Here is a 115,343-nt window from a genome sequence, read left to right as displayed (position 1 = left end):
ATTTTTGACGAATAGGATTCGCTTCTTGATCAAGAGTATTTCTTAATGTGAATGTTTCATGAGTTAAACTTTGATTTCCTTCTGAACGAACATGATATCGAAGTTCATCGTGCGTAAGTTGATAATCTTTTAGATTCTTTTCCATACCTTTGTCAAGGCCTACTACGTTAAAGCCTGCTTTTGTAAGTTCAGCTGCAACAATTCCACCCATCCATCCAACGCCTACTGTGACAACATCTACTTTTGGTAATTTAGTTACCATATAAGCATTTCCCCCTAATGTTTAATATGAGCACTTAAACTTATTGGATCTATTTTGACAAATTCTTTTGATTCCACAACATGTGTGTAACTCATCTGTGCGCCAGGGAATTCTTTCATCTTCCAGCCTTCCATGTTTTTATTCCCACCATATACTGGATCAGAGAAACATCCTTCAAGTGTTAATTGTCTAAGTAATGCAAAGAACGATGAAGACGAAGTAAGTTCCATTTCAATGCTACCGCTTTCAAAATCTCGTAGAATTGCAATTTGTTGTTCTTCGTTTAAACCGTTAAATGCCGTACTATGTTTTTCTTGACTAACCTCATTTAATTTTCTAACGCCTTGAAGCACAATTTCACTTCTAGTAAGTGGTGACTCACCTGGTTTAAATGGTCTAACCATATAATCATCTGCATTTCTTCCCCAAGGAGACGCTAGTTGTTTATCGATGAAGAATGGTGCTCCGAGTTTAATTGCACCAGGTCCGTGTTCATCTTCAGGATAAATTACTTCTGTTGCCGCGCTTAAAGCTAGAAAATCCTCAACACGAGTAAAGTACTGTAGTGCATCTATATAATCTTGAGTTTCATGCGTTTCGTGTTGAGTTTCTTCACCGGCAACTGGCACTTCAACCTCCACAGGTACCTCAACTTCCACTTCTTTTGTTACCGTTTCCGTTTTACTTAAGAACGTACCCCCTAAAGCTCCCCCCAGAACGAGACCACCAACTGTTAAACCAGAATTTTTAAGGAATTCCCTTCTGCTCGTAGGTTTCTCCAAGATTGGATCCTTTTTTTGTTCTTCAGACATACATGTCCCCCCTCTGTTTAATAAAAAACACAACAATTCCTCCGACTAGTGAGTTGCAAGTGGGAAGATTGCTGCGAAATTGTAAGCGATTGAGTATACGAATGTGAAAAGTAGTGTAAAGGAAACAAATACTATGCTTTTTTTCCCTAACCAAAGATACACAATGATTGCAAGACCTAGACCAAAGCCTAAAACCGAATACCAAGGAAATACACTTTGCGTTAAATAGGTGACATGAGCAAAAATAGCCAATAGAAAAATACTCGACAAAGCTTGTAGGACGGCACTTAATTCTTCTTTTCCATGTTGAGTCACTTCATTTCTCCTTTCACGCTTTAGTTAAATGAAATCTCCAATTTAATTAATAGTTTAGTAACCAATGAACATATATATGACTTAAAAATTAAAAAATAAATTGTAAATTTGTATCCAATGTATGAATATAAAAGCGCTTTCATTCATTTAATGGAATATAATATATTCATTTTTCCTAAGTGTCGATAATACTATTTCCTTAAAGCGGGTGATAGAAAATGAAGCAAAGAAGAGAGCAAACCGTTATTGAACATCTTGAGGAGTTAAGAAAAAGGTTAATTATTATCTTTATTACTTTTGTCTTCACGATTGCAATAGGCTTTTGGTATGCGCCAAAACTATTAAATATATTGAAACAGCAACCATCAGCCCAGGGGGTAGATTGGAATTTATTTAGCTATACTGATGGCATTTTAATTTACTTGAAGTGTGCCTTTATACTAGCCCTTCTGTTTACGTTACCAATTGCATTACTTCAAATCTGGTTATTTGTTAAGCCAGGTTTAACTGAACATGAAGCAAAAGGTACAATCTTTTTTGTACCAGTTTCTTTCTTACTATTTTTAATAGGACTAGGGTTTAGTTATTTTATCTTATTTCCACTAATGCTAGATTTTTTATCTTCAATTAATACTTCCATTGGGGCAACGGAGACATATGGGATTAATCAATATTTCACTCTGTTGTTCAATTTAACGATCCCTATAGGGGTTGTCTTTGAATTGCCGGTAGTTATTTTGTTTTTAACAAACCTAGGAATTGTGACACCTACAAAGTTACGTAAGATGAGAAAAGTTGCTTATTTCATATTAATTGTCGTAGGTGTTTCTATATCACCACCTGATTTTATCTCAGACTTTTTAATTATCATTCCTTTATTGTTATTGTTTGAACTTAGTATTTTGGTTTCAAGTTGGTCTATAAAAAGACAACGTGCAAAAGAGATGAGTAAGGAAGTTGTAAATAACGGGTAATAAAGCATTTTAATATAAATTTAAGGGGGAATTATAATGCCAAATATCGGGATATCGGGGTTAATTATTATATTGGTTATTGCTCTAATTATTTTTGGACCAAAAAAGCTACCACAATTAGGAAGGGCAGTTGGGGAAACATTAAGGGAGTTCAAATCCTCAACAAAAAATATTGTAGATGATGTGGCTGATGATTTTAAGATTGAGGATTCAAAAGAATCCAAAAATGAGAAAACGACAAATATAAACTAAGTTTAATAGAAGAAAGCAAAATAGTGCCGAGTGTAATAGACACTCTAGGCACTATTTTGCATTTTGCTAGATTTATTTTATTTCGCTTGTACTAACAAGTCATCCTTCCCGGCAGTTCTTAAGAATGAAGTGGGAAGAGTACTCCGAAATTGTATGCGATTGAGTATACGAATGTAAAAAGTATTGTAAAGGAAATAAACGGAATAACCCTTTTCCTAAACAATAAATAAGCGACGATCGCAAGAATAATCCCAAAGACAAAAACAGAATACCATGGGAAAACACTTTGAGTTAAAAACATGACATGAGCAAAAATAGCCGTTAAAAGTATGCCCAGCAAAGCTTGGAAGACTAAGCTAAGCTCTTCTCTATAATGTTGATTCATACCATTTCACCCCTTATGCATTGTTCTATAGGTAACTCCAATCTAATTACTAGTTTAATAACTTGTAATAGGGAGCCCAACCCAAGTATACCAGATATTTTTAAAGTTGGAAGTTATACACCAAAACGGTGAGCAATCGTTCATAATTATGGAATCTTTAATATTAAAATTTTGTAAATCGTACCAGTTTGCTTGCTTATTCTGTTATTATCGTAACTAATATTCTTTTTAATATGGAGATGAGTATGAAAAAATTATCATTAAAAACACTATTTGAAATCTTATTTATTTCTACAAGACTTGGTTTAACATCCTTTGGAGGACCAACCGCTCACCTTGGGTATTTTCATGAGGAATATGTTCGTAGACGAAAATGGATTGATGAGAAAAGTTATGCAGAGTTAGTAGCTTTATGTCAGTTCTTACCTGGTCCTTCAAGTAGTCAAGTTGGGATTGGTATTGGCGTCGTTCGTGGAGGTATAATTGGTGGAATTATTTCCTTTTTAGGTTTTACAATGCCGTCTGTCATAGCATTAATCATTTTTGCGTTAGCGGTAGATGGTTTAAATCTAGGGGAAGCTGGCTGGATTCATGGTTTGAAATTAGTAGCTGTTGCGGTTGTGGCACACGCTATTTTAGGAATGGCTAAGAATTTAGCTCCTGATTTAACGAGAAAAGCCATTGTTTTATTTGGTCTTTCTGTAGCTTTGTTGTGGGGAACAGCCTATGCCCAAATAGGAATCATTTTATTTGCTGCTGTAATTGGATTTTTCATTTATCGTTCGAATCAAGAAAGCGGGGGGCCTTCGACGCATTTCCCAATTTCTAAAAGGTTCGGGGCAATTTGTCTTACATTGTTCTTTGGATTATTAATTGTCCTACCAGTTTTACGAGAAGTGACAAAGTTAGAATGGGTTGCGGTGTTTGATAGTGTATATCGCGCGGGTTCTTTAGTATTTGGTGGTGGACATGTCGTATTACCATTACTAGAAAGCGAATTTGTTCCATCGGGTTGGGTGAGTGAAGAAGCGTTTCTTGCAGGATATGGTGTAACACAAGCTGTACCTGGACCATTATTTACATTTGCCGCTTACTTAGGCGCTGTTATGAATGGATGGGTTGGAGGTTTACTTGCTACCTTAGCGATCTTCTTACCAGCATTTTTATTGGTGTTTGGTGCTCTACCATTCTGGAATCAACTACGTCAAAATAACAAAATTAAAGGGGCATTCATTGGCGTCAATGCAGCAGTAGTAGGGATCTTAATTGCCGCATTTTATAAGCCAATCTTTACGACTTCTGTCATAGCTCCAGTGGATTTTGCGTTTGCCGCGATTTTATTTAGCATGCTTCAGTTTTGGAAATGCCCACCTTGGATTGTTGTGGTCACTGGAGTTGTCGGTGGTGTGGTTTTACAAGGAGTTAATTTCTAAGATAAAGGACGATTGCGTTTTAGAGTTCATATAGGCGGATGAAGGACATTTGAAGGTGGAAATTAGTTTGAAATGTCGTTCATAAGGCGGATGAAGGACATTTGAGGGCAGAAATCGGTTTGAAATGTCGTTCATAAGGCGGATGAAGGACATTTTAATGTGATGTTCCGTCTGTGAGGTCTTTTACAGCCTCTTTAAAGGACAAAATTCGAAGGACATGCGAATGAATTGTCTTTTATAGACCATCTAAAGGACAAAACTTGAAGAAAATGAGGTGGAACTGTCCTTTATAGGCCCTCTAAAAGACAAAACTCAAGGGAAATCCAACCGCTGAATTATCTTTTGTAGCCATTAAAAAAATGACTCAAGCGTGTACTGCGCTTGAGTCATTTCTGCTTAAATCCCTCTTATCGTCCTTGCCAAATATGATAAAGATTATTATTTTGTCCTCTTGCGAAAACGTCTGTACGGTTAGGTCCCCACGATACAGCGGCAGGAGCGCTTGTTAAGTTTCCGCCAAGGTTTTCCCAATCACTCCAACGGGATCCGTTCCACGCTCTTCTATAAAGTCTATTGCCTGTGCCTCTTACAAATACTTCTAAACGGTTTGCTCGTTTTGATGAGACAGTAGGTGCACTTGTAAGTGTGCCACCAAGGTTTTCCCAATCGCTCCAATTGCGTCCGTCCCACCATTTATGAATGAGATTATTGTTTTGTCCTCTTGCGAACACATCTATACGGTTAGGTCCCCAGGATACAGCAGCAGGTTCTGAGTTTAAGTTTCCTCCAAGATCCACCCAATCCGTCCAACGAGATCCATCCCAAGTTTTTTGGTAAAGTCGATTATTATTGCCTCGAACAAACACATCTAACTGATTGGAACGGCGTGAAGATGCCGCTGGTCCACTAGTTAGTACACCGCCAAGGTTTTCCCAATCATTCCATCGACTACCGTCCCACCACTTGTGGTAAAGAGCATTGTCAGTTCCTCTTACAAATACATCAATTCGATTAGGTCCCCACGAAACTGCTCCAGGCGGGCTTGTTAAAACACCACCAAGACTTTCCCAATCGCTCCATGAACGTCCATCCCACCATTTATGGTAAAGAGCATTGTCGGTTCCTCTCGCAAATACATCTAAACGATTTTGTTGCCAAGATGAAACTGTAGGAGCACTTGTTAATACTCCACCGAGGTTTTCCCATTCTGACCAATCATTATCTGGGCGAGGCCCTGGTCCCGGTCCAGGACCAGGTTGCCCTCTTCTAATTTCATTCAATGTAATTTCTATCACTCTTGTTAATATACGATCAATTGTTTCTAATGGAAGATTTAATGATTCAATCAGTATATTGATCCAAGGAGTGTCTCTTTGGAATAATCGGTAAATTTGACTCGCAGATTGGTTTGTATTTGCCTGGTTAATTGTATAGTTTACAACAAAGAAGAATAGCGCATCTGTCAATTGTCTGCTTACGCCTGCACGTTCCATTTGAGAATATAAATTACTATGTTCGGAACGAAGTGTTTGCAACACTTGTTGAACAGTTGGTCGTCTTGTTTGTTGAACATACATTGGTTGATTCACTTGCTCATAATAATTCACTGGAACTTGATTGTATTGATCATAATAATTAACCGGAATTTGATTCATTTGTGCATAGTAATTCGTTGGAACTTGGTTCGCTGGATAGTAACCAGGAACAGTTCCACCATAGTAATATGGATAACCATTATTCATGTACATTCGCCCATATGCCTCCGTTTTTCTTTTTAATGTATGCAAATGTACTAGGTTGATAGGGGCAAACGCCCTTATTGATTTTTTGAATTACAGTAAAAAAATGGTTTTCTATTACTTTGAAAACATTCACAATAGTATTGTAGGGTAAAGGGAATGTAAAAAGGGGGATATCAAATTGAATTATGAAGACATTCAGAAGGATTTATCAGTAAGAACGAAAAAAGGCGTGTCAATGTATTATGTAGGAACCGTTTATTGGTTATTGTTAGGTATCATTGGATTTATTCAGATGCATCCAAAATTATTAGGTTTAATCTATTTAATTGGCGCAGGTATGATTTTCCCTTTAGGAATACTTGTTTCTAAGGTAATGAAAATTGATTTATTCGCAAATAACAATCCGTTGTCTACACTAAGTGGAGTGCTAGGTGGAATGCAAGTATTATTTGCACCGATTCTAATCATTATTTTTATGGAAAAAGTCGAGTGGCTACCATTTTTTGTTGCAGTATTAACCGGAGCACATTTTCTTCCATTTGCTATTCTATATAAAAGTAATGCCATTTTCTTCTTAACATTCGGTGTTGTAGGCTTCGCATCGATTGTTGGATTTTTCTTTATGGAATCCGTTTATCTAATTCTTCCATTTGGCTTAAGTGTCATCTATTTAATAACAACTTTATTAGTTAACGGGGAATTAAAGAAAATGAAATCGGTTTAATATTGACTACTATAAAAGTCATTCACAAACAGGAGGTCAAAGATGGAAAAAACAATTGTAGAAAAATTAAACTTACAGAAATACAAATCAGTGGCAGTACTTAATCTTCCTGATGGTGCTGATTATTTCAAGCAATTATCAAACTTTACTACGAAAATAGAAGACAATGAAAAATATGATTTAATATTTACATTTGCTTTAGATATTAAAGCAATGAAGGAAATCGTGTTTGAAGTGATTGAGAAAAGCCTCCTTTTACCAAAGGGGTATTTATTTATTGCTTATCCAAAGAAAGGGAATAAAGTCTATGATACTTTTATTCATCGAGATGAGATTTTCCCTTCTATTGGAGTGGACGAGGATGGGTACGTTGGGGATAGTACTATTAAGTTTGCACGTATGGTTGGACTAGACGAAGTATTTACGGTCGTTGGTTTAAAGGAAGATACAAAAGGAAAGGGTGTAACCTCAACGAAAGCGAGTCAATGTGTTGATGATTATATTGATATAATTCCACAAATAGAAAAGGACTTAGAAGACACACCAGATCTTTTAGCATTTTATAAAAGTTTAACACCTGGTTATCAAAAGGATTGGGCACGTTATGTATATAGCGCTAAACAAGAAGCAACAAAAGCCAAAAGACGTGAAGAAATGAAAAAGATCCTTAGTGAAGGATACAAAAGTAGAGATTTATATGTACGTAAGCAGTAGCAAGGTGCTCACCTTGCTTTTTTTAGTGTAGAAACAGTAAATTAAAAACTATTATTATTTCAAAAGCAGATTCTATAATTTATGAATAAATGCATATATTTTTCATATTTCTAAAAATACTGAAAAATCATACTTTACTAAAATTTGAATATGTTTTATTATTGTGGAAGTTACTACTTATAGCGAAGATATGAATCTGTAATATATTATCAGAATATTTTATATATTATAATAATTAATAAAATATTCTTTTGAGAAATATATTACTATTTTTATCTTCTGATAATGATAGGGGGAAATGTCATGAGAAAAAACAAACTGAAAAGATTTGCTTCGATTTTCTTAGCAACATCTTTAGTAGTTGGAGCTTTAGCAGGTTGTAGCTCTGGGGGGTCATCAGGAGGTTCATCAAGCTCTGATAATTCAGACGTAATTAAAATCGGAGCTAACTTGGAGCTAACTGGACAAGTAGCTTCATACGGATCTTCAATTTTAGCGGGGGCGGAATTAGCGGTAGAAGAAATTAATGCAAACGGTGGTATTGACGGTAAGAAAATCGAATTGATTAAAGCCGATAACAAATCAGATAACGCTGAGGCAGCATCTTCTGCTATTAAACTAATTACACAAGATAAAGTTGTAGCAATGGTGGGACCTGCAACTTCAGGTAACATGCTTGCAACAGTTCAAACTGCAAATAAATATAAAGTTCCTGTTGTTACTGGTTCAGGTACAGCAGAAAACTTAACTGTAAATGATGACGGATCTATTAACGACTATATATTCCGTACATGCTTTATTGACCCATTCCAAGGTGTTTCTGCAGCAAACTTTGCAATTAATGAATTAGGGGCTAAAAATATTGCAATTTATGCAGATAACTCTTCGGACTATGCAAAAGGTTTAGCAAAATCATTTAAAGAGCAAGTTGAGAAAAATGGAGGAACTATTGTTACGGAAGAAGCTTATGTAGCTAAGGATGTAGACTTCAAATCAACTTTAACAAATATTAAATCGGAAAACCCAGACTTTATCTATATCCCAGGATATTACGAAGAAGTTGGGTTAATCGTTAAGCAAGCTCGTGAATTAGGTATTGATGTACCACTTATGGGTGCAGATGGTTGGGGAGCTCCAACGTTATTAGAGTTAGCTGGTGCAGAACCATTAAACAACACGTATTATACTGATGCATTCTCATTACAAGATCCAGATGAAATGATTCAAAACTTCATTAAAGCATTTGAAGATAAAAACGGTGAAAAACCAAACGGATTTAACGCTCTAGGCTATGACACAGTTTACTTTATCGCAGATGCGATTGAGAGAGCTGGTTCTACGGATGGAGAAGCAATTAAAAACGCTTTAGAATCAACAAAAGATTTCAAAGTTGTTACTGGTACTTTCTCAGTTGATGAAAAACACAACCCAATTAAATCAGCGACAATTATCGAATATGTGGACGGCGAACAAGTATTCAACTCTAAAGTTAATCCTTAATTTTAACTTCATTCAGACTAGTCTCAATTTCTATTACTATTTTCGGTGAGATAAGTGTATAAGATAAACAGTTTAGTGGAGAATTGAATGAAGTTAAAAGCCTTTGGCGAATGCCACAGATTTTATAAAGATAATTTTTCGAGCAATGCTTGAAAAAATCTGGTGCACATACGCCAAGGCGAATTTGATTGTTCAAAAGGGGGCGTGCCGAGCCTCCTTTTTTTCCTTTCAAAGTTCAAAAGAAGTATTTCTATGAAACTATGAAAATAAAGGAGTGTGAAAATGATGGAATGGCTACAACAATTAGTGAATGGTGTTTCACTTGGGAGTATATATGCGTTAATCGCCTTAGGCTATACGATGGTATACGGAATTATAAAATTAATTAACTTTGCCCATGGTGACGTATTCATGTTAGGAGCATTTATCGGTTTCTATGCAGCAATTAGATGGGATATAGGGTTTATACCAGCGCTAATACTTGCTATGGTCATTTGTTCAATTATTGGGGTTATTATTGAGCGTGTAGCTTACAAACGATTACGTGGTGCAACACGTATTGCAGCACTCATTACGGCAATTGGTGTTTCATTATTCATTGAATATACGGTAATTTTCTTCCGTGGTGCAAAGCCGGAAGCGTATCCAGAATTATTAAAAGAAAGTTATATCGATTTATTTGGTGCAAGTATTAGCTCAAAATCTGTATTAATTATTGCGGTAACGATTGTCTTGATGCTTCTTCTACAATTTATCGTTCATAAAACGAAAATCGGAAAAGCGATGCGTGCTGTATCTCATGATGCAGATGCTGCAAGATTAATGGGAATAAACGTTGATAACACAATTTCTGCAACATTCGCTATCGGATCTGCATTAGCAGGGGCAGCAGGCGTTATCTTTGGTGTTTACTATACAAGAATTGACCCGTTAATGGGTGTGTTACCAGGACTAAAAGCATTCATTGCCGCTGTTCTAGGTGGTATTGGAAGTATTCCGGGAGCAGCTGTAGGTGGTTATGTTCTTGGAGTCGTTGAGACAATTGTAAGTGCAGTCGGTTTTTCGTTATGGCGAGATGCAGCAGCATTTGTCATCTTAATTTTAATTTTAATCTTAAGACCAGCGGGAATCTTCGGTAAAAATGCCCGTGAGAAAGTGTAGGTGAGAAGCAAATGAAAAAATCTAAAGCTTTCTTTGGTTATAGTATATTAGCTCTAGTAATTTATGTAGTGGTACAAGTATTGCTAACAACAGGAATGCTTGATGCGTACTATGAAAATATTCTTATTACGATGTGTATCCATATAATGCTTGCTGTAAGTTTACATCTTGTTATTGGTATAACGGGTCAATTCTCAATTGGACATGCTGGATTTATGGCCGTTGGTGCTTACGTGAGTGCTATTGCAACGATGAATTTCGGATTACCTTTTCCAATTGCAATCTTAATAGGTGCGATATTTGCAGGATTAGCTGGACTTCTCGTAGGGGTTCCGACGCTAAGACTTAAGGGAGATTACTTAGCAATTGCGACATTAGGATTTGCTGAAATTATTCGTATTGTCTTTATTAACCTAGATTATGTAGGCGGTGCGGCTGGAATAGTTATTAACCAGATGACGAATTGGACTTACGCCTTTTTCGGTGTAGTTATAACAATACTTGTCATTTCTAATTTTACAAATTCTCGTCACGGACGTGGATGTATATCTATTCGAGAAGACGAAGTTGCGGCAGATGCGATGGGTATTAATACAACTTATTATAAGGTAGTTGCGTTCGTTATAGGTTCGGCTTTTGCTGGGGTTGCTGGGGCAATTTACTCTCACCAATTCTTCTTTATCCAACCAACAGCGTTTAACTTCTTAAAATCCTTTGATATTTTGATTTTCGTTGTACTAGGTGGTTTAGGAAGTCTTTCTGGATCGGTGATTGCAGCCATTTTATTAACGGTAGTATCGTTCTACTTACAAAACTTCCCAGAGACTCGAATGATTATTTATTCGGCAGTATTAATTATTATCATGCTTTACCGTCCAACAGGATTATTAGGAACGAAAGAAGTGACTCAACTATTCAAGTTTGGTAAAAGAGGGGGTTCTAGCGCATGACAAACCTTCTAATTAAAGCAGACAATGTCGGTATCCAATTCGGTGGATTAAAAGCCGTACAAGGTTTCGATATGTATTTAAATCAAGGAGAGTTAGTTGGGCTAATTGGTCCTAATGGGGCGGGTAAAACAACGACTTTTAATATGTTAACAGGTGTATATCAACCTACTGAGGGGTCTATTACGTTCGATGGTAAAAATCTAAAAGGGCTTCAGCCATACCAAGTAACGAAGCTAGGGATTAGCCGTACCTTCCAAAACATCCGTCTATTTAAAGACATGACGGTGTTAGATAATGTAAAAGTAGCAAACCACAATGTTGCAAAGCATTCAATCATTTCTTCTATTTTCCGTTTACCTAGTCATTTTAAAGGGGAAGCGGATATGGATACTCAATCAATTGAATTTTTAAAGATTTTCGGACTGGATAAATATAAAGATGAGGTGGCAAAAAATCTTCCTTACGGGATGCAACGTCGTCTTGAAATTGCGCGGGCTCTAGCTGCAAAACCGAAACTTTTATTGTTGGACGAGCCTGCAGCAGGGATGAACCCACAAGAAACTCAAGATTTAATGGACCTTATTGCATTTATTCGAGAGGAATTTGACTTAACAATTTTGTTAATTGAACATGATATGCATTTAGTAATGGGAATTTGCGAAAGAATTTATGTTTTAGATCACGGACAACTTATTGCAGATGGCCTACCTGAAGAAATTCGAAGCAATCCAAAGGTTATTGAAGCTTACCTTGGTGAGGAGGTTGTTGAAGATGTTAAAAGTTAATAACATCGATGTATTTTATGGCAATATCCATGCCTTAAAAGGGGTCTCCTTAGAGGTAAATGAAGGTGAAATTGTTACGTTAATAGGTGCGAATGGAGCAGGAAAATCCACGTTACTAAAAACGTTATCTGGTTTATTAAAACCAAAAAATGGAGAGATCACTTATCAAACGAAACAAATTGGCGGAAAGCAAGCTCAAATGATTGTGAAAAGTGGGATTTCCCATGTTCCTGAAGGACGACGTGTATTTGCAAACATGTCAGTTGAGGAAAATCTAGAGTTAGGTGCTTATTTAAGAAAAGATCGTGAAGGAATAAAAAAAGATTTAGAAAATGTTTTTGAGCTTTTCCCAAGACTTTACGAGCGTCGTAAACAGCAATCGGGTACGCTTTCTGGTGGTGAACAGCAAATGCTAGCAATGGGCCGTGCCTTAATGGCCAAGCCTAAATTACTGTTGTTGGATGAGCCATCAATGGGGTTAGCACCTTTAATCGTAAAGCAAATCTTTGAGATTATTAAAATGGTGAATTCTCAAGGGACGACGGTTTTATTGGTCGAGCAAAATGCGAACATGGCATTGTCCATTGCCAATCGCGCTTATGTTATTGAGACAGGAAAAATAGTGCTGAGTGGTACTGCGAAAGAACTTCAAGAAAGTGAAAAGGTGAAAGAGGCTTATCTTGGAGGAGTGTAAAATTAGAAAGCGATGCTTAAGTCTGGGGGACTTGTGCATCGCTTTTATGCAGTGCAGTTTGCGTGACATTTTTCTATGGGATCAGTGAATTTTGTCATACATAATCAGTTTGCGTGACATTTTTTTTTGGAATCAGTGAATGTTGTCACGCATAATCAGTTTGCATGACACTTTTCTTTGGGATCAGTGAATGTTGTCACGCATAATCCGTTTGCATGACACTTTTCTTTGGAATCAGTGAATGTTGTCACGCATAATCAGTTTGCATGACACTTTTCTTTGGGATCAGTGAATGTTGTCACGCATAATCAGTTTGCATGACACTTTGTCCTGGAACCAGTAAATCTTGTCACGTATAATCAGTTTGCATGACACTTTTCTTTGGAATCAGTGAATCTTGTCACGCATAATCCGTTTGCATGACACTTTTCTTTGGAATCAGTGAATGTTGTCACGCATAATCCGTTTGCATGACACTTTTCTTTGGAATCGGTGAATCTTGTCACGCATAATTCGTTTGCGTGACACTTTTCCGGAGATTCCCGAAATTCTGTCCAATAAATCGATTCTACGAGACACTTTTCTAGGGTTTCCCGAAATTCTGTCCAGTAAATCGATTCTACGAGACACTTTTCCGGAGATTCCCGAAATTCTGTCCAATAAATCGATTCTACGAGACACTTTTCTAGGGTTTCCCGAAATTCTGTCCAGTAAATCGATTCTACGAGACACTTTTCCGGAGATTCCCGAAATTCTGTCCAATAAATCAATTCTACGAGACACTTTTCCTAGGTTTCCTGATAATTTGTCTCGTATAACCATTGTTTATTTTCTAAATCTAGTAAATACCTCTTAATTTACTTCTTCGGTTTATAATTCAACAACCCAAACAATTCCGTACGCTCTTTATCCGTTAAGTCTCGCCATTGCCCCACTTTTAAATTGCCAATATGGATATTCATAATTCGGATTCTTTGTAACCTTTTCACACTATATCCTAAAGCAGAACACATTCGGCGGATTTGACGATTCAGTCCTTGTTCTAAAATGATTTTGAACACATGTGAAGAAACTTTCTCTACTCTACAAGGCAAAGTTTTAGTATCTAAAATCTCTACACCCGAAGACATTCTCTTTAAAAATGAATCTGTAATGGGTTTATCCACTTGTACTACATACTCTTTTTCATGATGGTTTTCAGCACGCAAAATTTCATTGACGATATCTCCATCGTTCGTAAGCAATAACAACCCTTCTGAGTCTTTATCCAATCGACCGATATGGAAAATTCGTTTTTCATGGCCAACAAAATCTACAACGTTTCCTTTTATATGTTTTTCAGTAGTACTTGTAATGCCAACCGGTTTATTCAACACAATGTAAACAAGTTGTTCTTCTTTTTTAACGGGTTTACCGTCTACGCAAACGGTATCTCCGTCTTCAACTTGACTACCAACTGTCGCAAGCTGACCATTAATCGTTACTTTTCCTTCTTCAATTAATTTATCTGCGCCTCTTCTTGAGACAATTCCAGTTTCGCTTAAATATTTATTGATTCTCATAAAATCTCCTATAGGGGTATTTAAAATTAAGTATGGATCAGAATATCCTTTACTAACCATTGTTAACAGGTTCTACATTAATATAAACCATTTTACATTAATCCTATGAACTTTCTTCTCTTTTTGTCGAAAAGTTTTCTAAGAAAAATAGTAATTTTTAGATATATTCTAGCAACTTTCAAAATATATATATATAAATACCTTTTACATAGCTTGGGGAAGTTTGAGTACTGAATGCATGCTAAAAGGTGTTAGAAAGAATTTGTAAAGGGGAGATTATTTTAATGTCAGTACTAACAATGGCTTATGCTTTTCCTAACACAGAAGGCGCAGTAGTAAACTTCAAAGAAAAGTATGACAACTATATTGGAGGGCAGTGGACTCCGCCTGTTAATGGGGAGTACTTTGATAATGTGACACCTGTTACTGGGAAGGTGTACACAAAGGTTGCACGTTCGACTGCAGAAGATATTGAACTAGCAATCGACGCTGCTCATGCTGCAAAAGAATCTTGGGGGAAAACTTCACCAGCAGAAAGAGCTGTTATTTTAAATAAAATTGCGGACCGCATTGAAGAAAACTTAGAATTGTTAGCAGTTGCTGAAACTTGGGAAAATGGTAAAGCAGTTCGCGAAACATTGAACGCAGACCTTCCATTAGCAATTGACCATTTCCGTTACTTTGCAGGAGCAGTTCGTGCGCAAGAAGGTGGCGTTAGCCAAATCGATAACGATACAGTTGCATACCATTTCCATGAGCCGATTGGGGTGGTTGGACAAATTATCCCTTGGAACTTCCCACTATTAATGGCTGTTTGGAAATTAGCACCAGCATTAGCTGCAGGTAACTGTGTTGTTTTAAAACCAGCTGAGCAAACTCCTACATCTATTTTAGTATTAATGGAGTTAATCGAAGACTTATTACCACCAGGTGTTGTTAATATCGTGAATGGATTTGGTTTAGAAGCAGGTAAACCATTAGCTTCAAACCCACGTATCGGTAAAATTGCATTCACTGGTGAAACAACTACTGGTCGCTTAATTATGCAATACGCATCTCAAAACATTATCCCTGTAACATTAGAACTTGGTGGTAAATCACCAAATATTTTCTTTGAAGATGTAATGGATGCAGACGATGAGTTTTTAGATAAGGCAATTGAAGGGTTTGTATTATTTGCTCTTAACCAAGGGGAAGTATGTACATGTCCATCACGTGCATTAATCCAAGAATCTATCTATGAAAAGTTTATGGAGCGTGCTCTAAAGCGCGTTGAAGCAATTAAAACAGGTAACCCTCTTGATCCAACTGTAATGATGGGTGCTCAAGCATCTACCGAGCAAATGGAGAAAATCCTATCTTACTTAGATATCGGTAAACAAGAAGGAGCAGAATGTTTAATTGGTGGAGAGCGCAACCAATTAGAAGGCGATTTAAAAGATGGTTTCTACATTAAGCCAACAGTATTCAAAGGCGATAATAGTATGCGTATTTTCCAAGAAGAAATCTTTGGTCCAGTAGTGGCTGTTACTACTTTCAAAACGAAAGAAGAAGCACTTGAAATCGCAAACGATACGTTATACGGCTTAGGTGCTGGTGTATGGACTCGCGATATTAATACAGCGTATCGCTTCGGTCGTGGCATTGAAGCTGGTCGTGTATGGACGAACTGTTACCATGCTTACCCTGCACATGCTGCATTCGGTGGATATAAGATGTCAGGTGTAGGTCGTGAAAACCACAAAATGATGTTAGAACACTATCAACAAACGAAAAACTTACTAATTAGCTACAGCCCAAATAAACTAGGTTTCTTCTAATAAAAAAAGGGGGCTAATAAGTGGTAGAACGAGTACTTGCAACGGAAGAAGCAATTGCCCTTATTGAACAACTGAAAGCAAAACACGGGCCTGTCATGTTTCATCAGTCAGGAGGTTGCTGTGACGGTTCCAGTCCAATGTGCTATCCAGATGGGGATTTAATCTTAGGAGATCAAGACGTCCTCTTAGGTGAAATCGGTGGTGCGAAATTTTATATGCACAAAAATCAATTTGATTACTGGAAACATACACAACTCATTATTGATGTAGTTGACGGTCGTGGCGGGATGTTTTCATTAGAAGGTGTGCTTGGAAAACGGTTCTTAACAAGGTCTCGTGCGTTCACCAAGAGTGAGTTAGTGGAATTAAATTTAATATGATTTGTTGTGACTGTTAAATCAGTTCAGGAAAAGACAATCCAGATTAATAATGGATTGTCTTTTTTCTTTGTTTTTTGAAACTATTTTACATTTACTATAGTCTAACGGAAAATAGCTTTTTAAGGAGGTGTACTAGTAGTTGAGGGAGGAACAAGAAGAACAGCTTAAAGAAGCAATGGACCTTTATGGAGATTACATAGTGAGGCTTTGTTATACATATGTACGAAATTGGCTGACAGCCGAAGATTTAGCGCAAGAAACGTTTATAAAATTTTATCGAGCAATACCAAAATTCCGTCAACAATCAACGGTGAAAACATATTTATACCGAATTGCTGTGAATGTTTGTCATGACTATTTGGCCAGTTGGAAGCACAAACGAGTTGTCATTACGAATACCATTCAGAAGCTACTTAGTGCTGAGAAGACAACAGAACAAATAGTTCTACAACAAACGGAAGACGAAGCACTAATTGAGGCTATAGAAAACTTACCACCAAAATACAAGGATGTCATCGTCCTCTATCACTTTATAGAAATGTCTCAGGATGAAATTAGTGAAACTTTAAATTTACCATTAAATACAGTGAAAACACGGTTAAGACGTGCACGCCAAAAACTAGCATTTACGTTAAAGGAAGGAGAGGATTTTGATGGACCGCATTAAAAAAGTAATGGATGATGCGTATAGGGAAGGTAAATTTTCAGATGAGAAAAAGAGCGAAACATTAGTAGTTATTCAAAATAGGAAAAAAACATTTCAACCGGTTCCCGTTGTTGCTACCCTGTTTATCACTATTCTCATACTCTTGATCTCTACGATGATTCCCCCAACGGAACAAGTAGAGTATGTTAGTACTGAGAGAGCGGATGTTAATTTAGAAGAGGCGTATATGGAACGCATCCATTTAGGATTTAATATTACAACAGAAGAACAACTAGAAAATTATTTATCAGAAAGTGACTGGTTGTTACAACGTGCTTTGGAAAGTGGTAATAGTGTTTTTTATCACTCGCCCCAATTGAATCAGTGGGAACGAAAAGACTTAGCCACACTTCTGCATTATCTTTATATTTGGCGAGATACGTATGGTTCAAAAGCTCTTCCTTTTGATACGACGGTTACAACCTTTTATGACGTATTACGTGAAGCTCCTTTCTATGTGAAAGTGTTGAGTGACTTTTTTGACGATGAGCCATATATGACCTCTATGGAGGAAATAGGGGAAATTCCAGTCACTAATTTTGGTGCAATGTCACAAGGTAATCAAATAGGTTTAATTATTACAATTATTTTCTTTATCATTCTTTTTGTATGGAATACAAAAAGTAGGGTGAATTTACTTTTCAGGTTGATTCCTATTGTGATTATCTTAATGTGCCTTATTCCTTTTGTTTCACCAGTGAAAAATGACTATGCCTATGATGAAACTTCTATAATGCAGGTAGCTCAAAAACAATTAGATTTGGATGGCGGTTTATTAGAAAATGCGGCAACGTTTAATAATGCGCGCTATGGGTTAATTTCTGTAAATGCTAAACGCTATATGGTGACATTTATAGAAGATGAACACGGCTACAGTTATTCAAGGTCTGTAGGTGGTTCAGACTGGGTAATGGAAGACCTCAACATGGGAAATGGAACTATGGAATATATATTTGGTTTTTTTAAAGGACATCCTTATTCGAAGGTAAAACTCGTTGGTGATGGTGGTCAAGAAGTAGAGATTCATGTAACACCGGGAGAATCTGTAATAAAAAAAGTGGAATTGACAAATGACTCTTACCGTTATTATTACTACGACGATAAAGGAAACGAAATCCAATAAGCTAAGAGCCCAGTTTATAAATCAAAAAGGCCGTATTTGAATGGTTTCATTCAATACGGCTTCGTTTTTTATACTATAAATTATATTGCTTTATTATAATAAGAAGCTTTCTTGCCTTTATTTTTTTTAACAGCAAGTACTTCTTCAACTCTTTTAATATATTCATGATCATTTGATATTCTTGTTAAGCTTGTTAATAAATAGGGTCTCAAACCAGAATTTATTTTTTTGTATCTTACGAGATTGATTAAATACTTTGCCATTTTAAAGGATTTAAGATGAGTGTGTCCTTTTTTGAACTCCTTCTTCGTATTTACAACCATAAATTCTTGCTTTCGCCCTTTGTAGAAAGGGGTAATAATAAATTCATCTTTCTTGAAGATTTGATTCATATTATCTTCATCCCTTTTCTCGAATATTTAAGAAAATACATAAAGAATATCTTTTAAAAAAGAGAATATTAAATAAGCGTTTTCAAATTGCTGTGCATCAACTCCAAATTCAATCAAATTTCAGTGAATCCTTAATACAATTGTATCTCGAAACTAGGGAAATTAGTTCAAAAATGTGTGTAAATATTTTGTAAAATCAAGGTGTTTGTATGGGATATCTAAAGTTCATGATAAGACATTGTAAATTTAATAAATGCAACAAACCCTTGTGAAACTATTTTATGAAATTTTCGTAGAAAGGTTATAGGAGTGATATTACGTGGATCAACAACAATTTATAACCGCATTTCAAGGAAATTATGAAAGAGCAAGTCTTTACTTTAGTAATAGCTTTGATCGACAACTACTTATTTCTTTAGCTTGTAAATATACATTAGCGAACAAAACCTTTAGTGGTGTAGCTTTAGAAAATATATGTGCAGAAATCGATAATGCTAAAAGTCGTGAATTTTCTTTTCAACTAGGGTCTCCATCAAGCTACAAACTGGCCGCTTATCTACAAGATGAAAAAGATATACAGCAGGCAATCCAACACTTAATTGACAATGACAAAATACTAAAATCCAATAAGTTTAAATCTAACCATTATCGTGTTCTCGCTTCTTTATTTCTTCAAGACGACCGAAATCTTCATGCAAAAAGAGCAAAACAATTATTTGATGAGATGAATGGACATCAACCCTTTTTAACGTCTAATGAAGATATACCATATGTTGTTTTATTAACAAGAGAAGAAAATGATATTGTACAACAAGCAAAAACGATGGTTCAGTACTACAAAGAATTAAATAAACATCAATTCCAAATGGGAAACCATCTTCAAGCATTAGCGCAAATCCTTACAATTTATAGTATTGATTATTCTGATACGTTATCCCAGTACGTAGTAAAACTAAGAGATGAATTGGTGGATAACGGAGTAAAAGTGAAGAAGTATCATTATCCATTTTTAGGTTTATTAGCACTAGCTGCGACGGATGATTATAAAATAAATGAAATTGTTACATTACATACCGAGTTATGTACTTTAAAAGCTTTTAAACAGGCAAAGGATTATGCACTAATTGTTGCTATCCAAAAAGTAATCAGGGATTTATTAGAACTTCAATCGTTAGTAGACCTTTCCAATGCTTCGAAGTTGGATATGTTAGTTGAAGTTGCTGAAATTGGAATAGATATTTTCTCTATATTTCCAAGTGGCGTAGGCTCCATTATTGGTGATTTATTTAATTGATAGATGAAGGGGGTTCATTATGAATAATAACGAGTTTATTGAGTTGTTTGAAAAGAACTATGAAAAAGTCAAATCCCATTTAGGTTGGTCAGTCGATAAGCGAGTTGCTGTTATGATAGCAAGTAGTTATTCTTCAAAGGGTAAGAGTTTTAACGAACAAACCTTTAATGAAGTAATTCAAGCGATTAAACAACAAACGAAATGGTACCACACACTAAGAGTTAGTGGAAACCTCCAATATTGTATAGCCATGATGTTGGATGGGAAAGGCGATACCAATTCTTTAGTAAATGAGTTATTAGTAAATGAAGAACTACTAAAATCTGTGAAATTCACACGCACACAATATAGCTATATAGCTGCATTATTTTTACCAAATGATGAAGCAAATAAGAAAACTATTGCTGAAAATGCCCAAAAGTTATATAAAACGATTCGAAAGCACCATCCGTTTTTAACTTCATATGAAGATGTACCATTTGCTGTGTTATTAAGCAGTGAAGTTGATGATTCTGAAAAACGTGCAGCTATTATGAATAGATATTATAAAGAGTTACGTGAAAATAATTTCTATATGGGAAATGAGTTGCAATGGCTTTCACAAATTTTAACCTTCTATGGCACAGAGTATGTTGAACAGCTTGTGCCATATGTCATAGAAATTCGAAAACAATTAAATGATAACGGAATAAAAATTAAGCATATCCATTATCCAATTTTAGGATTCTTGGCAATAGCAGGTACCAATACAGCTCAAATTAATGAAATTAGTAACCTGTTTAAAGAGCTTTCGAAACTAAAATTATTACGATGGTACAAAGACATCATTCTTAGTATTGCGGTTCAGAAATATTTATGTGACTTAGTCAATGTCAATGAATCATTGGAAATGAGTATAGTGACGTCTTTTGAAATGTTACTCCAAGCAGAACAGGCAATGATGATAAGTGTAACAATGGCAGCGGTAGTAGCTTCGTCATCAAGTTCCTCCTCTTAGAAATGTATATTATTTGTTTTAGAACAAATAGTGATAAAATGGTATCAACAAGTACTGTTTGAGGGGTGTGGAATTTGAAAGAAACGAAACTATGGATCAATGGTAAATGGGTTGAAACGAAAGATACCTACACACTTACATCACCATATGATGGGCAACCAATTGCAAGCGTTGCCAAAGCCTCTACATCGGATGTAGAAAGAGCCATAGAAGGTGCACATAAAGCTTTTCAATCATTTAAAAAGACAACAGCCTATGAGCGTGCTGAAATATTATATAAAGTTGTAGATATAATGCGTGGAAGAAAGCAAGAGTTTGCTGAAATTTTAGCGAAGGAAGCAGGAAAGCCACTATCAGCTGGTCTCACAGAAATTGACCGGACGATTGCTACGTACCAGTTTTCTGCTGAAGCAGCAAAACAATCTACAGGGGAAACTGTTCCTATGGATGCAGCACCAGGCACAAAAGATCGCATCGGGTTTACAAAACGAGTACCACTAGGTGTAGTATCTGCCATTACACCGTTTAACTTCCCGTTTAATCTAGTTGCACATAAATTAGGACCTGCTATTGCAGTTGGAAACACTGTCGTATTAAAACCTGCAAATCAAACACCTTTAAGTGCTATTGTCATGGCAGAAATTTTTAAAGAAGCAGGATTACCTGATGGTGTTTTACAAATCGTAACAGGATCTGGAAGTGAATTAAGCGATTCATTAATTACACATCCATTAGTGAAGAAAGTAACCTTTACTGGTAGTGGAGCAGTTGGACTTAAAATAAAAGAAAAAGTCGGTTTACGTAAAGTAACTTTAGAATTAGGGTCAAACGCTGCACTAATAATTGAACCTAGTACACCCATTGACAAAATCATTTCACGCTGTGTAGGTGGGGCCTTCGGATTTGCCGGTCAAGTTTGTATATCATTACAACGTATCTATATACACGAATCGATTTATGATCAGTTTACCAATGCATTTGTAGAAGAAACGAAGAAGTTAACAGTAGGAAATCCATTAGATCCGGCAACAGATGTTAGCGCCATGATTCATCCAAAAGAAGTAGAGCGTATGAAAATTTGGATTGAGGAAGCGAAGGAACAGGGAGCAAAAGTGGCAACAGGGGCGGAATTTACAGAAAGATGGATGACTCCAACTGTGATGACAAATGTAAAGCCTGATATGAAAATTGTCTGTTTAGAAACATTCGCTCCAATTGTTTCGCTTGTTCCTTATAAAACGTTAGATGAAGCCATTGAATATGTAAATGAATCTGATTTAGGGTTAAATGCAGGCATTTATACAAACGTACTTACAGATGCTTTAAAAGCTGCAGATGAGATGGAAGCCGGAACGATCGTTATTAACGATATACCTACATTCCGCGTAGATAACATGCCTTATGGTGGTGTGAAAAACAGTGGTTATGGTCGTGAAGGAATAAAATACGCTATACAGGAAATGACTGATTTAAAATTCATTACAATTAAAACAACATACTAACGGTATTAATCATCAAAGAGTAAAGGAAGTAAAACAGTGGAAAATACAGTCCCGATGGAGAGATCTCGTACAATTCAATCACACTTAGTATTACCGCCAGATGCAAATCACCACCTTTCTATATTTGGAGGAAAAGTGTTAGCATATATCGATGAGGTCGCTGCTATTGCCAGTATGAAGCATGCTAAAAGTGAGATTGTTACAGCAGCATTTGATTCTGTTGAATTTAAGTCGCCGGCATATGTTGGTGATATCCTTGAATTAGAAGCAGTTGTAACATCAACTGGTACGACATCTATGGAAGTTTATGTAAAAGTAAAAACGATTAATTTCCGTACAAGGGAAGAAAAAATTACGACGGAATCGTTTGTTACTAATGTTGCCATAGACAGTAAAGGTAAACCTATTCCAGTACCGAGTGTCTACCCAGAAACAGAGGAAGAAAAGGTGTTATTTGAAAGAGGTTTACTAAGAAGACAAGAACGTATGAAAAAGCGTAATAAATGATTTACGGGAGATCGTTAACAATCGATCTCCCTATAACGTAAACTAAAATACTACATAGTATTTGATTAAAAGAAATTGAAAAGGAAGTCATAAAAATGTGGAAACATCGTACAAAATTTGTTCTTCCAACAATGATTATTGTTGCGATTGCGTGTACATACATATTGTTCAACTATTATAGTGAAGTGGAATCTTATCATAAATTCATATTAATTGTTGCAGCAACACTATTCTCAGGTCTTATCTCAGCATTTCTTTTCCCTGCAGAAGAATTTAAACATAAAGAGGGTAAAGAAGGACAAAAAAAATAACACAACAAAGCAAATCCGACTAAAGGTAGAATGTTTAGTCGGATTTTTTACCTAATTTTTCAAAATTTTGATTTTTATAGACTGATTCTCTATAAAGTTGTCAATCCTACATATGTAAAACGACAGAGTACTTTCTATTTGCATTTTTTTAGAACCGTTACTATAATAAAGTCAAAGATAGTCAAAGTCAGGACATCTAGTGAGGTGAGGTATAAAAAAATGAGGAATATATCTGACATCATAGAAGGGTATTTAAAACAAGTTATCGAAATAGGTGGCAAAGGACATGTTGAAATTAAAAGAAGCGAATTAGCGGATAAATTCCAATGTGTACCTTCGCAAATCAATTACGTTATTAATACACGCTTTACCGTAGAAAGAGGTTACTTAGTAGAGAGTAAAAGAGGTGGCGGAGGATATATCCGTATTGTTCGTGTAAGGCCAAATTCTAAGCTCGATTTATTAGATTCGATGATTGACCAAATTGAAAACGGTGCAACACAAGCAATGGCAGAAGATATTATCTATCGACTTATAGATGAGTCTGTCATAACGAAAAGGGAGGCGAAGCTCATGATGGCCGCCCTTGATCGATCGACTCTAAGATTGGACTTACCTATTAGAGATTCATTAAGGTCTTACATTATGAGAGCAATGTTAGCTACCTTAAAATATGATAACCAGTGAGGTGACGGTTATGATTTGTGAACATTGTAAAGTTAGAGAAGCGAGCGTAACGGTTACACAAATTATTAATGGTCAAAAGAGTGAACGACATTATTGTGAAGTATGTGCCGGTCAATTCCATCCATTTCATATCGACTTTAATAAGGATGATAATCTACAACTTGCACAACTCGTTTCAAATTGGTTTGGTTTACCTATTTGGAAAAATGAAACGCAAGAAAAACAAACTCAAGCTGCACAGACAGCGACAACATGTCCTACATGCGGATATTCATTTCGCCAATTTCTAAACGAAGGAAAGCTTGGATGCTCCCAATGTTATGAAACATTTAGTAATAAACTTCCGCAAGTTTTAACAAAAATCCAATCTGGGACAAAACATACCGGAAAAATACCGGGAACAACGACTAATAATCACTTATTGCTAAAAAAGCAGATCGATAAGATTCGTGAAAAGTTACAACAAGCAATTGTTGAAGAACGGTTTGAAGATGCTGCCAACCTGCGAGATGAGATTAAAGATTTAGAAAGAAAGCTTGAAGTTGGGGGTGTTGATACACCATGAATCTCGAACATTTTTTAAAAAATGAAGCCCCAAGTTGGATGAGTAAAGATGGAGTCGATGCTGATATTGTTATCAGTACAAGAATTCGATTAGCTCGAAATCTAGCTGGCTATCGATACCCAAGAAGTTTTTCTGAACAAGAAGCAAAGCATGTGGATGACGTTGTAACAAATGCGTTAACTAATATAAATAATGTGATGTTTTCGCATTTTACAATTAAAGAAATGCCAGCACTACAAAGACAAGTGTTAGTAGAAAAACATTTAATAAGCCCGCTTCTTGCTAAAAAAGAGAAGTCCGCCTCAGTGGTTATTTCTAACGATGAATCAATTAGTGTAATGGTTAATGAAGAAGACCATCTTCGAATACAATGTTTAGCACCAGGTTTTCAATTATTAGAAACCTACGAAATTGCAGATAAGCTTGATAGTTACCTTGAAAAACACTTACCTTACGCTTTTGATGAAACATTCGGATACTTAACTTCCTGTCCAACAAATGTTGGAACAGGCTTAAGAGCTTCCGTTATGATGCATCTTCCTGCATTAACGATGTCCAACCAAATGAAAGTTATAACACAAATGTTAACAAGATTAGGGATGGTTGTTAGAGGAATTTACGGTGAAGGTAGCGAAAACTTAGGTAACATGTATCAAATTTCTAACCAAGTGACACTTGGGAAAACTGAACAAGAAATATTAGAAGATCTACAAAATGTTGTTTCCCAAATTATACAAAATGAAAGAAAAGCAAGACAGTCTCTTATGAAACAAGCGCCCATTGCACTTGAAGACCGTATACAACGTGCTTTAGGGACATTACGATATGCACGTGTTATGACAAGTGATGAAGCGGCGACATGTTTATCCAATGTACGCCTTGGGGTAGACTTGGGGTTAATAAAAGGTATACCTATAAGCATATTAAATGAATGTATGATCTTAATTCAACAAGGATTTGTGCAACAGTATGCAGGTACAACTTTACAAGCAACAGAAAGAGACCTGTTCAGAGCAAAATTATTACGCGAAAAGTTAAATTCGGTAGATGAAAACTCGAAGGAAAAAGGAGAGGAAAAATATGATGTTTAATCGTTTTACACAACGTGCACAGAAAGTTTTACAACTAGCACAAGAAGAAGCTATTCGCTGGAAACATGAATCCATTGGAACAGAACATATTCTTCTAGGCCTTATTCGAGAAGGCGGTGGCATTGCGGCAAAAGCTTTAGAAGCAATTGATGTAAGCCCGCAAATTATTGAATCAGGAATAGAAGAGCTAGTAGGTAAAGGTACAAAAGATGTTGGTCCAATAGTGCATTATACACCTCGTGCGAAGAAAGTAATCGAATTATCTGTCGATGAATCTCGTAAACTAGGTCATGCTTACATTGGAACAGAGCATATTTTGTTGGCACTAATTCGTGAAGGCGAAGGTGTTGCAGCTCGTGTACTTGCAAATGCAGGGGTAAGCTTAAACAAGGCTCGTCAACAGGTATTATTATTACTTGGTAACAATGATACAACTCAAAGTGGTGCAAACCAAACTCAGTCAGTTAACACACCAACATTAGATGGATTAGCACGTGACTTAACTGCTATTGCAAGAGAAGGCTCTCTTGACCCTGTAATTGGTCGTAGCAAAGAGATTACTCGTGTAATTGAAGTGTTATCCCGTCGTACGAAAAACAACCCAGTATTAATCGGTGAACCGGGTGTTGGTAAAACGGCAATTGCTGAAGGTCTTGCACAACAAATTGTGAACAATGAAGTTCCAGAAATTTTACGCGATAAACGCGTTATGACGTTAGATATGGGTACTGTTGTTGCAGGTACAAAATACCGTGGTGAATTTGAAGATCGTTTGAAAAAGGTAATGGATGAAATTCGCCAAGCGGGTAACGTCATTCTATTCATCGACGAGTTACACACACTAATTGGTGCAGGTGGAGCAGAAGGTGCCATCGACGCATCTAATATTTTAAAACCATCTTTAGCTCGTGGTGAGTTACAATGTATCGGTGCAACAACGCTAGATGAGTATCGTAAATATATTGAAAAAGACGCTGCTCTAGAGCGTCGTTTCCAACCAATTCAAGTAGATGAACCGTCAGTAGAAGAAACAATTCTAATCATTAAAGGATTACGCGATCGCTATGAAGCACATCACCGTGTAAAAATTACTGATGAAGCAGTAGAAGCTGCTGCAAAATTATCAGATCGTTACATCTCAGATCGTTTCTTACCAGATAAAGCGATTGACTTAATTGATGAAGCGGGTTCAAAAGTAAGATTACGTTCATTTAACATCCCGCCAAATTTAAAAGCATTAGAAGACAAATTAGAAAATGTTCGTAACGAAAAAAATGCTGCGGTATCTTCTCAAGAATTTGAAAAAGCAGCAGCACTTCGCGATACAGAACAAAAAATTAAAGATGAGTTAGATCAAACTAAGAAAACGTGGAAAGAAAAACAAGGTAAAGAGGAATCAAAAGTTACAGTAGATGATATCGCTCAAGTTGTTTCTATGTGGACTCGAATCCCTGTAGCGAAAATTGCTCAAGAAGAATCTGCAAAACTTCTAAATCTTGAAGAAGAATTGCATAAACGTGTCGTTGGGCAAGGGGAAGCAGTAGAAGCAATTTCTCGTGCTATTCGTCGTGCTCGTGCGGGATTAAAAGATCCAAAACGTCCAATTGGTTCATTTATTTTCCTAGGACCTACTGGTGTAGGTAAAACTGAACTTGCTCGTGCCCTTGCTGAAGTAATGTTTGGTGACGAAGACGCTATGATTCGAATTGACATGTCTGAATACATGGAAAAACATTCAACTTCTCGACTTGTAGGTTCACCTCCAGGGTATGTAGGGTTTGATGAAGGTGGTCAATTAACTGAAAAGGTTCGTCGCAAACCATACTCTGTTGTGTTATTCGATGAAATTGAAAAGGCACATCCAGATGTATTCAACATTTTATTACAAGTGCTAGATGATGGCCGTCTAACGGACTCTAAAGGGCGTAAAGTAGACTTCCGCAATACAGTGGTCATTATGACATCAAACGTTGGTGCAGAGGCTCTTAAATACCGTAAACAATTAGGATTTGGAGCTGGAGCAAATTCTGCTAATAAATATGATGACATGAAGAGCACGATGCTTGAAGAATTGAAAAAAGCATTCCGTCCTGAGTTCTTAAATCGTATTGATGAAATGATCGTCTTCCATTCACTAGAAAAGGATCAATTAAAAGAAATCATTGCTTTAATGGCATCTTCATTAACAAAACGTTTAAAAGAGCAAGATATCGAACTAGAACTTACAGATACTGCTCTTGAAAAAATCGCTGATGAAGGTTACGATCCACAATATGGTGCACGTCCACTACGTAGATCACTACAGAAACATGTGGAAGATAGACTTTCTGAAGAACTTTTAAAAGGTAATGTCTCAAAAGGTCAACACGTTGTCATCGACTATGTTGAAGGTGAGTTTGTAGTAAAAACTAAAGATGTAGTACAATCTATATAAGTTAGAAAAGGTGTCTCGTATAACGCGGGCACCTTTTTTATTCATGAAACGTTAATAATGAGGAGGACATATGGCGAAAAAGAAAGTAAAGTTTTGTTGTAATTCCTGTGGCTATGAATCACCAAAATGGATGGGTAGATGTCCAGGTTGTGGTGAATGGAATACGTTTGTGGAAGAAGTTGAAATTGTAACGAAGGGCCCTAGAGGTGCATTCCAACATTCTAGTGACACAGTGGTGCAGAAAGCTACACCGATTGTTAAGGTGCAGACAGAGAAAGAAACAAGAATTGAAACTGGAATGGAAGAACTAAATCGTGTTCTTGGTGGGGGGATTGTTCCTGGAGCTCTTGTTCTAATCGGAGGAGACCCAGGTATCGGAAAATCCACTTTACTAATGCAAGTGTCAGCGCTGTTATCCCAAAAAGGAAATCGTGTATTGTACATATCTGGGGAAGAATCAATGCGTCAAACAAAGCTTCGGGCAGAACGACTTGGTGTAACATCCGAAGAATTATATATTTACTCAGAGACAAACTTAGAACTCATCCATCAAACAATCGAAGAAGTGGCGCCGAAGTTTGTTGTGGTCGATTCAATCCAAACTATTCATCATCCTGAAGTAACGAGTGCAGCGGGCAGTGTATCACAAGTGCGGGAATGTACAGGTGAACTTATGCGTATTGCTAAGACGAAGGGGATTGCTATTTTCTTAGTTGGACATGTTACTAAGGAAGGTCAAATTGCAGGTCCAAGATTGTTAGAACATATGGTTGATACGGTTCTCTATTTTGAAGGGGAACGCCATCACACATATCGAATATTAAGAAGTCATAAAAATCGCTTTGGCTCTACAAACGAAATCGCTATATTTGAAATGATTTTTAACGGTTTGAAGGAAGTTAACAACCCTTCTGAATTATTTTTACAGGAACGATCACACGGAGCTCCGGGGTCAACCATTGTTGCATCGATGGAAGGGACAAGACCTATATTAGTAGAAATTCAATCCCTTGTAACACCAACGAGCTTTAATTACCCGAAACGTATGGCAACGGGATTAGACCATAACCGAGTGCAATTGTTAATGGCTGTTTTAGAAAAAAGAATGGGAATGCTTTTACAAGCCCAAGATGCATATATTAAAGTAGCGGGCGGAGTAAAATTAGATGAACCAGCTATTGACTTAGCAGTATTAACTTCAATTGTATCAAGTTATAAGGAACAACCTGTAAAATCAACGGATTGTTTTATAGGTGAAGTTGGGTTAATCGGAGAAGTTAGGCGTGTATCCCGTATTGAGCAACGTGTCCAAGAGGCACAAAGATTAGGGTTTAAAAGAGCGTTTATACCGGCATCAAATTTAGGTGGCTGGGAGTATCCAGAAGGTATTCAAGTGATCGGAGTGGAGACAATTAACGAATCGTTAAGAGCTTGTTTTAATGATTTGTAAAGAAATATTAAAATGCCTATACAATTTCATATGTGTATGGGCATTTTTAGTTTTAATTATGGGTAGAAATTAATATAGGATTCGTAAATTAGGAAAGATGGCATTCGTACTCCCTGTATTTTTACCTAAATATTGATTTGTCGGGGGTTACACTTCGCAAACAAATTGGGGGTTACTGTATAATATTATTAAAAAAAGGAGGTGAATGAAATGTTAAAGAAAATTATACAATTTGCATTCTTATTTATCGGTGGAGCGTTAGGTTTTGTCTTTTTACCGCCATTATACGAATTTATAAATTTATCCTCTAATCCTTGGCTTAACAATCCATATGTTTCGGTAGGAATAGGTGCATTATTGTTATTTATTTTATCTTTTGCATTATCAGACTACTGCGTAAAATTGATTCAATGGTTGGAAGAAGTGTTATTTAAAATACCAGCTGCAGATTTATTATTTGGTACTCTCGGTTTAATTGTTGGTTTAATCGTAGCATACTTAATTGGGTTTGCCATTGAACGTATTCAAATACCAATTATTAACGATATTTTGCCAATTTTATTATCCATTATTTTAGGTTATCTAGGTTTCCGTTTAGGTTTTACGAAACGTGATGAATTAAGCCAGATGCTTTCAAAATCAGGGTCAGGGTCTAAAAGGAAAAGTGGAGAACAAGGTCTACTGCAGCAAAGTGAACAAAAGACGTTATACAAACTGTTGGATACTAGTGTAATTATTGATGGTCGAATTGCTGATATTTCCTCAACAGGTTTTATTGAAGGTATTCTTGTTGTGCCGCAATTTGTCCTAACAGAGCTTCAACATATTGCTGACTCGTCTGATACGTTAAAGAGAACGCGCGGACGACGTGGGCTAGATATTCTAAAAAAATTACAAGATGAACGTGCAACTAAAGTAATTATTACTGAAGAAGACTTTGAAGATGTTCACGAAGTCGATTTAAAATTAGTTCGGTTGGCAAAAAAAATGGATGCTCAAATACTAACAAATGACTTTAATTTAAATAAAGTTTGTGAACTACACAAGGTACAAGTTCTAAATATTAACGATCTTGCAAACGCAGTGAAACCAGTTGTTATTCCTGGAGAGGATATGCAAGTCCTAGTTATAAAAGATGGTAAAGAGCATAATCAAGGTGTTGCATATTTGGATGATGGCACTATGATTGTTGTTGAAGGTGGGCGTAGCTATATTGGCCAATCCATTACAGTAACGGTAACTAGTGTGTTACAAACTTCTGCTGGACGTATGATCTTTGCTAAACCAAAAGATGAAGTAGCATAAATGTTACAATATGAGAGAAGTCAGATTTAGTAGGAAGTGGAAATGAAGTGCGTTATGAAGTTGTATTACCTGCAGCAGGTAGTGGTAAGCGTATGGGCGCGGGGAAGAATAAGTTATTTTTATTACTCCAACAAAAGCCGATTTTAATCCATACGTTAGAAGTATTCCAAAATGATGACAATTGCACAGGCATTTGGTTAGCTGTTAAACCTGAGGAACGTGAATATATTCAACAATTGCTTGATGAATATGGCATTACAAAAGTGAAGGGTTTACCAAATGGTGGTGAAGAACGACAACATTCTGTCCATTCTTGTATAAAGGAAATGGAACAAGTAGACATTGTACTCGTCCATGATGCTGCAAGACCGTTTATAACTCATGAAATTATAGCGAGCCTTGTGGTTTGCGCAATGGAAAAGGGTGCTGCCATTGCTGGGGTAAAAGCTAAGGACACTATGAAAAAAGTGCGTGATGGTGTGATTATTGAAACAGTAGATCGTGAGGATTTATGGATGATTCAAACACCCCAAGCCTTTCGTTTTGAATTATTGTATGAAGCTGAAGATGTTGCGGAAAAGGAAGGTTTTTTAGGTACCGACGAAGCAATGCTTGTTGAACGTCTAGGTCACCCCGTACATATCGTTGAAGCGAGTTACGATAATATTAAAATGACTACTATAGAAGATTTAGTGTTGGGTGAAGCGATTCTTAAAAAGAGAGCCTAACACCCATTAAATAAGAAATTTTAAAGTCCCATCAACGCAAACAGTTGCTGGGATTTTTTTAACTTGTTTTTAAAAATGTAAAATTGCCAAACAGCCGAAAGTGAGATACGACTTATCTGATATTAAGTGCATTTTGCACATAATTCCAAATATGTCGTATCTTAAATACGGCATTTAACAAAAAATTAATTTTGAAACAAATATGACTAAAATATACCCTAGATTAAACTGAAGACGAGATTAAAAATTGATAATAGTAGTTCATCGTTTGTTAAATTTTTGAGCATTGCTTACAATCCAACAGAATGGGAAATATGTTAATATATGAAATGGAATATTAGATAAAATTTCTAAATGAAAAGGATGGTGAATGTTGCTCGAGTCTTCTTTAAGAATCGTTGCAACAGTAATATATGTTTCGAATTGGACAAGGATTTGATGTTCATGCATTTGCAGAAGGGCGTCCATTGATTTTAGGTGGAATTACAATTCCTCATGATCGTGGTCTAATAGGACATTCTGATGCGGATGTATTATTACATACAGTGACGGATGCAGCGTTAGGAGCGATAGGAGAAGGAGACATCGGCCGACACTTCCCGGACACAGACCCAGAATTTAAAGATGCGGATAGTGCGAAGTTGTTAGAGTACATTTGGAAGATCGTTGAAGACAAAGGATATGTACTAGGGAATGTAGATTGTACAATTATGGCGCAACGTCCGAAAATGGCACCTTATATCGAACAAATGCGAGCTCGAATTGCAGAACTGTTAAACGCTGAACCTTCTCAAGTAAATGTGAAAGCAACGACTACTGAAAAGTTAGGCTTCACAGGGCGTGAAGAAGGAATTGCTGCAATGGCGACGATTTTATTAATTAAGAAGTAAGGGTAAGCGTACGCTTAGTGGGAATTGTATGATTCCACACGAGTGACGAAAAACAACTATAAACGGAGTAAACCAACTTTCATTTACCACAACTCAGTGGTAAAATTGACAAAGCATTTTACACATTTAGGAGGCACTAACTATGACAAAGGAAGTTCGCGTTCGTTATGCGCCATCTCCAACAGGCTTTTTACATATTGGAGGAGCACGTACAGCGTTATTTAACTACTTATTTGCAAAACATCATAACGGAAAATTTATCGTACGTATAGAAGATACTGATATTGAACGTAACGTTGAGGGTGGAGAAGCGTCACAGCTTGATAATTTACGTTGGTTAGGAATTACTCCTGACGAATCAGTAGATATTGGTGGACCATATGCTCCATATCGTCAAATGGAACGTCTAGATATTTATAAAAAACATGCTGATGAATTACTTGAGCGCGGTATTGCTTACAAATGTTTTTGTACTTCAGAAGAATTAGAAGCTTCTCGTGAAGCCCAACGTGCAAAAGGTGTAGCAGCACCAACGTATGATGGAAAATGTCGTCATTTAACAAAAGAACAAGTAGCTGAAAAAGAAGCTGCTGGGATCCCTCATACAATTCGTATGCGTGTACCAGAAAACACTACTTACAAATTTACAGATTTAGTACGTGGTGAAGTAACGTTTGAATCAAAAGATGTTGGAGATTGGGTTTTAGTAAAAGCGAACGGTATCCCAACATACAACTATGCCGTTGTATTAGATGATCATTTCATGGATATTACACATGTATTCCGTGGAGAAGAGCACTTATCTAATACACCAAAACAAATGATGATTTTTGATGCATTTGGCTGGGAATATCCGCAATACGGTCATATGACATTAATTGTAAACGAAGACCATAAAAAATTATCAAAACGTGATGAATCGATTATTCAATTTGTATCTCAATATAAAGATCTTGGATATTTACCAGAAGCAATGTTTAACTTCTTTGCTCTACTTGGTTGGTCTCCAGAAGGTGAAGAAGAAATCTTCACGAAAGAACAATTCATCGAAATGTTCGATGAAAAACGTCTTTCTAAGTCACCATCTATGTTCGATAAAAATAAACTAACATGGATGAATAATTTATATATTAAAAAAATAACTTTAGAAGAAGCAGTAGAGCTTTCTTTACCTCATTTACAAAAAGCAGGTTTACTTCCGGAAGAGCTTTCTGAAGAACAAAAAGCGTGGTCTACAGCTTTAATCGCTCTTTATCATAATCAAATGAGCTATGGTGCTGAAATTGTTGAATTGTCTAGCCTATTCTTCAAAGATGAGATTGAATATGATGAAGCATCGAAAGAAGTATTAGCTGGTGAACAAGTTCCTGAAGTGATGGCTTCGTTTAAAGCACAACTTGAAGGCTTAGAAGTTTTTGATGCTCCGTCTATTAAAGCAGCTATTAAAGCGGTACAAAAAGAGACTGGTCATAAAGGGAAAAATTTATTTATGCCAATTCGTGTTGTGACTACTGGTCAAACACATGGTCCAGAGTTACCAGATGCAATTGCATTAATCGGAAAAGAAAAAGCGATTGAACGTGTTGCAAAGTTCGTTCGTTAAAATAGTAAAGTTTGACTTTTAAGGTGCATACGGTAAAATATATTTACAAAAATGTTCAAATAATTTATTTAACGTAATAGTAATTAATTGAAAAAGTTAATATAACATAAGCGTTGAGAAGGAGAAGTACGTAAAAAATGTTTTAAAGAGAGGGTCATCACCGGCTGAAAGTGACCTAAACCTCTATTTTACGGAAATGCACCTTTGAGCACGATGCTGAAATTTAGTAGGCAAGTCGGATCGTCCTCGTTATTGGACGTTTGAGTGGAAGGCACTTTTGCTTTCAATCAGAGTGGAACCGCGTATACTACGTCTCTGTCATTTTTAAATGATAGAGGCGTGTTTTTTTTAGGAGAAGTTTTAGTAAGGAGAAAGAGGGTATAAATAATATGTTAAGTAAATTTCCCTCAAAATAACTCCAAACGCATTTAATTGAATTTATTAATAGTAACTCCAGGAGGAGGAGAAACCATATGGCAATTCAAATTTTTAATACTTTAACGAGACAAAAGGAACCATTCGTTCCAATTGAGGAAGGTAAAGTAAAAATATATGTTTGTGGACCAACAGTTTATAATTTTATTCATATAGGAAATGCTCGACCTGTTATTGTTTACGATACAGTAAGACGTTATTTCCAATATAAAGGATATGATGTGAAATATGTTTCAAATTTCACAGACGTAGATGACAAAATTATTAAAGCAGCAAATGAATTAGGTGAGGAAGTATCTGAATTAACAGAGCGATTTATAAACGCCTACTTTGAAGATATCACTGCTCTTGGTTGTAAGAAGGCTGATGTACATCCACGTGTAACGAATCATATGGATGATATCGTTGATTTTATTAAAGTGTTAATAGAAAAAGGCTATGCTTATGAATCGCAGGGTGATGTTTATTATCGTACACGTAAGTTTGACGGATATGGTAAGTTGAGTCATCAATCAATCGATGATTTAAAGGTTGGTGCTCGTATTGAAGCGGGAGAAAAGAAAGAAGATCCCCTTGATTTTGCTCTTTGGAAGGCAGCGAAACCAGGCGAAATTCACTGGTCTAGCCCTTGGGGAGAAGGTCGTCCAGGTTGGCACATCGAGTGTTCTGTTATGGCTAGAGAACATTTAGGCGATACAATTGATATTCATGCTGGTGGTCAAGACTTAACATTCCCTCACCATGAAAATGAAATCGCGCAATCAGAAGCGTTTACAGGAAAGCCTTTTGCCCGCTACTGGATGCATAATGGGTACATTAATATTGATAATGAAAAAATGTCAAAATCCCTTGGCAATTTTGTTTTAGTTCATGATATTAGACAACAACTAGACCCACAAATTTTGAGATTCTTTATGTTGTCTGTTCACTATAGACATCCTATTAACTTCGCTCAAGATTTAGTTGAAGCTGCAAAGGCAGGATTAGAGCGTTTACGAACAGCTTACTTAAATGTTCAACATAGACTAACAACTACAACAGATTTGTTGGACAATGGCGATGAGTGGATTACGAAAATTGCAGAAGTGAAACAGCAATTTGAAGATGCTATGGATGATGATTTTAATACTGCTAACGGTATTTCTGCTTTATTTGAATTAGCTCGTGTTGCGAACACTTATGTAAATGAAAAAAATACTGAAGAACGTGTGTTAAACGAATTTATTGAAACGTTTGACCAACTAGGCGAAGTATTAGGTATTCAATTTAAAGTCGAAGATGAAATACTAGATGAGGAAATTGAGGCGTTAATTGAAGAGCGTAACAATGCTCGTAAAAATCGTGACTTTGCTAAATCAGACGAAATTCGTGACAAACTTCTTTCGATGAATATTGTTCTAGAGGACACTCGTCAAGGGACACGTTGGAAACGAGGTCTATAATATGTCGCAATTGCGAATTGAGGATATAAAGCAGTTGAATGCTTTAGCATTAGCATATATGGGAGATGCTGTTCTTGAACAAAAAGTTCGAGAACATCTTCTTCTTATGGGACGAGCTAAACCAAATCGATTGCATAATGAGGCAACGCATTATGTTTCAGCGAAAGCCCAATCCATGATTGTCCATAGACTAATGGATGAAGGATACTTAACAGACGAAGAAATTGCAGTTTTCAAAAGAGGAAGAAATGCAAAATCAGGATCTGTCCCAAAAAATACAGATATCCAAACTTATCGAAACAGTTCGGGTTTTGAAGCGGTTTTAGGCTATTTATATTTAACTAAACAAGTGAATCGCGTATATGAAATTATTGATTATGCTATTGAAATTGTCGATCAATCGAAAGGGGCAACAACATGACAGAGCAAAATGGTGAAATGATAGCTGGTAAGAATCCTGTATTAGAAGCTCTTCGTTCAGGTCGTGAAATAAATAAATTATGGATAGCTGAAGGTGTTAAAAAGACGGGTATTTCTGAAGTGTTAGATTTAGCGCGTGAACGTGGGGTACTTGTGCAGTTTGTTCCAAAGAAAAAGGTTGACCAATTATCTAGCGCCAACCATCAGGGTATAGTAGCTTCGGTAGCAGCGTACGATTATGCAGAATTAGATGATCTATTTAACGCAGCAAAAGAAAAAAATGAGGACCCTTTCTTTCTAATTTTAGATGAGTTAGAAGATCCACATAACTTAGGGTCAATTATGCGTACAGCTGATGCAATTGGTGTTCATGGGATTATTATTCCTAAAAGACGTGCAGTTGGTTTAACGGCTGTTGTAGCAAAAGCATCCACGGGTGCTATTGAACATGTACCTGTTGTAAGAGTAACCAATTTAGCACAGACAGTAGATGAGTTAAAAGACAAAGGGATATGGATTGCCGGAACAGATGCAAAAGGATCTGTAGATTATCGTAAGATGGATGCTACATTACCACTAGCTATTATTATTGGTAGCGAAGGGCGTGGGATGAGCAGACTTTTAAAGGATAAATGTGATTTTTTATACCATTTACCGATGGTTGGACACGTTACATCGTTAAACGCATCTGTAGCCGCAGCATTGTTAATGTATGAAGTATATCGAAAAAGACAAGAACGAGTGGAAAAATAAACTTCATGCAAACGATTCTCATAGTTGATGGCTACAACATGATTGGCGCCTGGAAAGAGTTGCGACCACTTCGTGATTCAGATTTTGAAGAAGCCCGTAATCGTTTAATTGAGTTAATGGCTGAGTATAAGGCAGCAATGGGATTTCGAGTCATTGTTGTCTTCGATGCTCACCTTGTCCCAGGTATTGAACAATCTTACGTTCGTAATGCTGTTGAAGTAATATATACGCGGAAAAACGAAACTGCAGATGAAAGAATAGAAAAGTTAACAAAAGAATTAAAAGGACGCAAAAAACAAATTTATGTAGCAACTTCAGATATGACAGAACAAAACGTTATTTTTGGTCAAGGAGCACTTCGTAAATCTGCAAGAGAATTAGAGATTGAAATGCAAATTATTAAATCTAAGATAACCTCTGATGTTAAGACAATTAAAGAAGAACGACCTGCTAATAAGATAAATCTACCAAAAGATATTGAGCTAGAATTCGAGAAATGGAGAAGAGGTTTAAAATAACTCATTGACCTTTATTTTCCAACTCCGGTATACTGATTTAAAACGACTCTTAGCGTTTCGAGGTGAAGCCGTTGCTGAAGAACAATCAAATGCAAGTATTACAAAGGTTTGACGATATGACAGATGAGCAACTTGTTGATTTGGTACATCAGGGTAGCACTGATGCGTTAGATTATTTAATTACGAAATATAGATTGTTTGTTAAGGCGAAGGCACGTTCCTATTTTTTAATAGGTGCTGATAAGGAAGATATTATTCAAGAAGGAATGATAGGTTTATATAAATCGATACGAGATTTTAAGGGGGACAAGCTGTCATCTTTCCGAGCATTTGCAGAACTATGTATTACTCGTCAGATAATTACAGCTATTAAAACGGCTACCCGTCAAAAACATATACCGCTTAATTCTTACGTATCTCTCGATAAACCAATCTATGATGAAGAATCCGATAGAACGTTGCTTGACGTAATTACTGGTTCAGAATCAGAGGATCCAGAGCACTTAATGATTCATCGTGAAGAATATTCTCACTTAGAGGAGAAGATTGGTGAAATATTAAGTGAACTTGAGCAACAAGTTCTAGCACTCTATCTCGATGGACAATCCTATAATGAGATATCAGAAGAATTGAATCGACATGTGAAGTCAATTGACAATGCCCTACAGCGTGTGAAACGGAAATTAGAACGTCATTTAGATATAAATCAGACAAACTAGTAGTTTGATAGAAATGAATAGATTCTCGTTTACAAAGATATGACCGAATATTGACACGACTCGCTTTAGGTGATAGTCTTTAAAAGAAATATTGTAAACGAGTGATTTATATATGGCTAAAAAAGTAGTGTTAAGTTGTGGGAAATGTGGTTCGAGAAACTATTCATTTCCGGAGAAAACTGATTCAACTAAACGACTTGAATTGAAAAAGTTTTGTTCACATTGTAATGAGCATACTGTTCATAAACAAACGAAGTGACAATGATTATATAAGTGATAATGGTTTATTTTGAATAGTTAAAGTATAGAATAGACGGGTAATTCGGAGGTTAAGCTATAATGGGCAAGTTAAAACAGTTCTTCCATAATGTAATGTCAGAAATGAGAAAAACTAGCTGGCCAAAAGGTAAAGAGCTAACAAAGTATACTGTAGTAGTAGTATCTACTGTTATCTTCTTCGCACTATTTTTCATGCTAGTAGATTTAGGAATTTCAAGTTTAGTTCGTTGGTATTTTGCGTTATAATGGTTTTGATATGAATATTTTGAAATAGCCCGTGAAACGGGTTTTTTTCATTTGTTTTATAAATAATAAATAAAATGACTAATATATGAGGGTTCGTATATAGGCAAAAGGAGGAATGGACGTTTAGTCCTGCTGATTATGGAGAAAAAATGGTATGTAGTTCATACTTATTCTGGTTATGAAAATCGAGTAAAAGCAAACCTTGAAAAACGTGTTGAAACAATGGGGATGCAAGATAATATTTTCCGTGTAATCGTTCCTGAACATGAGGAAACTGATTTGAAAGACGGAAAAAAACGTACTGTAATGCGTAAAGTGTTCCCTGGTTATGTTCTAGTTGAAATGATTTTAACAGATGAATCATGGTACGTTGTACGAAATACACCAGGAGTAACAGGATTTATTGGTTCTTCGGGTGGAGGAGCAAAACCTACACCTTTATTGCCTGAAGAAGCGGATCGCTTATTACGCCAAATGGGTATACAAAAGAAATCTGTTGGTGAAATTGACATAACAGTTGGAGAAACTGTAGAAGTATTAGAAGGACCTTTTGCTCACTTCCAAGGAAGAGTTGAGGAAGTTGATGTTGATAAAGGAAAACTAAAAGTTGTTATCGATATGTTCGGTCGTGAAACGAAAATGGAACTTGATTTTGAGCAAGTTCAAAAATTATAATTATATTCATGCATATTTTTACTTGCTAATGTAATTCAAAAGTGATATCATTTCATAGGTCAGACTGTCAATTTGATAGTCTGCGTTGATAGTTAATGTTATCGGCAAATAGCTGACAGACAGATATGAGTGGGAGGGGTAACCCAATTACCACATCACGGACTTAAGGAGGTGTGTCTCGTGGCTAAAAAAGTTATTAAAATTGTAAAACTTCAAATCCCTGCTGGTAAAGCAAACCCAGCGCCACCGGTTGGTCCTGCGTTAGGTCAAGCAGGTGTAAACATCATGGGATTCTGTAAGGAGTTCAATGCGCGTACAGCTGATCAAGCTGGATTAATTATTCCAGTTGAAATTACAGTGTTTGAAGACCGTTCTTTCACTTTCATTACAAAAACGCCACCTGCAGCAGTATTACTTAAAGTAGCAGCAGGTATCCAATCTGGATCTGGTGAACCAAACCGTAAAAAAGTTGCAACGGTTAAACGTGATAAAGTTCGCGAAATTGCTGAACAAAAAATGCCTGACCTTAACGCTGCATCAGTTGAAGCTGCAATGTTAATGGTTGAAGGTACTGCACGAAGCATGGGTATTACAATCGAAGACTAATTCCCGAAACACTTGATGATAAAGGCTTTTGTTAATGAGGTTGCGTAAAGTTCTTAGGACTCGCAACCTCTATTCGTGGGAGGAATATCCGCTACAACCACAATCAAGGAGGAAAATTATAATGGCTAAAAAAGGTAAAAGACTGCAAGAAGCAGTGAAATTAGTAGACCGTTCTAAAGTATATGAAGCTCAAGAAGCAATCGCTTTAGCTCAAAAAACTAGCACAGTTAAGTTTGATGCAACTGTAGAAGTAGCTTTCAAACTTGGTATCGATACTCGTAAAAATGACCAACAAATCCGTGGTGCAGTTGTACTTCCAAACGGAACTGGTAAAACTCAACGCGTATTAGTATTCGCTAAAGGTGAAAAACTTAAAGAAGCAGAAGCAGCAGGTGCTGACTATGTAGGCGATGCTGAGTACATCAACAAAATCCAACAAGGTTGGTTTGATTTTGATGTAATCGTTGCTACACCTGACATGATGGGTGAAGTTGGTAAACTTGGTCGTGTATTAGGACCTAAAGGTTTAATGCCAAACCCTAAAACTGGTACTGTTACTTTTGATGTAACTAAAGCAATCCAAGAAATTAAGGCTGGTAAAGTTGAATACCGTGCTGACAAAGCTGGTATCATCCACGCTCCAATTGGTAAAGTATCATTCGATACTGAAAAATTAGTTGAAAACTTCCTTGCTGTATTTGACGTAGTTCAAAAAGCTAAACCAGCTGCAGCTAAAGGTACTTACATGAAATCTGTGAATATTACAACTACTATGGGGCCATCTATTAAAGTGGACTCTACTAGTGTTAAAGCATAAATTTTAAATATTTTATATAAATAGTTGACAACAGTCCTCTTGTTTGGTAAGATGGATGTCGTTGTGAATCATCCATTTGTACCGTAGACAGTAGGGGTGCTAAGACGCTTAATCATCCTACCGAGGACATCGGAAATCAGATTCTTTTTAGATGATGAATTTCTGCCTCTATGTCTACTCTGACGTAGAGGCTTTTCTTTTGTCGGTATAAATGACATTCTAATAGGAGGTGTCAAAATGAGCAGTGTAGCTATCGAAACTAAAAAAGTTCAAGTTCAAGAGATCGCTGAAAAATTCCAATCTGCATCATCAGTAGTAGTAGTTGACTACCGTGGGTTAACTGTTTCTCAAGTAACAGAATTACGTAAACAATTACGTGAAGCTGGTGTTGAGTTCAAAGTTTACAAAAACACACTAACTCGTCGTGCTGCTGAAATCGCAGGTTTAGAAGGAATCAACGAAGTATTAACTGGTCCTAACGCAATCGCGTTTTCTAAAGAAGACGTTGTAGCTCCAGCGAAAATCATTAACGAGTTCGCTAAAAAGAACGACGCTTTAGAAATTAAAGCAGGTATCATCGAAGGTAACGTTTCAACGGCTGAAGACGTTAAAGCACTTGCAGAACTTCCATCTCGCGAAGGTCTACTTTCTATGCTTTTATCTGTACTTCAAGCTCCAATGCGCAACTTCGCTCTTGCTACAAAAGCAGTTGCAGAACAAAAAGAAGAACAAGGTGCTTAATACAAAGCGCTTAAATATTAAACAAAACATAAGGCAATCGGCCTAAATTAAAACCATTCCATAGGAGGAAATTATAATGAGCAAAGAGCAAATCTTAGAAGCTATCAAAACAATGACAGTTCTAGAATTAAACGATTTAGTAAAAGCAATTGAAGAAGAATTTGGTGTAACAGCTGCTGCTCCTGTAGCAGTAGTAGGTGGCGGTGCTGCAGCTGCTGCTGAAGAAAAAACTGAATTTGACGTAGTACTAGCATCTGCTGGTGACCAAAAAATTAAAGTAATCAAAGTGGTACGCGAAATCACTGGTCTTGGCTTAAAAGAAGCTAAAGAATTAGTTGACAACGCTCCAAAAGCATTAAAAGAAGGCGTTTCTAAAGATGAAGCTGAAGAAATCAAAGCTAAAATCGAAGAAGTTGGCGCTTCTGTAGAAGTTAAATAATTAACCTTTTCTAATTATTTATAAGGCTTCAACTGTTTAACATCATAAAAATGTTACGTTTGCAGCCTAAAAGCTCGTCTTGTTTTGACGAGCTTTCTTCATTTCCCCGGTGTTAGAGTTCATAACCACTACCTAAAAATCGATTAATCGTGATTTAGGTAGAAAAGAAGGGCGATAACACCCAATTAGTCTAACTATCAATCAGTAAGAGAACGATTCTTTTGCTGATTGTAGTTAAACTTTCATCCCGAGGAGGGCGTAAATGTCTGAACATTACTATTCAAAAAAGCCTCAGATCGAAAGTAATCCACGCCATTTTAAATTTAATTTACTAGGAAATTCACTACAATTTGAAACGGACCGTGGGGTATTTAGTAAAAGCGAAGTAGATTTTGGATCCCGTACGTTAATAGAATCTTTTCAAATGCCAGAAACTGATGGTGCAGTTTTTGATATTGGTTGCGGTTATGGACCCATTGGTTTAGCGATTGCAAAACAATATCCAGATCGTATTGTCTATATGATGGATGTAAATGAAAGAGCGGTTCTGTTAGCGAAGAAGAATGCGGAAATGAACGGAATTCAAAATGTACGTATATTTGAAAGTGATGGAGTAACATCTGTTGATCGAGAGATTGAAGCAGCAGCAATCCTAACTAATCCACCTATTAGAGCTGGTAAGGAAGTTATTTTTAAGTTTTATGATGAAGCTTATGAGAGACTTGTGCCAAACGGAGAGTTATGGGTTGTTATTCAAAAGAAACAGGGTGCACCATCGACGGTTGCACATTTAGAAGAAAATTTTGCTGAAGTTGAAATAGTTGAGAAAAAGAAAGGCTATTGGATAATAAAAGCAAAAAAATATGGCAGAAATGTATAAAATATTGACTTGACAAATTGCCTGTGATAACATAATAAAATGCAAAATTATTATTTTGTGGGAGTATGCCCATTTGTATTTTGTTCTAATTTGGTGGGTATACTTGCCATGAATAAGTTTAGTTTAACCGAAAATGAGGTCGAAGAAAAGACTCGTTTTCTTTTCGTCTTTGGAAATCATACACTAAAATTATGATTTTGCAAAGACCTATTATCGCTTTAATGAGGGGTGAATAAGTTGACGGGTCAACTAGTTCAGTACGGACAACACCGCCAGCGTAGAAGCTTTGCGCGTATCAAAGAGGTGCTAGAACTTCCGAATTTAATCGAAATCCAAACAGCATCTTACGAGTGGTTCCTTGAAGAGGGATTGCGTGAAATGTTCCGTGACATTTCGCCAATCGAAGATTTTACGGGTAATCTTTCACTTGAATTCATCGATTATACTTTAGGAGAACCTAAGTATGATGTGGATGAGTGTAAAGAAAGAGACGTAACTTATGCAGCGCCATTGCGCGTAAAAGTGCGTCTGCATAACAAAGAAACAGATGAAGTAAAAGAGCAAGATGTCTTTATGGGAGACTTCCCGTTAATGACAGAGGTGGGTACTTTTGTTATTAACGGTGCTGAACGTGTTATTGTTTCACAATTAGTGCGTTCTCCAAGTGTTTACTTCCATGACAAGACAGATAAGAATGGTAAAAAAGGTTTCGGTGCAACTGTTATTCCAAACCGTGGAGCATGGCTTGAGTATGAAACAGATGCAAAAGATGTTGTTTATGTACGTATTGATCGTACACGTAAACTTCCTGCAACAGTTTTATTACGTGCTTTAGGCTTTGGTTCAGATCAAGAAATTATCGATATTTTAGGGGATAACGAATACTTGCGTAATACCCTAGAAAAAGATAATACGGATAGTACTGAAAAAGCATTATTAGAAATTTATGAACGTCTTCGTCCTGGTGAACCGCCTACGGTTGAAAGCGCGAAAAGTTTACTATATTCACGTTTCTTCGATGCTAAACGTTATGATTTAGCTAATGTTGGACGTTATAAAATGAATAAAAAACTTCACATTAAAAATCGTTTGTTCAATCAAACGATTGCAGAAACTCTTGTGGATCCAGAAACGGGAGAAATTTTAGTTGAGAAAGGTACAATTCTTGACCGTCGTAATTTAGACCGTTTAATCCCTTATTTAGAAAACGGCATTGGATTCCGTACGTTATCTCAAGTGGGTGGCGTATTAGAAGAAGATGTAACGGTTCAATCTATTAAGATTTTTGCTCCAAATGATGAAGCTCAAAAAGAAATTAGCGTTATTTCTAATGCTTATGTAGATGAAGAAGTAAAACATTTGGCTCCAGCTGATATTATTGCTTCTATGTCATACTTCTTTAACCTATTACATGGCATCGGAAATACTGATGATATTGACCATTTAGGTAACCGTCGCTTACGTTCTGTAGGTGAATTGTTACAAAACCAATTCCGTATTGGTTTATCTCGTATGGAACGTGTTGTTCGTGAGCGTATGTCTATCAATGACACAGCTTCAATCGTTCCACAACAATTAATTAATATTCGTCCAGTAATTGCTTCGATTAAAGAGTTCTTTGGTAGCTCTCAATTATCACAATTCATGGACCAAACAAATCCTTTAGCAGAATTAACACATAAACGCCGTCTATCTGCATTAGGACCTGGTGGTTTAACGAGAGAACGTGCAGGTATGGAAGTACGTGACGTTCACTACTCTCACTATGGTCGTATGTGTCCGATTGAAACGCCAGAGGGACCAAACATTGGGTTAATTAACTCGCTTTCATCATATGCAAAAGTTAATAAGTTCGGTTTCATTGAAACTCCATATCGTAAAGTGGATCCTGAAACAGGTCGAGTAACTGAACAAATCGACTATCTAACTGCAGATGAAGAAGATAACTATATCGTTGCCCAAGCAAACTCACCATTAAATCCAGATGGTTCATTTGCAAATGAAGAAGTATTGGGACGTTTCCGTGGTGACAACACAGTATTCAAAAGAGACCGTGTTGACTATATGGACGTATCTCCAAAACAAGTAGTATCTGCTGCGACAGCTTGTATTCCATTCTTAGAAAACGACGACTCAAACCGTGCATTAATGGGTGCGAACATGCAACGTCAAGCTGTTCCTTTACTAAACCCTGAAGCTCCATTTGTTGGAACAGGTATGGAACATGTGAATGCTCGTGACTCAGGTGCTGCCGTTGTTTGTAAACACAATGGAATTGTTGAGCATGTAGAAGCTCGCTCAATTCATGTACGTCGTATTGAAGAAATCGATGGTAAAGAAGTTAAAGGTGAATTAGTGAAATATAAACTTCAAAAATTCACACGTTCAAACCACGGTACTTCAATTAACCAACGCCCAATTGTTAAAGTTGGCGATCGCGTTAAACCAAAAGACATTTTAGCTGATGGTCCTTCTATGGAACAAGGTGAACTTGCTTTAGGGCGTAACGTTCTTGTAGCGTTCATGACTTGGGAAGGATTTAACTATGAAGATGCCGTTATTATGAATGAAAGACTTGTTCGTGATGACGTTTATACATCTGTTCATATTGAAGAATATGAATCAGAATCTCGTGATACTAAACTAGGACCTGAAGAAATTACACGTGATATTCCAAACGTTGGTGAAGATGCTCTTCGCAACTTAGATGATCGCGGTATTATACGAATTGGTGCTGAAGTACGCGACGGTGATATCTTAGTAGGTAAGGTAACACCTAAAGGGGTTACTGAGTTAACAGCTGAAGAACGATTACTACATGCAATCTTTGGTGAGAAAGCGCGTGAAGTTCGTGATACTTCATTACGTGTGCCACATGGTGCAGGCGGTATCGTACTAGATGTTAAAGTCTTTAACCGCGAAGATGGTGACGAATTACCACCAGGTGTTAACCAATTAGTTCGTGTATATATTGTTCAAAAACGTAAAATTCGCGTTGGAGACAAAATGGCCGGACGTCACGGTAACAAAGGGGTAATTTCAAGAATCTTACCTGAAGAAGATATGCCATTTATGCCAGACGGAACGCCAGTTGATATCATGTTAAACCCACTTGGGGTACCATCTCGTATGAACATCGGACAAGTTTTAGAGCTTCACTTAGGTATGGCATCTCGTTTATTAGGTGTACACATGGCTACACCAGTATTTGATGGTGCGAACGAAGAAGATGTTTGGGATACAATGGAAGAAGCTGGTATGAACCGTGATGGTAAAACGATACTTTATGATGGACGATCTGGAGAGCCATTCGATAACCGTGTATCGGTAGGGGTCATGTATATGATTAAACTTGCCCACATGGTTGACGATAAACTTCATGCTCGTTCTACTGGACCTTACTCACTTGTTACGCAACAACCGCTTGGTGGTAAAGCACAATTCGGTGGACAACGTTTTGGTGAGATGGAGGTTTGGGCTTTAGAAGCATACGGTGCTGCTTATACACTTCAAGAAATTTTAACAATTAAATCGGATGACGTTGTAGGACGTGTTAAAACATACGAAGCAATTGTTAAAGGTGAAAGTGTACCAGAACCAGGTGTTCCTGAATCATTTAAAGTATTAATTAAAGAACTTCAATCTTTAGGTTTAGATGTGAAAATGTTAACTGTAAATGACGAAGAAGTTGAACTTCGTGATTTAGATGATGAAGATGATCTTCAACCAGCAGATGCATTAAACATCTTACCGCCTAACGATAAAGAAGAAGATAAAGTAGAATCATTTGAATAAAATTAGTATGCATCGGGCAGTGTATTCTGTCCGGTGCTACAAAATTATTTCATTAAAATAGTGCAAAAGAATTCTTTTGCAATCGATGTCGAGCTTCGAAAACAAGAGTCAAAGGACTTATACTAAAGGGAGGTAGGCTCCTTGATAGACGTTAATGAATTTGAATATATGAAAATTGGTTTAGCTTCACCAGATAAAATCCGTTCATGGTCTTATGGGGAAGTTAAAAAGCCAGAAACAATTAACTATCGTACATTAAAACCAGAAAAAGACGGCCTTTTCTGTGAGCGTATTTTTGGACCAACAAAAGACTGGGAATGTCATTGTGGTAAATACAAACGTGTTCGTTATAAAGGTGTCGTTTGTGATCGCTGTGGAGTTGAAGTAACTAGAGCAAAAGTACGTCGTGAACGTATGGGTCACATTGAACTAGCTGCACCAGTTTCTCATATTTGGTATTTCAAAGGTATCCCAAGCCGTATGGGCTTAATTCTAGATATGTCACCTCGAGCTTTAGAAGAAGTGATTTATTTTGCATCTTATGTAGTAATCGATGCTGGAGGTTCTAGCTTAGAAAAGAAACAACTTCTTTCTGAGAAAGAATACCGTGCATACCGTGAAAAATTCGGCAATAGTTTCGATGCTGCAATGGGTGCAGAAGCAATTAAAAAGCTTCTTGAACAAATTGATCTAGAAGATGAAACAAATGTATTAAAAGAAGAGTTGAAAACTGCACAAGGTCAACGCCGCACTCGTGCGATTAAACGCCTTGAAGTGATTGAGTCATTCCGTAATTCTGGTAACAAACCAGAATGGATGGTATTAGACGTACTACCAGTAATTCCACCAGAGCTTCGTCCAATGGTGCAATTAGATGGTGGTCGCTTTGCTACGTCTGATTTAAATGACTTATATCGCCGTGTAATTAACCGTAACAATCGTTTAAAACGACTTCTTGATCTTGGTGCTCCAAGTATTATCGTTCAAAACGAAAAACGTATGTTACAAGAAGCAGTAGATGCTTTAATTGACAATGGTCGTCGTGGCCGTCCAGTAACTGGACCAGGTAACCGTCCATTAAAATCTCTTTCACATATGTTAAAAGGGAAACAAGGTCGTTTCCGTCAAAACTTACTTGGTAAACGTGTAGACTACTCTGGTCGTTCCGTTATCGTAGTAGGACCAAACTTAAAAATGTATCAATGTGGTCTTCCAAAAGAAATGGCTATTGAACTATTCAAGCCGTTTGTTATGAAAGAACTAGTTGAACGTGGCCTAGCACATAACATTAAAAGTGCAAAACGTAAAATCGAGCGTCTGCATAACGAAGTTTGGGATGTGTTAGAAGACGTTATCCGTGAGCATCCTGTGTTATTAAACCGTGCACCAACTTTACACAGACTAGGGATTCAAGCTTTCGAACCTACATTAGTTGAAGGTCGTGCGATTCGTCTTCACCCACTAGTATGTACAGCTTATAACGCTGACTTCGATGGTGACCAAATGGCGGTTCACGTGCCACTTTCTGCAGAAGCACAAGCGGAAGCAAGACTTCTAATGTTAGCTGCACAAAACATCCTTAACCCTAAAGATGGTAAACCGGTAGTAACACCTTCACAAGATATGGTTTTAGGTAACTATTACCTAACTCTAGAACGTAAAGGTGCCCGTGGTGAAGGCTCTGTCTTCTACGGTCCAAACGAAGTATTAATCGCTTACCAAACGGGTCATGTACATTTACACACTCGTATTGCGGTTAAAGCTAGCTCATTAAATAACCAAACATTTACTGAAGAACAAAATGAAATGTTCTTAATTACAACTGTTGGTAAGGTAATTTTCAACGAAATTCTTCCTGAAACATTCCCTTATATTAACGAACCAACAGCATACAACTTAGAACAAAAGACGCCAGATAAATATTTCACTCAGTTAAGAATTGACGATGAGTTATTAAAAGAAGTGGAAGCAAGTGAAGGATACAGTGCACTTTCTGAACAAGAAAAAATCACTATACAACGTCAAGTAGTATTGAAAAAGCACTTTGATGATGCTCCAGTTATTAACCCATTCCGTAAAAAATTCTTAGGTAGTATCATTGCGGAAGTATTTAAACGATTCCACATTACAGAAACGTCTAAAATGCTTGACCGTATGAAAGACTTAGGATTTAAATACTCGACAAAAGCAGGTATCACAGTAGGTGTATCTGATATCGTAGTATTACCTAACAAAGGTGAAATTTTAGAAGAAGCACAGAAAAAAGTAGATAAAGTAACTGTACAATTCCGACGTGGTTTAATTACGGAAGAAGAACGTTACGATCGTGTAATATCTAGCTGGTCTGCAGCAAAAGATGAAATTCAGTCTAAACTGATGGACTCTCTACCTAAAACAAACCCAATCTTCATGATGAGTGACTCTGGTGCTCGTGGTAACGCATCTAACTTTACTCAGCTTGCAGGTATGCGTGGATTAATGGCCAACCCGGCTGGACGTATTATCGAATTACCTATTAGATCATCATTCCGTGAAGGTTTAACGGTATTGGAGTACTTCATTTCTACGCACGGTGCTCGTAAAGGATTAGCTGATACAGCGTTAAAAACAGCTGACTCTGGTTACCTAACTCGTCGTCTTGTTGACGTTGCACAAGATGTAATTGTTCGCGAAGACGATTGTGGAACAGACCGTGGCTTAACAATCGGTGCGTTAAGAGAAGGATCTGAAATTATCGAATCTCTTGATGAACGTATCGAAGGCCGTCACGTTAAGAAAACAATTCATCACCCTGAAACAGGTGAAGTAATTGTGGAACGTAATGCCTTAATTACTCAAGATATTTCACGTCAAATTATTGATGCAGGTATTGAAGAAGTAACAATACGTTCTGCATTCACATGTAATACAAAGCATGGCGTATGTAAAAAATGTTACGGTATTAACTTGGCAACAGGAGAAGAAGTTGAAGTTGGGGAAGCGGTAGGTATTATCGCTGCTCAATCTATCGGTGAACCAGGTACACAGTTAACGATGCGTACATTCCACACTGGTGGGGTTGCTGGTAACGATATAACACAAGGTCTTCCACGTATCCAAGAAATTTTCGAGGCTCGTAACCCTAAAGGGCAAGCAGTTATCTCTGAAATTAAAGGTAACGTAATTGAAATTGACGAAATACGTGAAGGTTTAAAAGAAATTACAATTCAAGGTGAAATCGAAACTCGTAAATACCAAGCACCTTATAATGCGCGTATTAAAGTACAAATTGGTGAAACTGTTAACCCAGGTCAAATATTGTCTGAAGGTTCAATCGATCCAAAACAACTCTTAAAAGTAAAAGATGTTGCTACTGTACAAGAGTACTTATTAAAAGAAGTACAAAAAGTATACCGTATGCAAGGGGTAGAAATTGGTGACAAACATATCGAAGTAATGGTACGTCAAATGCTACGTAAAGTACGTGTAATTGAAGCTGGCGATACTGATTTATTACCAGGTTCATTACTAGATATTCACCAATTTACTGAAGCGAACAAAGAGGTTATCGTTTCTGGTAAAGTTCCTGCAACTTGCCGACCTGTAATTCTTGGTATTACAAAAGCATCTCTTGAAACAGAATCGTTCTTATCAGCTGCATCATTCCAAGAAACAACTCGTGTGTTAACTGATGCTGCTATCAAAGGTAAACGCGATGAACTTCTTGGTCTGAAAGAGAATGTAATTATCGGTAAACTTGTTCCTGCTGGTACAGGTATGCAAAGATATCGCCAAATTCGTATTAAAGAAGATTCAGTAGAAGCTCAAGAAGAGTTAACATCTGCTGAATAATTACAAAAAAATATTCCAAGGAGAAATAATCTCCTTGGAATTTTATAAAAAACATTTGACAGTTTATTTTAGTAATGATAATATACTTAAGGTTGATAGTTAACTGTCTGTACTTCGGAGGATATGAAAATGTCTTATGAAAAAGTCAAACAGGCTAGTAAAACAATCATAGGGACAAAACAAGCAATGAAAGCAATCAAAGCTGGTCAAGTAACAGAACTTGTCGTTGCACTTGATGCAGAAGCCCGAGTAACCGATCCTGTACTTATTCTTGCAAAAGAAGTCGGTATACCGGTAAATCTCGTTAAGTCAAAAAGAGAACTTGGAAAAGCATGCGGTATTAAAGTCAGTGCTGCAATTGTTGCAATTGCTCGTTAATGGTTTTTGTGTTCGAAACACAAAGACTTGTTTTTTACCCAAAAAATGAACCACCTGGATATGTGGATTTACATGAATGAATGAAGGGAGGAAAAACCGATGCCTACAATTAACCAATTGGTACGTAAGCCTCGTAAATCAAAAAGCACGAAATCAAATTCACCAGCGTTAAACAGAGGATATAACAGTTTCAAAAAATCTCCAACAAATGTTAAATCACCTCAAAAACGTGGTGTATGTACTCGTGTTGGTACGATGACACCTAAAAAACCGAACTCAGCGTTACGTAAATATGCTCGTGTTCGTTTAACTAACCAACTTGAAGTTACTGCTTACATTCCTGGTGAAGGTCATAACTTACAAGAACACAGCGTAGTATTAATCCGCGGTGGACGTGTAAAAGACTTACCAGGGGTACGTTACCATATCGTTCGTGGTGCTCTTGATACTGCTGGTGTAAACGGCCGTATGCAATCACGTTCTCTATATGGAGCAAAACGTCCAAAAGAGAAAAAATAATTTAGTTTCCTAAAACTTTAAGAGAGCCTTTGTTATTCATACAAGATTTTGAATTCATATGAAACGTGCGCACGGTTCAAAATCAAAGTATAAATTTCGATAGGCAACTTGATTATATAAATTAGATAATTTTCGAAAGGAGGAAAACACATGCCTCGTAAAGGTCCTGTTTCCAAACGTGACGTGTTACCAGATCCAATTTACAATTCAAAACTAGTAACTCGTTTAGTCAATAAAATGATGATTGATGGTAAAAGAGGTACTTCTGAAAAAATCTTATACGGTGCGTTCCAACTAGTTAAAGAACGTTCTGGTCAAGAGCCTTTAGAAGTATTCGAAGCAGCTTTAAACAACGTTATGCCAGTACTTGAAGTACGTGCTCGTCGTGTTGGTGGTTCTAACTACCAAGTACCAGTTGAAGTTCGTCCAGAACGTCGTATTACTTTAGGTCTTCGTTATTTAGTTAACTATTCTCGTCTTCGTGGTGAAAAAACTATGGAAGAGCGTTTAGCTAACGAAATTCTTGATGCATCTAACAACACTGGAGCTTCAGTTAAGAAACGTGAAGATATGCACAAAATGGCAGAAGCAAACAAAGCATTCGCACACTATCGCTGGTAATTTAGACTATGTACTAGATGATAAGGCTAGTACTAGTTTAACATCATTTTACTTATTAAAATTGATGTTAACTGCCTAAGCTAATTTCAAGATTTCGTAAAGAATATGATTTAATCATTCACATATATGAAATCTTAGTTAAAATTATGCTTAGGCATATTTGCAATATAGTCTAAACCAATTTGGAAGGAGAAATTTTCCTATGAAACGCGAATTCTCACTAGAGAATACACGTAATATCGGAATCATGGCTCACATTGATGCTGGTAAAACAACAACAACAGAGCGTATCCTTTATTACACTGGTAAGATTCATAAAATCGGTGAAACTCACGATGGTGGAGCTCAAATGGACTGGATGGCGCAAGAGCAAGAACGTGGTATTACAATCACTTCTGCTGCTACAACAGCTCAATGGAAAGGTCACCGCGTAAATATCATCGATACTCCAGGACACGTAGACTTCACTGTAGAAGTTGAACGTTCTTTACGTGTACTTGACGGAGCTGTAACAGTTCTAGATGCTCAATCAGGTGTTGAGCCTCAAACTGAAACAGTATGGCGTCAAGCTACAACATACGGTGTTCCACGTATTGTATTTGTAAACAAAATGGACAAAATTGGTGCAAACTTCTTATACTCTGTTGGCACTTTACATGATCGCTTACAAGCTAATGCACATCCAATCCAATTACCAATTGGTGCGGAAGATCAATTCGAAGGTATCATTGATTTAGTTGAAATGAAAGCTATCTTCTATGGTAATGACCTTGGAACTGATATTACTGTAAGTGAAATTCCTGAAGAATATAAAGCGCAAGCTGAAGAATATCGTGAAAAATTAGTTGAAGCAGTTGCTGAACTAGACGAAGAACTTATGGAAAAATACTTCGCTGGTGAAGAAATCACACTAGAAGAATTAAAAGCTGGTATCCGTAAAGCTACATTATCAGTTCAATTCTACCCAGTTGTTTGTGGTACTGCATTCAAAAACAAAGGTGTTCAATTAATGCTTGATGCTGTAATTGACTACCTACCTGCTCCTACTGACGTAGCAGCAATTAAAGGTGTTAATGATGATGGTGAAGAAGTTGAAAAACATTCTAGCGATGAAGAGCCATTCGCTGCACTAGCATTCAAAGTTATGACTGACCCTTATGTTGGTAAATTAACATTCTTCCGTGTTTACTCTGGTGTTTTAGAATCAGGTTCATACGTACAAAACTCAACAAAAGGTAAACGTGAACGTGTAGGTCGTATCCTTCAAATGCACGCAAACTCTCGTGAAGAAATTTCTAAAGTATTCGCTGGTGATATTGCTGCTGCTGTAGGACTTAAAGATACTACAACTGGTGACACTCTATGTGACGAGAAAGACCATGTTATTTTAGAGTCAATGGATTTCCCAGAACCAGTTATCTCTTTATCTGTTGAACCAAAATCAAAAGCTGACCAAGATAAAATGGGACAAGCTTTACAAAAACTTCAAGAAGAAGACCCAACATTCCGTGCTCACACTGACCAAGAAACTGGTCAAACAATTATCTCTGGTATGGGTGAGTTACACCTTGATATCTTAGTTGACCGTATGAAACGTGAATTTAAAGTAGAATGTAACGTAGGTGCTCCTCAGGTATCTTACCGTGAAACATTCCGTACTTCTGCACAAGTAGAAGGTAAATTCGTACGTCAATCAGGTGGTCGTGGACAATTCGGTCACGTTTGGATCGAATTTTCACCGAACGAAGAAGGTAAAGGTTTCGAATTTGAGAACGCTATCGTTGGTGGGGTTGTTCCTCGTGAATATATCCCAGCAGTAGAAGCTGGTCTTAAAGATTCACTTGAAAATGGTGTAATTGCTGGATTCCCATTAATCGATATTAAAGCAAAACTATTTGATGGTTCATACCATGATGTTGACTCGAATGAGATGGCATTTAAAATAGCTGCTTCTATGGCACTTAAAGGTGCTGCGAAAAAATGTAATCCAGTTCTATTAGAACCTATTATGAAAGTTGAAGTAGTAGTTCCAGAAGAATATCTTGGTGATATTATGGGTAACATCACTTCTCGCCGTGGTCGCGTAGAAGGTATGGAAGCTCGTGGTAACGCACAAGTTGTTCGTGCAATGGTTCCACTTTCAGAAATGTTCGGATATGCAACTACTTTACGTTCTGCAACACAAGGTCGTGGTGTATTCTCAATGGTATTTGATCACTATGAAGAAGTACCAAAATCAATTTCTGAAGAAATTATCAAAAAAAATACAGGCGAATAATTAATATTTGAAATTTCGTCTTGTATAAAGTATAAATAATTTGTAAGCTATGATTGTTTGGTAAGGAAGTATTTTCTTGCCAAACAGTTATAACATAAAAAAAATAATAAAACAGATTATAGGAGGCTATCTCTAATGGCTAAAGAAAAATTTGACCGTTCGAAAACGCATGCTAACATTGGTACAATCGGACACGTTGACCATGGTAAAACTACATTAACTGCTGCAATCGCTACAGTTCTTTCAAAAAGAATGGGTGGAGAAGCTAAGTCATATGCTGACGTAGATAACGCACCAGAAGAAAAAGAGCGTGGAATCACGATCAATACTTCTCACATCGAATACGAAACTGAATCACGTCACTATGCACACGTTGACTGCCCAGGACACGCTGACTATGTTAAAAACATGATCACTGGTGCTGCTCAAATGGACGGCGGTATCTTAGTAGTATCTGCTGCTGACGGCCCAATGCCACAAACTCGTGAGCACATCCTTTTATCACGTCAAGTAGGTGTTCCTTACTTAGTAGTATTCTTAAACAAATGTGATATGGTTGACGACGAAGAATTATTAGAATTAGTTGAAATGGAAGTACGTGACTTATTATCTGAGTACGATTTCCCAGGCGACGATCTTCCAGTAATCAAAGGTTCTGCTTTAAAAGCTCTTGAAGGTGAACCAGAATGGGAAGAAAAAATCGTTGAGTTAATGAACGCTGTTGACGAGTACATCCCAACTCCAGAACGTCAAACTGACAAACCATTCATGATGCCAGTAGAGGACGTATTCTCTATCACTGGTCGTGGTACAGTTGCAACTGGTCGTGTAGAACGCGGTCAAGTTAAAGTTGGAGACGTAGTAGAAATCATCGGTCTTGCTGAAGAAGCTAAATCTACAACTGTAACTGGTGTAGAAATGTTCCGTAAATTATTAGATTATGCTGAAGCTGGAGACAACATCGGTGCATTATTACGTGGTGTTGCTCGTGAAGATATCCAACGTGGTCAAGTATTAGCTAAACCAGGCTCAATCACTCCACACACAACTTTCAAAGCTGAAGTTTACGTTTTATCAAAAGAAGAAGGTGGACGTCACACTCCATTCTTCTCTAACTACCGTCCTCAGTTCTACTTCCGTACAACTGACGTAACTGGTGTTATCAACTTACCAGAAGGCGTAGAAATGGTTATGCCTGGTGACAACATTGAAATGTCTGTAGAATTAATCTCTCCAATCGCTCTTGAAGAAGGTACTAAATTCTCTATCCGTGAGGGTGGACGTACTGTAGGCGCTGGTGTAGTAGCTACAATCCAAAAATAATTTAGCTTTTTAAAAGCTTTAAAAACCAACTCTAGGGGACGCCCTAAAGTTGGTTTTTTTTATTTGTAAAATCTAAATAAGCCTTCTCGAGTTTAATGATAAATGGAAAAACATGTTACAATGTAAAAAGTGAGAGGTGATATTTGTGGATTTTAAAATTTTACTTATAGAAGATGATCAATCAATTTTTGAAATGATTAAGGAAAGATTTCAACAATGGGCTATAGATGTAGTGGGTCCAAAGGATTTTCAAAAAGTGATGGATTATTTTTTTGAGGAAAAACCGCAATTAGTAATTATCGATATTCAATTACCAGCGTTTGACGGATTTCATTGGTGTCGTGAAATTCGAGCTCATTCAAAAGTACCTATTATATTTTTATCATCTCGTGATCATCCAATGGATATGGTTATGGCAATGCAAATGGGTGCAGATGATTTTGTACAAAAGCCTTTTCATATGGAAGTGCTCATTGCTAAAGTGCAAGCCTTACTGCGTCGTACTTACGATTATTCAGAAGAGCAGACAGATATTATAAGATGGAATGATGCAATAATTGATTATTCAAAAGGAATAATAAGTATTAATAATCAAAGTATTGAATTGACAAAGAATGAATTATTTATATTAAGAGTACTTGTTCAACAAGTAGATCATATTGTTTCGCGAGACGAGTTAATGAGAAAGTTATGGGACGATGAACGGTTTGTAAACGATAATACATTATCAGTAAATGTGAATCGGTTAAGACAAAAACTTGAAGAAATTGGACTTGAAAATGTCATTGTTACAAAGAAAGGTCTTGGCTATATGGCTGTAACACAGAAGAGGTGACGTATGCTTTTCTTATATATAAGGGAACGATGGGCTTGGATTGTTTTCTTTATTTTATTATTACTCATAATGAATGTTTTATTTTATCTTGATATAGGATTATCAGGAATCTCTATTGGATACTTCAACCTTATAGTAATTTTTTTGTTCTTATCTTTCTTTGGTTGGCGCTATTTTAAAGAAACTGCTCAATTTAAAAATTTCCTGGGAAATGTATTTGAGAATAATAATTTAAGTGATTTGAATGCTGAAAACCTATCCCCATACCAGCGAAAATATATGGAACATTTTATTCGCATATTGGAGAAAAAAGAAGCCTTATTAAATGAAACGAAGATTAGAGTGTTAGAAGACACAGAAGATGTACTTGCATGGGTTCATGAAATGAAGACCCCATTAACCGCTATGAAGCTAATGGTTGAACAAGTTGAAGATTTGAAAATCCAACAAAAAATCGAAAAAGAATGGGTACGAATAAATTATTTACTTGATCAGCAACTACACAATACAAGATTAGCTACAATTGAAAAAGATAATCGGTTTGAAATAGTTGAGTTAAAGTCAGTTGTCTATAAGGAAATAAAAGATTTTCAGTCTTGGTGTATGGAAAAAGGCCTCGGGTTCCAAATTGATGGTTTGGAGCAAGAAGTTATTACTGATCGAAAGTGGTTGTCCTTTATCATTAGACAAGTATTATCTAATGCCATTAAATATAGCTATGAGAATACAGAAATTCATCTTTTTACAGAAATAGATGATAAAGAGCACCTATTGTTACATATTCAAGATCATGGAATTGGTATACCTGTGGAAGATATATCTCGTATATTTCAAAAGTCATTCACTGGTACAGTAGGTCGAGAATCCTTTCAGTCTACCGGTATGGGCCTTTTTTTAGCAAATGATGCGGCAAAAAAACTCGGCATAAAAATAATTGTTGAGTCTAAGGTAAATGAAGGTTCGATTTTCACGTTACAATTTCCGAATAAAAATGAATATCAAGAAATTCTCGGTAGATGACAAAATTGTCACCTACCATTTTATTTTGTCATCTAAAACGAGCGTAGAAATCCATGCTAAAAGTTAAAATGAAATTAGCTAAAAGAGAGGAGTATTTCTATGGCAGTTTTAATTGGAAGAAAAGTAAGAAAAATATATGGAAAAAAGTCAAATGCACACGAAGTTTTAAAAGGTATAGATTTAGAAGTAAATGAAGGAGAGTTTGTAGGAATCATGGGTCCTTCTGGTTCTGGGAAAACGACTCTATTAAATGTTTTATGTTCAATCGATTTTGCAACAGAAGGTATTGTTGAAATCGACGGTAAAAACTTAAGAAGCATGAAAGAAAAAGAGTTAGCGAATTTCAGAAGAGAAAAACTAGGTTTCATCTTCCAAGATTACAATCTACTTGATACTTTAACGGTTAAGGAAAACATATTACTACCGTTATCAATAAGTAAACTTCCTAAAGTAGTAGCTGAAAATCGTCTGAAAGAACTTGTTGGCTTACTTGGCATAGCAGATATATTGCACAAATACCCAAATGAAATATCAGGTGGTCAAAAGCAAAGAACTTCTGCTGCACGTGCTCTTATTGCAAATCCAACATTAGTTTTTGCGGATGAGCCAACAGGGGCGTTAGATTCTAAATCTGCTACCGCATTACTAACTAATTTAGAAAATATTAATCAACAAAAGTCTGTAACAATTATGATGGTTACTCATGATTCCGTTGCAGCAAGTTTTTGTTCTAGAGTACTATTTTTAAAGGATGGACAGATCTATACAGAGCTATATCGTGGAGACAAAACACGTAATCAGTTTTTCCAACAAATTTTAAATACCCAAAGTGTATTGGGTGGTGATGGATATGACTCTTAGTAAACTTGTTCTAAGAAGTATGAGAAAGAATTTAAAACACTATTATCTATATTTCTTTGCCTTAATATTTAGTGTTACACTATGCTTTTCTTTTACTACGTTATACACAAATCCGTCAGTCATTGAAACATTAGAAAAAAGTGGGACAGCCAGTACAGGTTTTGAAGTTGCTAGCTATATACTTTATTTTATTGTAACGTTTTTTGTATTGTATGCGAATCATTTATTCATGAAGAGAAGAAGTAAAGAAATTGGCTTATATCAATTGATAGGAATGACGAAGGGATTAGTTGTAAGGCTGATCGCATTAGAAAACATCATACTATTTATACTAGCTGTTGGAGTAGGGATGGTATTAGGCTTTTTAAGCTCTAGAATATTTGCAATGATTCTTCTAAGGTTAGTAGAACTTGAGGCAGTTGTAGATCTTACATTTTCAATTGAAGCATTAACGCAATCGACTATTGTCTTTACAATACTTTTAGTTGTAATCCTTATTCAAATGATATGGATGATTAGAAGAGTATCTTTGTTATCACTATTTAATGCATCCAAAAAGGCTGATGAACGCATAAAACCATTTGGAGTATTCCAAATGATTATGGGGATTATAGGCATTGCGCTAATATACTATGGTTACTATAAGTCGACACAATTGTTTAATATTGCAGATCCAGATGCTGCGACTAATCTCTTTATGAATATGCTACTTATTTTAGCATCGACGATTTTTGGAACGTTTTTATTTTTCCGATTCTCAGTATCATTTATTATGAATTTGTTACGTAGTAGAAAAAAGGGACATTTAAATGTTGTCGATGTTCTCGCAATATCACCTATAATGCATCGAATGAAATCGAACGCAAAATCATTAACTTTAATTACAACATTAACAGCCCTAGCTATTGGGATAATGGGTCTATCATACATTTCTTATTATTCCTCTGAAAATAATGCAAGACAATCATCGCCTTACGATTATATGATCATTGATAATAAAGGTGTCGAGTTTCTTGAATTATTAAACAAAGAAGGCATTAGGTATGAAAAAGAAGATTACCTTATGTCTGAGGTAGATTTAAATATTGAAGAATTGATTAGCAATGGCTTAAAAGATAGTCCGTTATTTTTCACTGATGAGATGAAAACAAGCGTAATCTCTTTAAGCGATTTTCAAAAGAAAGTACCTAATGTAGAAATTAATGATGGTGAAGCTCTTTTGACAAGCTATGTTAATGTACTATCTGAAATTATGCCGTTACAGAAAGAAAAAAATATTGTAGCTAAAACGGAAGATTTGGAAGTAACTTTATTTGTTACTGATATACGTGAAGACTTCTTATTATATAGTGCAGTTAATACGGGTGGTCCTGTATTAGTTGTTACGGACGATTTGTTTGATCAAATTAGTGCTAGTGGGAAAGAACGGACTCAAATTGGAATTAATCTTAAAGATAATAATGATTTAGAAAAAGCAGAAGCTATTTATGAAGATTTAGCAGATGCAAGAGGTTTTGAACTTGAAATCGTTGAAGGGCACCCGTTTACACACACACCTTCCTCATATGAAGAGCTTAGAAAAGAAAATATCGCAACATTTGGTATGACTATTTTTGTAACTGCTTTTTTAGGCCTAGCTTTCTTGCTTACAACGGGAAGTATCTTATACTTTAAACAGATGGCGGAGGCAGAAGATGAGAAAGAGTCTTATACAACGTTACGAAAAATTGGATTCTCAACTTCGAATATTATGAAAGGGATTTACGCAAAACAGCTATTTAGTTTCGGTGTACCTTTATTCATTGGATTGTTGCATAGTTACTTTGCTGTAAAATCAGGTTGGTTTTTGTTTGGAACAGAATTTGAAACACCATTAATGATCATAATGAGTTTGTACATTTTAATGTATGGAGTATTTGCAGTACTAACTATCCAATATTATAAAAGAGTTGTTAATAATTCATTATAATAGAAGAAAGTCGTTATAATTTCTCGAATTTAGGGAAAATTATAACGACTTTTATTTACATTGACTTTATTTCAAAAAGTGATTACACTCTAGTACGTTAGTAATTTAGCAGAGGAAAGTATGGGGTTTAATGATGAACGCAGTATTAATAGCAGTACTCGTAATGTTAGTATTAAGCTTACTACGAATCAATGTTGTGTTGTCTCTAGTCATTGGTGGAATCGTAGGTGGTTTAACAGGTGGTATGACGTTAACAGAAACAATTGAAGCTTTTCAAAATGGATTAGGTGGCGGGGCACAAGTTGCCTTAAGTTATGGTTTATTAGGTGGTTTTGCTGTCGCAATATCCAAAACCGGAATTACAGAATTATTAATAGATAAAATACTAAAAGTTGTAGGTCGGAATGGTGAATCCCAAAAGAGAAGTTTAGTAAAAGTATTAATATTTCTCTTATTATTATTAATGGCGATATTTTCACAAAATCTAATCCCAATTCATATTGCATTTATTCCACTATTAATCCCACCGATATTAAAGATACTTAATATGTTGGAAGTGGATCGTCGGTTAATCGCATGTATTTTAACTTTCGGTTTAATCACACCATATATATTTTTACCTTATGGATTTGGGTTTATCTATCAAGAGATTATTGCAAAACAAATAGGCCTAGCAGGATTACCAATAGATATGGCAGATATTCCAAAGGCGATGGCTATTCCTGTGTTAGGAATGGCAATAGGACTGGTATGTGCTTTCTTTATTTACAGAAAACCAAGGGTCTATAAAGAAGTTAATATAATGGAAGAAAAAATTGAGATTACTATAAGCAAAAAAAATGTTTTATTTACCATTCTTTCATTAGTAATTACGGTTGTCGTTCAAATCTCTACAAATTCGATGATTGTAGCTGCTCTTGCTGGTATTCTAGTATTGTACATAACAGGAGCATTAAGATGGAAAGCGGCAGATACAATTCTATCTGATGGTTTCCGGATGATGGCGTTTATTGGGTTTGTCATGATATCAGCAAACGGCTTTTCAGCTGTTATCAATGAAACTGGTCATGTAGAGCTGTTAGTGAACGATACATTAGATATATTGAATGGCAATGTCAGTTTAGCGGTATTATTGATGCTAATCATTGGTTTAGTTGTAACGATGGGGATTGGTTCCTCTTTTGCGACTATACCGATCATTGCAGCAATCTTTGTACCTCTATCATTGGAATTAGGTTTAAGTACATTAGCTATTATCTCGTTAATTGGTACGGCAGGTGCACTAGGTGATGCAGGCTCTCCAGCGTCTGATTCAACTTTAGGTCCAACATCAGGATTAAATGCTGATGGACAACATAATCATATTTGGGATACATGTGTACCGACATTTATCTTCTATAATATCCCGCTAATAATCTTTGGATGGATTGCAATATCCTTTGTTTTATAAATAAAATCAGAAGATGATAATAGTAGCTACTTGTAAACGTGGCTACTATTATTTTAGGTAATCAAAATAGATTAAATTACCAGTATAAAATAATAACAAAACAATTGATTACTGTGCTCATATTATATATACTGTAAAAGGTCTTAAGAAAAGATATGCAGATAAAGCAATGCAACCATAACAATAATAAAGAATTTAGCAAAAAGTACTTGCTTATTCTTTTTTTATTGTATATAATGTTGAATGTTGGTCTTTGACTGCGATGAAGCGGGAGGTTGCCGACACACCCGGCCGCTTTGCCATGGCGGATGTGTGGGAAATTTCCGTGGAGAATGTCTAGAAAATAGGCGAGAAGGAGGGAAAATAATGGCAAAACAAAAGATTCGTATTCGTTTAAAAGCGTATGATCACCGTGTTTTAGATCAATCTGCTGAGAAAATTGTGGAAACTGCTAAACGTTCAGGTGCAAGTGTATCAGGTCCGATCCCGTTACCAACTGAAAAGTCTGTGTACACAATTCTTCGTGCGGTTCACAAGTACAAAGATTCTCGTGAACAATTCGAAATGCGTACGCATAAACGTTTGATCGACATCATTAACCCAACACCACAAACTGTTGACGCGTTAATGAAACTTGACTTACCATCTGGCGTTGATATTGAAATCAAACTTTAATGGTAAAAACAAATAGAAACTTTTTAAATATCACAGGAGGTGTGACAAATGACTAAAGGAATCTTAGGTAGAAAAATCGGTATGACTCAAGTTTTCGCTGAAAACGGAGATTTAATTCCTGTAACAGTTATCGAAGCTGCTCCAAACGTAGTACTTCAAAAGAAAACTGTTGAAACTGATGGCTACGAAGCAATCCAAATTGGTTTCGAAGATAAGCGTGTTAAACTTTCAAACAAACCAGCACAAGGTCACGTAGCAAAAGCGAATACTGCTCCTAAGCGCTTCATTCGTGAATTCCGCAACTTAAATACGGAAGAATACGAAGTTGGTCAAGAAGTCAAAGTAGAAATTTTCGCTGAAGGCGATGTAGTAGACGTAACAGGTGTAACAAAAGGTAAAGGTTTCCAAGGTGCTATTAAACGCCACGGACAATCTCGTGGACCTATGTCTCACGGTTCTCGTTACCACCGTCGTGTCGGTTCTATGGGTCCAGTTGCTCCGAACCGCGTATTCAAACAAAAGAAATTACCTGGTCAAATGGGTGGAAATGTAGTTACAATCCAAAACTTAGAGATCGTTAAAGTGGATGCAGAGCGTAACTTACTACTTGTTAAAGGTAATGTTCCTGGTTCTAAAAAAGCATTAGTTACAGTGAAATCAGCTGTAAAATCTAAATAATTTCCCGAAGAAAGGAGGAAACAGGAATGACAAAGGTATCCGTACTTAGTCAAACAGGTGCTTCAGTAGGCGAAATCGAATTAAACGATGCGATTTTTGGAATCGAGCCAAATGAAGCTGTATTATTCGACGCAGTAATCGCTCAACGCGCTTCTCTACGTCAAGGTAATCATAAAGTAAAAAACCGTTCAGAAGTTGCTGGTGGTGGTCGTAAACCATGGCGTCAAAAAGGAACTGGTCGTGCTCGTCAAGGATCTATCCGCTCTCCACAATGGCGTGGTGGTGGTACAGTATTCGGACCAACTCCAAGAAGCTATAGTTATAAATTACCGAAGAAAGTTCGTCGCTTAGCTCTTAAATCAGCTTTATCAGCTAAAGTTGTAGAACAAAACTTCCTTGTTCTTGATGCATTACAATTAGATGCACCAAAAACAAAAGACTTCAAAGCAATTTTAGGTAACTTAAACATTGCTAAAAAAGCATTATTTGTTACTGCTGAACTAGATGAAAACGTAGCATTATCTGCTCGTAACATCCCTGGTGTAACTGTTTTAACAGCTTCAGGAATCAACGTTCTTGATCTTGTAGGTCACGAAAAAGTTGTATTCACTAAAGCTGCAGTAGAAAAAGTTGAGGAGGTGCTTGGATAATGGAAGCACGTGATATTATTAAACGTCCGGTCATTACTGAGCGTTCTTCTGAGCTTATGGCTGAGAAAAAATATACTTTCGAAGTAGATGTTCGTGCGAACAAAACGGAAGTAAAAGATGCAATTGAAGAAATCTTTGGAGTAAAAGTTGAAAAAGTAAACATCATGAACTACAAAGGTAAATTCAAGCGCGTAGGTAAATTCGGTGGTTACACAAACAAACGTCGTAAAGCGATTGTTAAATTAACTGCTGATTCTAACGAAATCGAAATCTTTTAATAACTAAAGATTTTTAGATCTGAATTGAACTTATAAAGAGGAGGGAATACACATGGCGATTAAAAAGTATAAACCAACCTCAAATGGTCGTCGTAACATGACGGCATCTGACTTTGCGGAAATTACAGCATCTAAACCAGAGAAATCTCTACTTGCTCCTAAAAAACGCAAAGCTGGTCGTAACAACCAGGGTAAAATTACTGTTCGTCATAATGGTGGGGGTCATAAGCGTCAATACCGTATTATCGACTTCAAACGTGTGAAAGACAGCATTCCAGGACGCGTTGCCACTATCGAATATGATCCAAACCGTTCAGCTAACATTGCTTTAATCAATTATGCTGATGGTGAAAAAACATACATCTTAGCTCCAAAAGGATTAGAAGTAGGTCAAACAATCGTTTCTGGTCCGGAAGCTGATATTAAAGTAGGTAATGCATTACCACTTGCAAACATCCCAATGGGTACTACAATCCATAACATCGAGTTAAAACCTGGTAAAGGCGGACAATTAGTGCGTTCAGCTGGTACTTCTGCTCAAGTACTTGGACGTGAAGGTAAATACGTAATCGTTCGTTTACAATCTGGTGAAGTACGTTTAGTTTTAGCTACTTGCCGTGCTACTATCGGTCAAGTTGGTAACGAACAACACGAACTTATCCACATCGGTAAAGCAGGTCGTACTCGTTGGTTAGGTAAACGTCCAACTGTACGTGGATCTGTAATGAACCCTAACGATCACCCACACGGTGGTGGTGAAGGACGTACTCCAATCGGACGTAAGTCACCAATGACACCATGGGGTAAACCAGCTCTTGGTTTCAAAACTCGTAACAAGAAAAATAAATCGAATAAGTTAATTATTCGTGGTCGTAAAAAATAAAGTGATGTAACTACGGTTCGCTAGTCGTACCGTGGTGATGTCACGGAGGGAGGTTCCTAAATGGGTCGCAGTTTGAAAAAAGGACCTTTTGTCGATGATCACTTAATGAAAAAAGTGGAAGCACAAGAGAGTTCAGAGAAAAAACAAGTAATTAAAACTTGGTCTCGCCGTTCTACTATCTTCCCGAACTTCGTTGGATTAACAATTGCTGTATACGACGGACGTAAACACGTTCCTGTATACGTAACAGAAGATATGGTAGGTCATAAGTTAGGCGAGTTCGCGCCAACACGTACTTATAAAGGTCACGGTGCGGATGACAAAAAAACAAGACGCTAATTTTGAGAGGAGGTAAATTCGAATGACACAAGCTAAAGCTATCGCTCGCACAGTGCGTATCGCTCCTCGTAAAGTACGTCTAGTTGTAGACTTAATCCGAGGTAAGCAAGTAGGTGAAGCAGTTGCAATTTTACGTCATACTCCAAAAGCGGCGTCTCCAGTCGTTGAAAAAGTGTTAAAATCTGCAGTTGCGAACGCTGAGCATAATTATGAATTAGATGTAAACAATTTAGTTATTTCTGAAGTATTTGTTGATGAAGGTCCAACATTAAAACGTTTCCGTCCACGTGCACAAGGACGTGCAAGCGCAATTAACAAACGCACAAGCCACATTACTCTAGTGGTATCTGAGAAGAAGGAGGGTTAATCCGTGGGTCAAAAAGTACATCCAATAGGATTACGAGTTGGTATTATTCGTGACTGGGAGTCAAAATGGTACGCTGAAAAAGACTATGCAACTCTTTTACACGAAGATATCAAAATTCGTAAATATATCGAATCTGCTTTAAAAGAAGCTGCTGTTTCTAAAGTAGAAATCGAACGCGCTGCAAACCGTGTAAACATTACAATTCATACTGCGAAACCAGGTATGGTAATTGGTAAAGGCGGTACAGAAGTAGAAAACTTACGTAAATACTTAAGCGATACAACTGGTAAACGCGTTCATATTAATATTATTGAAATTAAAAAAGCTGATCTTGATGCTCGTTTAGTAGCAGAAAATATCGCTCGTCAACTTGAGAACCGCGTATCATTCCGTCGTGCTCAAAAACAAGCAATCCAACGCACAATCCGTGCTGGTGCAAAAGGAATTAAAACACAAGTATCTGGTCGTTTAGGTGGCGCTGATATCGCGCGTGCTGAACATTATAGTGAAGGAACTGTTCCACTTCATACTCTTCGTGCAGACATCGACTATGCTCACGCAGAAGCTGACACAACTTATGGTAAATTAGGTGTTAAAGTATGGATTTACCGTGGTGAAGTCCTTCCTACGAAGAAGAACTCTGTGGAAGGAGGCAAATAATTATGTTATTACCAAAACGCGTAAAATATCGTCGTGAACACCGTGGTAACATGCGTGGTGAAGCGAAAGGCGGTAAAGAAGTAACTTTTGGTGAATGGGGCTTACAAGCTCAAACAGCTAGTTGGATTACTAACCGTCAAATCGAAGCAGCTCGTATTGCTATGACACGTTACATGAAACGTGGCGGTAAAGTATGGATCAAAATCTTCCCACATAAGCCTTACACGAAAAAGCCTCTAGAGGTTCGTATGGGTTCCGGTAAAGGTTCTCCTGAAGGTTGGGTAGCAGTAGTAAAACCAGGAAAAGTTATGTTCGAAGTTGCTGGGGTTTCTGAAGAAATCGCTCGTGAAGCACTACGTTTAGCATCACACAAACTTCCTGTTAAATGTAAAGTAGTTAAACGTCAAGAAACTGGTGGTGAATCTAATGAAAGCTAATGAACTTCGTGAACTTGCCACATCTGAGATAGAATTAAAAGTAAAATCACTGAAAGAAGAGCTTTTCAACCTTCGCTTCCAATTGGCGACTGGTCAATTAGAAAACACAGCTCGCATTCGTGAGGTTCGTAAAGCGATAGCTCGCATGAAAACTGTGATTCGTGAAAGAGAAATCAGTGCAAATAACTGATAAAGGAGGTTGTAAGGTATGACTGAGCGTAACCAACGCAAAGTTTACACAGGCCGTGTTGTTTCTGACAAAATGGATAAAACAGTAACAGTTCTTGTTGAAACACACAAGAAACACAAATTATACGGTAAACGTGTAAAATACTCTAAAAAATTCAAAGCTCATGATGAATTAAACGAAGCGAAAATCGGTGATATCGTTCGTATCATGGAAACTCGCCCACTTTCAGCTACAAAACGTTTCCGTTTAGTTGAAATCGTAGAAAAAGCGGTTATTATTTAATAACATTTTCGGATTTCTAATTTCCGAAGGGAGGTAACCTAAATGATCCAACAAGAAAGTCGTATGAAAGTTGCTGACAACTCAGGTGCTCGTGAAGTATTAACGATCAAAGTACTAGGTGGTTCAGGACGTAAGACTGCGAACATCGGCGATATCGTCGTTTGTACAGTTAAGAAAGCAACACCTGGAGGCGTTGTCAAAAAAGGTGACGTTGTAAAAGCTGTTGTTGTTCGAACTAAATCTGGTGTACGTCGTAAAGACGGTACTTATATCAAATTTGACGAAAACGCATGTGTAATTATCAAAGACGATAAATCACCTCGCGGAACACGTATTTTCGGACCTGTTGCACGTGAACTACGTGATAGCAACTTCATGAAAATCGTTTCTCTAGCTCCAGAAGTTCTATAACTTCTTAATCGAAGAAGTATTTTACTTCTGAAGATCTAGAGTGTTAGGAAATAAAAATAGATTTACATGACAGTACCAATCAAGGAGGTGCGACACATAATGCATGTAAAAAAAGGCGACAAAGTAAAAGTTATTACTGGTAAAGACAAAGGTAAAGAAGGCGTTGTATTAGCAGCGTTCCCTAAAAAAGACCGTGTTCTTGTTGAAGGTGTAAACATTGTTAAAAAACACGTTAAGCCTAACCAGTTAAACCCACAAGGTGGAATTGTAAGCCAAGAAGCTGCAATTCACGTTTCGAACGTAATGCTTATCGATCCTAAATCTGGCGAGCCGACTCGTGTAGGTTATAAAATCGAAGATGGCAAAAAAGTTCGTGTTGCAAAAAAATCAGGTGCAGTAATCGACTAATAAGTAAACTAAGAAGGGAGGTACGAACATGAGCCGCCTAAAAGAAAAATATTCAAAAGAAGTTTCTCCAGCTCTAATGAGCAAATTTAATTATAAATCTATTATGCAAGTGCCTAAAGTTGAAAAAATCGTTATCAACATGGGTGTTGGTGACGCTGTTCAAAACTCAAAAGCACTTGATGCTGCTGTAGAAGAATTAACGATTATTACAGGTCAAAAACCAGTTGTAACAAAAGCGAAAAAATCAATCGCTGGATTCCGCCTACGTGAAGGTATGCCAATCGGAGCAAAAGTTACATTACGTGGTGACCGTATGTATGATTTCTTAGATAAATTAATCGCAATTGCACTTCCACGTGTACGTGACTTCCGTGGTGTATCTAAAAAAGCATTTGACGGTCGCGGAAACTACACATTAGGTGTAAAAGAACAATTAATTTTCCCTGAGATCGATTACGATAAAGTTTCAAAAGTACGCGGTATGGACATCGTGATCGTAACGACTGCGAATTCTGATGAAGAAGCTCGCGAGTTATTGACACAATTCGGTATGCCGTTCCAAAAGTAATAAAACAAGGAGGGCGAGAACGTGGCTAAAAAATCAATGATCGTTAAACAACAACGTAAGCAAAAGTTTAAAGTTCAAGAATATACACGTTGTGAGCGCTGTGGCCGTCCACATTCTGTATATCGTAAATTTAAACTTTGCCGTATTTGTTTCCGTGAACTTGCATATAAGGGACAAATTCCAGGCGTTAAAAAAGCTAGCTGGTAATCCCCTAATTTGGGAAGGAGGTAAAATATATGACAATGTCTGATCCAATTGCAGATATGCTTACTCGCATTCGTAATGCGAACATGGTTCGTCACGAAAAATTAGAAGTTCCTGCTTCAAATTTAAAGAAACAAATCGCTGAAATTTTAAAGCGTGAAGGTTTCATCCGTGATGTAGAGTATGTTGAAGACAATAAACAAGGTATCATCCGTATCTTCTTAAAATACGGTAAAGATAATGAACGTGTTATTACTGGTTTAAAACGTATTTCAAAACCTGGACTACGTGTTTACGCTAAAACAAACGAAGTACCAAAAGTATTAAACGGCTTAGGTATCGCTTTAGTATCAACTTCTCAAGGTGTTTTAACTGATAAAGAAGCTCGTGCTAAACAAGTTGGCGGAGAAATCTTAGCTTACATTTGGTAATATGCTATAAACGAATGGAGGTGCAACTAAATGTCTCGTGTAGGTAAAAAACCAATCGAGGTTCCTGCTGGTGTAACAGTAACGATCGCAGACGATAACACTGTTACTGTTAAAGGACCAAAAGGCGAACTTACTCAAACTTTTAATCAAGATATTAAAATCGAACAAGAAGGTAACGTGATCACATTAACACGTCCTTCTGAATCAAAAGAACACCGTACAATCCACGGTACAACTCGTGCATTACTAGCTAATATGGTAACTGGTGTTTCTGAAGGATTTACTCGTTCACTAGAACTTATCGGTGTCGGTTATCGTGCGCAATTACAAGGGAAAAAACTTGTATTAAACGTTGGATATTCTCATCCAGTTGAGTTCACACCTGAAGAAGGTTTAGAAATCGAAGTTCCTTCAAACACAAAAGTGATTGTAAAAGGTATCAATAAAGAACGTGTTGGTGCATTATCATCAAACATCCGTGCAGTACGTCCACCAGAACCTTATAAAGGTAAAGGTATTCGTTACGAAGGTGAACATGTTCGTCGTAAAGAAGGTAAAACAGGTAAATAATGCTAGATAAGCGTTAGAAAGGAGTGACCTCACAGTGATTACGAAACAAGATAAAAATCAAGTTCGTAAAAAACGTCATGCGCGTGTTCGTACAAAAATTTCTGGTACTGCAGAACGTCCACGTCTTAACGTATTCCGTTCAAACAAGAACATTTATGCGCAAATTATTGATGATGTTGCAGGTGTAACAATTGTTAGTGCATCAACTCAAGAAAAAGGTTTTGAGGGTGCTGGTAACAATGCTGAAGCTGCAGCAAAAATCGGTGAAATTATCGCTAAACGTGCTGTGGAAAAAAATATTACTAATGTAGTATTTGACCGCGGTGGTTACTTATATCATGGACGTGTGAAAGCTTTAGCAGAAGCTGCACGTGAAAACGGCTTAGAATTTTAATAAGAAGGAGGGACATACTTCATGAGTCGAATTGACGCAAACAAACTTGAATTTGAAGAACGCGTAGTAACGATCAACCGCGTTGCTAAAGTTGTTAAAGGTGGACGTCGCTTCCGCTTCTCAGCACTAGTTGTTGTTGGAGATAGAAACGGTCATGTTGGTTTCGGTACTGGTAAAGCACAAGAAGTTCCAGACGCAATCAAAAAAGCAGTTGAAGATGCGAAGAAAAACTTAATTGAAGTACCACGTGTTGGTGGAACTACTCCACACGAAGTACACGGTCGCTTTGGCGCAGGTAAAGTTTTAATTAAACCTGCATCTGCTGGTACAGGAGTTATCGCTGGTGGTCCAGTACGTGCTGTACTTGAACTTGCTGGTATTACTGATATTCTTTCAAAATCTCTAGGTTCAAGCACACCAATCAATATGGTACGTGCTACAATCCAAGGATTAAAAGAACTAAAACGCGCAGAGGAAGTTGCAAAACTTCGCGGTAAATCAGTGGAAGAATTATTAGGATAAGGGGGGAATCATAATGGCTAACAAACTAGAGATCACCCTTACTAAATCTGTTATTGGTACAAAACCTGCTCAAAGAAAAACAATTGAAGCTTTAGGTTTGCGTAAATTAAACCAAACTGTTGAACATGCTGATAACGCAGCTGTTCGCGGAATGTTAGACAAAGTAGCTCACTTAGTTACTATTAACGAAAAATAATTATTATCCCTAAACATTGAACAAGGAGGTGCCACCCATATGAAACTTCATGAGTTAAAACCAGCGGTAGGTTCTCGTAAAGAACGTAACCGTGTTGGTCGTGGTATCGGTTCTGGTAACGGTAAAACTGCAGGTAAAGGTCACAAAGGTCAAAACGCCCGTTCTGGTGGCGGCGTACGCCCTGGATTCGAAGGTGGTCAAAACCCACTTTTCCGCCGTTTACCTAAACGTGGCTTTACGAACATTAACCGTAAAGAATACGCTATCGTGAACATTGATACATTAAATCGTTTTGAAGATGGCATTGAAGTAACACCTGCATTATTAGTTGAGACTGGTGTTGTGAGTAATGAAAAAGCTGGCATTAAGATTCTAGGTAATGGAACTCTTAATAAAAAGCTTACAGTAAAAGCTCACAAGTTCTCTGCATCAGCTAAAGAAGCTATTGAAAATGCTGGTGGAACAACAGAGGTGATTTAATGTTTCAGACAATCTCTAACTTCATGCGTGTTCGAGATATAAGAAATAAAATCATTTTCACTCTATTAATGCTTCTCGTTTTCCGTATTGGAACATTTATTCCAGTACCTAACGTAGATGCGAGTGTATTACAAGTTGCCGATCAATTTAATTTAGTCGGTTTCTTGAATACATTCGGTGGTGGAGCATTGGCGAACTTCTCAATCTTTGCATTGGGAATTATGCCTTATATTACTGCATCTATTATTGTTCAGTTATTACAAATGGATGTAGTACCAAAGTTTTCCGAGTGGGCTAAACAAGGTGATGTTGGTCGTCGTAAACTGGCACAGTTCACACGATATTTCACAATTGTATTAGCATTTCTCCAAGCATTTGCAATGTCATTTGGTTTCAACCAAATGTACGGTGGATCATTAATCACTGATACAAGTGTTTTATCTTACTTAACAATTGCAATTGTTTTAACAGGTGGTACTGCTTTCCTATTGTGGTTAGGTGAACAAATTACTGCTCACGGTGTTGGTAATGGTATTTCGATCATTATCTTTGCCGGGATTGTTGCTGCTATCCCAACTGCAGTAAACCAAATTTATGCACAACAAATCGAAGGTGCAGGAGAACAACTTTTCATTAAGATCATTATCCTTGCTCTTCTAGTAGTAATTCTTTTAGCTATCGTTGTTGGTGTAATTTACGTGCAACAAGCACTTCGTAAAATTCCAATTCAATATGCTAAACGTGTTGCTGGTCGTGGTGCACAAGTTGGCGGACAGCAAACGCATTTACCTTTAAAAGTAAATGCTGCAGGGGTTATTCCGGTAATCTTTGCAATGGCATTTATTGTTACACCTCAGACTCTAGCTATGTTCTTCGGTCAAAACAGTGTAACAACATTCATTTCCAATACGTTTGACTACACTAAACCTGTTGGTATGTTAATATATGTTGGTTTAATCGCTGCATTCACTTATTTCTACGCATTTATTCAAGTGAACCCAGAAAATTTAGCAGATAATCTGAAAAAACAAGGTGCTTACATACCTGGTATTCGTCCGGGTAGTGATACTCAAAGCTACTTAACAAGAGTTTTATACCGCTTAACATTTGTAGGCGCTCTATTCTTAGTAGTTATTTCTGTGTTACCGATCCTATTTATTAATTTCATGAACCTACCTGCCTCAGCGCAAATTGGTGGAACTAGTGTAATTATCGTAGTCGGTGTTGCATTAGAAACAATGAAACAATTAGAGTCACAATTAGTTAAACGTCACTATAAAGGCTTTATGAAATAATGTTGGTAAATAGGAAACGTCATCTGTTTCCTATGCCAGCTGTATAAGGGGGAGACTAAACGTATGAATATCGTTTTAATGGGTCTGCCTGGTGCTGGCAAAGGTACTCAAGCAGATAAAATTGTTGCGAAGTACGCTATCCCTCATATTTCTACAGGCGATATGTTCCGTGCCGCTATTAAAGATGGCACAGAATTAGGATTAAAAGCAAAATCGTTTATGGATCAAGGAGCTCTTGTTCCTGATGAAGTAACGATTGGTATCGTTCGCGAACGACTTAGCCAAAAAGATTGTGAAAAAGGTTTCTTACTTGATGGATTCCCACGTACAGTACCACAAGCGGAAGCATTAGATTCTATTCTTACTGAACTTGGTAAAAAGATTGATCATACAATTAATATCCAAGTTGAAAAAGATGAACTTGTTGCTCGTTTAAGTGGTCGTCGTATTTGTAAAGTTTGCGGTGCTTCGTACCATGTTATCTTTAACCCTCCTCAAGAGGAAGGTAAATGTGATAAAGATGGTGGCGAATTATACACACGTGCTGATGATAATCCTGATACGGTTGCGAACCGTCTGGAAGTAAATATGAATCAAGCGCAACCTTTGCTAAACTATTATGAAGCAAAAGGTGTTTTAACGAATATTAACGGACAGCAACATATTGATAAAGTATTTGCTGATCTTGACGCTCTATTATTACAGGGCAGCCGCAGCTAATACCCGGCATTAGGCGAATAATATTGCTTTTCGCGCGTGAACTGCGGTGCAACAAAAAATTTATGAGAGTTGCAAAAGCATAATGTGCCCGGTATACACTTTTAAAAAGTGTAATGCTTATTTTAGATAGGATGACACTAAAAAGTGTGTTAAGGGTTTCGTGGAAGCATCTGTGTAAACGGGTATGAATCTCTCATCCAAGACATTCCGGCTATCGTTAAACAATAAGGATAATACATAATCTACTAGCTAGATCTTGTTTATCCGTGGATTGTGTGAAGCGAAACCAGACGAGCGTCTTTCGAACATCTCTCATACAATCCATGCATATGTTTATGGTGTTGCTTCTTTTGAAGAAAACAATTGGATGGTTTCTCTAATAGAGAATCGGAAAAGATGCATATAGAAGGGAGATAGGGTTGATGGCGAAAGACGATGTAATTGAAGTCGAAGGAACAGTAGTTGAGACTTTGCCAAACGCGATGTTTAAGGTAGAATTAGAAAATGGGCACACGGTTCTTGCGCACGTATCTGGAAAGATTCGTATGCATTTTATCAGAATTTTACCTGGAGATAAGGTTACTATCGAGTTATCTCCTTACGATTTAACTCGCGGTCGTATCACATACCGTTTTAAATAATCTTTTGCACTCCGGAATATTAAGGAGGTTGGGTTAGATGAAAGTGAGACCATCTGTGAAACCGATCTGCGAAAAATGTAAAGTAATTCGCCGACGCGGTAAAGTAATGGTAATCTGTGAAAATCCTAAACATAAACAAAAACAAGGATAATTAAGAAGGAGGTGCACTAATAGTATGGCACGTATTGCTGGTGTTGACATTCCTCGCGACAAACGCGTGGTAATTTCATTAACTTACATTTACGGTATTGGTAAAACAACTGCACAAAAAGTATTAGCAGCTGCTGATATCTCTGAAGATACTCGCGTTCGCGATTTAACTGAAGATGAACTAAACCGTATTCGTGAACAATTAGATTCTTACAAAACAGAAGGTGACTTACGTCGTGAAGTTTCTTTAAACATCAAACGTTTAATGGAGATCGGTTCATTCCGTGGTATCCGTCACCGTCGTGGTTTACCTGTTCGTGGTCAAAATACGAAAAATAATGCGCGTACGCGTAAAGGTCCTCGTAAAACTGTAGCGAACAAGAAAAAATAATAAGTAAAGGGGGTTCCTTTTAACATGGCTCGTAAACAACAAACTCGTAAACGTCGTGTGAAAAAGAATATCGAATCTGGTATTGCTCACATCCGTTCTACATTTAACAATACAATTGTAACGATTACAGATATGCAAGGTAATGCAGTGTCTTGGTCTAGTGCTGGTGCGCTTGGTTTCAAAGGCTCACGTAAATCTACACCTTATGCTGCGCAAATGGCTGCTGAAGCTGCTGCAAAAGCATCCCTTGAACATGGTCTGAAGACGTTAGAAGTAACTGTTAAAGGTCCTGGTGCTGGTCGTGAAGCAGCAATCCGTGCTCTTCAAGCAGCAGGTTTAGAAGTAACTGCAATTAAAGATGTTACTCCAGTTCCACATAACGGTTGCCGTCCACCAAAACGTCGTCGTGTGTAATGGGTGCGTCTCAAGTATTTGAGTACATCATGTTTGTGCAAAACGATAACTTGTGCAATTATTAATAGTATATGATGGTATGAACCTAATACATCCGATGTTTTGAAGGAGGGTAAATTGAATGATCGAAATTGAAAAACCAAAGATTGAAACTGTTGAGATCAGCGAAGATTCTAAACATGGTAAATTTGTTGTCGAACCGCTAGAACGCGGATATGGAAACACTTTGGGTAATTCTTTACGTCGTATCCTTCTGTCTTCTCTACCTGGAGCTGCTGTTACAAGCATCCAAATTGACGGAGTGCTACATGAGTTTTCAACTGTTGAAGGTGTAGTTGAAGATGTTGCATCTATTATTTTGAATATTAAAAAGCTTGCACTAAAAATCTACTCTGACGAAGAAAAAGTTATTGAGATTGATGTGAAAGGTGAAGCAGTTGTCACAGCTGCTGATATTACACATGATAGTGACGTTGAAATTTTAAATCCAGATCTATATATTGCAACAATTGCTAAAAATGGTCATTTACGTATTCGTATGTATGCACGTCGTGGCCGTGGATATACTCCAGCTGATCAAAACAAACGTGAAGATCTTCCTATCGGCGTGATCCCGATCGACTCTATTTACACTCCAGTTTCACGCGTTAATTTTCAAGTTGAAAACACTCGTGTCGGACAAAACTCTGACTTCGATAAATTATCACTTGATGTGTGGACTGATGGAAGCATTGGTCCAAAAGAGGCGATTTCGCTCGGCGCAAAAATTTTAACTGAGCACCTCAATATCTTCGTTGGTTTAACGAACGAAGCACAAACGGCTGAAATCATGGTTGAAAAAGAAGAGGATCAAAAAGAAAAAGTTTTAGAGATGACGATCGAAGAACTAGATCTTTCTGTTCGTTCTTACAACTGTTTAAAACGCGCTGGTATCAATACGGTATTAGAGCTTGCTAACAAGTCAGAAGATGACATGATGAAGGTCCGTAACCTTGGTCGAAAATCACTAGAAGAAGTAAAAGCGAAATTAGAAGAGCTTGGTTTAGGATTACGTAAAGAAGACTAAGCAACTTTTCTACTCGAGATCTAAAAGAAGGAGGGAACATCTATGGGTTACAGAAAACTTGGACGTACAAGTTCTCAACGTAAAGCGTTACTACGTGACTTAGCTACTGATTTAATCGTTAACGAACGCATTGAAACAACAGAAGCTCGTGCGAAAGAATTACGCTCTGTTGTGGAAAAAATGATTACTTTAGGTAAGCGTGGAGATTTACATGCTCGTCGTCAAGCTGCTGCATTCATCCGTCGTGAAGTTGCAACAACTACTGATGAGAATGGTAACGAATCAACTACTTTCGCATTACAAAAGTTATTTAACGATGTAGCACCACGTTACGCAGATCGTCAAGGTGGTTACACACGTATCCTTAAAAAAGGTCCTCGCCGTGGTGACGGTGCGCCTGTAGTTGTTATTGAATTAGTTTAATTCAATTGCAATTCTTGCGATAGGGGTGTCCGGTTCACCGGTTGAATCCGGACCCTTTTTTTAAAATGATTTATACGACAATAAAATGGCACTGAGCGTTAAAATGAGCGGGTCCTTAGTGATGGCGTCTCGTCTAGCTCTACCGCACCTCATTCAATAAGAGCTTGGAAATGAGCAGCCAAGCTTTTAAACATAAATGTTGTTCTTGCGCATTTCTCTGAATGAGGTGCGCGCTTTTTTATTTATTTAATAATGGGAGTGAGTACCAGTTTACTATACTCTTGCGACACTAATATTTGAATACATATGTAAAAATAAGATACGTTCCATTCTAGATTATTATCTGATTGTTAACGTACCTTATTTTTGTATATGTAAAAGTATGATATATATTTCCTTAACAAAATTAGATATGATGAATTTAGATTAATAGTAGAGTTAGCTGAGAGGAGACTTAGACGTGAGTGAGATTCTGTCGTTTAATAATGTAAGTTTTTCATATACTCCAGAAGTAGAAGACGCACGTAAAGCAGTTCAAAACGTATCATTTACCGTTAATGAGGGCGAATGGATATCAATTGTTGGACATAACGGATCTGGGAAATCTACCATGGTAAAAATAATTAGTGGACTTCTTTTCCCTCAAGAAGGAGAAGTTCGTGTGATGAAAAATGTTCTTTCGGAGGAGAACCTTTGGGAAACTCGTACACAAATCGGAATGGTTTTTCAAAATCCTGATAACCAGTTTGTTGGGGCAACAGTACAAGACGATGTTGCATTTGCTTTGGAAAACAACGGTATTCCACACGAGGAAATGGTAAAAAGAGTACATAAATCATTGAAACAAGTAAAAATGGATACGTTTTTAAATCATGAACCACATCATCTATCTGGTGGACAAAAGCAACGAGTTGCGATTGCAGGTGCGCTAGCAATGCGTCCAAAAATTCTAATACTCGATGAAGCGACAGCAATGCTCGATCCACAGGGACGTGCTGAGGTACTAAATACGGTACAGGAATTACGAAAAGAAACAGGGTTAACCGTTTTATCAATAACACATGATGTTGAAGAAGCTTTATTAGCAGACCGAATTTTATTTATGAATGATGGGAAAAAATATGCGGAAGGTTCTCCACTAGAAGTCTTCTCACTTGGTGATAAGTTAGTGGAATTTGGTTTAGAATTGCCCTTTGCGATGAGAATGACGAACTTGTTAAAAGCAAATGGTGTTCAATTAGTTGGGGAACATATGACAGAAGAAGAGTTGGTGAATGATCTATGGACATCAAACTTCAACAAGTAAGTTTTGCTTATTCTATGGGAACACCATTTGAAAAGCGTGCTTTATTTGATGTAGATTTAATGATCCCAAGTAAGACATATCAGGCTATTATAGGACATACTGGTTCAGGAAAATCAACGATATTACAACACTTTAATGGCTTATTAAAGCCTTCTGAAGGTGAAGTACATATCGGAGATCGAGTAATTGTTGCAGGGAAAAAAGCAAAAGAATTAAAGCCTATACGTCAAAAGGTAGGTATCGTTTTTCAATTCCCAGAACATCAATTGTTTGAAGAAACTGTGCTAAAAGATATAATGTTTGGGCCGATGAACTTCGGTGTTTCTGAAGAAGAAGCTAAAAAACGTGCAAGAGAGTTAATTAGTCTTGTTGGCTTACCTGATTCTGTTCTAGAAAAGTCTCCTTTCGATCTTTCAGGGGGACAAATGAGACGTGTTGCGATTGCAGGGGTACTTGCATTACAACCAGAAGTGATTGTTTTGGATGAACCAACAGCAGGACTCGACCCACGTGGACAACGTGAAATTATGGACATGTTCTATCAACTGCATAAAGAGCAAGGGTTAACGACGATACTTGTTACACATAGTATGGAAGATGCTGCGAAATATGCGGACAACTTAGCAATTATGCATGAAGGACGTTGTGTTCTAACAGGAACACCCCGTGAAATATTTGCAGATGGAAAAACGCTAGAAAGTTACCGTCTAGAATTACCACGCATTATTAAATTTCAACAAAAAATTGAGAACTTAATAGGCAAAAAACTCTCTAAAATTTGTTTAACTGAAGAGGAATTAGCTTTAGAAATTGCTAGTTCAGTAAGAAGGGAGAGTGATGAGCAATGATGGAAAAAATGATTTTTGGTCGTTATATTCCTGGTGATTCATTTGTTCATCGACTTGACCCACGTTCTAAATTAATTTTTGTATTTGCTTTTATCATTGTCGTGTTTATTGCAAACAATACAATTACGTATGGTTTGTTATTAGCGTTTACGCTATTTATTATTTTAATGTCACGGATTCGTTTATATTTTTTAATTAACGGATTAAAGCCTGTTTTGATTTTATTAGTATTTACGTTCTTAATCCACATTATCTTTAATAGAGAAGGAAATATTGTCTTTGAATGGGGCTTCTTTAAAGTATATGAACAAGGGATAAGACAAGGGATATACATTTCCATTCGATTTGTCGTTCTAGTCTTTGTAACGTCCATTTTAACGTTAACAACATCACCAATTTCTATTACTGATGGAATTGAAGTATTATTAAATCCATTAAAGAAAATAAAGCTTCCAGTTCACGAATTAGCTTTAATGATGTCTATAGCACTAAGATTCATTCCTACTCTAATGGATGAAACGGACAAAATTATGAAAGCACAAATGGCTCGTGGATCTGATTTAAGTGCTGGACCATTAAAAGATCGTATTAAGGCGGTTGTCCCGTTACTAGTCCCTCTATTCGTTAGTGCCTTTAAACGTGCTGAAGACTTAGCTACAGCGATGGAAGTTAGAGGCTATCGTGGTGGAGAAGGACGTACACGTTATCGAAAATTAAAATGGGATTGGCGTGATTCCACTAGTTTAGTTGTATTAGTTGCCTTATCAGCATTATTAATCTATTTACGTACCTAAAGGGGTGATGATGTTTGCGTCGTTTAAAAGCTACGATTAGTTATGATGGCACTCATTTTTCAGGCTATCAAGTACAGCCAGGCGAGCGAACAGTTCAGCTCGAAATAGAAAACGTATTATCTAAAATGCATAAAGGTGATAGCGTACGTATCACAGCGAGTGGTCGTACGGATTCGAAAGTTCATGCTTCTGGACAAGTTATTCACTTTGATACGAATTTATCAATACCTGTAGATCGTTATCAAAAGGCATTAAATGTTCAACTTCCTAGTGATATTCGAATACTGAACGTAGAAGAGGTACCTTCAGACTTCCATGCTCGTTTTAGTGTAAAAGGGAAACGTTATCGGTACATTTGGAGTTGTGAGCAAGTTCAAAGCCCTTTTAGAAGGCATTACACTGTAGATACGAAGGGTGTTAAACCTAATATAGAAAAAATGAAAGATGCTGCTCAATATATAATTGGCACCCATGATTTCACCTGTTTCTGTGCCGCAAATACAAGTGTCGTTGATAAAGTACGTACAGTCCATTCATTGGATTTAAAATGGCATGAAGATGAGTTACATATGACCATCGAAGGTAACGGCTTTTTATATAACATGGTGAGAATTATTGCAGGTACACTTTGGGAAGTCGGTATTGAAAAACGTGATCCGAACCAATTAAAGGAAATTATAGCATCGATGGACCGTGGGAACGCTGGCAAAACCGCACCACCACACGGTTTATTTTTAGAAAAGGTATTTTATTAAGTTAAAAAAAATAAGAAGCAACTTCACCAGGTGTTCATATTTTTTCTTGACTTAGTTTGAAAAATATTATAAGATGACATATGGTATTTTCATTACCAACCACGAATAAGCCCCGAATCTTATAAGTGATTATATAATGAAAAATAACGGTAATCGAATCGATTAGGAGGATATATAAATGCGTACAACATTTCTGGCTAAAGGTCATGAAGTAGAGCGTAAATGGTTAGTAGTTGACGCAGAAGGCCAAACTCTTGGACGTTTAGCTTCTGAAGTAGCTTCAATCTTACGCGGTAAACATAAACCAACATTTACACCAAACGTTGACACAGGTGACCACGTGATCATCATCAACGCAGAAAAAATTGAATTAACAGGTAACAAATTAGAAGGTAAAATCTATTACCGTCACACTCAATTCGCTGGTGGTTTAAAACAACGTACAGCTGGCGAAATGAAAGAAAAATACCCACGTCAAATGCTAGAATTAGCAGTTAAAGGTATGCTTCCTAAAAACTCTTTAGGTCGTCAAATGTTCTCTAAACTTCACGTATACGCTGGAGCAGAACATCCACATGCTGCACAAAAACCAGAAGCTTACGAGCTTCGCGGATAATTAATTAGAGGAGGATATACACTTGGCACAAGTACAATATATCGGCACAGGTCGTCGTAAAAGCTCAGTAGCTCGCGTACGTTTAGTACCAGGCGAAGGTAAAATCGTTATTAACAACCGTAGTATCGAAGACTACTTACCATTCGAAACTTTACACTTAATCATCAACCAACCATTAGAAGCAACTCAAACTAAAGGTAGCTATGATGTACACGTAAACGTAAACGGTGGTGGATTCACAGGTCAAGCTGGTGCAATCCGTCACGGTATCGCTCGTGCGTTACTACAAGTTGACCCAGATTTCCGTCCAGCACTTAAATCTGCAGGTTTACTAACTCGTGATCCACGTATGAAAGAACGTAAAAAATACGGTCTTAAAGGTGCTCGTCGTGCGCCTCAGTTCTCAAAACGTTAATATATCTACGTTTCAAGACTCTTTTCTCTTCGGAGGAAAGGGTCTTTTTTTGAGTAGAAAAACGCTTTTGGTCACATTTTGGTCACGGAAATGTTTTTTGGTCACTTCTGGTCACCTACACTTATAGTTCAATATACTTTTGGAACTTCTGCGCGGTTTGCTCTTTTAACGTATCTGTAACGTGTGTATAGATGTTCATGGTCATTTGTATATCAGAGTGACCTAAACGTTCTTGAACCTCTTTTATACTTGCACCAGCTTCGAATAAAAGGGAGGCGTGAGTGTGACGTAAACCGTGAATAGTTATTCGATGAAGATTATGGTTTTTTATTACGATATCAAGCTTTTCATTAGGATAAGCCAAGCGTATTGGAGAACCATCTTCGCGATTAAAAATAAGTTCTTTATAATCAGATTTAATTCCCTTTGCCATAACCCATTCTTTTTGCTTTAAACGCCATTTTTTAAGTAGTGAAAGGGTTTTATCATCTAGGCTGATTAAACGTCTAGATTCCTTTGTTTTTGACGTTTGAAAGATGAATTGACCTTTATTATGGAAAAGTGTTTTTGAAAAACGAATAGATCCTGATTTGAAATCTATATCATCCCATGTAAGAGCTAGAATTTCTCCCTTACGCGCTCCTGTATATATTGCAAGGTGAAAGAATACATAATCTCGAAATGATAACTCCTGTTTAGTTAAGGTAAGGAAATTCCTTATCTCTTCCTTTTTCCAATAATTTCGCGCATCCTTTTCATTTTCTTCGGTGATGAACTCACTTTGTTGTCTTGGTATGCTTACATGCTCCATAGGATTCTTTTGTATAATATCCATTTTTAAGGCATACTTGAAAACTTGGTTAGCTTGTATCTTAATGTCATTAACAGAATTAATGGTCTCAGCTATATCATTAATTACTTTTTGGCAGTATGTCTTGGTAATATCCCTTAGTTTTAATTGACCAAAGCGAGGTAAAATATGCTTACTGAATTTTGATTCAATACTCTTTTGGGTACTAATTTTAATCGTTTTAACGTGTGTAGAAAACCATTCTTCATAAACGTCTTGATAGGTAAGTTTATTATGATTTAGTGATATACCGTTTGCTAGTTGTTGTTCAAGTTCCAAAGCAGCTTGTTGTGCCTCTTTCTTCGTTTTAAACCCTCTTCGTTTAGCCTGTTGTCTTTTACCTGTTTCAGGATCAATTCCAGTGTCGATAATAAACAACCACATTTGTCCTTTTTTAGTATTGTACTTTTGGAATGATGCCATTTATTTTCTCCTCTCTATTAATAATGACAATAAAAAATTAGCGTAATTTTTTTCCGATTGCCCCTAATATTTTTACTCTTCCGCTTACTCCTTCTTGAATTAAGGAATTAAATGCTTCTTCAATCTTGTTTGTTGGATGAGTATTATATTGTTCTATTGCTTCCTTCAACCATTTTCTTTGATTCGCCCGATCTGTTTTTTCATTGTCTTTACAGGCATCTGAGCAATGTTGATTATCGGGTCTATTAGGAATAAACAGCTTATTACATTTCCTCCATTTACAATGAATTATTTTTTTATCTTCTTCTAAATCAAGTGCAACTCTTAGGTAGATTGCTGCTATTAGTGACTTAAAACGCCAACCTTTTGAAATAGAATGGTTCTTCGTATCCGCAAATACATGTGGGTGTACATCAGATAGCATCCTATTTAAACTTTCAAATGTAATAAATGATTGTGTGTCTTTATTAAAAAGTTCTCTCGCTTCTTTTTGTTTAGCACCTTTATAAGTTTGATTTGTTACATCTTCTCTACGTATTACGTCTTTCTTGAACTCAATTTGTTGTTTATAACTACGAATGCCTTTTATTAAGCCCTCATCCTCATGATACAAGCTAATATTTTGTACAATTTCTTGAAAAGTCCGAACAGCTTCTTGAATAACAATTAAAGGTTCACGCTTCCTTTCACCTCCACGTCTTTTATTATTGTTATACAACTCTTCTGTACTGGGATAATTAAGTTCTAAATTATGATTATTAAATATATTGATGATTGTTTCTTTATTACCGTAGATGGCTGTATCTCGTAAGCCTAATAGCCCCCATACATTTACGAACCTTAAAATTTCTTCTTTACTATCAGGATCAATCCGACTTAATGCTATGTGAGGAGCTATTTCTATTTGCCCACTAGGAATGTCTGGTCTTTTATTTGGTATAGCATAATTCAGTGGATCATAATCAATTCTTTCACCTCCTTTTATTTGAACAATAAATTCAATTCCATTTATATCTTCAATTTCAAATTCAGATTTCCACCAGATTGAGTTGTTAGTCATAAATGTACCTCGCTTTTTATTATTTACCCTTTTTATATATTAAAAATGTAAATATTGAATGTTAACCTAACATTACAACAACAGAAACAATAATTCAAGTTTTGTTTTGTAAATTAAAAAGGAGGTACTTCAATGAAGAAGAGAAAAGCTAATCAAGAAATCAGAAATATGATTAAATCAATGGGTTATAAGCAGTGGGAAGTAGCCGAATTATTGAAAATCGATGAAAGTGTTTTTTCAAGGCTTTTACGAAAGGAATTGGAACAGGAAGAGAAAAGGTGGTTAATTTTGGAGATTAGTAAGCTAGGTGATGTTTGTGAACTTCAAGATTGAAATACCCGAAGACAAGATATTGATTAGTAAGGGTGACCTAAGAGCAGTATTAAAAGAGATGATGGAAGAAATCAAAGCGGAAAAAGATGATAAGGATATTATGACCATAAAGCAAGCAGCAGAGTTTCTTAAGGTGAGTGTCCCAACAATACGAAAATTGATAGATAGCAATGACATTCCCTATTTCCAAAGAGGACAAGTAATTCGTTTGAATCGAGGAGCAGTAAAGGCGTGGATTCAAAAAAATTCTGGCGAACATACACCGAAGGTAAATAACTTATGATCTTGGATTTATTGCGGTCTGACGGGAGTATCATAGTAAACAAAAGATTGTCTCGATTGATTGGTTTGGATGCTGCTGTGTTATATGCTGAATTGATAAGTAAACAGCAGTATTTTGCCCAAAGAGGCTTATTAACGGAGGATGGTTTTTTCTTTAATACGATTGAAAATATGGAGCTAGATACTACGCTTACTAAATACCAGCAAAAAAAGGCAATTGATAAATTAGTGGAGTTAAAGTTAATAAAGAGGGATAACAGGGGTTCTCCCCCAATGCGTTTTTTTAAGATAAATGAAGATGAGACAGTGATTATGGAGATATTAAAGGAAAAAAACTTACCTTTTAAAAGTAAAAAAACTGAACATTTAAAAGGTAAAAAACTGAACACTAATAATAATAAATTAAATAATACTAAAATTAATAATAATAAAGAAAACATATACCTCATTTCTGAAGAAAATGAGGCTTTCGCCTATTATGCACAACGATATATGGATATGTTTAAAACAGATCATCCAACAATGAATGATGAGAAAATGAGAGAGCTAATTTCAAACTACGAAGATTTAAGCCTTACTTTAGATATCAATGAGGATAAATGGTTGGAAATAATAGATTACCATTTTGAATACTTATCGCCTATGAATAATGGTAACATCTTATCGTTCTTAGCGTTAAATGGTGGAAAAAGTTGTGTCGTTCGATATTTAGAGGAATTGGAGTATTCGTTTTAAAATTAGGTAATTCGTTAACTATAACTTTATTAAGGAATTAGATATAAGTACATCACGATTTCATAAACAAGGTAGTTTTCTTTAATTATTTAGGTAAATCAGGGTCAGGAAAATGCAGGGGGGTGCTTGAATGGGAGGAGTAGGAAGTGGTAGATATGGAGCTGGGTATGTAAAAAGTAAGGATATTGTAGAAAATAGATTAACGTTCTCTATCAGATTCTTTTCTAAAGCGTTCAATGATACTGGGCTATCATCATTTACTCTTCATTCACCTACTAATTCTAGGAAAGTACTTGGGAGTGGTATTGTTAATCCAGATGAAATGTATATCAGCCTTAGTTATTCAAATTTAGAATTACGAATTTATGTAGATCAAACTCCCTGTCATTATGGGGGTGTTAGATACTGGTTCATATGTTCATCATGCGGTAGAAGAAGCAGCAAATTATATGGTGATAATATTGGATTAGCGTGTAGGACATGTTGTAATTTAAACTACTATTCCCAACAACATACAAAAACGGATAGTTACTATTATCAACGGAAAGCTGAACAAGTCGCAAGAAAAATAGATAAGGAGTATAAATATAACTTAAACCGGCCTTTTCCTGCTAAACCTAAATATATGAAATGGATTGCATATCAGAAATTGTGGTGCAAGTTTAAAAAATATAGTGAATTGTCCTTTCAGTACTGGTTACGTGGAGCTTATAAGTTCTTAGATTTAAATAAAGATTTCAAACAATAAGTAATCAGTAAGTGGATTTAGTGGGTATAAGTAAAGGGCGACTTATGTTTAGAAATAGTAAAATTATTAGTAATAATATCCTAGGACTCTTTCACTTGTTGTGAAGAGTCTTTTTATATAGAATAAAATTAAACATAATTTACAATTTTAGTAAATGAGGGGTGACTTTTTTGTTTCCTATCCAGAAAATAATGAAAGAATGGCTATCTAATAAATGTGAAAATGATGAGCATGTAGAACGAAATTTACGAAAATTAATTATACAAGACAAACAATTACTAAGGGAAATAAATATTTTAATCCAAAACGGTACAGTAAGTGAAATCCAAGACTATGTAATAATTGAGATACAAAAGCTTATAGATAGTTTTATTGAGAGTAAAAATTTAATAATAAACCTTTGTAAAAGATGTAAAAGTAAGGATTTATTCAATACTCATAACATCGAGCATCATATTTGCAAAAAGTGTTCAAGGGATATATTAAAGGTATCGTATAAAAATATCACTGAGGGAAAAAAATATAATCCTGAACAAAGGAATGTATCGGTACATAATACTTCGATATGTAATTCTTGTGGTTTTCCCATTGATACATTAGGTCGCTGTGGTTGTAGTGATTAATTGCGGTTACAAATCTAGTGAAACCGCCATAATGGGTTAGTATATTAATAATTTAAATTAGGGAGACGCTTTATGGAATCAACTTGGTTTTATGTTTATAAAGGGAAACAGAATGGCCCCATTGAAGAATCAAAGTTGTTAACGTTATTTCTTGAGGGAGTATTAGATAAAAACACGTTAGTATGGACAAGTAATATGAATGATTGGAAAGCAGCTGGGGAATGTGATCAACTAGCATCACTTTTTTCTACTATTACACCTCCACCATTGCCATTAGAGGTTTCGAGTAGTACGACTTATAAGCAAAACGGTTCTCAGACTTATTCGAAAAGTAGACCTTGGATTAGATACTTAGCTAAAATGTTTGACTTGTGCCTCTTTTTTGTAATTCTATCATTAATATTACCAAGTGAAGTTTTGTATGAAGCAAATGGTGTTATTTTTGGATTGATTGGTTTATTTTTATGGATATTTATTGATTCTATTTTACTTACGTTATTTGGAAGTACTTTAGGGAGATATTTACTTAGAATAAAGATAACAACTAAAAACGAGAATAGAATTAATCTTTCTACAGCCCTAAAGAGAAGCACATTTTTATGGTTTAGGGGATTGGGGTTGGGTATTCCTATAGTAAGTTTCTTTTGTTTAGCAGAATCCTATAGTGATTTAAAAGCTTATGGAATAACCTATTGGGATCGCAAGAATAATTTGAAAATTACTCATGGAAAAATAGGATTCCTAAGGGTGATGTTAGTATTATTATTACCATTAATCCTTATCTTACTAGGCACATTTGCAAAAGGAAATATAGGGGCAAATAGTGCTAGTGGAGATTCAGAAGAGAAATTGAATAAGGAGTATACAATTGGAATTAACCGGGAGGAAGGAATTTATTTAGTTGAGGATGAAGTAAATGTAGAAAATACTGACTCCAATGGTAATCAAGAAGTTTCAATTAACGGTATGAATATTCAGAACAGCGAGCGAGAAGACATTTCGGAATCAAGCCAAGATAAAATAAGTACATTCGAAAAACCTTCTTTAGACATGGATGGTTATGGTTGGGGAAATTCTACGAATTTTGAGAAAAGAGAACTAATTAGTACGTTAATGGAAAACAAGGGTAAATATTTATCGCAAGATGATATAGATTTAATTGTTTTATTAGTAGATGTAACTTATGCACAGTATGGAGAAAAGTATAAAACAGTTGCGGAAGTACTTAAAGAGTATTCTGAATCAAGTCAAAGCAAAGAAGATTCCTTTGTGGAAACAGCTATGGATATAGATGGTTATGATTGGAGCTATTTGACGAATTTTGAGAAAAGAGAATTTATAAATACGGAAGCAGAAAACAATGGTGAATATTTATCTCAAGATGAAGTAGATTCAATTATTTATTTGATAGACGGTTATTATGAAAATGGAAGGAAATATAAAACTGTAAGAGAAGCGGTTATAGAGATATCCGAATCAAGTCAAAGTAACGTAAGTACCTTAGGAGCGTCCACTATAGATATAGATGGTTATGATTGGAGCTATTTGACGAATTTTGAGAAAAGAGAATTGATAAGTACTGTGGCGGAAAACAATGGCGAATATTTGTCACGTGGTGAAGTAGATTCAATTATTTACTTAATTGATGGATATTATAAGAATGGTAGGAAGTATAAAACTGTTGGAGAAGTGCTAAGAGAATTATAAAACCATAGACTTTAATTTGTAGCTAAAAGATTTTGATAATTAGAGGCTGATATAAGGGGATCAGGAAATTATTGAGGTGCTTTCGATAATTTAACAATGGGGGATGTAAATGTCGTATCTCATGCATAAGAAAATTAATGATTTGAATAAAGAATTGAATTTATTGTTTCCAGATAAAAAGGTATTTCGATTACAGGATTATTTTAAAAAACTAAGTAATGCCATTTACAACTTTATGGTAAGTTTTCCGGAATATAAAGATTTATTTAAAAGTGAAGACATAAATGTAAAAAATAAAATTAGTTATTATCTAAGCACACAAGGGTTTAAATATTTTGAGACTCTAGATTTAGTTCCAAAAGAAGATCTATTCTTAGTAGAAAATAAAATGTTTAGACATAATAAGGCACTTTTTAGAGAACTTATTAGGGAAACAGATTTTAATATAATATTTGTTTTAGAAATGTTGAAATGTAACGGTTATTATTTAGCTATTTGGCTCAGTACATCGCTAGATAGTAAGAGCTTACCTGAACCAATAGAAAAGTTAACCGAACATGATTTGATTACTTTTGACGATATGATTGAAACAAGAAGAGTTAAATATAGTAATGGGACATTACATTATCAAATATTAAAACAAAAGGTAGGAGAATATTTCTACCTTCTAGTTAGGGATACAAGTACATATAGAACCCTAAAACTATCTTCTAAACAGCCTTCTAGCCTGTTTGAAAACTTGATAAAAAAGGGTTTTGATGTGTTTAAAGAAAAAGAGTTAAATTTCCTTCATAAATTAGCTATGTATGACACCAAAAACCCACAAGGGTATACACTTACAATAAGTGAAACTGGTACTTTGAAAAGAATGGTGAAAAAATCTAATAAGTTTAAAGATGTTCAGGATTTTTATAAGTATTTTGGTTTTAATAATTTAAGTGTTATTAAAGGAGTGCCTCGTAATAAAAAAATCTTTGAAATAATCGAGGCTAATATGGATGATACAGGTCATGTATTTTTTGAGGATAAGCAAAGCAAAGATTACAAAAAAATATATCATTTTGCTTACAATAATTGTGGGATCACTATTGAGAAGTTAATGGAAGAATACGGATTTAAGTATATCGGTAATCAAGATGGACAAAGATATGAGAGACTTCTTGAACGCATATTGAAGTTTCGTGTTGATGAAGAACTTTCAACTGCTAATAAGAAAACGAAGGTTTATATACCATCGGGTACAAAATTATATAATTTACTTAGAGTTGATTCATCCATTCAAAAAATGAGTTTTAAAGATTATTTAGAAAACTATTATAATGTAGAGCTTGTTGGAAAACCCAAAAATTATACTCCAGTTCTTGAAGAGATAGATGGTCGGGACGATTTTAAAGAACTCGAATTAATTAGAATGGTTGAGGAAAATTGTAAACTTGTTAGTAACGATAACAAAATTTATTTGGAATCAAAAACTTTACCTCATAAGAAAATTTGGTCATATGCAACCCAAATTAATTATGACGAGGATGAGTTATTAAAAGAATGGGGCTTTGAACGATTATCTAAAAGAGAAGCAGAAGATTATTTAAAAAATATTCAATCACCAATTAATACAAATAGAGCTTTTCTTCAACTGCAGGATGATGATGTTGAAATTGATAAAGTAGAGGATTTCCTGCTTGGTAATATTAGAAAATTACAGAGTAATTTGAACACTACTAAACAACCAGTAGAACAGATAGCACGATCTAGACAACTAGTTGTTTTACTAAAAGAATTATACGATTATACTTGTCAAATTTGTGGAAATGAAAATTCTGATCAGATTCCGCAGATTATTACTAAAGAAGGTAAGAAGTATGTTGAAGTGCATCATATCGTTCCGTTACATGAAGGCATAGGTGCTAATGATGAATCAGAGGAGTTTCTTGATAGTTATAAGAATGTCATAGTGTTGTGTCCACATCATCATAAAGTGATGCATTATGAGTATGGTGGTTATAAAAAACTACTTGAAAAAGAGGGGGAACTATTTTTTTTAAATAATACTGATTCAAATCGTTTAATTCATATTAGATTAAATAAACATTTGGAACCAAGCTTTGAAAGAACGCTACAGAAAATTTAAAAGAGACTACCATAGAAGCGTAGAGTAAACAATTTTTGCTTTTAATAAATAATTCTTAGAATTTTTCTATTAATAAAATAGAAAAGGTCTTATCCTAATTAAAGACCTTTTCTCTGACTTTTGAATTAATTCTTTCCTTGGAATTTCACTATGGGTCAAATTTTCTTTAAAAAGTGATGTCCTTAATGGTGTATGCTTTCAATAAATTGGTCACCTTTTGGTCACGAAACATATATAACGGTATATTATTAAATTTCAATTATGCTAATAAAAAACATTTAAACCTTGAATAATAAGGACTGTTTTATTCCATGTATCTTCATATTATAAGTACACATAAAAGAACGTAAAAAATACGGTCTTAAAGGTGCTCGTCGTGCGCCTCAGTTCTCAAAACGTTAATCATCTGTATTCAACGTTTTACAACCCTTTCTCGATTTTCGAGAGAGGGTTTTTTTATTATCTTAGAACTAAAATAGCCACTGGATTATCATTCTTATATTAACTACTAACGAATGACTATCCAGTGGCTTTAAAAGCTAATTGTTTGTATGTTCAACCTTTTTACGTGGCTTTGGCTTGTGATACAATCCAAGTTCTTTTTTATCTTTTACTAATGATTTATATAGCGAAATCATCATTAATATCATTACAAAGGAAAATGGAAAGGCAGCGATAATTAATGCATTTTGCAATGCTTGTAACCCACCACTATAAATAAGGACTAAAGCAACGATTGATTGTGCGATTCCCCATGTTAATTTTACTGCAGTTAATGGATTAAGGGATCCGTATGTAGTTTGCATCCCAAGTACAAAAGTTGCAGAATCTGCTGATGTTATAAAGAAGATACTTACTAACGCAATTGCAACAATAGATAAAATTGTGGACCAAGGTAATTCGTTAAAAATAGCAAACAATACTTCTTCAGTTGCTAATTGAGAAATGTCGTGAGATACAGCTTTCTGAACTTCAATTCCCCCTGTACCAAATACCGAAAACCAAACAAAACATACAAGTGTAGGTAACAATAAAACCCCTATAATAAATTCTCGTATTGTTCTTCCCCTTGATACACGAGCGATAAATATACCTACAAACGGAGACCATGAAATCCACCATGCCCAATAAAAGACTGTCCATCCATTAATCCATGTACGATTCTCTTCATCTAGTGGAGCCATACGGAAGCTCATCTGAACTATATTTTGAATATAACCACCAAGAGAGTCTGTAAACATGTTTAACGTAAGGAGGGTAGGTCCTATGATAAACATTAAAAGCAAAAGAATAACGGCTAACACCATGTTAGCATTACTTAAAATTTTAATACCTTTCCCTAATCCAGTTGATGCTGAAATGGAAAACAATATTGTTACGACTGCTACAATGATGAATTGAACTGTGAAATTACTTGGTATACCAAATAAGAAAGAAAGTCCTCCATTTATTTGTGTTGCACCAAAGCCTAAAGTTGTTGCAACCCCAACAACTGTTGCTACAACGGCTAATACATCAATAACGGTTCCCCAAATACCTTCCATTGCCTTTTTGCCTAGAATTGGTTTTAAGGTAGAAGATATGAGCGCCGGTTCACCCTTGCGGAAATTGAAGTAAGCTAAAGCTAATGCCACTATTGCGTATATAGCCCAAGCATGAATACCCCAATGGAAAAATGTATAACGCATCGCTTCTTTATAGGCTGTGTCTGTTCCAGGTTCAGCTAATGGAGGATTCATAAAGTGAGACAATGGTTCCGCTGCACCCCAGAATACAAGTCCAATTCCCATACCTGCACTAAATAACATTGCAAACCAAGATACTCTAGAAAACTCAGGTTCCTCATCGTGTTTCCCAAGTTTTATAATTCCAACTGGGCTGAAAATAAGAAAAAGACAAAAGATCACAATGATCGTAACTAAGATTAGATAGTACCAGCCGAAGGACGTTGTAAGAAATGCTTGAATATTCCCAGTTGTTTTTTCGAAACTTTTTGGTGCAATAACACCATATATGCATGCAAGGAGGACGATTGCAACAGAAATCCAAAATACATTTGAAACTTTTTTCATCACGAATTCCTTTCTCGGTAGAAATTTTAATTTGTAATTTCATTATGAAATTTACCCTATGAAAGTATCAGGTTTTGTTCAGCTTTATTGTTCCCTAAGTGTTTTGCTTTATAACTAATGAAAAATAATGTTAAACAATTGCGACAGAATATGTTCAATTGAATAATAAGTTGGAAAACAAAAAAACCTGAAGGGAAAAACCCTTCAGGCTAGCGTAATTATGCTTCTTTTTTCTTTTTATCCTTCTCTAATAAGACAATTAAACTTGGCAATAAAACCCCTCTTATTAAGAAGGTATCGATTAAAATACCTACCGCTACGATAAATCCAAATACGAATAGTAATTGAATTGGTTGAGTCATTAGAACCGCAAAAGTGGCTGCTAAAATAATTCCCGCTGACGAAATTACTCCGCCAGTACTTGCTACTGCGATTTGAACTGCTTCTTTAACAGAGTGTCTTTCTCTTTCCTCTAAGAACCTAGAAACTAATATGATATTATAGTCAATCCCAAGGGCTACTAGGAAAATGAATGCATACACTGGTACACGATTACTAATTGTATCGATTCCAAAGAATAGGTTCGTTAAGAACATACCTAAACCTAATGCTGCAAAGAAAGAAACAAGAATCGTTCCCATCATGTAAATTGGCATTTTGATGGATTTTGTTAAGAAAATAAGCATGATAAAGATTAAAATTGTTTCTAATAATACAATGACAATTAAGTCTCGATCGTTTAAGTTTTGATCATCAAGGGAAGATGCTGTTTCACCTGCGAAATATAAAGTACCGTCAATATTACTTGCATCTAATATTTCATCAGCTTTTTCCTGAATTAATTCTAATGCATTAATCGATTCGATTGCATATGGGCTATTTTCAAATGTTAGACTGTAAGTCAGTACCTTTCCATCTTCTGTTTGATTATCTATTCTTACGGTATCAACATAATCCTGGTTCAATAGCTCGTCAATTAAGGCTTGACGGTTTTCTTCTGAGATTTCTGTATTAGACTCTACAAGTACAGTCGTTGCAGCAAGATCCCCAGGTGCAAATTTTTCTTCTAATGCTTCATAACCAACCCTAGAAGGCATATCTTCTGGGAAGGATTTAATTAAGTCAAACTCGTATTTTAAATTAACATTATAAGATGCACTTACTAAAATAAATACCCCGATAATTAAGATTGAAACAACGGGTTTATTCGTAACAAATCGGCCGATTTTACTCCAAATAGAAGTTGGTTTTACCGTCGTATCGCCTACTTTTGGAACAACAGGCCAAAATGATTTTCTACCGAATAATGTAAATAACGCCGGTACAAGTGTTACCGAAGATACCATAATCACTACTAAGGCAGCACCAAAGATAGGTGCGAAGTTTTTATAATCACCTAAGTTGGCGAAGATTAAAATAAGCATAGCTAGTAATACTGTACCACCGGAGTAAAAGACAGGTAATCCGGTTCCTCTCATAGCTACCTTCATTGCTGAATGCTTATCTTCGTTATGTTTTAACTCTTCTCTATAACGAGAGAAAACAAATAATGAATAATCAATTACGGCAGCAAATAATAAGACGGACATAATTGACACGGATTGGGTACTCATTAGGAGTCCAGCTTTACCGAATAGTCCTAGCAACTGGGTAACAACTTGATAAACAAACACTGCAGCTAATAACGGAATTAGTGCAATTAATGGTGAACGATAAATAACGATTAATAATACTAAAATAATCCCAACAGTAGCTAAAATTAATACTACGTCTGCACGAGTAAATAAATCTGTAGTATCTACAGCGATTCCCGCAGGTCCAGTAATGGATAATGTTAAATCGGTTTGATCGTTAACAATTTCTGCAATGTCTTGTAAAATAACTTTTACTTGTTTTGTGTCTAAATTTGAGTCTAGATTAGCAGGGATGATTGCTGTCGTACGATCCTCAGAAAAGAATGCATTTGTTGCTGGTTCTGGTAACATTCCCATTGGAACAATTTCTTTCAAACCATCAAAATCTTTCCCGATAATTGCATCAGTTATTGTAACTAAATCTTGTAATTGGACCTCATCATCTGATTGAAGAACCAATATGGCTGGTAATAGTTCACTATCACCAAAATATTCTTCAATTTTGTCATTGGCAATGACAGATTGCATATCCTCTGGAAGAGTTGCAACTGATGTTACTTGATACTCTCTTACACTAGGCACTGCGACTGTCAAAATGACCATAGCGAGTATCCAAATAATAAGAGTAATCCAAGCTCCCTTTCTAGTTGAAACCCAATCTGTGACGTGTTGCAATGTTTTTCTCATAAATGTTAAGTCCTTTCATAAAAGTGACAGATGTGTAACTTTGGTGCAAAAATAAGCGGAATAATTTCCGCCTCTTAATTATTACCCAAAGGTTACACCAGTGTCAATTTAATTGTTTTTGAACAATCCGTGACATATAACACCTTTAATCATCTCAACCCAATCGGGAAGAGGAATATTATTTTGATTAGGAATATTTACTGTTTCAAAAATCATTCCTAATATAAGATTATTTGGGAGCTCTTCCTTGAACGCTTGTTCCTTTTTTCCTAGTTCAACAAATTGTTGAAGTGATGAATATAACTCCACAATAATCCCACTTATTTTTTGTTTATTCATTTTAATTTTTTTGTTAATAATAGGGATTTGCATTCCCATCGTTCTAATCTCATACAGGCTCAAATCTGCAAAAATCATATCAAACAGAGCATCGAACTGCTCTTGAAACGTTTTCTTTTCTCCGATAGCTTTCATATCATTTAAAAACTTTTCTAATTCATAAACCATATATTCACTTATTAGTTCTTCTTTATTTTCATAATATTTATAAATTGCAGCTCTAGAAACATCTAGGTAGCTCGCAAGTACAGTAAAAGTAAATCCTTCGTAGCCATGCTTAAGTAGTAAATGCTTTACTGCGTGATATAATTCTTCTTTTGTAAATTTTCGTTCACGTGCCAAGTTGTTCACCTCACCTTTAATAATGAACTTTCATAAGGAAAAATCAAGGATTTCTCATAATTTGTTTAACAAATTCATGTTAGAAGTGTAGGAACAAATGACGGAAATTATTACTAGATCGATATAAGCTAACATCTTTGACTTTCACTTATCCTTGTAATTAAAATGGTTACATGTTAAGTATATAAAACTACTAACTGAATTTGGAGAAATAGAATGTCATTAAAAAACAGCAAGAATCAAAACAGTAAGAAAAAGACTGCAAAAATAAACTTAATAATTATCGTGGCTGTTGCCTTAATTGCCATAGTAATTGCATTTGCATTTGCAAATAATGGTGAGGTTGCTACAAAAGATTATGAAATCAATTCACCTGCTAGAGTCGGGGCAGTTACATTAACGGTTGGCGATATAAAAACAATGAGCGATTTTTATCAAAAAACGATTGGTTTTAATGTATTGAAGGATGAAGGTGAGCGAGTTTCCCTCACTGCTGATGGCAAAAATCCTTTACTTATACTAGAAGAAAAGAAAGATACATTGGATAAACCGTTCGGAACTACGGGTTTATATCATTTTGCTCTGTTACTTCCTGATGAAAGGACATTAGGGCAATTCCTTATTCATTTAAGTGATTCGCTATATTTACAGGGGGCAGCTGACCACCAATATAGTAAAGCACTATATTTAGCAGACCCTGAAGGAAACGGTATTGAAATATATGCAGATATCCCATCAAATGAATGGATCCGTGATGGTAAAGGTGGGTATGTTGGTGGAACCTATCAGTTAAATGTTGCTGAACTGTATAATCTAGCGAAGGATGATGAGTGGACTGGTTTACCTGAAGGTACAAAAATGGGTCATATGCACTTACAAGTTGCAGATATAGAGAAATCTGAAACATTTTATACAGAAGTGCTAGGATTTGATATTGTTGCAAAAAGTGACAGTCATCTTTTTGTTTCCCTAGATGGTTATCATCATCACATCGGAATGAATACTTGGTTAGGAAAGGGAATTCCATCTCCACCAGACAATGCAAAAGGGTTGAAGCATTTTAATGTATTATTGACTCAACCAGAGTGGACAACAGTGAAAGAAAACTTAACAAAAGAAAATATTTCTTTTAATGAAAATGGCAATGAAATCGAAGTGAATGACCCGGCAGGAATTAAACTGCATCTTATAAATAAATACGAATAGTCCTTGAATTACGAATGATCTAGCACGATAAGATCATTCGTTTTTTATTATTAAAACTTTACATGTAAAAAACTACTTTAGACCATGTTAACAAAAAGGAGGGATTGACATGGCTCGAAGAAATAGAAATAAACTATTAGTACCAGAAGCAAGAGAAGGATTGGATCAATTAAAAGCAAAAGTTGCTGGCACAAATAATCCTGAACAAGCGAAGTTTGAAATTGCAAAGGAAATTGGCGTTCCGTTAAAAGAGGGCTATAATGGAAAGCTTACTTCAGAAGAAGCAGGTAAAGTTGGCGGCCGATTAGGCGGAAACATGGTGAAGGAACTTGTAAGAATGGCACAAGAAAATTTGAACAAAAAATAATGATTAAAGGGTTCATCGTGTAATCGATGAACCCATTTTATCTTACTGAAATAAATCCCAAAAACAAGCAGCTGCTTTTGACGTTGGTTCACCCTTTAATTTCATTAAAACTGGTTCTACATTAATTTTAAATTGATGTAGTTCATAAGCTTTAAAATGTTCGAAAAGTAATGATTGGTATTCCATTCTTGGAATAATGGAAATACCTAGACCTCTGTTTACAAAAGCAACAACCATCTGTATATCTTTACATTCGATGATAATGTTTGGATTTAAATCATGCTTATTAAATGAATTTATTATATTCTCATAAAACGAATGTCCTTCCATCGCACCTAACATGATAAAGGGAAACTCGGCAATTTCTTCTAAAGTAGGTTGCTCTGAGATTGAGGTAGTCCATTCATTAGGAACGATTAAAACGGCTGGTTGCTCTTTTAGCGATTTATATTCATATTGTTCTGTATTACTAGGTCGTATAATTAATGCGATATCAATTTCTTTATGATTTAACTTCATTAACAACCCTTCTGAGTCCCCTGAGTAAATATTCGTTTTGATTTGAGGAAACTTGTTTCGGAAGTCTGCAATATAATCAATTAGCATGTTTGAACATGCAGATGAAACGCCAATTCTTAAAGTACCAGCTGTTCCTTCTTCGATTTCCTGTATTCGACGTTGAACCTCTTCCATCTGGCCCAAGACTTGCTCTGCATATTGATAGAGTAGTTCACCGGTTTCAGTTAATTGCCATTTTTGTCGATATCGATGAATTAAAGTTGTTCCTAATTCTAATTCCAACTTTTTTAATGCTTGACTCAGTGGAGGTTGGGCAATATTCAAAAGTTCCGCGGCTTTTGATATACTTCCTTGTTTGACAATCTCTTTATAATACTGTAATTGACGTATATCCATGTTTCGACCCCGTTATATAGTTTTAGATATGACTTTTATATAAAATATATATTATTAATATATCATAATGCATGCTAAGATGAATATAAGATTACTGATTAGAAAGAAGGATTGTATGAATCATATAAATAAGACAATGAAACGGCTTACTTTGTATGTTGTAGGTTTGTTTTTCCTTTCCCTTGGTGTTAGTTTTTCTATACAAGCTGATTTAGGCGTATCACCAGTTTCATCATTAGCTTATGCGTTTGCTCTTACTTCAGGATTCTCTGTGGGGATCATGACAATAGTTGCAAACGTTTTATTTATTCTCATACAAATCATTTTAAGTAAACGAATTGATTTGATAGATTCGCTTGTACAATTAATTATTTCATTTATGTTTGGTTTCTTTATGGATTTTACATTATTCCTTGTGCAATTATTCCCCAATCCTGAAACACTACTTATAAGATGGCTATTTTTAATTATTAGTTTATTTATAGTTGCATTGGGATTATTAGGTTATTTCTCAGCCAAATTCCCATTGATGCCATATGATGCACTTACTTATGTAATTAGCGATAAATTTAAGTTGAAATTTAGTAAGGCGAAAATTTTGAGTGATCTATTAAATGTATGTATTGCAGGTTTAGTATGTATTATTTTTATTCAAACTTTAGGTGCTGTTGGGATTGGTACAATCGTTGCAGCGTATTTCATTGGTAAAATTTTAGGTTGGATTATGCCACGTTATCAAAAGTACTTACTTAGTTGGATTGATAAAGATAAAGAAGAAGCAAAGAAAGATGCATCAGACGAAGTGACTGTGCAAAGTGAAGTCTCGAAAGTATCATCATAATATAAAGACTCTTCCGGAATAGGGAGGGTCTTTTTTACGTGTAAATGACTACTACATTTAAAGTTATCTCATACTATCAAAGAGGTGGATTAGATGACGATTGTACGACTAGGTTACGTGGCCATGAGTATGGAATTAAAAAATGCCTCTCCATCAAAAACAATGACATTTTCTGCTTTTCAAAAAATCGCAGATCGAGAAGCAGCTATTCGAAAGTTAGAGAGGATTGCCCTTACCAATTTAGAAAATACACTCCGTTTACTTAGACATAATGCTTTTAATGAAATTCATTTTTACCGTTTAACTTCAAGAATTATCCCACTTGCTAACCATGAAGAAATTCCAGATTGGGATTATATGAAACCGCTCAAGGAAAAGTTGCGGGAGATAGGGGATTTTGCAGACGAACATCAGATGAGGTTAGATTTCCATCCAGATCATTTTGTTGTGTTGAATTCTCCAGAGACAACTGTACTTAAAAATTCACTTAAAACATTAAAAATGCACTACTTTTTGTTAAAAGGAATGAAGATTAACCCGACTCATCGATGTGTTCTTCATGTTGGAGGAAATTACAACGACACGGAACAAGCGCTAGAAGGGTTTATTGAAAACTGGATGGATATTCCGAGAGGCATTCAGAAAATGATTATTCTTGAAAATGACGATACTTCATTTACTTTAAATGATACGCTTTATTTGTGTGAAAAGTTAGGGATCCCTCTTGTGTTTGATTATCATCATCACCTTGCCCATCATCAAAATCCAAATTGGCAAGAAAATTGGGAGAGAATTGTAACTACTTGGAAGGACTCAACTTTACCAATTAAAATGCATATATCCAGTCCGAAAAGTGAGTCTGAGTTCCGTCATCATTCTGATTATGTAGATGTAGACATGTTTTTCAGATTTTTAAATGAAATAAAAGGAACAGTAAATGAAATTCACTGTATGATTGAGGCGAAAAAGAAAGATGAAGCACTTTTTAGTTTAATGAAGGATATTCGTCAGCGAAACGATGTTGAAGTGATTGATGGCTCAAGTTTTTATTTAAAGTAATGTGTGTAAATAATGGTAAATGGCGAAAATAAATTAGAAAATATGATTATGAGGGGAAGTGGTTTTGTTGAAGAAGGTATTCTTTCTATCTTTTTTATTACTTGTACTTACAGGTTGTAATCCCCCAGAGCCAGAGGTAATTGTTGGCCAAAATAATGATCCAATCATTGAAGTATCAAAAATTACTGAAAAGTCAGTAGTTATCGCTCAAAATTTAACTATTCCTTGGGCCATAGAAAAGATCAACGATACGTTTTATATTACAGAACGTCCAGGAACAATAACAAAAATTGAAGGGGGACAAGCAGTTCGACAAAGAATAGAGTTAAATAAACAACTCTCCCAATCAGCTGAAGCAGGCTTAATGGGCTTTGTTCTTGCACCTGATTTTTTAGAATCCAATCGTGCCTATGCTTATTACACTTACGAAGATCAAACTGGTCAATTTAACAGGATTGTATCTTTGCTCTTAGAAGGCAATGTATGGAAAGAGGAAAATGTACTTCTTGATAAAATCCCAAGCGGCAGAGTTCACCATGGTGGGCGATTAAAAATTGGACCAGACGGAAAACTCTATGCGACCGCAGGAGATGCATTAGAGTCATCTTTAGCACAAAATTTAAATTCTTTAGCTGGTAAAATTTTGCGAATGAATTTAGATGGAACGATTCCAACTGATAATCCGAATTCCAACTCTTATATTTATAGTTATGGACATCGTAATCCACAAGGAATAACGTGGGCACCTAATGGAACGATGTATGCAAGTGAACACGGAAATCGTGCAAATGATGAAATAAATAAAATCGAAGCCGGATTAAATTATGGTTGGCCAGTCATTGAGGGGGTTGAAGAACAAGAAGGAATGGTAACACCAATTTTTACATCTGGCAGTAATAACACATGGGCCCCTTCAGGAATGGCCTACTACAACGGTAAAGTGTATGTTGCAGCCTTAAGAGGAAATGCAATTCTAGAGTTTAATCTTGAAACTGGTGAACAAAATCATGTTGTAACTGGTCTTGGTAGAATCCGTGATGTTTTCATTGATGGAGATATTTTATATTTTGTTACAAATAATACAGATGGCCGTGGAAACCCGCAGTCAAACGATGATAAATTATATAGCGTTTCACTTAGTAACTAAACACTTATGTTTGGGATCAATGCCATACCATAGATAACTTAATCTATGGTTTTTTTATGGCTTTTTTACCAAATAGGAAGTGCTGTATTAGGTACTATCCCCACAGTTCGGTCTTTCACATGGTACGTTATCCTTGTTCTCCTAAATATGAATATTTATGTATGTTGTCAAACATCTACTTACATTGTGTATTTGTCTATGAATCAAATATCACAATACACAAGTCAAACTCCCATTAATTCTTTTAGTCAAATCCCCTATAACTAAAATTCATAAAAAATATTAGAAATGATACTATTCCCGCGACACTAACCTATTTCAATTACTGGATGTTGAATAAGATAATCTGGAAGCTACAACTATATTCTGGATTAGTAGTGTACTTAGCTCACGAAATCTTAAAAACGATAATGAGTTATTCAAGGGCTAATCACTAGTAAAAGAATGATAGATAGTAGTGAAAGTTAACAAAGAAAGGAGGGATAGAATGGAGGAAATTTATGATTTCGTTTATTCAACTCCAAAAGTAGAAGTGAGAACATCGGAAATAGGACCTATTAATATCGATCAATTATGTGACGGAGCATTAAGAACTTACTTTGAAGACTTATCTGATAATACGGTGGATTTACTAGTTAAAGTAAGAAACGGCTCAACCGCTTGTTTAATGACGTTAGTAATTGAATTGAAAAACGGTAATGTAATTGAAAGAGCTGTACCAACCCCTCCATGTGAAGGTCCAATTGGATTTTACGCAATGGCATTAGATAACGTGAAAAAAGTTTCTGTCCGTTGTTCTGGATGTACGTCAGGCGAACTATGCGAGGGAGAGATTCAATTTACTCGAACATTTTGCGTAAGTTCCGCAGAAGAAAAAAAAAAGAAGATCTCTGTAAAAAACACAGAAGAGATTCCTACGGATACAGAGACAATCAAGTCGATATTCAATCTTATTGCAGTTGTAACACTCGCGAATATACTTAATTCTAATCTAGCGCAGAATCAAGAATCACATTGTATAAGAGGTTTACCAGAAAGAAGACAAGAAAGCCCCGTAAAAAGACAAGTGAGAAAGACTAAATGTAGGCAGGAATATAAATTAGAAAAAAGACGAAAAAATCGCTATAGAAGAGTAAAGAAAATAAGTAGCTATTTTGAAGATGATTTATCTGAACGTTTGTTAATTTACCTATAGTAATGCCTATTAAATCAACTCATCTTCGGGCTAACTATTCTATTAGACGATTGACTCAAATAAAAATTTTACTAGTAATTTAAAAAAATTAGTATAAACGCCTCCATTGTAATTTTACAAATTAATATACTGTAGTATCGAAAGATTAAGGAGGTGAAACTATGTCAAGATATAATGATTGGGATGGTAAACACAAACATGAATGTGGTTGTAATGGAGACAAAAAACATCACGACAAGTTAGATGATCTACTAGACCTGTTGAAAAAGCTTCTTAAAGATAAAGAAAATGATAAACAACCTAAGAGTTGTCAATCAGTATTTGCATCATTTGACACAAGCTCAGGTCGATTAATCGCTGTAACTCCAAATGGCGCAGCGTTTGGCTGTGCTTTTGTACCAGGGCAACAAAACGACCCGGCAGCACCTACGATTGCACAACTTACTGCTTGTCTATACAGTAATGGATTTAAGATTGTAGCAGATGGGTTTAGTCAACCAAATGGAATTAGTAGTGTTATCTTCGTGAGATGTAATTAAACAATAAATGGGTGGATCAGTTTTGTCTACCTTATGAAGTTAAGAGTAAAAAAGGTGACCTCAAGGTGGTTAATTATTAACGGCCTTATGGGTCACCTTTTTTATGGGATATATTGTGAAGCATTATGTTAGTAGAAGGATCTCCATGAAATGTCCTCCTTTTTTATCAAACTGAACTTTTAATGATGGTGGTGATGATGTCCACCTTGTTCTCCTTTGATTTGACAAAGGATCGATTCGTCATGTGTGTGCGCGGTTGTTTCGAGTTGAATCGTAACGTGTTGAATTCCGAGATGTAAAAGGTCATGTTCAATTTTACGAAGCATCTCTTCACTTTCAGCAATGGTCATTGCATCATCTACCACTGCATGACAGGACATTGCATTTAAACCGCTAGTAATACTCCATATGTGCAAGTCATGGATACTAATGATTCCATCCGTTTTTTGGATACACTGAATCACCTCATCCATATTTGTGTTTTCAGGTGTACCCTCCATCAAAACATTCACCGCTGATTTTGTAACATAAAAGCCACTACGCAAAACGAGCGCTGCCACGATGACACTTGCTAGTGGATCTGCCCACCCAAATCCGTAGAACATCATTAGTAATGCGGCAATAATGGCTCCAACCGATCCAAGCATATCCCCCAACACATGTAAGTAAGCTCCACGCATATTTAAATTCTCTTCCGTATCTGCACCCCGATGCATTATCCATGCAACAAGAATATTAACCAGAAGTCCAATAGAACTAATTATAAGCATTCCTGTCGTTGCAACTTCCGGTGGATTCGCAAAACGTTCAATTGCTTCGTAAAAAATAAATGCTGCAATGAGCATTAATGTAATACCGTTTAGTACAGCTGCTAAAATTTCAAAGCGTTTATATCCAAAGGTCTTTCGTTGATTGGCAGCTTTTTCACCTAATATGAAAGCAAGAAGTGCGATACCAAGAGCAATCGAATCACTTAACATATGGCCAGCATCAGAAAGTAAAGCGAGGCTATTCGTTAAAAAACCTCCAATAGCTTCAACAATCATATATGCAGTTATAATAATAAACGAAATTAGTAATACTTTCTTATTCGCACCATGAGTATGATCATGATGATGGTGATGATGATTTCCCATGGGTTTCCCCCCATTCAATTAGTATCTTTCCACTAAGTATGTGTTGCATGATCAATAGCTTGTTGAAGTAAGTTCATAATATGATCATCGTCATTTGAGTAATAAAGCGTTGTACCTTCTCTTCTAAATTTCACGAGGCGTAAGTTTTTTAAAAATCTTAATTGATGGGAAACAGAGGACTGGCTCAAATTAAGTTTCTCCGCAATTTCATTTACAGAATGTTCTTCTGAACAAAGGAAATTAAGTATACGAATCCTTGTTGGATCACTTAATGCTTTAAAAGTTTGGGAAACAACAAATAATGTTTCCTCATCTAAATCACTAGACTGCACAGGTTGAACAGTGTCGTTCAGTATATCTTGACTCAAAATCATCACCTGACCTTTTTTCTTATATGAGCATATGTTCATATATTATTTATATGCAAATTTTCAAAATATGTCAACGTAAAAATGAGTTTTAACAAAATAAATAACTATTACTTGTCGTTATATCGTATAATGCGATATAATCGTCTCAAACGATTAAGTGGGGGTTACTATGATTAATGTAATAAATAGATGCTTTACAGATATATATTTTCAACTTCATCCCGTTCAAAATGACGCAATATCCCATCAGAGTGTCCGTATATTGCAACTAGTACATAAAAAGAAATATATAATGATTCGAGATATTGCAGAGTATTTGTTGATATCACATAATACCGCCTCTGAACATGTAAAAAAACTAGTGAGCAGTGGATGGTTATATAAAGAAAGGTCAGAAGAGGATCAACGTAAAGTTTATCTACATTTAACACAATCCGGTTTAAGTGTTTTAAAGAAGAACACAGAGTTAGATGAGGAAAAGTTACAAAATGCACTTAATAAGTTATCCGATGAAGAAAAGATGCAAATTGTTCGTGCCTTTCAGTTACTAAGTGAGGTATCGAAATAAATGTATTTAATAATAAAGATATTAAGTTCTGCAGCTATTATTGGAATCGTAACCGAACTAGCAAGACGATTCCCTTTATATGGAGGAATTATTGCTGCTTTACCATTAATAAGTATCCTAAGTATCATTTGGTTAACTGTACAAGGGGAGTCTGCCAATACTATCAGTAGATTTACTGGTGGGGTAATAGCAGGTCTTCCTGCCACAATTGTAATGTTAGTAATCATTTATATAGCATTTAAACATTCAATTCACTTATCAATTGCTATTATATTGGGAGTTGTAGGTTGGGGGATATCATTAATGGTACAAAAATATATACTGGAAGCCTTCTTTTCATAGAAAATTGACTGAATCATTATAAGAAAAAGTACAATCCAAAAATAAGGGATTGTACTTTGCTTTACATAACAAAACGCTCATATTAAATTTTAAATGGATTTTTCCATTCCATTAAAACGCCATAGTTCAAGGATTCTTCATCATCTAAATAATTTTCAACGACAGCGATAGGCATACGACCTGCTCGAAGTAAAAACGAGATAACAGGATCATGGATTTTACCTGCAAGAACAGCATCAACATATTCTTTGGCAGTCATTTCATTTGCGTGCTTATGATAGCCAGGCATTCGTCCGCCACCTAACAGCCGATCCAATCCTAATTCAACGACAATTTGATACATAGATTGCATCATAATTTTACCTAAACCTAAAGAGCGGTAGGCCGGTCTTACACTAATATCAACAATATAAAGTGTATTTCCATTTGGATCATGATTGTTAATATATCCATTGTCTGTTGCTTCAGCCCAAGTATGGTCTGGCTGTGCAGGGTCAAAGTTTACACACAATCCCGTTAATGAACTAACAATTTTTCCATCTATTTCAATGCAAAGTGCTCCTTCAGGAAATAGAGTAACATGATTCGTTAATTGTTCCTTATTCCACCAAAGATCAGATGGAAAAGGTGGGGGAAAGCACTCTGTTTGTATGTCGATGAGATCATCAAAATCATTCGTTTCATAATTTCTTATAAGAATTCGTACTGGTTTACCATCAGAAAAAAGTAGCTGTTCACTTCGATACAATGTAGCGCCTCCTTATTTCCAATCTGTATATAAGTCCGTTCGACGGTCCCTCCAAGTAGTTACAGAACCTTTTTCACGAACTTCATATAAAAGATCTAGGTCAAGATCTGCAGTAACCAACATATCGTCATTAATTTCCCCTTCAGCAAGCAGACCCTTTGGAGGGAATGGTACATCATTTGGCGTAATGATTGCTGCTTGGCCAAAGTTCATGCGCATAAAGTCGACAGTTGGAAGTCCACCTACTGTTCCTGTCAAAACAACATACACTTGGTTTTCAATGGCGCGGGCATGACTTGTGTATCGAACGCGGTGGAAACCATGTCGGTCATCTGTGCAAGAAGGACAGAAAATGACATCTGCACCTTTTGCTTTTGCCATACGTACGATTTCAGGGAATTCAATGTCGTAACAAGTTAGTATTGCGATACGACCTTTATCTGTATCGAATACCTCTAGCCCATCACCTTTTGACATGTTCCATTCATGTACTTCCGTAGGTGTAATATGAATTTTATCTTGTGACACAACTTTTCCATTAGGGTAAAACATATGAGCTCGATTGCGAAGTTTCCCTTCTACATTGACAACATGTGTACCAGCAATAATATAAACGTTGTATGCTTTCGCAAACCTTGTAAATGTTTCATGATATTGTTCTGTAAAAGGAGGTAAATCATTAATTGTTAGTGCTTCGCCATTTGGCCCTTTTATCGATAACAATTGTGTAGTGAAAAACTCAGGAAATAAAATAAATTCAGTATCAAATTCTAGGGCGGCTTTTATATAATGTTCACACTGGTTAACAAAGTCCTCAAATCTATCAATTGTATGTAAATGATATTGCACTGCAGAAACACGAATTTTCATACAATACCTCCTAATTTATCATTTTGAAATATCGTAGCATAAAACAGGTAGAATTTAGAAGTTTTTAACACTCAATGACTATACTATGATGTTCAATTCTATATTAGAAACAGCCAAGGCTTCTCTTATAAAACATAATTGACCATTTGGTATACAACTGTATACAATTAAATTGCATATACAACCGTATACACCGTTGGAATGAAAAAAATCTAGAACAAAAAGATAACGGTCTATAACTATTCATAGAAAGAAATTAGTATTACTATAAACTAGTGAAAACTGAGACCACTAAAGAAAAGGTGTAAATTATGCAATCTGCAATTAAACTCACAAAATACTTAAAACCATATATGGTCTTTACAATTATTGCTCCATTGATGATGGTGCTAGAAGTTGCAATGGATTTATTACAACCAACCATAATGAAACATATTATAGATGATGGAATTGCAAAAAATGATACAGGGTACGTTGTTACAATGTTTGGATTAATGATCCTTTGCGCTGTACTAGGGTTAATTGGGGGAGTAGGATGTTCCATTTATGCAACTAAATCTGCAGTTAATTTTGCAACGGATATTCGAAAAGACTTATATGAAACCATTACGTATTTCTCGAGTAGAAATAAAGACCATTTTACTCTTGGGAAATTAATTACGAATATTACTAGTGATGTTGAATCGTTACAACGGGCACTAACAATGCTTTTAAAAATATTCGTGCGCGGTCCTTTAACTTTTATAGGTGCAATTATTATTGTTTTCTTTACAGCTCGTGAACTATTTCCTGTACTACTTTTTGTAGTTCCAATTTTAGCCTTTTCTATTTATTTTTTTACGAAAATTTCTGGAAAGTTATTTTTAAAAGTACAAGAAGCAATTGACCAAGTGAACACAAAAGTACAAGAAAATTTAGCAGGTATACGAGTAGTTAAAGCTTATAACCGAAAAAAGCATCAAATTGAAAAATTTACATCAGTAAATGGATCATTAATGCAAAGAAATATTAAAGCCGACCAAATTATCGGTATTTTAGGTCCATTAACGATGTTTGTTGTTAACATTGGAATCATTATCGCATTGTGGCAAGGTGCTATTAAAGTAGAAAATGGGACAATCCAAGTAGGGGTCATTGTTGCGTTTATTAACTATTTAATGATGATAATGGGTGGCTTGATGAGTTCATCGGCAGTTTTAATGAATATAGCTCGTGCGATTCCGAGTGCCAATCGAATTGTAGAAGTACTAGAAGAGACACTAGATATAAAAATTACCGATAATGCTTTATCTACTCAGTTAAAAGGCCAAGTAGAATTTGATAAAGTTAGCTTTTCTTATATTGAAGAAAATGAGCCAGTTTTAAAGGAGGTTTCCTTTAAAGCTCTTCCTGGTGAGACTATAGGAATTATTGGTGCTACAGGTAGTGGAAAATCAACCATTGTTAAACTAATCCCAAGGCTATTTGATGTTACCAAAGGTGAAATCCGTATTGATAATATCCCGATTAAGCAAATTGATCTTCAAACATTACGTAGTGCCATTGCTTTTGCACCGCAAAGAGCTACTTTATTTTCAAAAACAATCGATGAGAATATAAAGTACGGGAAAGATGATGCGAGTAGCGAAGAGATTATAGAGGCTTTAAAGTCTTCTCAAGCTTATGAGTTTGTGGAAAAGCTAGATGCAAAGGAAAATCATTTCATTACTCAAGGGGCAACTAATTTGTCTGGTGGGCAAAAGCAACGTCTTGCAATGGCTAGAGCATTCGTTAGACAACCAGCAATCTTAATACTAGATGATACTACATCTGCAGTGGATAGTATTTCTGAAAGAAAAATACAAAAAGCAATTAGAGAACAGTTTAAAGACAGCACGAAGTTTATTGTTTCTTCAAAAGTTTCTTCCATACGTTATGCTGATCAGATACTAGTTTTGGATGATGGGGAAATTGTAGGGCTGGGTACTCATGATGAATTGATAAAAGATAATAAAGTCTATCAAGAAATTGTCGATACTCAACAGGTTAAAGGAGGTATGTTAGATGAGTAATTCAGTTCAACCTCCTGTTTCACAAACTGCAAGACCACCTGAACCTCGGAATGTTTTAAGACATCCTGGTGGGCGATTTAACGGTCCTGCAGAAAAAGCGAAAGACCAAAAGGGAACAATTCAACGAATATGGACTTATTTAAAAAATGAACGACTTGGTTTAATTAGTGCCATCGTCTATGTTATTCTATCTTCCTTATTGAGTTTGCTAGGACCATTATTAATAGGGATTATTATAGACAAATATATTTTGGTAAACGATATTGAAGGCACCATTCGAATGGTTCTTCTACTTACTGCCATTTATGTGGCGGGTGCAATATTTACCTGGTTACAAACTTTTGTAATGATTCGTGTATCGCAAAAGACGATCTGGAGATTACGTCAGAATTTGTTTGAAAAGTTTCAATTGCTTCCTTTAGCAACCTTTGATAAACGTCAACAAGGCGATTTAATGAGCCGAATGACAAATGACATAGAAAATTTAAATGCAGCACTTTCACAAAGTGTGGTTCAAATTATTTCAACCATATTAACCGTAATTGGTTCTGCAATTGCAATGTTTTACTTAAATTGGACACTAGCAATTGTTACCATGCTTATTATCCCATGTATCCTATGGGCAGCTAAACAAATTATTAAACGCAGTAGTAAAAACTATAGAGAGAAACAAAGAGATCTAGGGCAACTAAATGGATTTGTTGCAGAAACAATCTCTAATTCAGATATTACAACGTTATTTGGAAAAGAAGTCCCGACTATCGAGCAATTTAATGAGGCCAATGAAAAGCTAAGAAAATCAGCGATGCGTGCAGAAATTGTGACTGGGTTAATGGGTCCGGTAAACAACTTCATTAATACTTTAGGAATTGGAATAGTTGTAGGTGTAGGTGCTTTATTGTCTATTAATAACCTAGTAACGATAGGAATCATTGCTTCATTCATTACTTATTCAAGACAATTTTTACGTCCGATTAACCAATTATCCAACTTATTCAACACATTCCAATCTGCTATAGCAGGGGCTGAACGAGTATTTGAAATAATCGATGAACAAGAGGAACCGAAAGATAGCCAAAATGCAATTACGAAGAAAAAGTTTAATGGAGATGTAAAGTTTAGAAATGTAGATTTCCATTACGGCATAGAAAAACCTGTTCTTCGCAACATTTCATTTGAAGCAAAGGCAGGAGATACAATTGCCCTTGTTGGACCTACTGGATCAGGAAAAACGACAATTATCCAGTTGTTAAATCGCTTTTATGATGTGAGAAATGGTGAAGTTCTTATTGACGGTGAAAATATAAAAAATTACCGAATGGAAAATTTAAGAGATCATATTGGTGTCGTTTTACAAGATACTTATTTGTTTTCCGGTTCTGTCCGTGAAAATATTCGTTACGGAAAGCTGGATGCTACAGATGAGGAAGTTGAGCAAGCCGCAAAAATAGCATATGCCCACAACTTTATTAAATATTTACCAAAGCGTTATGATACTATGCTTGTTTCAGGTGGGATGAATTTAAGTCAAGGTCAACGTCAGTTAATAGCAATTGCGCGGGCGATATTAGAAGATCCAGATATATTAATTTTAGACGAAGCAACATCTAGTGTCGACACGATGACAGAAGTTCATATTCAAAAAGGGTTAAATAATTTGATGAAGGGTCGCACAAGTTTTGTTATCGCACACCGATTAAAAACAATCGAAAATGCCGATAAAATACTTGTTATTAAAGACGGGACAATACTAGAGCAAGGAAATCATGAAACATTAATGAAACAACACGGATTTTACTATAACTTACAAAATCAACTTCAAATACAAGAATAAATTCACAAGCTGTCCAATAAACATAAGTTGGACAGCTTTTTACTTTTAGAAAAAGGTTAGAAAAGGGTTATTTTTTATTTGAAACTATGAATATTTTTTCTATTATTTCATAATCAAAACTTTACGCATACAAGCCCTTTTTCTAGCGTATAGTAGTGCAAAAGGTTGCAAAAGGCGGTGTACAAGTTTGAAGCGTTGGATTGCACTAATTGTTATTTTATTAGTTTGTTTAGCGGTGGTCGTATATGAGACAAACGCATCTGACAGAAAGTTTTTCCTACCTGAACCATTAGGTGGGGTAAAAATTGTTGTTGATGCTGGTCATGGAGGGGTGGATGGTGGTGCTTCTTCTCAGGCTGTAATCGAAAGTGAAATTACACTGTCGATTGCTAAAAAAGTTGAACACCAACTTAAACGTATGGGTGCAGATGTTGTCATGACAAGAACAACTGATGGTGATGTGTTGGACGAGCACGCTCCTAGTGAGGAATTTGCTACTTTAAGAGAACGTAAGAAACAAGATATCTTTTTACGTGAAGAAATTGTTAAATCAAATCAACCAGACATTTTTATCACAATTCATGCAAATGCAATTCCTGAAGAAAAATGGAGAGGTGCGCAAGTTTTCTACCACCAAACAGGACATCCTAATAGTGAATTGTTGGCAAAATCAGTTCAAGAGTCCATTAAGAGCACATTACAAAATACAGACCGTGAAGCTTTAGCAATCAAACAAATTTATTTACTGAAAAAGACAGAAGTTCCAGCAGTTTTAATCGAAACAGGTTTCTTAAGTAATAATGAGGAAAGAGAACTTCTATCCGATGAAAGTTATCAAGAGAAGATGGCAACTGCAATCGTAAATGGAATTGAAAATTATGTGAATCTAGAGTTTGAGTAGGAAAATTAGAAAGCCATTCACCCAATAATAAGGTGAGTGGTTTTTTTCTTCATTTTGATTTAAATACTTGTTGAAAACGTAATCATTTTCGATAAGATTTCAAAAACACTATGCTATACTAAAAATAGAAAAGATTATAGGGGTGTTGGACTTGATAAACGAACAACAAGTTAGACAAATATTAGGCGAATTAGAAGATCCGTTTTTACATAAGACTTTAGAACAAACAAATGGTGTTCTAAATGTAAGTATAAAAGAAGAGAAAAAACACGTAAGTGTGAAAGTTGCTATAGCAAAAACAAACACACCAGAACAAATGCAACTACAAATGAAAATAGTTGAAATACTTAAAGAAGCTGGAGCGGCATCAGTTGGTATTCGTTTTGAAGAACTAGCTCCAGAAGTTCTAGAAAGCTTCCGTGGCAAAGCAACAACTACTGAAACTCACGATATTTTATCTCCATTATCTACTGTACAAGTAATTGCTATTGCATCAGGTAAAGGTGGAGTTGGGAAATCAACCGTTTCTGTTAACTTAGCTGTAGCATTAGCTCGTTTAGGTAAAAAGGTTGGTTTAATTGACGCTGATATTTACGGTTTTAGTGTTCCTGATATGATGGGGATTCAAGAAATGCCAGTTGTCAAAGAAGATCGTATTTATCCTGTAGATCGCATGGGTGTAAAAGTTATTTCAATGGGATTCTTCGTTGAAAACAATGCTCCGATTGTATGGCGCGGACCAATGCTTGGAAAAGTATTAGATCAATTCTTCCGTGATGTGGAATGGGGAGAATTAGATTACCTATTATTAGATTTACCACCAGGTACAGGTGACGTTGCACTTGATATTCATCAAGCATTACCTACATCTAAAGAGATTATTGTTACTACGCCACATCCAACGGCTGCTTTTGTTGCTGCACGTGCTGGAGCAATGGCTTTACAAACAAACCATGATATTCTAGGTGTTATTGAAAATATGGCATGGTTTGAGTCAAAAGTAACTGGTGAAAAGGAATATGTATTTGGTAAAGGCGGAGGTCCAAAACTTGCAGATGAATTGCGTACAGAGTTACTAGGACAAGTTCCCCTTGGACAACCTGACTGGACAAAAGAAGATTTTGCGCCATCTGTATACGATACAGATCATTCAACAGGAAAAATTTATTTAGAAATCGCTGAGAAAGTAGTAAAGCAATTAGAAGAAAAATAAAGTAAAAAGCGGATTGCATTTTTGCAATCCGCTTTGTTTTTAACTACTAGAACCGCCGCCTTCACCTTCGCCTTGGCCGCCTCCAGAACCACCTTCGCCGCCGCCTTCACCGCCGCCTTCTTTACCGCCGCTTTTCGATGCTCCCTCACCCGATTTTCTAATGAGCTCTTGCCATTTCGTTTGTAATAGAGGGTCTTCTATCGTTTGCATTACAACCTCCTCCATTTGTTTACGAAGGGTTGAGCTCTTTAATATGGTTTCTAATTGTTTTTGCATGTCTGGCTGTCCGAAGAATTTAACTAAATCTTCTTGGAAAGTAGCATTTTTAATAAGGTCTTTCATAATATCGGTTTGCTGTTCCTTCATACTTTTCGCAATGGATTCTTTAAATTTAGGATCCTCAAACTGTTTTTTCCAAAACTCTGTAGCTTCTTCAGATAATAATGTGTCTTTTATTGCAGTTTCCACCTGATCATGTTCAAGTATAATTAAATCACGTATACTTGGGTCTTCTAACATCTGACGTAGAGCTTTCTTTCCATCTTCTGTCTGAATTGAATCGATCATGATTTTCTTTATCTCATCATAAGACATCGTTTGGGTTGGCGTATCGGAACAGCTTGCTAAAAACAGTAATACAACTGACAGGATTAGTAGTCGTTTCAACATTATATTCAGTCCTTTCGTTTAAAGGCTCTCTTTCAATTATTGTTCACATTTCTGAGCATAATATGTATTGCTTTGTTTATATAGATTAGCTTTTTTTAAATACGATTGTTAAAATATACAAGGACAAATTAAAAAAGGGGACAGGTTCATCGTGACTATACGAAATTGGATTAAATTCTTCCTCATGTGTGTACTCATTGGTGGCATCGTTACAGGTGTTGCTGGTATTTTTATAAGATGGAATTTCTTTCAACCTTATTTAGCGGCAGGCGAAATAGGCGAATTTTTTGCTGCATTTAGCTGGATGATTCTTTTAGGTATAACAATGAGTGTAATAGCACAAGCTGGATTTTTTGCATATTTAACATTGCACCAAGTAGGTGTAGGTATTTTTAGAACACTCACTTTATGGAATTGGGTTCAAGTTTTATTAATTCTTTTCGTACTATTTGATCTTATTGTTTTTAGATTTCATCCAAGTGCACAAAGTGTACAAGACTGGCTATTCTATGGTGGATTAATGGTCTTTTTAGTTTTTGCATCGATAGCAACAGCAGTAAAAAAAGTACAATTAACAAACAAAAAACATATATTAGTTTCTTCGCTATTTTTTATGATTGTAGTTACATCATTAGAGTGGATTATTGCGCTAATGGGTCGCCAAGGTAATATAGATACATATGTTGCACTGTTATTATTCCCACTTGTCGCAGTTAATGCATACCAATTGTTGGCACTGCCAAAGTACAATGCAAAATCAGATGAGGATCGAAAGAAACTAGAAGAACGTAAAAAAACACGTAAAATTGAAGGGCAACAAAAAGCAAAAGCTTGAACAAATTAAAGGGCTAGTACAAAAATAAAATGTACTAGCCCTTTTTAATTTACTCAGGCATTTTCTTTGATTTTATTGAATAACCAAAAATATTTTCCTCTATGGACATAAACTTCTGAGAATACAAAAGCTTAGTTAGTGATTCAAAATTTGTTTTGGATTCTTCATGTAACGGGATTGAAATGATCGCACCCTTTTCATTATTTAATGGATCATCTTCTTTATAAAGAGTCGTAGGTGATAACATATTCACTTGTTCATTGAATATAGATTGTTTTAATTCATCCGTATAATTGTAATCTGATGTCATAAACCATAAAGGCTTGCTTTGAAGGTGTTTTTCGTAAATTGCTACATCTTTATTAAACAATTCCGTTGTGTAGTCTTTGGCGCCTTCCCCTCCAAGTAAGCCTATAGGGATATTCTTATTCTTTATGACATCAATATATTTTGGAGAGCGTTCAATCCAATCAGCTTTCACCATTAAAAGTGGATAAGGTTGTTTTAATGATTCTAACCATTCAAGAAATCCATCATGTGAAAAAGAAACTTCTAATATGATCGATTGTCCATAATTTCCTTTCGATATTATCACTGGTTCATCGGATATTTGAAACACAGAAATAATAGAATCTCTTTGGGGGAAAACAAAAAAGAATAAAACTAGAGCTATAGCAAATGCTAATACTACTTTGCGAATCATTCATATACTCCTTTATTATTGGATTTGAATTAATAAAACATGTCCTTAAAAAAACTTATGAAATTATGTTGACTTTCATGAATAAACGATGTTAGTATAGAAAAGTCGCCGCTGACATGGCGATAGAAATTAAAAAAAGTTGTTGACATCTACTTCGGTAAGATGTTATGATATAAAAGTTGTTATCGAGAGATGACGAATAATGAACCTTGAAAACTGAACAACAAAACGTTAATGAATTAAACGTTTCTATTATAGAAACACAATTTTGGACATCAACATTGATGCCAGCATGAATTTAGAGCTTAACTCAAATTCTACATTTTATGGAGAGTTTGATCCTGGCTCAGGACGAACGCTGGCGGCGTGCCTAATACATGCAAGTCGAGCGAACCTTTTAAAAGCTTGCTTTTGAAAGGTTAGCGGCGGACGGGTGAGTAACACGTGGGCAACCTGCCCTATAGTTTGGGATAACTCCGGGAAACCGGGGCTAATACCGGATAATACAATTTA

At 36.0% G+C, this 115,343-nt stretch carries 128 protein-coding genes, 1 rRNA gene, 1 pseudogene and 2 other annotated features (1 of these 132 running past the window's edge); of the genes and pseudogenes, 111 read left to right on the top strand and 19 right to left on the bottom strand.

Translation table 11 applies throughout. The features are described from left to right. The 3 genes in view from CRO45_RS08980 to CRO45_RS08970 are tightly spaced (at most 45 nt apart) and all read right to left on the bottom strand, a layout consistent with a single transcriptional unit that may run on beyond the window. Window positions 1-262, bottom strand: partial view of a GMC family oxidoreductase gene (locus CRO45_RS08980; RefSeq protein ID WP_097149322.1) — the beginning only. It extends 1,481 nt beyond the left edge of the window; the window shows 262 of its 1,743 coding nt (coding positions 1-262); it begins with the start codon at window positions 260-262; its stop codon lies beyond the left edge, outside the window. 14 nt (window positions 263-276) lie between these two features. Beyond that, entirely contained in the window at window positions 277-1,074 is a 798-nt protein-coding gene (locus CRO45_RS08975; RefSeq protein ID WP_097149321.1) for a gluconate 2-dehydrogenase subunit 3 family protein, read from the bottom strand. A gap of 45 nt (window positions 1,075-1,119) precedes the next feature. Then, the gene (locus CRO45_RS08970; protein ID WP_097149320.1) at window positions 1,120-1,389 is read right to left on the bottom strand and encodes a hypothetical protein; all 270 of its coding nucleotides are present in this window, start codon (window positions 1,387-1,389) and stop codon (window positions 1,120-1,122) included. Window positions 1,390-1,607: 218 nt separating this feature from the next. Between CRO45_RS08970 and tatC the strand changes: the two genes are divergently transcribed. Then, window positions 1,608-2,363, top strand: a complete 756-nt coding sequence (gene tatC / locus CRO45_RS08965; RefSeq protein WP_097149319.1) for a twin-arginine translocase subunit TatC — start codon at window positions 1,608-1,610, stop codon at window positions 2,361-2,363. A 33-nt stretch (window positions 2,364-2,396) separates the two neighbouring features. Further along, the gene (tatA, locus tag CRO45_RS08960; protein ID WP_097149318.1) at window positions 2,397-2,615 is read left to right on the top strand and encodes a twin-arginine translocase TatA/TatE family subunit; all 219 of its coding nucleotides are present in this window, start codon (window positions 2,397-2,399) and stop codon (window positions 2,613-2,615) included. 118 nt (window positions 2,616-2,733) lie between these two features. Here tatA and CRO45_RS08955 read toward each other — a convergent pair whose 3' ends face one another. Beyond that, complete coding sequence (locus CRO45_RS08955; protein ID WP_097149317.1) at window positions 2,734-3,000, bottom strand: hypothetical protein; 267 nt, start codon at window positions 2,998-3,000, stop codon at window positions 2,734-2,736. 245 nt (window positions 3,001-3,245) lie between these two features. Between CRO45_RS08955 and chrA the strand changes: the two genes are divergently transcribed. Further along, on the top strand, window positions 3,246-4,433 hold the full coding sequence (gene chrA, locus CRO45_RS08950; protein WP_097149316.1) for a chromate efflux transporter: 1,188 nt from the start codon (window positions 3,246-3,248) through the stop codon (window positions 4,431-4,433). 407 nt (window positions 4,434-4,840) lie between these two features. On the opposite strand, the gene CRO45_RS08945 is transcribed toward chrA, so the two are convergent. Further along, window positions 4,841-6,175, bottom strand: coding sequence for a DUF346 domain-containing protein (locus CRO45_RS08945; protein ID WP_235864558.1), 1,335 nt, complete (start codon window positions 6,173-6,175; stop codon window positions 4,841-4,843). Window positions 6,176-6,353: 178 nt separating this feature from the next. Here CRO45_RS08945 and CRO45_RS08940 point away from each other — a divergent pair, with 178 nt between their 5' ends. The 7 genes from CRO45_RS08940 to CRO45_RS08910 all read left to right on the top strand — a co-directional run bounded on the left by CRO45_RS08940 (window position 6,354) and on the right by CRO45_RS08910 (window position 12,703). Next, on the top strand, window positions 6,354-6,899 hold the full coding sequence (locus CRO45_RS08940) for a DUF7010 family protein (RefSeq protein ID WP_097149314.1): 546 nt from the start codon (window positions 6,354-6,356) through the stop codon (window positions 6,897-6,899). A gap of 42 nt (window positions 6,900-6,941) precedes the next feature. After that, a complete protein-coding gene (locus CRO45_RS08935) occupies window positions 6,942-7,613 on the top strand; it encodes a YdeI/OmpD-associated family protein (protein WP_097149313.1) in 672 nt (223 codons plus the stop codon). Between the two features lie 303 nt (window positions 7,614-7,916). Further along, window positions 7,917-9,113 carry an ABC transporter substrate-binding protein gene (locus CRO45_RS08930; RefSeq protein ID WP_097149312.1) on the top strand — a complete coding sequence of 399 codons (1,197 nt, stop codon included), beginning with the start codon at window positions 7,917-7,919 and terminating at the stop codon, window positions 9,111-9,113. A gap of 285 nt (window positions 9,114-9,398) precedes the next feature. Beyond that, the gene (locus CRO45_RS08925; RefSeq protein ID WP_097149404.1) at window positions 9,399-10,274 is read left to right on the top strand and encodes a branched-chain amino acid ABC transporter permease; all 876 of its coding nucleotides are present in this window, start codon (window positions 9,399-9,401) and stop codon (window positions 10,272-10,274) included. Between the two features lie 11 nt (window positions 10,275-10,285). Next, complete coding sequence (locus tag CRO45_RS08920; RefSeq protein WP_097149311.1) at window positions 10,286-11,224, top strand: branched-chain amino acid ABC transporter permease; 939 nt, start codon at window positions 10,286-10,288, stop codon at window positions 11,222-11,224. After that, on the top strand, window positions 11,221-12,009 hold the full coding sequence (locus tag CRO45_RS08915; protein ID WP_097149310.1) for an ABC transporter ATP-binding protein: 789 nt from the start codon (window positions 11,221-11,223) through the stop codon (window positions 12,007-12,009). Before CRO45_RS08920 ends, CRO45_RS08915 begins: the two co-directional genes overlap by 4 nt. Then, window positions 11,996-12,703, top strand: coding sequence for an ABC transporter ATP-binding protein (locus CRO45_RS08910; RefSeq protein ID WP_097149309.1), 708 nt, complete (start codon window positions 11,996-11,998; stop codon window positions 12,701-12,703). Before CRO45_RS08915 ends, CRO45_RS08910 begins: the two co-directional genes overlap by 14 nt. A gap of 857 nt (window positions 12,704-13,560) precedes the next feature. Here CRO45_RS08910 and rluF read toward each other — a convergent pair. Beyond that, a complete protein-coding gene (rluF, locus tag CRO45_RS08905; protein WP_097149308.1) occupies window positions 13,561-14,265 on the bottom strand; it encodes a 23S rRNA pseudouridine(2604) synthase RluF in 705 nt (234 codons plus the stop codon). Between the two features lie 299 nt (window positions 14,266-14,564). Between rluF and adh the strand changes: the two genes are divergently transcribed. The 4 genes from adh to CRO45_RS08885 all read left to right on the top strand — a co-directional run bounded on the left by adh (window position 14,565) and on the right by CRO45_RS08885 (window position 18,294). Then, window positions 14,565-16,085: an aldehyde dehydrogenase gene (adh, locus tag CRO45_RS08900; protein ID WP_097149403.1), complete on the top strand. Its 1,521-nt coding sequence runs from the start codon at window positions 14,565-14,567 to the stop codon at window positions 16,083-16,085. 20 nt (window positions 16,086-16,105) lie between these two features. Then, the gene (locus tag CRO45_RS08895) at window positions 16,106-16,465 is read left to right on the top strand and encodes a DUF779 domain-containing protein (protein WP_097149307.1); all 360 of its coding nucleotides are present in this window, start codon (window positions 16,106-16,108) and stop codon (window positions 16,463-16,465) included. Window positions 16,466-16,604: 139 nt separating this feature from the next. After that, on the top strand, window positions 16,605-17,132 hold the full coding sequence (locus CRO45_RS08890) for a sigma-70 family RNA polymerase sigma factor (protein WP_097149306.1): 528 nt from the start codon (window positions 16,605-16,607) through the stop codon (window positions 17,130-17,132). After that, a complete protein-coding gene (locus CRO45_RS08885; RefSeq protein WP_097149305.1) occupies window positions 17,119-18,294 on the top strand; it encodes a hypothetical protein in 1,176 nt (391 codons plus the stop codon). The genes CRO45_RS08890 and CRO45_RS08885 overlap by 14 nt, the downstream gene beginning before the upstream one ends. A gap of 80 nt (window positions 18,295-18,374) precedes the next feature. Here the strand turns inward: CRO45_RS08885 and CRO45_RS08880 are convergent, their stop codons facing one another. Beyond that, the gene (locus CRO45_RS08880; RefSeq protein WP_097149304.1) at window positions 18,375-18,686 is read right to left on the bottom strand and encodes a hypothetical protein; all 312 of its coding nucleotides are present in this window, start codon (window positions 18,684-18,686) and stop codon (window positions 18,375-18,377) included. Between the two features lie 319 nt (window positions 18,687-19,005). Between CRO45_RS08880 and CRO45_RS08875 the strand changes: the two genes are divergently transcribed. The 74 genes from CRO45_RS08875 to rpsI (CRO45_RS08510) all read left to right on the top strand — a co-directional run bounded on the left by CRO45_RS08875 (window position 19,006) and on the right by rpsI (CRO45_RS08510) (window position 81,357). After that, complete coding sequence (locus CRO45_RS08875; protein ID WP_097149303.1) at window positions 19,006-19,980, top strand: DUF4003 family protein; 975 nt, start codon at window positions 19,006-19,008, stop codon at window positions 19,978-19,980. A 19-nt stretch (window positions 19,981-19,999) separates the two neighbouring features. Beyond that, the gene (locus CRO45_RS08870; RefSeq protein ID WP_097149302.1) at window positions 20,000-20,977 is read left to right on the top strand and encodes a DUF4003 family protein; all 978 of its coding nucleotides are present in this window, start codon (window positions 20,000-20,002) and stop codon (window positions 20,975-20,977) included. Between the two features lie 74 nt (window positions 20,978-21,051). Further along, entirely contained in the window at window positions 21,052-22,479 is a 1,428-nt protein-coding gene (locus CRO45_RS08865; RefSeq protein ID WP_097149301.1) for an aldehyde dehydrogenase family protein, read from the top strand. Between the two features lie 36 nt (window positions 22,480-22,515). After that, window positions 22,516-22,986: an acyl-CoA thioesterase gene (locus tag CRO45_RS08860; RefSeq protein WP_235864557.1), complete on the top strand. Its 471-nt coding sequence runs from the start codon at window positions 22,516-22,518 to the stop codon at window positions 22,984-22,986. 95 nt (window positions 22,987-23,081) lie between these two features. Beyond that, window positions 23,082-23,297: a hypothetical protein gene (locus tag CRO45_RS08855; RefSeq protein ID WP_097149300.1), complete on the top strand. Its 216-nt coding sequence runs from the start codon at window positions 23,082-23,084 to the stop codon at window positions 23,295-23,297. A 219-nt stretch (window positions 23,298-23,516) separates the two neighbouring features. Further along, window positions 23,517-23,984, top strand: a complete 468-nt coding sequence (locus CRO45_RS08850; protein ID WP_097149299.1) for a CtsR family transcriptional regulator — start codon at window positions 23,517-23,519, stop codon at window positions 23,982-23,984. A 10-nt stretch (window positions 23,985-23,994) separates the two neighbouring features. Further along, the gene (locus tag CRO45_RS08845; RefSeq protein WP_097149298.1) at window positions 23,995-24,549 is read left to right on the top strand and encodes a UvrB/UvrC motif-containing protein; all 555 of its coding nucleotides are present in this window, start codon (window positions 23,995-23,997) and stop codon (window positions 24,547-24,549) included. Next, window positions 24,546-25,640 carry a protein arginine kinase gene (locus CRO45_RS08840; RefSeq protein WP_097149297.1) on the top strand — a complete coding sequence of 365 codons (1,095 nt, stop codon included), beginning with the start codon at window positions 24,546-24,548 and terminating at the stop codon, window positions 25,638-25,640. The genes CRO45_RS08845 and CRO45_RS08840 overlap by 4 nt, the downstream gene beginning before the upstream one ends. Further along, a complete protein-coding gene (locus tag CRO45_RS08835) occupies window positions 25,630-28,074 on the top strand; it encodes an ATP-dependent Clp protease ATP-binding subunit (protein WP_097149296.1) in 2,445 nt (814 codons plus the stop codon). Before CRO45_RS08840 ends, CRO45_RS08835 begins: the two co-directional genes overlap by 11 nt. Before the next feature lie 70 nt (window positions 28,075-28,144). After that, complete coding sequence (gene radA, locus CRO45_RS08830; protein ID WP_097149295.1) at window positions 28,145-29,524, top strand: DNA repair protein RadA; 1,380 nt, start codon at window positions 28,145-28,147, stop codon at window positions 29,522-29,524. Between the two features lie 210 nt (window positions 29,525-29,734). Then, window positions 29,735-30,829, top strand: coding sequence for a PIN/TRAM domain-containing protein (locus CRO45_RS08825; RefSeq protein WP_097149294.1), 1,095 nt, complete (start codon window positions 29,735-29,737; stop codon window positions 30,827-30,829). 47 nt (window positions 30,830-30,876) lie between these two features. After that, window positions 30,877-31,557, top strand: coding sequence for a 2-C-methyl-D-erythritol 4-phosphate cytidylyltransferase (gene ispD / locus CRO45_RS08820; protein WP_097149293.1), 681 nt, complete (start codon window positions 30,877-30,879; stop codon window positions 31,555-31,557). A 413-nt stretch (window positions 31,558-31,970) separates the two neighbouring features. Next, window positions 31,971-32,447, top strand: coding sequence for a 2-C-methyl-D-erythritol 2,4-cyclodiphosphate synthase (ispF, locus tag CRO45_RS08815; protein ID WP_097149292.1), 477 nt, complete (start codon window positions 31,971-31,973; stop codon window positions 32,445-32,447). Between the two features lie 142 nt (window positions 32,448-32,589). Then, a complete protein-coding gene (gene gltX / locus CRO45_RS08810; protein WP_097149291.1) occupies window positions 32,590-34,050 on the top strand; it encodes a glutamate--tRNA ligase in 1,461 nt (486 codons plus the stop codon). 104 nt (window positions 34,051-34,154) lie between these two features. After that, window positions 34,155-34,370: a binding site (T-box leader), on the top strand. A gap of 153 nt (window positions 34,371-34,523) precedes the next feature. Continuing rightward, window positions 34,524-35,927 (top strand): cysteine--tRNA ligase, encoded by a 1,404-nt coding sequence (gene cysS / locus CRO45_RS08805; protein ID WP_097149290.1) that lies wholly within the window; start codon window positions 34,524-34,526, stop codon window positions 35,925-35,927. Between the two features lies 1 nt (window position 35,928). Then, on the top strand, window positions 35,929-36,348 hold the full coding sequence (locus tag CRO45_RS08800; RefSeq protein WP_097149289.1) for a Mini-ribonuclease 3: 420 nt from the start codon (window positions 35,929-35,931) through the stop codon (window positions 36,346-36,348). Continuing rightward, on the top strand, window positions 36,345-37,100 hold the full coding sequence (gene rlmB / locus CRO45_RS08795; RefSeq protein WP_097149288.1) for a 23S rRNA (guanosine(2251)-2'-O)-methyltransferase RlmB: 756 nt from the start codon (window positions 36,345-36,347) through the stop codon (window positions 37,098-37,100). The genes CRO45_RS08800 and rlmB overlap by 4 nt, the downstream gene beginning before the upstream one ends. Before the next feature lie 5 nt (window positions 37,101-37,105). Then, entirely contained in the window at window positions 37,106-37,618 is a 513-nt protein-coding gene (locus CRO45_RS08790; RefSeq protein WP_097149287.1) for an NYN domain-containing protein, read from the top strand. Window positions 37,619-37,707: 89 nt separating this feature from the next. Further along, the gene (gene sigH / locus CRO45_RS08785) at window positions 37,708-38,337 is read left to right on the top strand and encodes an RNA polymerase sporulation sigma factor SigH (protein ID WP_408057124.1); all 630 of its coding nucleotides are present in this window, start codon (window positions 37,708-37,710) and stop codon (window positions 38,335-38,337) included. Window positions 38,338-38,449: 112 nt separating this feature from the next. Further along, window positions 38,450-38,596 (top strand): 50S ribosomal protein L33, encoded by a 147-nt coding sequence (gene rpmG / locus CRO45_RS08780; protein WP_097149285.1) that lies wholly within the window; start codon window positions 38,450-38,452, stop codon window positions 38,594-38,596. Between the two features lie 80 nt (window positions 38,597-38,676). Continuing rightward, complete coding sequence (gene secE / locus CRO45_RS08775; RefSeq protein WP_097149284.1) at window positions 38,677-38,862, top strand: preprotein translocase subunit SecE; 186 nt, start codon at window positions 38,677-38,679, stop codon at window positions 38,860-38,862. Between the two features lie 138 nt (window positions 38,863-39,000). Beyond that, window positions 39,001-39,537 (top strand): transcription termination/antitermination protein NusG, encoded by a 537-nt coding sequence (gene nusG / locus CRO45_RS08770; RefSeq protein WP_097149283.1) that lies wholly within the window; start codon window positions 39,001-39,003, stop codon window positions 39,535-39,537. Between the two features lie 180 nt (window positions 39,538-39,717). After that, window positions 39,718-40,143, top strand: a complete 426-nt coding sequence (gene rplK, locus CRO45_RS08765) for a 50S ribosomal protein L11 (RefSeq protein WP_036183202.1) — start codon at window positions 39,718-39,720, stop codon at window positions 40,141-40,143. Window positions 40,144-40,264: 121 nt separating this feature from the next. Beyond that, on the top strand, window positions 40,265-40,960 hold the full coding sequence (gene rplA, locus CRO45_RS08760) for a 50S ribosomal protein L1 (RefSeq protein ID WP_097149281.1): 696 nt from the start codon (window positions 40,265-40,267) through the stop codon (window positions 40,958-40,960). A gap of 63 nt (window positions 40,961-41,023) precedes the next feature. Beyond that, window positions 41,024-41,167 (top strand) — a sequence feature (ribosomal protein L10 leader region). A gap of 30 nt (window positions 41,168-41,197) precedes the next feature. Then, window positions 41,198-41,701 (top strand): 50S ribosomal protein L10, encoded by a 504-nt coding sequence (rplJ, locus tag CRO45_RS08755; RefSeq protein WP_097149280.1) that lies wholly within the window; start codon window positions 41,198-41,200, stop codon window positions 41,699-41,701. Window positions 41,702-41,777: 76 nt separating this feature from the next. Beyond that, window positions 41,778-42,140 carry a 50S ribosomal protein L7/L12 gene (gene rplL, locus CRO45_RS08750; protein ID WP_097149279.1) on the top strand — a complete coding sequence of 121 codons (363 nt, stop codon included), beginning with the start codon at window positions 41,778-41,780 and terminating at the stop codon, window positions 42,138-42,140. Window positions 42,141-42,402: 262 nt separating this feature from the next. Next, a complete protein-coding gene (locus tag CRO45_RS08745; RefSeq protein WP_097149278.1) occupies window positions 42,403-43,020 on the top strand; it encodes a class I SAM-dependent methyltransferase in 618 nt (205 codons plus the stop codon). A gap of 228 nt (window positions 43,021-43,248) precedes the next feature. After that, window positions 43,249-46,815 carry a DNA-directed RNA polymerase subunit beta gene (rpoB, locus tag CRO45_RS08740; RefSeq protein ID WP_170949442.1) on the top strand — a complete coding sequence of 1,189 codons (3,567 nt, stop codon included), beginning with the start codon at window positions 43,249-43,251 and terminating at the stop codon, window positions 46,813-46,815. Between the two features lie 141 nt (window positions 46,816-46,956). Continuing rightward, window positions 46,957-50,646 carry a DNA-directed RNA polymerase subunit beta' gene (gene rpoC / locus CRO45_RS08735; RefSeq protein WP_097149276.1) on the top strand — a complete coding sequence of 1,230 codons (3,690 nt, stop codon included), beginning with the start codon at window positions 46,957-46,959 and terminating at the stop codon, window positions 50,644-50,646. Window positions 50,647-50,775: 129 nt separating this feature from the next. After that, a complete protein-coding gene (locus tag CRO45_RS08730; protein ID WP_097149275.1) occupies window positions 50,776-51,024 on the top strand; it encodes a ribosomal L7Ae/L30e/S12e/Gadd45 family protein in 249 nt (82 codons plus the stop codon). 99 nt (window positions 51,025-51,123) lie between these two features. Beyond that, the gene (rpsL, locus tag CRO45_RS08725; protein ID WP_097149274.1) at window positions 51,124-51,543 is read left to right on the top strand and encodes a 30S ribosomal protein S12; all 420 of its coding nucleotides are present in this window, start codon (window positions 51,124-51,126) and stop codon (window positions 51,541-51,543) included. A 150-nt stretch (window positions 51,544-51,693) separates the two neighbouring features. Further along, entirely contained in the window at window positions 51,694-52,164 is a 471-nt protein-coding gene (gene rpsG, locus CRO45_RS08720) for a 30S ribosomal protein S7 (RefSeq protein WP_036183176.1), read from the top strand. A 202-nt stretch (window positions 52,165-52,366) separates the two neighbouring features. Next, window positions 52,367-54,442, top strand: a complete 2,076-nt coding sequence (gene fusA / locus CRO45_RS08715) for an elongation factor G (RefSeq protein ID WP_097149273.1) — start codon at window positions 52,367-52,369, stop codon at window positions 54,440-54,442. A gap of 135 nt (window positions 54,443-54,577) precedes the next feature. Next, the gene (gene tuf / locus CRO45_RS08710) at window positions 54,578-55,765 is read left to right on the top strand and encodes an elongation factor Tu (protein ID WP_097149272.1); all 1,188 of its coding nucleotides are present in this window, start codon (window positions 54,578-54,580) and stop codon (window positions 55,763-55,765) included. 145 nt (window positions 55,766-55,910) lie between these two features. Continuing rightward, window positions 55,911-56,600 (top strand): response regulator transcription factor, encoded by a 690-nt coding sequence (locus CRO45_RS08705; protein WP_097149271.1) that lies wholly within the window; start codon window positions 55,911-55,913, stop codon window positions 56,598-56,600. Between the two features lie 3 nt (window positions 56,601-56,603). Next, the gene (locus tag CRO45_RS08700) at window positions 56,604-57,620 is read left to right on the top strand and encodes a sensor histidine kinase (RefSeq protein ID WP_097149270.1); all 1,017 of its coding nucleotides are present in this window, start codon (window positions 56,604-56,606) and stop codon (window positions 57,618-57,620) included. 99 nt (window positions 57,621-57,719) lie between these two features. Next, window positions 57,720-58,481, top strand: coding sequence for an ABC transporter ATP-binding protein (locus tag CRO45_RS08695; RefSeq protein ID WP_097149269.1), 762 nt, complete (start codon window positions 57,720-57,722; stop codon window positions 58,479-58,481). Next, complete coding sequence (locus CRO45_RS08690; RefSeq protein ID WP_097149268.1) at window positions 58,471-60,450, top strand: FtsX-like permease family protein; 1,980 nt, start codon at window positions 58,471-58,473, stop codon at window positions 60,448-60,450. Before CRO45_RS08695 ends, CRO45_RS08690 begins: the two co-directional genes overlap by 11 nt. Before the next feature lie 133 nt (window positions 60,451-60,583). Further along, window positions 60,584-61,900 (top strand): Na+/H+ antiporter family protein, encoded by a 1,317-nt coding sequence (locus tag CRO45_RS08685; protein WP_097149267.1) that lies wholly within the window; start codon window positions 60,584-60,586, stop codon window positions 61,898-61,900. Window positions 61,901-62,266: 366 nt separating this feature from the next. Continuing rightward, a complete protein-coding gene (gene rpsJ / locus CRO45_RS08680) occupies window positions 62,267-62,575 on the top strand; it encodes a 30S ribosomal protein S10 (RefSeq protein WP_036172433.1) in 309 nt (102 codons plus the stop codon). Between the two features lie 48 nt (window positions 62,576-62,623). After that, window positions 62,624-63,253: a 50S ribosomal protein L3 gene (rplC, locus tag CRO45_RS08675; protein ID WP_097149266.1), complete on the top strand. Its 630-nt coding sequence runs from the start codon at window positions 62,624-62,626 to the stop codon at window positions 63,251-63,253. A 26-nt stretch (window positions 63,254-63,279) separates the two neighbouring features. Further along, complete coding sequence (gene rplD, locus CRO45_RS08670; RefSeq protein ID WP_097149265.1) at window positions 63,280-63,903, top strand: 50S ribosomal protein L4; 624 nt, start codon at window positions 63,280-63,282, stop codon at window positions 63,901-63,903. Then, entirely contained in the window at window positions 63,903-64,181 is a 279-nt protein-coding gene (rplW, locus tag CRO45_RS08665; protein WP_097149264.1) for a 50S ribosomal protein L23, read from the top strand. The genes rplD and rplW overlap by 1 nt, the downstream gene beginning before the upstream one ends. A gap of 52 nt (window positions 64,182-64,233) precedes the next feature. After that, the gene (gene rplB, locus CRO45_RS08660) at window positions 64,234-65,064 is read left to right on the top strand and encodes a 50S ribosomal protein L2 (RefSeq protein WP_097149263.1); all 831 of its coding nucleotides are present in this window, start codon (window positions 64,234-64,236) and stop codon (window positions 65,062-65,064) included. Between the two features lie 60 nt (window positions 65,065-65,124). Beyond that, window positions 65,125-65,403 (top strand): 30S ribosomal protein S19, encoded by a 279-nt coding sequence (gene rpsS, locus CRO45_RS08655; protein WP_036172443.1) that lies wholly within the window; start codon window positions 65,125-65,127, stop codon window positions 65,401-65,403. 22 nt (window positions 65,404-65,425) lie between these two features. Beyond that, a complete protein-coding gene (gene rplV, locus CRO45_RS08650; RefSeq protein ID WP_097149262.1) occupies window positions 65,426-65,770 on the top strand; it encodes a 50S ribosomal protein L22 in 345 nt (114 codons plus the stop codon). A gap of 3 nt (window positions 65,771-65,773) precedes the next feature. After that, window positions 65,774-66,430 carry a 30S ribosomal protein S3 gene (gene rpsC / locus CRO45_RS08645; RefSeq protein WP_097149261.1) on the top strand — a complete coding sequence of 219 codons (657 nt, stop codon included), beginning with the start codon at window positions 65,774-65,776 and terminating at the stop codon, window positions 66,428-66,430. Between the two features lie 2 nt (window positions 66,431-66,432). Continuing rightward, complete coding sequence (rplP, locus tag CRO45_RS08640) at window positions 66,433-66,867, top strand: 50S ribosomal protein L16 (RefSeq protein ID WP_036183126.1); 435 nt, start codon at window positions 66,433-66,435, stop codon at window positions 66,865-66,867. Next, window positions 66,857-67,057, top strand: coding sequence for a 50S ribosomal protein L29 (gene rpmC, locus CRO45_RS08635; RefSeq protein WP_036172451.1), 201 nt, complete (start codon window positions 66,857-66,859; stop codon window positions 67,055-67,057). Before rplP ends, rpmC begins: the two co-directional genes overlap by 11 nt. 18 nt (window positions 67,058-67,075) lie before the next feature. After that, window positions 67,076-67,339: a 30S ribosomal protein S17 gene (gene rpsQ, locus CRO45_RS08630; protein WP_097149260.1), complete on the top strand. Its 264-nt coding sequence runs from the start codon at window positions 67,076-67,078 to the stop codon at window positions 67,337-67,339. A 42-nt stretch (window positions 67,340-67,381) separates the two neighbouring features. Further along, window positions 67,382-67,750 carry a 50S ribosomal protein L14 gene (gene rplN, locus CRO45_RS08625; RefSeq protein WP_097149259.1) on the top strand — a complete coding sequence of 123 codons (369 nt, stop codon included), beginning with the start codon at window positions 67,382-67,384 and terminating at the stop codon, window positions 67,748-67,750. 99 nt (window positions 67,751-67,849) lie between these two features. Next, the gene (gene rplX / locus CRO45_RS08620; RefSeq protein WP_097149258.1) at window positions 67,850-68,158 is read left to right on the top strand and encodes a 50S ribosomal protein L24; all 309 of its coding nucleotides are present in this window, start codon (window positions 67,850-67,852) and stop codon (window positions 68,156-68,158) included. A gap of 28 nt (window positions 68,159-68,186) precedes the next feature. Then, window positions 68,187-68,726 carry a 50S ribosomal protein L5 gene (gene rplE / locus CRO45_RS08615; RefSeq protein ID WP_097149257.1) on the top strand — a complete coding sequence of 180 codons (540 nt, stop codon included), beginning with the start codon at window positions 68,187-68,189 and terminating at the stop codon, window positions 68,724-68,726. A gap of 21 nt (window positions 68,727-68,747) precedes the next feature. Further along, window positions 68,748-68,933 (top strand): type Z 30S ribosomal protein S14, encoded by a 186-nt coding sequence (locus tag CRO45_RS08610; protein WP_004233656.1) that lies wholly within the window; start codon window positions 68,748-68,750, stop codon window positions 68,931-68,933. A 29-nt stretch (window positions 68,934-68,962) separates the two neighbouring features. Next, a complete protein-coding gene (gene rpsH, locus CRO45_RS08605; RefSeq protein WP_097149256.1) occupies window positions 68,963-69,361 on the top strand; it encodes a 30S ribosomal protein S8 in 399 nt (132 codons plus the stop codon). 30 nt (window positions 69,362-69,391) lie between these two features. Further along, a complete protein-coding gene (gene rplF / locus CRO45_RS08600; RefSeq protein WP_097149255.1) occupies window positions 69,392-69,931 on the top strand; it encodes a 50S ribosomal protein L6 in 540 nt (179 codons plus the stop codon). Between the two features lie 34 nt (window positions 69,932-69,965). After that, entirely contained in the window at window positions 69,966-70,325 is a 360-nt protein-coding gene (rplR, locus tag CRO45_RS08595) for a 50S ribosomal protein L18 (protein WP_097149254.1), read from the top strand. 21 nt (window positions 70,326-70,346) lie between these two features. Then, entirely contained in the window at window positions 70,347-70,847 is a 501-nt protein-coding gene (rpsE, locus tag CRO45_RS08590; RefSeq protein ID WP_097149253.1) for a 30S ribosomal protein S5, read from the top strand. Between the two features lie 13 nt (window positions 70,848-70,860). After that, window positions 70,861-71,043: a 50S ribosomal protein L30 gene (gene rpmD, locus CRO45_RS08585; protein ID WP_097149252.1), complete on the top strand. Its 183-nt coding sequence runs from the start codon at window positions 70,861-70,863 to the stop codon at window positions 71,041-71,043. Between the two features lie 39 nt (window positions 71,044-71,082). Then, window positions 71,083-71,523 (top strand): 50S ribosomal protein L15, encoded by a 441-nt coding sequence (rplO, locus tag CRO45_RS08580; protein ID WP_097149251.1) that lies wholly within the window; start codon window positions 71,083-71,085, stop codon window positions 71,521-71,523. Then, window positions 71,523-72,818: a preprotein translocase subunit SecY gene (gene secY / locus CRO45_RS08575; RefSeq protein WP_097149250.1), complete on the top strand. Its 1,296-nt coding sequence runs from the start codon at window positions 71,523-71,525 to the stop codon at window positions 72,816-72,818. Before rplO ends, secY begins: the two co-directional genes overlap by 1 nt. A gap of 63 nt (window positions 72,819-72,881) precedes the next feature. Further along, entirely contained in the window at window positions 72,882-73,538 is a 657-nt protein-coding gene (locus CRO45_RS08570; protein ID WP_097149249.1) for an adenylate kinase, read from the top strand. Window positions 73,539-73,960: 422 nt separating this feature from the next. After that, entirely contained in the window at window positions 73,961-74,179 is a 219-nt protein-coding gene (gene infA / locus CRO45_RS08565) for a translation initiation factor IF-1 (RefSeq protein WP_016839390.1), read from the top strand. Window positions 74,180-74,216: 37 nt separating this feature from the next. Continuing rightward, window positions 74,217-74,330: a 50S ribosomal protein L36 gene (gene rpmJ, locus CRO45_RS08560; protein ID WP_000868344.1), complete on the top strand. Its 114-nt coding sequence runs from the start codon at window positions 74,217-74,219 to the stop codon at window positions 74,328-74,330. Between the two features lie 24 nt (window positions 74,331-74,354). Beyond that, complete coding sequence (gene rpsM / locus CRO45_RS08555; protein ID WP_097149248.1) at window positions 74,355-74,720, top strand: 30S ribosomal protein S13; 366 nt, start codon at window positions 74,355-74,357, stop codon at window positions 74,718-74,720. A 24-nt stretch (window positions 74,721-74,744) separates the two neighbouring features. Continuing rightward, window positions 74,745-75,134, top strand: coding sequence for a 30S ribosomal protein S11 (gene rpsK / locus CRO45_RS08550; protein WP_036172483.1), 390 nt, complete (start codon window positions 74,745-74,747; stop codon window positions 75,132-75,134). Between the two features lie 121 nt (window positions 75,135-75,255). Then, a complete protein-coding gene (locus CRO45_RS08545; protein ID WP_097149247.1) occupies window positions 75,256-76,200 on the top strand; it encodes a DNA-directed RNA polymerase subunit alpha in 945 nt (314 codons plus the stop codon). 42 nt (window positions 76,201-76,242) lie between these two features. Further along, entirely contained in the window at window positions 76,243-76,623 is a 381-nt protein-coding gene (gene rplQ, locus CRO45_RS08540; RefSeq protein WP_097149246.1) for a 50S ribosomal protein L17, read from the top strand. Window positions 76,624-77,083: 460 nt separating this feature from the next. After that, window positions 77,084-77,929 (top strand): energy-coupling factor ABC transporter ATP-binding protein, encoded by an 846-nt coding sequence (locus CRO45_RS08535; protein ID WP_097149245.1) that lies wholly within the window; start codon window positions 77,084-77,086, stop codon window positions 77,927-77,929. Next, window positions 77,905-78,777 carry an energy-coupling factor ABC transporter ATP-binding protein gene (locus CRO45_RS08530; protein ID WP_097149244.1) on the top strand — a complete coding sequence of 291 codons (873 nt, stop codon included), beginning with the start codon at window positions 77,905-77,907 and terminating at the stop codon, window positions 78,775-78,777. The genes CRO45_RS08535 and CRO45_RS08530 overlap by 25 nt, the downstream gene beginning before the upstream one ends. Beyond that, complete coding sequence (locus tag CRO45_RS08525; protein WP_097149243.1) at window positions 78,774-79,571, top strand: energy-coupling factor transporter transmembrane component T family protein; 798 nt, start codon at window positions 78,774-78,776, stop codon at window positions 79,569-79,571. Before CRO45_RS08530 ends, CRO45_RS08525 begins: the two co-directional genes overlap by 4 nt. Before the next feature lie 14 nt (window positions 79,572-79,585). Then, window positions 79,586-80,326 carry a tRNA pseudouridine(38-40) synthase TruA gene (gene truA, locus CRO45_RS08520; protein ID WP_097149242.1) on the top strand — a complete coding sequence of 247 codons (741 nt, stop codon included), beginning with the start codon at window positions 79,586-79,588 and terminating at the stop codon, window positions 80,324-80,326. Window positions 80,327-80,504: 178 nt separating this feature from the next. Then, on the top strand, window positions 80,505-80,942 hold the full coding sequence (gene rplM / locus CRO45_RS08515; RefSeq protein ID WP_097149241.1) for a 50S ribosomal protein L13: 438 nt from the start codon (window positions 80,505-80,507) through the stop codon (window positions 80,940-80,942). Between the two features lie 22 nt (window positions 80,943-80,964). Then, window positions 80,965-81,357 carry a 30S ribosomal protein S9 gene (gene rpsI / locus CRO45_RS08510; RefSeq protein ID WP_097149240.1) on the top strand — a complete coding sequence of 131 codons (393 nt, stop codon included), beginning with the start codon at window positions 80,965-80,967 and terminating at the stop codon, window positions 81,355-81,357. A 121-nt stretch (window positions 81,358-81,478) separates the two neighbouring features. Here rpsI (CRO45_RS08510) and CRO45_RS08505 read toward each other — a convergent pair whose 3' ends face one another. Together CRO45_RS08505 and CRO45_RS08500 are read right to left on the bottom strand one after the other, a co-directional pair. Further along, on the bottom strand, window positions 81,479-82,630 hold the full coding sequence (locus tag CRO45_RS08505; RefSeq protein ID WP_097149239.1) for a site-specific integrase: 1,152 nt from the start codon (window positions 82,628-82,630) through the stop codon (window positions 81,479-81,481). A gap of 37 nt (window positions 82,631-82,667) precedes the next feature. Next, window positions 82,668-83,690: a hypothetical protein gene (locus CRO45_RS08500; RefSeq protein WP_097149238.1), complete on the bottom strand. Its 1,023-nt coding sequence runs from the start codon at window positions 83,688-83,690 to the stop codon at window positions 82,668-82,670. Between the two features lie 132 nt (window positions 83,691-83,822). On the opposite strand from CRO45_RS08500, the gene CRO45_RS08495 reads away from it, so the two are divergent. The 8 genes and pseudogenes from CRO45_RS08495 to rpsI (CRO45_RS08460) all read left to right on the top strand — a co-directional run. Further along, on the top strand, window positions 83,823-84,023 hold the full coding sequence (locus CRO45_RS08495) for a hypothetical protein (protein WP_097149237.1): 201 nt from the start codon (window positions 83,823-83,825) through the stop codon (window positions 84,021-84,023). Beyond that, window positions 84,007-84,306: a helix-turn-helix domain-containing protein gene (locus tag CRO45_RS08490; RefSeq protein WP_097149401.1), complete on the top strand. Its 300-nt coding sequence runs from the start codon at window positions 84,007-84,009 to the stop codon at window positions 84,304-84,306. The genes CRO45_RS08495 and CRO45_RS08490 overlap by 17 nt, the downstream gene beginning before the upstream one ends. Further along, window positions 84,303-85,040 (top strand): hypothetical protein, encoded by a 738-nt coding sequence (locus CRO45_RS08485; protein ID WP_097149236.1) that lies wholly within the window; start codon window positions 84,303-84,305, stop codon window positions 85,038-85,040. Before CRO45_RS08490 ends, CRO45_RS08485 begins: the two co-directional genes overlap by 4 nt. Before the next feature lie 130 nt (window positions 85,041-85,170). Next, window positions 85,171-85,788 (top strand): hypothetical protein, encoded by a 618-nt coding sequence (locus CRO45_RS08480; protein ID WP_097149235.1) that lies wholly within the window; start codon window positions 85,171-85,173, stop codon window positions 85,786-85,788. 170 nt (window positions 85,789-85,958) lie between these two features. Continuing rightward, window positions 85,959-86,411: a hypothetical protein gene (locus CRO45_RS08475; protein ID WP_097149234.1), complete on the top strand. Its 453-nt coding sequence runs from the start codon at window positions 85,959-85,961 to the stop codon at window positions 86,409-86,411. A 72-nt stretch (window positions 86,412-86,483) separates the two neighbouring features. Further along, a complete protein-coding gene (locus tag CRO45_RS08470) occupies window positions 86,484-88,118 on the top strand; it encodes an RDD family protein (RefSeq protein WP_097149233.1) in 1,635 nt (544 codons plus the stop codon). Window positions 88,119-88,227: 109 nt separating this feature from the next. Continuing rightward, window positions 88,228-90,246 (top strand): HNH endonuclease, encoded by a 2,019-nt coding sequence (locus CRO45_RS20200; protein WP_097149232.1) that lies wholly within the window; start codon window positions 88,228-88,230, stop codon window positions 90,244-90,246. Window positions 90,247-90,582: 336 nt separating this feature from the next. Then, window positions 90,583-90,648, top strand: a pseudogene (rpsI, locus tag CRO45_RS08460) (30S ribosomal protein S9); the annotation flags it as partial. Window positions 90,649-90,785: 137 nt separating this feature from the next. On the opposite strand, the gene CRO45_RS08455 reads toward rpsI (CRO45_RS08460), so the two are convergent. From CRO45_RS08455 to CRO45_RS08445, 3 genes are all read right to left on the bottom strand, one after another. Continuing rightward, entirely contained in the window at window positions 90,786-92,318 is a 1,533-nt protein-coding gene (locus CRO45_RS08455) for a glycine betaine uptake BCCT transporter (RefSeq protein ID WP_097149231.1), read from the bottom strand. Between the two features lie 218 nt (window positions 92,319-92,536). Beyond that, a complete protein-coding gene (locus CRO45_RS08450; RefSeq protein ID WP_097149230.1) occupies window positions 92,537-94,639 on the bottom strand; it encodes an MMPL family transporter in 2,103 nt (700 codons plus the stop codon). A 108-nt stretch (window positions 94,640-94,747) separates the two neighbouring features. Then, the gene (locus CRO45_RS08445) at window positions 94,748-95,320 is read right to left on the bottom strand and encodes a TetR/AcrR family transcriptional regulator (RefSeq protein WP_097149229.1); all 573 of its coding nucleotides are present in this window, start codon (window positions 95,318-95,320) and stop codon (window positions 94,748-94,750) included. A 216-nt stretch (window positions 95,321-95,536) separates the two neighbouring features. Between CRO45_RS08445 and CRO45_RS08440 the strand changes: the two genes are divergently transcribed. Beyond that, window positions 95,537-96,526 (top strand): VOC family protein, encoded by a 990-nt coding sequence (locus CRO45_RS08440; RefSeq protein ID WP_097149228.1) that lies wholly within the window; start codon window positions 95,537-95,539, stop codon window positions 96,524-96,526. A gap of 109 nt (window positions 96,527-96,635) precedes the next feature. After that, window positions 96,636-96,893 carry an alpha/beta-type small acid-soluble spore protein gene (locus CRO45_RS08435; protein ID WP_097149227.1) on the top strand — a complete coding sequence of 86 codons (258 nt, stop codon included), beginning with the start codon at window positions 96,636-96,638 and terminating at the stop codon, window positions 96,891-96,893. Between the two features lie 42 nt (window positions 96,894-96,935). Here the strand turns inward: CRO45_RS08435 and CRO45_RS08430 are convergent, their stop codons facing one another. Next, the gene (locus CRO45_RS08430) at window positions 96,936-97,808 is read right to left on the bottom strand and encodes a LysR family transcriptional regulator (RefSeq protein WP_097149226.1); all 873 of its coding nucleotides are present in this window, start codon (window positions 97,806-97,808) and stop codon (window positions 96,936-96,938) included. Between the two features lie 115 nt (window positions 97,809-97,923). On the opposite strand from CRO45_RS08430, the gene CRO45_RS08425 reads away from it, so the two are divergent. The 5 genes from CRO45_RS08425 (at window position 97,924) to CRO45_RS08405 (ending at window position 102,589) form a co-directional block, all read left to right on the top strand. Next, window positions 97,924-98,649 carry a YczE/YyaS/YitT family protein gene (locus CRO45_RS08425; protein ID WP_235864556.1) on the top strand — a complete coding sequence of 242 codons (726 nt, stop codon included), beginning with the start codon at window positions 97,924-97,926 and terminating at the stop codon, window positions 98,647-98,649. A 93-nt stretch (window positions 98,650-98,742) separates the two neighbouring features. After that, window positions 98,743-99,708: a UV DNA damage repair endonuclease UvsE gene (uvsE, locus tag CRO45_RS08420; protein WP_097149225.1), complete on the top strand. Its 966-nt coding sequence runs from the start codon at window positions 98,743-98,745 to the stop codon at window positions 99,706-99,708. A gap of 67 nt (window positions 99,709-99,775) precedes the next feature. Next, on the top strand, window positions 99,776-100,855 hold the full coding sequence (locus tag CRO45_RS08415) for a PQQ-dependent sugar dehydrogenase (protein WP_097149400.1): 1,080 nt from the start codon (window positions 99,776-99,778) through the stop codon (window positions 100,853-100,855). A 487-nt stretch (window positions 100,856-101,342) separates the two neighbouring features. Further along, complete coding sequence (locus CRO45_RS08410; RefSeq protein WP_097149224.1) at window positions 101,343-102,050, top strand: hypothetical protein; 708 nt, start codon at window positions 101,343-101,345, stop codon at window positions 102,048-102,050. Window positions 102,051-102,211: 161 nt separating this feature from the next. Continuing rightward, window positions 102,212-102,589 carry a hypothetical protein gene (locus CRO45_RS08405; protein WP_097149223.1) on the top strand — a complete coding sequence of 126 codons (378 nt, stop codon included), beginning with the start codon at window positions 102,212-102,214 and terminating at the stop codon, window positions 102,587-102,589. 179 nt (window positions 102,590-102,768) lie between these two features. Here the strand turns inward: CRO45_RS08405 and CRO45_RS08400 are convergent, their stop codons facing one another. Further along, window positions 102,769-103,725, bottom strand: coding sequence for a cation diffusion facilitator family transporter (locus CRO45_RS08400; protein WP_097149222.1), 957 nt, complete (start codon window positions 103,723-103,725; stop codon window positions 102,769-102,771). Between the two features lie 32 nt (window positions 103,726-103,757). Next, window positions 103,758-104,093: an ArsR/SmtB family transcription factor gene (locus CRO45_RS08395; protein ID WP_328588618.1), complete on the bottom strand. Its 336-nt coding sequence runs from the start codon at window positions 104,091-104,093 to the stop codon at window positions 103,758-103,760. 172 nt (window positions 104,094-104,265) lie between these two features. Between CRO45_RS08395 and CRO45_RS08390 the strand changes: the two genes are divergently transcribed. Together CRO45_RS08390 and CRO45_RS08385 are read left to right on the top strand one after the other, a co-directional pair. Continuing rightward, entirely contained in the window at window positions 104,266-104,664 is a 399-nt protein-coding gene (locus CRO45_RS08390; protein ID WP_097149220.1) for a MarR family winged helix-turn-helix transcriptional regulator, read from the top strand. Beyond that, window positions 104,665-105,006: a DUF3147 family protein gene (locus CRO45_RS08385; RefSeq protein WP_097149219.1), complete on the top strand. Its 342-nt coding sequence runs from the start codon at window positions 104,665-104,667 to the stop codon at window positions 105,004-105,006. 82 nt (window positions 105,007-105,088) lie between these two features. On the opposite strand, the gene CRO45_RS08380 is transcribed toward CRO45_RS08385, so the two are convergent. Beyond that, entirely contained in the window at window positions 105,089-105,754 is a 666-nt protein-coding gene (locus CRO45_RS08380) for a GNAT family N-acetyltransferase (RefSeq protein ID WP_097149218.1), read from the bottom strand. Between the two features lie 12 nt (window positions 105,755-105,766). Beyond that, window positions 105,767-106,624 carry a carbon-nitrogen hydrolase family protein gene (locus tag CRO45_RS08375; protein WP_097149217.1) on the bottom strand — a complete coding sequence of 286 codons (858 nt, stop codon included), beginning with the start codon at window positions 106,622-106,624 and terminating at the stop codon, window positions 105,767-105,769. Window positions 106,625-106,935: 311 nt separating this feature from the next. Here CRO45_RS08375 and CRO45_RS08370 point away from each other — a divergent pair, with 311 nt between their 5' ends. From CRO45_RS08370 to CRO45_RS08355, 4 genes are all read left to right on the top strand, one after another. Continuing rightward, entirely contained in the window at window positions 106,936-108,675 is a 1,740-nt protein-coding gene (locus tag CRO45_RS08370; RefSeq protein ID WP_097149216.1) for an ABC transporter ATP-binding protein, read from the top strand. After that, complete coding sequence (locus CRO45_RS08365) at window positions 108,668-110,509, top strand: ABC transporter ATP-binding protein (protein ID WP_097149215.1); 1,842 nt, start codon at window positions 108,668-108,670, stop codon at window positions 110,507-110,509. Before CRO45_RS08370 ends, CRO45_RS08365 begins: the two co-directional genes overlap by 8 nt. Window positions 110,510-110,696: 187 nt before the next feature. Continuing rightward, window positions 110,697-111,410 carry an N-acetylmuramoyl-L-alanine amidase gene (locus CRO45_RS08360; RefSeq protein WP_097149214.1) on the top strand — a complete coding sequence of 238 codons (714 nt, stop codon included), beginning with the start codon at window positions 110,697-110,699 and terminating at the stop codon, window positions 111,408-111,410. Between the two features lie 151 nt (window positions 111,411-111,561). Next, window positions 111,562-112,623, top strand: a complete 1,062-nt coding sequence (locus tag CRO45_RS08355; RefSeq protein WP_097149213.1) for a P-loop NTPase — start codon at window positions 111,562-111,564, stop codon at window positions 112,621-112,623. A 39-nt stretch (window positions 112,624-112,662) separates the two neighbouring features. Here CRO45_RS08355 and gerD read toward each other — a convergent pair whose 3' ends face one another. Then, window positions 112,663-113,292 (bottom strand): spore germination lipoprotein GerD, encoded by a 630-nt coding sequence (gerD, locus tag CRO45_RS08350; RefSeq protein WP_328588617.1) that lies wholly within the window; start codon window positions 113,290-113,292, stop codon window positions 112,663-112,665. Window positions 113,293-113,443: 151 nt separating this feature from the next. Here gerD and CRO45_RS08345 point away from each other — a divergent pair, with 151 nt between their 5' ends. Continuing rightward, the gene (locus CRO45_RS08345; protein ID WP_097149212.1) at window positions 113,444-114,127 is read left to right on the top strand and encodes a KinB-signaling pathway activation protein; all 684 of its coding nucleotides are present in this window, start codon (window positions 113,444-113,446) and stop codon (window positions 114,125-114,127) included. Window positions 114,128-114,176: 49 nt separating this feature from the next. On the opposite strand, the gene CRO45_RS08340 is transcribed toward CRO45_RS08345, so the two are convergent. Beyond that, window positions 114,177-114,830 (bottom strand): hypothetical protein, encoded by a 654-nt coding sequence (locus CRO45_RS08340; RefSeq protein WP_097149211.1) that lies wholly within the window; start codon window positions 114,828-114,830, stop codon window positions 114,177-114,179. Between the two features lie 323 nt (window positions 114,831-115,153). Here CRO45_RS08340 and CRO45_RS08335 point away from each other — a divergent pair. After that, a 16S ribosomal RNA gene (locus CRO45_RS08335) occupies window positions 115,154-115,343 on the top strand; the annotation flags it as partial.

The sequence above is a fragment of the Ureibacillus acetophenoni genome, from assembly GCF_900220965.1.
Taxonomy (GTDB): Bacteria; Bacillota; Bacilli; order Bacillales_A; family Planococcaceae; genus Ureibacillus; species Ureibacillus acetophenoni.
Note: the sequence above shows the minus strand (reverse complement) of the source record. Positions and strands in the feature narration are given on the sequence as shown.

Bases quoted from the DNA above. Each gene is read 5' to 3' on its own strand.
- CRO45_RS08365 (WP_097149215.1), top strand. From the start codon at position 108,668: ATGAGTAATTCAGTTCAACCTCCTGTTTCACAAACTGCAAGACCACCT.
- CRO45_RS08700 (WP_097149270.1), top strand. From the start codon at position 56,604: ATGCTTTTCTTATATATAAGGGAACGATGGGCTTGGATTGTTTTCTTT.
- CRO45_RS08840 (WP_097149297.1), top strand. From the start codon at position 24,546: ATGAATCTCGAACATTTTTTAAAAAATGAAGCCCCAAGTTGGATGAGT.
- CRO45_RS08370 (WP_097149216.1), top strand. From the start codon at position 106,936: ATGCAATCTGCAATTAAACTCACAAAATACTTAAAACCATATATGGTC.
- secE (WP_097149284.1), top strand. From the start codon at position 38,677: ATGGGCAAGTTAAAACAGTTCTTCCATAATGTAATGTCAGAAATGAGA.
- tatC (WP_097149319.1), top strand. From the start codon at position 1,608: ATGAAGCAAAGAAGAGAGCAAACCGTTATTGAACATCTTGAGGAGTTA.
- CRO45_RS08485 (WP_097149236.1), top strand. From the start codon at position 84,303: ATGATCTTGGATTTATTGCGGTCTGACGGGAGTATCATAGTAAACAAA.
- rplN (WP_097149259.1), top strand. From the start codon at position 67,382: ATGATCCAACAAGAAAGTCGTATGAAAGTTGCTGACAACTCAGGTGCT.
- gerD (WP_328588617.1), bottom strand. From the start codon at position 113,292: ATGTTGAAACGACTACTAATCCTGTCAGTTGTATTACTGTTTTTAGCA.
- rpsG (WP_036183176.1), top strand. From the start codon at position 51,694: ATGCCTCGTAAAGGTCCTGTTTCCAAACGTGACGTGTTACCAGATCCA.
- rpsH (WP_097149256.1), top strand. From the start codon at position 68,963: ATGACAATGTCTGATCCAATTGCAGATATGCTTACTCGCATTCGTAAT.
- CRO45_RS08955 (WP_097149317.1), bottom strand. From the start codon at position 3,000: ATGAATCAACATTATAGAGAAGAGCTTAGCTTAGTCTTCCAAGCTTTG.
- CRO45_RS08850 (WP_097149299.1), top strand. From the start codon at position 23,517: ATGAGGAATATATCTGACATCATAGAAGGGTATTTAAAACAAGTTATC.
- secY (WP_097149250.1), top strand. From the start codon at position 71,523: ATGTTTCAGACAATCTCTAACTTCATGCGTGTTCGAGATATAAGAAAT.
- rpsS (WP_036172443.1), top strand. From the start codon at position 65,125: ATGGGTCGCAGTTTGAAAAAAGGACCTTTTGTCGATGATCACTTAATG.
- rpmD (WP_097149252.1), top strand. From the start codon at position 70,861: ATGGCTAACAAACTAGAGATCACCCTTACTAAATCTGTTATTGGTACA.
- rlmB (WP_097149288.1), top strand. From the start codon at position 36,345: ATGACAGAGCAAAATGGTGAAATGATAGCTGGTAAGAATCCTGTATTA.
- CRO45_RS08935 (WP_097149313.1), top strand. From the start codon at position 6,942: ATGGAAAAAACAATTGTAGAAAAATTAAACTTACAGAAATACAAATCA.
- rplA (WP_097149281.1), top strand. From the start codon at position 40,265: ATGGCTAAAAAAGGTAAAAGACTGCAAGAAGCAGTGAAATTAGTAGAC.
- CRO45_RS08545 (WP_097149247.1), top strand. From the start codon at position 75,256: ATGATCGAAATTGAAAAACCAAAGATTGAAACTGTTGAGATCAGCGAA.
- CRO45_RS08480 (WP_097149235.1), top strand. From the start codon at position 85,171: ATGGGAGGAGTAGGAAGTGGTAGATATGGAGCTGGGTATGTAAAAAGT.
- rplM (WP_097149241.1), top strand. From the start codon at position 80,505: ATGCGTACAACATTTCTGGCTAAAGGTCATGAAGTAGAGCGTAAATGG.
- CRO45_RS08925 (WP_097149404.1), top strand. From the start codon at position 9,399: ATGGAATGGCTACAACAATTAGTGAATGGTGTTTCACTTGGGAGTATA.
- infA (WP_016839390.1), top strand. From the start codon at position 73,961: ATGGCGAAAGACGATGTAATTGAAGTCGAAGGAACAGTAGTTGAGACT.
- rpmJ (WP_000868344.1), top strand. From the start codon at position 74,217: ATGAAAGTGAGACCATCTGTGAAACCGATCTGCGAAAAATGTAAAGTA.
- CRO45_RS08430 (WP_097149226.1), bottom strand. From the start codon at position 97,808: ATGGATATACGTCAATTACAGTATTATAAAGAGATTGTCAAACAAGGA.
- rluF (WP_097149308.1), bottom strand. From the start codon at position 14,265: ATGAGAATCAATAAATATTTAAGCGAAACTGGAATTGTCTCAAGAAGA.
- rplF (WP_097149255.1), top strand. From the start codon at position 69,392: ATGTCTCGTGTAGGTAAAAAACCAATCGAGGTTCCTGCTGGTGTAACA.
- rplP (WP_036183126.1), top strand. From the start codon at position 66,433: ATGTTATTACCAAAACGCGTAAAATATCGTCGTGAACACCGTGGTAAC.
- rplD (WP_097149265.1), top strand. From the start codon at position 63,280: ATGACAAAGGTATCCGTACTTAGTCAAACAGGTGCTTCAGTAGGCGAA.
- chrA (WP_097149316.1), top strand. From the start codon at position 3,246: ATGAAAAAATTATCATTAAAAACACTATTTGAAATCTTATTTATTTCT.
- rpsM (WP_097149248.1), top strand. From the start codon at position 74,355: ATGGCACGTATTGCTGGTGTTGACATTCCTCGCGACAAACGCGTGGTA.
- rpmC (WP_036172451.1), top strand. From the start codon at position 66,857: ATGAAAGCTAATGAACTTCGTGAACTTGCCACATCTGAGATAGAATTA.
- CRO45_RS08690 (WP_097149268.1), top strand. From the start codon at position 58,471: ATGACTCTTAGTAAACTTGTTCTAAGAAGTATGAGAAAGAATTTAAAA.
- CRO45_RS08920 (WP_097149311.1), top strand. From the start codon at position 10,286: ATGAAAAAATCTAAAGCTTTCTTTGGTTATAGTATATTAGCTCTAGTA.
- sigH (WP_408057124.1), top strand. From the start codon at position 37,708: ATGCAAGTATTACAAAGGTTTGACGATATGACAGATGAGCAACTTGTT.
- CRO45_RS08915 (WP_097149310.1), top strand. From the start codon at position 11,221: ATGACAAACCTTCTAATTAAAGCAGACAATGTCGGTATCCAATTCGGT.
- CRO45_RS08570 (WP_097149249.1), top strand. From the start codon at position 72,882: ATGAATATCGTTTTAATGGGTCTGCCTGGTGCTGGCAAAGGTACTCAA.
- rplO (WP_097149251.1), top strand. From the start codon at position 71,083: ATGAAACTTCATGAGTTAAAACCAGCGGTAGGTTCTCGTAAAGAACGT.
- fusA (WP_097149273.1), top strand. From the start codon at position 52,367: ATGAAACGCGAATTCTCACTAGAGAATACACGTAATATCGGAATCATG.
- CRO45_RS08885 (WP_097149305.1), top strand. From the start codon at position 17,119: ATGGACCGCATTAAAAAAGTAATGGATGATGCGTATAGGGAAGGTAAA.
- CRO45_RS08340 (WP_097149211.1), bottom strand. From the start codon at position 114,830: ATGATTCGCAAAGTAGTATTAGCATTTGCTATAGCTCTAGTTTTATTC.
- CRO45_RS08500 (WP_097149238.1), bottom strand. From the start codon at position 83,690: ATGACTAACAACTCAATCTGGTGGAAATCTGAATTTGAAATTGAAGAT.
- CRO45_RS08400 (WP_097149222.1), bottom strand. From the start codon at position 103,725: ATGGGAAATCATCATCACCATCATCATGATCATACTCATGGTGCGAAT.
- rplC (WP_097149266.1), top strand. From the start codon at position 62,624: ATGACTAAAGGAATCTTAGGTAGAAAAATCGGTATGACTCAAGTTTTC.
- cysS (WP_097149290.1), top strand. From the start codon at position 34,524: ATGGCAATTCAAATTTTTAATACTTTAACGAGACAAAAGGAACCATTC.
- rpsL (WP_097149274.1), top strand. From the start codon at position 51,124: ATGCCTACAATTAACCAATTGGTACGTAAGCCTCGTAAATCAAAAAGC.
- CRO45_RS08880 (WP_097149304.1), bottom strand. From the start codon at position 18,686: ATGAATCAAATCTTCAAGAAAGATGAATTTATTATTACCCCTTTCTAC.
- uvsE (WP_097149225.1), top strand. From the start codon at position 98,743: ATGACGATTGTACGACTAGGTTACGTGGCCATGAGTATGGAATTAAAA.
- CRO45_RS08945 (WP_235864558.1), bottom strand. From the start codon at position 6,175: ATGAATAATGGTTATCCATATTACTATGGTGGAACTGTTCCTGGTTAC.
- rplW (WP_097149264.1), top strand. From the start codon at position 63,903: ATGGAAGCACGTGATATTATTAAACGTCCGGTCATTACTGAGCGTTCT.
- nusG (WP_097149283.1), top strand. From the start codon at position 39,001: ATGGAGAAAAAATGGTATGTAGTTCATACTTATTCTGGTTATGAAAAT.
- rpmG (WP_097149285.1), top strand. From the start codon at position 38,450: ATGGCTAAAAAAGTAGTGTTAAGTTGTGGGAAATGTGGTTCGAGAAAC.
- CRO45_RS08825 (WP_097149294.1), top strand. From the start codon at position 29,735: ATGTTAAAGAAAATTATACAATTTGCATTCTTATTTATCGGTGGAGCG.
- adh (WP_097149403.1), top strand. From the start codon at position 14,565: ATGGCTTATGCTTTTCCTAACACAGAAGGCGCAGTAGTAAACTTCAAA.
- CRO45_RS08525 (WP_097149243.1), top strand. From the start codon at position 78,774: ATGATGGAAAAAATGATTTTTGGTCGTTATATTCCTGGTGATTCATTT.
- rplL (WP_097149279.1), top strand. From the start codon at position 41,778: ATGAGCAAAGAGCAAATCTTAGAAGCTATCAAAACAATGACAGTTCTA.
- rplJ (WP_097149280.1), top strand. From the start codon at position 41,198: ATGAGCAGTGTAGCTATCGAAACTAAAAAAGTTCAAGTTCAAGAGATC.
- rplX (WP_097149258.1), top strand. From the start codon at position 67,850: ATGCATGTAAAAAAAGGCGACAAAGTAAAAGTTATTACTGGTAAAGAC.
- ispF (WP_097149292.1), top strand. From the start codon at position 31,971: ATGTTTCGAATTGGACAAGGATTTGATGTTCATGCATTTGCAGAAGGG.
- CRO45_RS08930 (WP_097149312.1), top strand. From the start codon at position 7,917: ATGAGAAAAAACAAACTGAAAAGATTTGCTTCGATTTTCTTAGCAACA.
- CRO45_RS08910 (WP_097149309.1), top strand. From the start codon at position 11,996: ATGTTAAAAGTTAATAACATCGATGTATTTTATGGCAATATCCATGCC.
- CRO45_RS08835 (WP_097149296.1), top strand. From the start codon at position 25,630: ATGATGTTTAATCGTTTTACACAACGTGCACAGAAAGTTTTACAACTA.
- CRO45_RS08385 (WP_097149219.1), top strand. From the start codon at position 104,665: ATGTATTTAATAATAAAGATATTAAGTTCTGCAGCTATTATTGGAATC.
- CRO45_RS08495 (WP_097149237.1), top strand. From the start codon at position 83,823: ATGAAGAAGAGAAAAGCTAATCAAGAAATCAGAAATATGATTAAATCA.
- rpsK (WP_036172483.1), top strand. From the start codon at position 74,745: ATGGCTCGTAAACAACAAACTCGTAAACGTCGTGTGAAAAAGAATATC.
- CRO45_RS08870 (WP_097149302.1), top strand. From the start codon at position 20,000: ATGAATAATAACGAGTTTATTGAGTTGTTTGAAAAGAACTATGAAAAA.
- CRO45_RS08425 (WP_235864556.1), top strand. From the start codon at position 97,924: ATGAATCATATAAATAAGACAATGAAACGGCTTACTTTGTATGTTGTA.
- CRO45_RS08695 (WP_097149269.1), top strand. From the start codon at position 57,720: ATGGCAGTTTTAATTGGAAGAAAAGTAAGAAAAATATATGGAAAAAAG.
- rplV (WP_097149262.1), top strand. From the start codon at position 65,426: ATGACACAAGCTAAAGCTATCGCTCGCACAGTGCGTATCGCTCCTCGT.
- CRO45_RS08505 (WP_097149239.1), bottom strand. From the start codon at position 82,630: ATGGCATCATTCCAAAAGTACAATACTAAAAAAGGACAAATGTGGTTG.
- CRO45_RS08375 (WP_097149217.1), bottom strand. From the start codon at position 106,624: ATGAAAATTCGTGTTTCTGCAGTGCAATATCATTTACATACAATTGAT.
- CRO45_RS08405 (WP_097149223.1), top strand. From the start codon at position 102,212: ATGTCAAGATATAATGATTGGGATGGTAAACACAAACATGAATGTGGT.
- CRO45_RS20200 (WP_097149232.1), top strand. From the start codon at position 88,228: ATGTCGTATCTCATGCATAAGAAAATTAATGATTTGAATAAAGAATTG.
- CRO45_RS08845 (WP_097149298.1), top strand. From the start codon at position 23,995: ATGATTTGTGAACATTGTAAAGTTAGAGAAGCGAGCGTAACGGTTACA.
- rpsJ (WP_036172433.1), top strand. From the start codon at position 62,267: ATGGCAAAACAAAAGATTCGTATTCGTTTAAAAGCGTATGATCACCGT.
- CRO45_RS08455 (WP_097149231.1), bottom strand. From the start codon at position 92,318: ATGAAAAAAGTTTCAAATGTATTTTGGATTTCTGTTGCAATCGTCCTC.
- rplQ (WP_097149246.1), top strand. From the start codon at position 76,243: ATGGGTTACAGAAAACTTGGACGTACAAGTTCTCAACGTAAAGCGTTA.
- CRO45_RS08390 (WP_097149220.1), top strand. From the start codon at position 104,266: ATGATTAATGTAATAAATAGATGCTTTACAGATATATATTTTCAACTT.
- rplE (WP_097149257.1), top strand. From the start codon at position 68,187: ATGAGCCGCCTAAAAGAAAAATATTCAAAAGAAGTTTCTCCAGCTCTA.
- CRO45_RS08685 (WP_097149267.1), top strand. From the start codon at position 60,584: ATGAACGCAGTATTAATAGCAGTACTCGTAATGTTAGTATTAAGCTTA.
- CRO45_RS08470 (WP_097149233.1), top strand. From the start codon at position 86,484: ATGGAATCAACTTGGTTTTATGTTTATAAAGGGAAACAGAATGGCCCC.
- tuf (WP_097149272.1), top strand. From the start codon at position 54,578: ATGGCTAAAGAAAAATTTGACCGTTCGAAAACGCATGCTAACATTGGT.
- rpsE (WP_097149253.1), top strand. From the start codon at position 70,347: ATGAGTCGAATTGACGCAAACAAACTTGAATTTGAAGAACGCGTAGTA.
- CRO45_RS08800 (WP_097149289.1), top strand. From the start codon at position 35,929: ATGTCGCAATTGCGAATTGAGGATATAAAGCAGTTGAATGCTTTAGCA.
- rpsQ (WP_097149260.1), top strand. From the start codon at position 67,076: ATGACTGAGCGTAACCAACGCAAAGTTTACACAGGCCGTGTTGTTTCT.
- CRO45_RS08975 (WP_097149321.1), bottom strand. From the start codon at position 1,074: ATGTCTGAAGAACAAAAAAAGGATCCAATCTTGGAGAAACCTACGAGC.
- CRO45_RS08730 (WP_097149275.1), top strand. From the start codon at position 50,776: ATGTCTTATGAAAAAGTCAAACAGGCTAGTAAAACAATCATAGGGACA.
- CRO45_RS08440 (WP_097149228.1), top strand. From the start codon at position 95,537: ATGTCATTAAAAAACAGCAAGAATCAAAACAGTAAGAAAAAGACTGCA.
- CRO45_RS08450 (WP_097149230.1), bottom strand. From the start codon at position 94,639: ATGAGAAAAACATTGCAACACGTCACAGATTGGGTTTCAACTAGAAAG.
- CRO45_RS08435 (WP_097149227.1), top strand. From the start codon at position 96,636: ATGGCTCGAAGAAATAGAAATAAACTATTAGTACCAGAAGCAAGAGAA.
- CRO45_RS08790 (WP_097149287.1), top strand. From the start codon at position 37,106: ATGCAAACGATTCTCATAGTTGATGGCTACAACATGATTGGCGCCTGG.
- rplB (WP_097149263.1), top strand. From the start codon at position 64,234: ATGGCGATTAAAAAGTATAAACCAACCTCAAATGGTCGTCGTAACATG.
- CRO45_RS08530 (WP_097149244.1), top strand. From the start codon at position 77,905: ATGGACATCAAACTTCAACAAGTAAGTTTTGCTTATTCTATGGGAACA.
- radA (WP_097149295.1), top strand. From the start codon at position 28,145: ATGGCGAAAAAGAAAGTAAAGTTTTGTTGTAATTCCTGTGGCTATGAA.
- CRO45_RS08745 (WP_097149278.1), top strand. From the start codon at position 42,403: ATGTCTGAACATTACTATTCAAAAAAGCCTCAGATCGAAAGTAATCCA.
- CRO45_RS08855 (WP_097149300.1), top strand. From the start codon at position 23,082: ATGTGGAAACATCGTACAAAATTTGTTCTTCCAACAATGATTATTGTT.
- CRO45_RS08410 (WP_097149224.1), top strand. From the start codon at position 101,343: ATGGAGGAAATTTATGATTTCGTTTATTCAACTCCAAAAGTAGAAGTG.
- gltX (WP_097149291.1), top strand. From the start codon at position 32,590: ATGACAAAGGAAGTTCGCGTTCGTTATGCGCCATCTCCAACAGGCTTT.